The organism is Rhizobium sp. F40D2 (genome assembly GCF_051810745.2).
In the GTDB taxonomy this organism is placed as follows: Bacteria; Pseudomonadota; Alphaproteobacteria; order Rhizobiales; family Rhizobiaceae; genus Rhizobium.
Window position 1 is genome coordinate 166,575 of record NZ_JBPWQX020000004.1, and the last position, 112,111, is coordinate 278,685.

Annotated in this window: 107 protein-coding genes and 5 pseudogenes (1 of these 112 running past the window's edge); 46 read left to right on the forward strand and 66 right to left on the reverse strand. The window is 60.9% G+C overall.

The window, feature by feature from the left end; genetic code table 11:
* Window positions 1-178: 178 nt before the first annotated feature.
* The 7 genes and pseudogenes from ACS4RS_RS29415 to ACS4RS_RS29445 form a co-directional block, all read right to left on the reverse strand.
* Entirely contained in the window at window positions 179-1,498 is a 1,320-nt protein-coding gene (locus tag ACS4RS_RS29415) for an ATP-binding protein (protein WP_439012499.1), read from the reverse strand.
* Window positions 1,495-2,172, reverse strand: coding sequence for a response regulator (locus ACS4RS_RS29420; protein ID WP_439012500.1), 678 nt, complete (start codon window positions 2,170-2,172; stop codon window positions 1,495-1,497). Before ACS4RS_RS29420 ends, ACS4RS_RS29415 begins: the two co-directional genes overlap by 4 nt.
* Entirely contained in the window at window positions 2,169-2,738 is a 570-nt protein-coding gene (locus ACS4RS_RS29425; RefSeq protein ID WP_439012501.1) for a cytochrome b/b6 domain-containing protein, read from the reverse strand. The genes ACS4RS_RS29420 and ACS4RS_RS29425 overlap by 4 nt, the downstream gene beginning before the upstream one ends.
* Window positions 2,739-2,740: 2 nt before the next feature.
* Entirely contained in the window at window positions 2,741-3,007 is a 267-nt protein-coding gene (locus ACS4RS_RS29430) for a PepSY domain-containing protein (protein WP_439012502.1), read from the reverse strand.
* Window positions 3,008-3,122: 115 nt separating this feature from the next.
* Window positions 3,123-5,043 (reverse strand): annotated as a pseudogene (locus ACS4RS_RS29435) (PAS domain S-box protein).
* Between the two features lie 407 nt (window positions 5,044-5,450).
* Complete coding sequence (locus tag ACS4RS_RS29440) at window positions 5,451-6,098, reverse strand: BON domain-containing protein (protein WP_439012503.1); 648 nt, start codon at window positions 6,096-6,098, stop codon at window positions 5,451-5,453.
* A 113-nt stretch (window positions 6,099-6,211) separates the two neighbouring features.
* Complete coding sequence (locus ACS4RS_RS29445) at window positions 6,212-7,195, reverse strand: zinc-dependent alcohol dehydrogenase family protein (protein WP_439012504.1); 984 nt, start codon at window positions 7,193-7,195, stop codon at window positions 6,212-6,214.
* A gap of 601 nt (window positions 7,196-7,796) precedes the next feature.
* Here ACS4RS_RS29445 and ACS4RS_RS29450 point away from each other — a divergent pair.
* Together ACS4RS_RS29450 and ACS4RS_RS29455 are read left to right on the forward strand one after the other, a co-directional pair.
* Window positions 7,797-8,519, forward strand: coding sequence for a CBS domain-containing protein (locus tag ACS4RS_RS29450; protein WP_439012505.1), 723 nt, complete (start codon window positions 7,797-7,799; stop codon window positions 8,517-8,519).
* Window positions 8,520-9,019: 500 nt separating this feature from the next.
* Window positions 9,020-9,997: an ABC transporter transmembrane domain-containing protein gene (locus ACS4RS_RS29455; protein ID WP_439012506.1), complete on the forward strand. Its 978-nt coding sequence runs from the start codon at window positions 9,020-9,022 to the stop codon at window positions 9,995-9,997.
* A gap of 217 nt (window positions 9,998-10,214) precedes the next feature.
* On the opposite strand, the gene ACS4RS_RS29460 is transcribed toward ACS4RS_RS29455, so the two are convergent.
* Window positions 10,215-11,702 (reverse strand): succinate CoA transferase, encoded by a 1,488-nt coding sequence (locus ACS4RS_RS29460; RefSeq protein ID WP_439012507.1) that lies wholly within the window; start codon window positions 11,700-11,702, stop codon window positions 10,215-10,217.
* Between the two features lie 12 nt (window positions 11,703-11,714).
* A complete protein-coding gene (locus tag ACS4RS_RS29465) occupies window positions 11,715-12,539 on the reverse strand; it encodes a universal stress protein (RefSeq protein WP_439012508.1) in 825 nt (274 codons plus the stop codon).
* Window positions 12,540-12,888: 349 nt separating this feature from the next.
* Here ACS4RS_RS29465 and tnpB point away from each other — a divergent pair, with 349 nt between their 5' ends.
* Both tnpB and ACS4RS_RS29475 read left to right on the forward strand, forming a co-directional pair.
* Entirely contained in the window at window positions 12,889-13,260 is a 372-nt protein-coding gene (gene tnpB, locus ACS4RS_RS29470; protein ID WP_439012509.1) for an IS66 family insertion sequence element accessory protein TnpB, read from the forward strand.
* 35 nt (window positions 13,261-13,295) lie between these two features.
* A complete protein-coding gene (locus ACS4RS_RS29475) occupies window positions 13,296-13,709 on the forward strand; it encodes an ester cyclase (protein ID WP_439012510.1) in 414 nt (137 codons plus the stop codon).
* 9 nt (window positions 13,710-13,718) lie between these two features.
* Here the strand turns inward: ACS4RS_RS29475 and ACS4RS_RS29480 are convergent, their stop codons facing one another.
* The 11 genes and pseudogenes from ACS4RS_RS29480 to ACS4RS_RS29530 form a co-directional block, all read right to left on the reverse strand.
* Window positions 13,719-14,162, reverse strand: coding sequence for a MarR family transcriptional regulator (locus tag ACS4RS_RS29480; RefSeq protein ID WP_439012511.1), 444 nt, complete (start codon window positions 14,160-14,162; stop codon window positions 13,719-13,721).
* A 201-nt stretch (window positions 14,163-14,363) separates the two neighbouring features.
* Window positions 14,364-14,555, reverse strand: coding sequence for a DUF6494 family protein (locus ACS4RS_RS29485; protein ID WP_064830019.1), 192 nt, complete (start codon window positions 14,553-14,555; stop codon window positions 14,364-14,366).
* A 404-nt stretch (window positions 14,556-14,959) separates the two neighbouring features.
* Window positions 14,960-15,640 (reverse strand): peroxiredoxin-like family protein, encoded by a 681-nt coding sequence (locus tag ACS4RS_RS29490; protein ID WP_439012512.1) that lies wholly within the window; start codon window positions 15,638-15,640, stop codon window positions 14,960-14,962.
* Window positions 15,641-15,718: 78 nt separating this feature from the next.
* Window positions 15,719-15,928 (reverse strand): annotated as a pseudogene (locus ACS4RS_RS29495) (hypothetical protein); the annotation flags it as partial.
* Between the two features lie 477 nt (window positions 15,929-16,405).
* A complete protein-coding gene (locus tag ACS4RS_RS29500; RefSeq protein WP_439012513.1) occupies window positions 16,406-16,666 on the reverse strand; it encodes a hypothetical protein in 261 nt (86 codons plus the stop codon).
* Between the two features lie 261 nt (window positions 16,667-16,927).
* The gene (locus tag ACS4RS_RS29505; protein WP_037080160.1) at window positions 16,928-17,185 is read right to left on the reverse strand and encodes a hypothetical protein; all 258 of its coding nucleotides are present in this window, start codon (window positions 17,183-17,185) and stop codon (window positions 16,928-16,930) included.
* Between the two features lie 298 nt (window positions 17,186-17,483).
* Window positions 17,484-18,353, reverse strand: coding sequence for an RNA polymerase sigma factor SigJ (sigJ, locus tag ACS4RS_RS29510; protein WP_439012514.1), 870 nt, complete (start codon window positions 18,351-18,353; stop codon window positions 17,484-17,486).
* On the reverse strand, window positions 18,350-18,871 hold the full coding sequence (locus ACS4RS_RS29515; RefSeq protein ID WP_439012515.1) for a hypothetical protein: 522 nt from the start codon (window positions 18,869-18,871) through the stop codon (window positions 18,350-18,352). The genes sigJ and ACS4RS_RS29515 overlap by 4 nt, the downstream gene beginning before the upstream one ends.
* Window positions 18,864-19,241 (reverse strand): hypothetical protein, encoded by a 378-nt coding sequence (locus tag ACS4RS_RS29520; RefSeq protein WP_439012516.1) that lies wholly within the window; start codon window positions 19,239-19,241, stop codon window positions 18,864-18,866. Before ACS4RS_RS29520 ends, ACS4RS_RS29515 begins: the two co-directional genes overlap by 8 nt.
* A gap of 350 nt (window positions 19,242-19,591) precedes the next feature.
* Window positions 19,592-19,831: a fumarylacetoacetate hydrolase family protein gene (locus ACS4RS_RS29525; RefSeq protein WP_439012517.1), complete on the reverse strand. Its 240-nt coding sequence runs from the start codon at window positions 19,829-19,831 to the stop codon at window positions 19,592-19,594.
* 62 nt (window positions 19,832-19,893) lie between these two features.
* Window positions 19,894-21,036: a helix-turn-helix domain-containing protein gene (locus ACS4RS_RS29530; RefSeq protein WP_439012518.1), complete on the reverse strand. Its 1,143-nt coding sequence runs from the start codon at window positions 21,034-21,036 to the stop codon at window positions 19,894-19,896.
* 619 nt (window positions 21,037-21,655) lie between these two features.
* On the opposite strand from ACS4RS_RS29530, the gene ACS4RS_RS29535 reads away from it, so the two are divergent.
* Complete coding sequence (locus ACS4RS_RS29535) at window positions 21,656-21,856, forward strand: hypothetical protein (RefSeq protein WP_012555661.1); 201 nt, start codon at window positions 21,656-21,658, stop codon at window positions 21,854-21,856.
* A gap of 27 nt (window positions 21,857-21,883) precedes the next feature.
* On the opposite strand, the gene ACS4RS_RS29540 is transcribed toward ACS4RS_RS29535, so the two are convergent.
* From ACS4RS_RS29540 to ACS4RS_RS29555, 4 genes are all read right to left on the reverse strand, one after another.
* Entirely contained in the window at window positions 21,884-22,675 is a 792-nt protein-coding gene (locus tag ACS4RS_RS29540) for an ATP-binding cassette domain-containing protein (protein WP_439012519.1), read from the reverse strand.
* Window positions 22,672-23,340, reverse strand: a complete 669-nt coding sequence (locus ACS4RS_RS29545) for an ABC transporter permease subunit (RefSeq protein ID WP_439012520.1) — start codon at window positions 23,338-23,340, stop codon at window positions 22,672-22,674. The genes ACS4RS_RS29540 and ACS4RS_RS29545 overlap by 4 nt, the downstream gene beginning before the upstream one ends.
* The gene (locus ACS4RS_RS29550; protein WP_179610962.1) at window positions 23,337-23,978 is read right to left on the reverse strand and encodes an amino acid ABC transporter permease; all 642 of its coding nucleotides are present in this window, start codon (window positions 23,976-23,978) and stop codon (window positions 23,337-23,339) included. Before ACS4RS_RS29550 ends, ACS4RS_RS29545 begins: the two co-directional genes overlap by 4 nt.
* Before the next feature lie 98 nt (window positions 23,979-24,076).
* Entirely contained in the window at window positions 24,077-24,904 is an 828-nt protein-coding gene (locus tag ACS4RS_RS29555; protein ID WP_439012521.1) for a transporter substrate-binding domain-containing protein, read from the reverse strand.
* Window positions 24,905-25,121: 217 nt separating this feature from the next.
* On the opposite strand from ACS4RS_RS29555, the gene hutC reads away from it, so the two are divergent.
* The 4 genes from hutC to ACS4RS_RS29575 all read left to right on the forward strand — a co-directional run bounded on the left by hutC (window position 25,122) and on the right by ACS4RS_RS29575 (window position 28,805).
* Complete coding sequence (hutC, locus tag ACS4RS_RS29560) at window positions 25,122-25,865, forward strand: histidine utilization repressor (protein ID WP_439012522.1); 744 nt, start codon at window positions 25,122-25,124, stop codon at window positions 25,863-25,865.
* Window positions 25,862-26,803 (forward strand): LysR substrate-binding domain-containing protein, encoded by a 942-nt coding sequence (locus ACS4RS_RS29565; protein ID WP_439012523.1) that lies wholly within the window; start codon window positions 25,862-25,864, stop codon window positions 26,801-26,803. Before hutC ends, ACS4RS_RS29565 begins: the two co-directional genes overlap by 4 nt.
* A gap of 110 nt (window positions 26,804-26,913) precedes the next feature.
* On the forward strand, window positions 26,914-28,269 hold the full coding sequence (locus ACS4RS_RS29570; RefSeq protein WP_439012524.1) for an NtaA/DmoA family FMN-dependent monooxygenase: 1,356 nt from the start codon (window positions 26,914-26,916) through the stop codon (window positions 28,267-28,269).
* Window positions 28,266-28,805: a flavin reductase gene (locus ACS4RS_RS29575; RefSeq protein WP_439012525.1), complete on the forward strand. Its 540-nt coding sequence runs from the start codon at window positions 28,266-28,268 to the stop codon at window positions 28,803-28,805. Before ACS4RS_RS29570 ends, ACS4RS_RS29575 begins: the two co-directional genes overlap by 4 nt.
* Here the strand turns inward: ACS4RS_RS29575 and ACS4RS_RS29580 are convergent.
* On the reverse strand, window positions 28,782-29,945 hold the full coding sequence (locus ACS4RS_RS29580) for an aminotransferase (protein WP_439012526.1): 1,164 nt from the start codon (window positions 29,943-29,945) through the stop codon (window positions 28,782-28,784). The genes ACS4RS_RS29575 and ACS4RS_RS29580 overlap by 24 nt on opposite strands.
* 96 nt (window positions 29,946-30,041) lie before the next feature.
* Between ACS4RS_RS29580 and speB the strand changes: the two genes are divergently transcribed.
* Window positions 30,042-31,097, forward strand: a complete 1,056-nt coding sequence (speB, locus tag ACS4RS_RS29585; protein WP_439012527.1) for an agmatinase — start codon at window positions 30,042-30,044, stop codon at window positions 31,095-31,097.
* Between the two features lie 180 nt (window positions 31,098-31,277).
* Here speB and ACS4RS_RS29590 read toward each other — a convergent pair whose 3' ends face one another.
* Entirely contained in the window at window positions 31,278-31,874 is a 597-nt protein-coding gene (locus ACS4RS_RS29590) for a TetR family transcriptional regulator (RefSeq protein WP_439012528.1), read from the reverse strand.
* A gap of 102 nt (window positions 31,875-31,976) precedes the next feature.
* Between ACS4RS_RS29590 and ACS4RS_RS29595 the strand changes: the two genes are divergently transcribed.
* A complete protein-coding gene (locus tag ACS4RS_RS29595) occupies window positions 31,977-33,050 on the forward strand; it encodes a saccharopine dehydrogenase NADP-binding domain-containing protein (protein ID WP_439012529.1) in 1,074 nt (357 codons plus the stop codon).
* Between the two features lie 99 nt (window positions 33,051-33,149).
* On the opposite strand, the gene ACS4RS_RS29600 is transcribed toward ACS4RS_RS29595, so the two are convergent.
* Genes ACS4RS_RS29600 through ACS4RS_RS29615 form a run of 4 tightly spaced genes read right to left on the reverse strand, consistent with a single transcriptional unit; the run spans window position 33,150 to window position 37,761 of the window.
* Window positions 33,150-34,193 (reverse strand): sn-glycerol-3-phosphate ABC transporter ATP-binding protein UgpC, encoded by a 1,044-nt coding sequence (locus ACS4RS_RS29600; RefSeq protein ID WP_439012530.1) that lies wholly within the window; start codon window positions 34,191-34,193, stop codon window positions 33,150-33,152.
* 20 nt (window positions 34,194-34,213) lie between these two features.
* Window positions 34,214-35,932 carry a GH32 C-terminal domain-containing protein gene (locus ACS4RS_RS29605; RefSeq protein ID WP_439012531.1) on the reverse strand — a complete coding sequence of 573 codons (1,719 nt, stop codon included), beginning with the start codon at window positions 35,930-35,932 and terminating at the stop codon, window positions 34,214-34,216.
* 4 nt (window positions 35,933-35,936) lie between these two features.
* Complete coding sequence (locus ACS4RS_RS29610; RefSeq protein WP_439012532.1) at window positions 35,937-36,830, reverse strand: ABC transporter permease subunit; 894 nt, start codon at window positions 36,828-36,830, stop codon at window positions 35,937-35,939.
* The gene (locus ACS4RS_RS29615; protein WP_439012533.1) at window positions 36,823-37,761 is read right to left on the reverse strand and encodes an ABC transporter permease subunit; all 939 of its coding nucleotides are present in this window, start codon (window positions 37,759-37,761) and stop codon (window positions 36,823-36,825) included. Before ACS4RS_RS29615 ends, ACS4RS_RS29610 begins: the two co-directional genes overlap by 8 nt.
* Here ACS4RS_RS29615 and ACS4RS_RS29620 point away from each other — a divergent pair.
* Entirely contained in the window at window positions 37,754-37,900 is a 147-nt protein-coding gene (locus ACS4RS_RS29620; RefSeq protein WP_439012534.1) for a hypothetical protein, read from the forward strand. The two genes, ACS4RS_RS29615 and ACS4RS_RS29620, sit on opposite strands and share 8 nt — an antisense overlap.
* 85 nt (window positions 37,901-37,985) lie before the next feature.
* On the opposite strand, the gene ACS4RS_RS29625 is transcribed toward ACS4RS_RS29620, so the two are convergent.
* From ACS4RS_RS29625 to ACS4RS_RS29640, 4 genes are all read right to left on the reverse strand, one after another.
* On the reverse strand, window positions 37,986-39,278 hold the full coding sequence (locus tag ACS4RS_RS29625; RefSeq protein ID WP_439012535.1) for an extracellular solute-binding protein: 1,293 nt from the start codon (window positions 39,276-39,278) through the stop codon (window positions 37,986-37,988).
* A 36-nt stretch (window positions 39,279-39,314) separates the two neighbouring features.
* Complete coding sequence (locus tag ACS4RS_RS29630) at window positions 39,315-40,319, reverse strand: LacI family DNA-binding transcriptional regulator (RefSeq protein ID WP_439012536.1); 1,005 nt, start codon at window positions 40,317-40,319, stop codon at window positions 39,315-39,317.
* A 139-nt stretch (window positions 40,320-40,458) separates the two neighbouring features.
* Window positions 40,459-40,779: a hypothetical protein gene (locus ACS4RS_RS29635; RefSeq protein WP_439012537.1), complete on the reverse strand. Its 321-nt coding sequence runs from the start codon at window positions 40,777-40,779 to the stop codon at window positions 40,459-40,461.
* A gap of 93 nt (window positions 40,780-40,872) precedes the next feature.
* Window positions 40,873-41,577, reverse strand: coding sequence for a transcriptional regulator NanR (locus ACS4RS_RS29640; RefSeq protein WP_439012538.1), 705 nt, complete (start codon window positions 41,575-41,577; stop codon window positions 40,873-40,875).
* A gap of 180 nt (window positions 41,578-41,757) precedes the next feature.
* Between ACS4RS_RS29640 and oiaX the strand changes: the two genes are divergently transcribed.
* From oiaX to ACS4RS_RS29710, 14 genes and pseudogenes are all read left to right on the forward strand, one after another.
* On the forward strand, window positions 41,758-43,014 hold the full coding sequence (gene oiaX, locus ACS4RS_RS29645; protein WP_439012539.1) for a 3-oxo-isoapionate-4-phosphate decarboxylase OiaX: 1,257 nt from the start codon (window positions 41,758-41,760) through the stop codon (window positions 43,012-43,014).
* A 5-nt stretch (window positions 43,015-43,019) separates the two neighbouring features.
* On the forward strand, window positions 43,020-44,354 hold the full coding sequence (locus ACS4RS_RS29650; RefSeq protein WP_439012615.1) for a four-carbon acid sugar kinase family protein: 1,335 nt from the start codon (window positions 43,020-43,022) through the stop codon (window positions 44,352-44,354).
* A pseudogene (locus ACS4RS_RS29655) lies at window positions 44,354-44,689 on the forward strand (triose-phosphate isomerase); the annotation flags it as partial. The gene ACS4RS_RS29650 and the pseudogene ACS4RS_RS29655, both read left to right, overlap by 1 nt.
* A 125-nt stretch (window positions 44,690-44,814) precedes the next feature.
* The gene (locus ACS4RS_RS29660; RefSeq protein WP_439012540.1) at window positions 44,815-45,642 is read left to right on the forward strand and encodes a phosphogluconate dehydrogenase C-terminal domain-containing protein; all 828 of its coding nucleotides are present in this window, start codon (window positions 44,815-44,817) and stop codon (window positions 45,640-45,642) included.
* A gap of 95 nt (window positions 45,643-45,737) precedes the next feature.
* Window positions 45,738-46,679 (forward strand): D-ribose ABC transporter substrate-binding protein, encoded by a 942-nt coding sequence (locus ACS4RS_RS29665; RefSeq protein WP_012555680.1) that lies wholly within the window; start codon window positions 45,738-45,740, stop codon window positions 46,677-46,679.
* Window positions 46,680-46,752: 73 nt separating this feature from the next.
* Window positions 46,753-47,397: a DUF2291 family protein gene (locus ACS4RS_RS29670; RefSeq protein WP_439012541.1), complete on the forward strand. Its 645-nt coding sequence runs from the start codon at window positions 46,753-46,755 to the stop codon at window positions 47,395-47,397.
* A complete protein-coding gene (locus ACS4RS_RS29675) occupies window positions 47,394-48,944 on the forward strand; it encodes an ATP-binding cassette domain-containing protein (protein WP_439012542.1) in 1,551 nt (516 codons plus the stop codon). The genes ACS4RS_RS29670 and ACS4RS_RS29675 overlap by 4 nt, the downstream gene beginning before the upstream one ends.
* Window positions 48,941-50,005 (forward strand): ABC transporter permease, encoded by a 1,065-nt coding sequence (locus ACS4RS_RS29680; RefSeq protein ID WP_028757638.1) that lies wholly within the window; start codon window positions 48,941-48,943, stop codon window positions 50,003-50,005. The genes ACS4RS_RS29675 and ACS4RS_RS29680 overlap by 4 nt, the downstream gene beginning before the upstream one ends.
* A gap of 1 nt (window position 50,006) precedes the next feature.
* Window positions 50,007-51,041, forward strand: a complete 1,035-nt coding sequence (locus ACS4RS_RS29685) for a Gfo/Idh/MocA family oxidoreductase (RefSeq protein WP_439012543.1) — start codon at window positions 50,007-50,009, stop codon at window positions 51,039-51,041.
* Window positions 51,038-52,882: a D-apionate lactonase gene (gene apnL, locus ACS4RS_RS29690; RefSeq protein ID WP_439012544.1), complete on the forward strand. Its 1,845-nt coding sequence runs from the start codon at window positions 51,038-51,040 to the stop codon at window positions 52,880-52,882. Before ACS4RS_RS29685 ends, apnL begins: the two co-directional genes overlap by 4 nt.
* A gap of 55 nt (window positions 52,883-52,937) precedes the next feature.
* Window positions 52,938-53,942 carry a dihydroxyacetone kinase subunit DhaK gene (locus ACS4RS_RS29695; RefSeq protein WP_439012545.1) on the forward strand — a complete coding sequence of 335 codons (1,005 nt, stop codon included), beginning with the start codon at window positions 52,938-52,940 and terminating at the stop codon, window positions 53,940-53,942.
* Between the two features lie 2 nt (window positions 53,943-53,944).
* Window positions 53,945-54,592 (forward strand): dihydroxyacetone kinase subunit DhaL, encoded by a 648-nt coding sequence (gene dhaL / locus ACS4RS_RS29700; protein WP_439012546.1) that lies wholly within the window; start codon window positions 53,945-53,947, stop codon window positions 54,590-54,592.
* A gap of 63 nt (window positions 54,593-54,655) precedes the next feature.
* Window positions 54,656-55,195, forward strand: coding sequence for a GNAT family N-acetyltransferase (locus ACS4RS_RS29705; protein WP_439012547.1), 540 nt, complete (start codon window positions 54,656-54,658; stop codon window positions 55,193-55,195).
* Between the two features lie 273 nt (window positions 55,196-55,468).
* A pseudogene (locus ACS4RS_RS29710) lies at window positions 55,469-56,378 on the forward strand (protein-L-isoaspartate O-methyltransferase family protein).
* Window positions 56,379-57,855: 1,477 nt separating this feature from the next.
* Here the strand turns inward: ACS4RS_RS29710 and ACS4RS_RS29715 are convergent.
* A pseudogene (locus tag ACS4RS_RS29715) lies at window positions 57,856-58,776 on the reverse strand (IS110 family transposase); the annotation flags it as partial.
* A 636-nt stretch (window positions 58,777-59,412) separates the two neighbouring features.
* On the opposite strand from ACS4RS_RS29715, the gene ACS4RS_RS29720 reads away from it, so the two are divergent.
* A complete protein-coding gene (locus ACS4RS_RS29720; RefSeq protein ID WP_439012548.1) occupies window positions 59,413-60,492 on the forward strand; it encodes a YhjD/YihY/BrkB family envelope integrity protein in 1,080 nt (359 codons plus the stop codon).
* A gap of 86 nt (window positions 60,493-60,578) precedes the next feature.
* Window positions 60,579-61,862, forward strand: a complete 1,284-nt coding sequence (locus ACS4RS_RS29725) for a cystathionine gamma-synthase family protein (protein ID WP_439012549.1) — start codon at window positions 60,579-60,581, stop codon at window positions 61,860-61,862.
* Between the two features lie 52 nt (window positions 61,863-61,914).
* Here ACS4RS_RS29725 and ACS4RS_RS29730 read toward each other — a convergent pair whose 3' ends face one another.
* The 5 genes from ACS4RS_RS29730 to ACS4RS_RS29750 form a co-directional block, all read right to left on the reverse strand.
* On the reverse strand, window positions 61,915-62,331 hold the full coding sequence (locus ACS4RS_RS29730; protein WP_439012550.1) for a cupin domain-containing protein: 417 nt from the start codon (window positions 62,329-62,331) through the stop codon (window positions 61,915-61,917).
* Between the two features lie 11 nt (window positions 62,332-62,342).
* Complete coding sequence (locus tag ACS4RS_RS29735) at window positions 62,343-63,107, reverse strand: NAD(P)H-binding protein (protein WP_439012551.1); 765 nt, start codon at window positions 63,105-63,107, stop codon at window positions 62,343-62,345.
* Window positions 63,108-63,763: 656 nt separating this feature from the next.
* Window positions 63,764-64,957: an acetyl-CoA C-acyltransferase gene (locus ACS4RS_RS29740; protein ID WP_439012552.1), complete on the reverse strand. Its 1,194-nt coding sequence runs from the start codon at window positions 64,955-64,957 to the stop codon at window positions 63,764-63,766.
* Window positions 64,935-66,458 carry an AMP-binding protein gene (locus ACS4RS_RS29745; RefSeq protein ID WP_439012553.1) on the reverse strand — a complete coding sequence of 508 codons (1,524 nt, stop codon included), beginning with the start codon at window positions 66,456-66,458 and terminating at the stop codon, window positions 64,935-64,937. Before ACS4RS_RS29745 ends, ACS4RS_RS29740 begins: the two co-directional genes overlap by 23 nt.
* A gap of 28 nt (window positions 66,459-66,486) precedes the next feature.
* The gene (locus tag ACS4RS_RS29750; RefSeq protein ID WP_097624256.1) at window positions 66,487-66,897 is read right to left on the reverse strand and encodes an acyl-CoA thioesterase; all 411 of its coding nucleotides are present in this window, start codon (window positions 66,895-66,897) and stop codon (window positions 66,487-66,489) included.
* A gap of 53 nt (window positions 66,898-66,950) precedes the next feature.
* On the opposite strand from ACS4RS_RS29750, the gene ACS4RS_RS29755 reads away from it, so the two are divergent.
* Entirely contained in the window at window positions 66,951-67,919 is a 969-nt protein-coding gene (locus tag ACS4RS_RS29755) for a zinc-dependent alcohol dehydrogenase family protein (RefSeq protein WP_439012554.1), read from the forward strand.
* A 124-nt stretch (window positions 67,920-68,043) separates the two neighbouring features.
* On the opposite strand, the gene katG is transcribed toward ACS4RS_RS29755, so the two are convergent.
* Window positions 68,044-70,230 carry a catalase/peroxidase HPI gene (gene katG / locus ACS4RS_RS29760; RefSeq protein WP_439012555.1) on the reverse strand — a complete coding sequence of 729 codons (2,187 nt, stop codon included), beginning with the start codon at window positions 70,228-70,230 and terminating at the stop codon, window positions 68,044-68,046.
* 141 nt (window positions 70,231-70,371) lie between these two features.
* On the opposite strand from katG, the gene ACS4RS_RS29765 reads away from it, so the two are divergent.
* Window positions 70,372-71,286, forward strand: coding sequence for a LysR substrate-binding domain-containing protein (locus ACS4RS_RS29765; protein ID WP_439012556.1), 915 nt, complete (start codon window positions 70,372-70,374; stop codon window positions 71,284-71,286).
* 21 nt (window positions 71,287-71,307) lie between these two features.
* Here the strand turns inward: ACS4RS_RS29765 and panB are convergent, their stop codons facing one another.
* Both panB and panC read right to left on the reverse strand, forming a co-directional pair.
* Window positions 71,308-72,129, reverse strand: a complete 822-nt coding sequence (gene panB, locus ACS4RS_RS29770) for a 3-methyl-2-oxobutanoate hydroxymethyltransferase (protein WP_449314129.1) — start codon at window positions 72,127-72,129, stop codon at window positions 71,308-71,310.
* Window positions 72,126-73,028, reverse strand: coding sequence for a pantoate--beta-alanine ligase (gene panC / locus ACS4RS_RS29775; protein ID WP_449314130.1), 903 nt, complete (start codon window positions 73,026-73,028; stop codon window positions 72,126-72,128). Before panC ends, panB begins: the two co-directional genes overlap by 4 nt.
* A gap of 233 nt (window positions 73,029-73,261) precedes the next feature.
* Here panC and ACS4RS_RS29780 point away from each other — a divergent pair, with 233 nt between their 5' ends.
* From ACS4RS_RS29780 to ACS4RS_RS29790, 3 genes are all read left to right on the forward strand, one after another.
* Window positions 73,262-73,741, forward strand: coding sequence for a ProQ/FINO family protein (locus tag ACS4RS_RS29780; protein WP_439012558.1), 480 nt, complete (start codon window positions 73,262-73,264; stop codon window positions 73,739-73,741).
* Between the two features lie 199 nt (window positions 73,742-73,940).
* Complete coding sequence (locus tag ACS4RS_RS29785) at window positions 73,941-74,927, forward strand: cytochrome c peroxidase (RefSeq protein WP_439012559.1); 987 nt, start codon at window positions 73,941-73,943, stop codon at window positions 74,925-74,927.
* Between the two features lie 10 nt (window positions 74,928-74,937).
* On the forward strand, window positions 74,938-76,743 hold the full coding sequence (locus tag ACS4RS_RS29790) for a methyl-accepting chemotaxis protein (protein ID WP_439012560.1): 1,806 nt from the start codon (window positions 74,938-74,940) through the stop codon (window positions 76,741-76,743).
* On the opposite strand, the gene repC is transcribed toward ACS4RS_RS29790, so the two are convergent.
* The 9 genes from repC to ACS4RS_RS29835 all read right to left on the reverse strand — a co-directional run bounded on the left by repC (window position 76,725) and on the right by ACS4RS_RS29835 (window position 87,289).
* On the reverse strand, window positions 76,725-78,053 hold the full coding sequence (gene repC, locus ACS4RS_RS29795; RefSeq protein ID WP_439012561.1) for a plasmid replication protein RepC: 1,329 nt from the start codon (window positions 78,051-78,053) through the stop codon (window positions 76,725-76,727). The two genes, ACS4RS_RS29790 and repC, sit on opposite strands and share 19 nt — an antisense overlap.
* 221 nt (window positions 78,054-78,274) lie before the next feature.
* Window positions 78,275-79,243, reverse strand: coding sequence for a plasmid partitioning protein RepB (gene repB, locus ACS4RS_RS29800; RefSeq protein ID WP_439012562.1), 969 nt, complete (start codon window positions 79,241-79,243; stop codon window positions 78,275-78,277).
* A 69-nt stretch (window positions 79,244-79,312) separates the two neighbouring features.
* Window positions 79,313-80,521 carry a plasmid partitioning protein RepA gene (repA, locus tag ACS4RS_RS29805; RefSeq protein ID WP_439012563.1) on the reverse strand — a complete coding sequence of 403 codons (1,209 nt, stop codon included), beginning with the start codon at window positions 80,519-80,521 and terminating at the stop codon, window positions 79,313-79,315.
* A gap of 234 nt (window positions 80,522-80,755) precedes the next feature.
* A complete protein-coding gene (locus ACS4RS_RS29810; RefSeq protein WP_439012564.1) occupies window positions 80,756-81,817 on the reverse strand; it encodes a sn-glycerol-3-phosphate ABC transporter ATP-binding protein UgpC in 1,062 nt (353 codons plus the stop codon).
* A 22-nt stretch (window positions 81,818-81,839) separates the two neighbouring features.
* Window positions 81,840-82,694: a TIM barrel protein gene (locus tag ACS4RS_RS29815; protein WP_439012565.1), complete on the reverse strand. Its 855-nt coding sequence runs from the start codon at window positions 82,692-82,694 to the stop codon at window positions 81,840-81,842.
* Window positions 82,695-82,741: 47 nt separating this feature from the next.
* Window positions 82,742-83,980, reverse strand: a complete 1,239-nt coding sequence (locus tag ACS4RS_RS29820; protein WP_439012566.1) for an ROK family protein — start codon at window positions 83,978-83,980, stop codon at window positions 82,742-82,744.
* Between the two features lie 41 nt (window positions 83,981-84,021).
* Window positions 84,022-84,864 (reverse strand): ABC transporter permease subunit, encoded by an 843-nt coding sequence (locus ACS4RS_RS29825; protein ID WP_439012567.1) that lies wholly within the window; start codon window positions 84,862-84,864, stop codon window positions 84,022-84,024.
* Window positions 84,861-85,790, reverse strand: a complete 930-nt coding sequence (locus ACS4RS_RS29830; protein ID WP_439012568.1) for an ABC transporter permease subunit — start codon at window positions 85,788-85,790, stop codon at window positions 84,861-84,863. Before ACS4RS_RS29830 ends, ACS4RS_RS29825 begins: the two co-directional genes overlap by 4 nt.
* Window positions 85,791-85,990: 200 nt before the next feature.
* On the reverse strand, window positions 85,991-87,289 hold the full coding sequence (locus ACS4RS_RS29835) for an ABC transporter substrate-binding protein (protein ID WP_439012569.1): 1,299 nt from the start codon (window positions 87,287-87,289) through the stop codon (window positions 85,991-85,993).
* A gap of 365 nt (window positions 87,290-87,654) precedes the next feature.
* On the opposite strand from ACS4RS_RS29835, the gene ACS4RS_RS29840 reads away from it, so the two are divergent.
* Window positions 87,655-88,701: a Gfo/Idh/MocA family protein gene (locus ACS4RS_RS29840; protein WP_439012570.1), complete on the forward strand. Its 1,047-nt coding sequence runs from the start codon at window positions 87,655-87,657 to the stop codon at window positions 88,699-88,701.
* A gap of 3 nt (window positions 88,702-88,704) precedes the next feature.
* Here the strand turns inward: ACS4RS_RS29840 and ACS4RS_RS29845 are convergent, their stop codons facing one another.
* The 4 genes from ACS4RS_RS29845 to ACS4RS_RS29860 all read right to left on the reverse strand — a co-directional run bounded on the left by ACS4RS_RS29845 (window position 88,705) and on the right by ACS4RS_RS29860 (window position 92,102).
* Complete coding sequence (locus tag ACS4RS_RS29845) at window positions 88,705-89,844, reverse strand: MarR family transcriptional regulator (RefSeq protein ID WP_439012571.1); 1,140 nt, start codon at window positions 89,842-89,844, stop codon at window positions 88,705-88,707.
* Window positions 89,845-90,195: 351 nt separating this feature from the next.
* Window positions 90,196-90,381, reverse strand: a complete 186-nt coding sequence (locus ACS4RS_RS29850; RefSeq protein ID WP_003592069.1) for a hypothetical protein — start codon at window positions 90,379-90,381, stop codon at window positions 90,196-90,198.
* A gap of 341 nt (window positions 90,382-90,722) precedes the next feature.
* The gene (locus tag ACS4RS_RS29855) at window positions 90,723-91,022 is read right to left on the reverse strand and encodes a putative quinol monooxygenase (protein WP_003592070.1); all 300 of its coding nucleotides are present in this window, start codon (window positions 91,020-91,022) and stop codon (window positions 90,723-90,725) included.
* Window positions 91,023-91,082: 60 nt separating this feature from the next.
* Window positions 91,083-92,102, reverse strand: a complete 1,020-nt coding sequence (locus ACS4RS_RS29860) for an NADP-dependent oxidoreductase (protein WP_003592071.1) — start codon at window positions 92,100-92,102, stop codon at window positions 91,083-91,085.
* A 91-nt stretch (window positions 92,103-92,193) separates the two neighbouring features.
* Here ACS4RS_RS29860 and ACS4RS_RS29865 point away from each other — a divergent pair, with 91 nt between their 5' ends.
* Window positions 92,194-93,096, forward strand: a complete 903-nt coding sequence (locus ACS4RS_RS29865) for a LysR family transcriptional regulator (protein ID WP_088930297.1) — start codon at window positions 92,194-92,196, stop codon at window positions 93,094-93,096.
* Window positions 93,097-93,115: 19 nt separating this feature from the next.
* Here ACS4RS_RS29865 and ACS4RS_RS29870 read toward each other — a convergent pair whose 3' ends face one another.
* Both ACS4RS_RS29870 and ACS4RS_RS29875 read right to left on the reverse strand, forming a co-directional pair.
* A complete protein-coding gene (locus ACS4RS_RS29870) occupies window positions 93,116-93,889 on the reverse strand; it encodes an AAA family ATPase (RefSeq protein ID WP_003592073.1) in 774 nt (257 codons plus the stop codon).
* A gap of 140 nt (window positions 93,890-94,029) precedes the next feature.
* Window positions 94,030-94,767, reverse strand: coding sequence for an SDR family NAD(P)-dependent oxidoreductase (locus ACS4RS_RS29875; protein ID WP_012555715.1), 738 nt, complete (start codon window positions 94,765-94,767; stop codon window positions 94,030-94,032).
* A 100-nt stretch (window positions 94,768-94,867) separates the two neighbouring features.
* Between ACS4RS_RS29875 and ACS4RS_RS29880 the strand changes: the two genes are divergently transcribed.
* A complete protein-coding gene (locus tag ACS4RS_RS29880) occupies window positions 94,868-95,299 on the forward strand; it encodes a winged helix-turn-helix transcriptional regulator (protein WP_003592090.1) in 432 nt (143 codons plus the stop codon).
* A gap of 376 nt (window positions 95,300-95,675) precedes the next feature.
* Here ACS4RS_RS29880 and ACS4RS_RS29885 read toward each other — a convergent pair whose 3' ends face one another.
* Window positions 95,676-96,557, reverse strand: a complete 882-nt coding sequence (locus ACS4RS_RS29885) for an alpha/beta fold hydrolase (protein ID WP_439012572.1) — start codon at window positions 96,555-96,557, stop codon at window positions 95,676-95,678.
* 1,142 nt (window positions 96,558-97,699) lie between these two features.
* Between ACS4RS_RS29885 and ACS4RS_RS29890 the strand changes: the two genes are divergently transcribed.
* The 10 genes from ACS4RS_RS29890 (at window position 97,700) to ACS4RS_RS29935 (ending at window position 103,834) form a co-directional block, all read left to right on the forward strand.
* The gene (locus ACS4RS_RS29890) at window positions 97,700-98,674 is read left to right on the forward strand and encodes a GTP-binding protein (RefSeq protein ID WP_439012573.1); all 975 of its coding nucleotides are present in this window, start codon (window positions 97,700-97,702) and stop codon (window positions 98,672-98,674) included.
* 31 nt (window positions 98,675-98,705) lie between these two features.
* Window positions 98,706-99,206 (forward strand): DUF1097 domain-containing protein, encoded by a 501-nt coding sequence (locus ACS4RS_RS29895; protein ID WP_003592079.1) that lies wholly within the window; start codon window positions 98,706-98,708, stop codon window positions 99,204-99,206.
* 37 nt (window positions 99,207-99,243) lie between these two features.
* Entirely contained in the window at window positions 99,244-99,987 is a 744-nt protein-coding gene (gene nthB / locus ACS4RS_RS29900) for a nitrile hydratase subunit beta (protein WP_003592080.1), read from the forward strand.
* 44 nt (window positions 99,988-100,031) lie between these two features.
* Window positions 100,032-100,649: a nitrile hydratase subunit alpha gene (nthA, locus tag ACS4RS_RS29905; protein ID WP_003592081.1), complete on the forward strand. Its 618-nt coding sequence runs from the start codon at window positions 100,032-100,034 to the stop codon at window positions 100,647-100,649.
* 9 nt (window positions 100,650-100,658) lie between these two features.
* A complete protein-coding gene (locus tag ACS4RS_RS29910; RefSeq protein WP_003592082.1) occupies window positions 100,659-100,985 on the forward strand; it encodes a nitrile hydratase accessory protein in 327 nt (108 codons plus the stop codon).
* Window positions 100,986-101,086: 101 nt separating this feature from the next.
* On the forward strand, window positions 101,087-101,275 hold the full coding sequence (locus ACS4RS_RS29915; protein ID WP_003592083.1) for a CbtB domain-containing protein: 189 nt from the start codon (window positions 101,087-101,089) through the stop codon (window positions 101,273-101,275).
* A gap of 13 nt (window positions 101,276-101,288) precedes the next feature.
* Window positions 101,289-102,014, forward strand: coding sequence for a CbtA family protein (locus tag ACS4RS_RS29920; RefSeq protein WP_012555719.1), 726 nt, complete (start codon window positions 101,289-101,291; stop codon window positions 102,012-102,014).
* 1 nt (window position 102,015) lies between these two features.
* The gene (locus tag ACS4RS_RS29925) at window positions 102,016-102,279 is read left to right on the forward strand and encodes a hypothetical protein (protein ID WP_003592085.1); all 264 of its coding nucleotides are present in this window, start codon (window positions 102,016-102,018) and stop codon (window positions 102,277-102,279) included.
* A 71-nt stretch (window positions 102,280-102,350) separates the two neighbouring features.
* Window positions 102,351-103,376, forward strand: a complete 1,026-nt coding sequence (locus ACS4RS_RS29930; protein ID WP_012555720.1) for a GlxA family transcriptional regulator — start codon at window positions 102,351-102,353, stop codon at window positions 103,374-103,376.
* Between the two features lie 152 nt (window positions 103,377-103,528).
* Window positions 103,529-103,834: a putative quinol monooxygenase gene (locus ACS4RS_RS29935; protein ID WP_003592087.1), complete on the forward strand. Its 306-nt coding sequence runs from the start codon at window positions 103,529-103,531 to the stop codon at window positions 103,832-103,834.
* A gap of 350 nt (window positions 103,835-104,184) precedes the next feature.
* On the opposite strand, the gene ACS4RS_RS29940 is transcribed toward ACS4RS_RS29935, so the two are convergent.
* From ACS4RS_RS29940 to ACS4RS_RS29970, 7 genes are all read right to left on the reverse strand, one after another.
* Complete coding sequence (locus tag ACS4RS_RS29940; protein WP_179612530.1) at window positions 104,185-104,805, reverse strand: LysE family translocator; 621 nt, start codon at window positions 104,803-104,805, stop codon at window positions 104,185-104,187.
* An 88-nt stretch (window positions 104,806-104,893) separates the two neighbouring features.
* Entirely contained in the window at window positions 104,894-105,832 is a 939-nt protein-coding gene (locus tag ACS4RS_RS29945) for an adenylate/guanylate cyclase domain-containing protein (RefSeq protein ID WP_439012574.1), read from the reverse strand.
* Between the two features lie 336 nt (window positions 105,833-106,168).
* The gene (locus tag ACS4RS_RS29950; protein WP_012555723.1) at window positions 106,169-106,507 is read right to left on the reverse strand and encodes a hypothetical protein; all 339 of its coding nucleotides are present in this window, start codon (window positions 106,505-106,507) and stop codon (window positions 106,169-106,171) included.
* A 697-nt stretch (window positions 106,508-107,204) separates the two neighbouring features.
* The gene (locus ACS4RS_RS29955; protein ID WP_439012616.1) at window positions 107,205-109,790 is read right to left on the reverse strand and encodes an AAA family ATPase; all 2,586 of its coding nucleotides are present in this window, start codon (window positions 109,788-109,790) and stop codon (window positions 107,205-107,207) included.
* Window positions 109,791-109,879: 89 nt separating this feature from the next.
* Window positions 109,880-110,965, reverse strand: coding sequence for a hypothetical protein (locus tag ACS4RS_RS29960; protein ID WP_439012575.1), 1,086 nt, complete (start codon window positions 110,963-110,965; stop codon window positions 109,880-109,882).
* Between the two features lie 75 nt (window positions 110,966-111,040).
* The gene (locus tag ACS4RS_RS29965; protein WP_439011908.1) at window positions 111,041-111,625 is read right to left on the reverse strand and encodes a hypothetical protein; all 585 of its coding nucleotides are present in this window, start codon (window positions 111,623-111,625) and stop codon (window positions 111,041-111,043) included.
* A gap of 13 nt (window positions 111,626-111,638) precedes the next feature.
* Window positions 111,639-112,111, reverse strand: partial view of an alcohol dehydrogenase catalytic domain-containing protein gene (locus ACS4RS_RS29970; RefSeq protein ID WP_439011909.1) — the 3' portion only. 703 nt of this gene lie beyond the right edge of the window; 473 of the gene's 1,176 nt are visible here — the last part of the coding sequence; its start codon lies beyond the right edge, outside the window — the gene reads right to left on this strand; its stop codon occupies window positions 111,639-111,641.

Genomic DNA, 112,111 nt, shown 5'->3' on the forward strand with positions numbered 1-112,111 from the left:
CAACTTCATTCGAGCGGCGGGCTTGGCCCCGTACTGCCAGGGCTATGGCTCATTCACCGCCAGGCGAGAAAGGATTGATCGCTGTAGACTGGCACGACGATGATCGAAATGGAGCACGAGAAGCGCGCATATCACACAACCGCCGTTCAACGAACATCGCGTGCGATGCTGTAACCCCTTATCTTATCGTCACGATCGGCAAATAAAGATCGAAAATGTGACCCTGCAGAGAAACTGAACGGCGCAATGATCCATCATGAAGTTCCGCAATGCGTTCAACAATCTTCAATCCGATTCCAAATCCCTCAGTATTCTGAAGTGGGCAGCTTGAATCGTTCCGCCTGTCCTCGACCTGGATACCGGATTCCCCCACCCTGATGATGATGTTCGTCGAGGCGGGCGTGTGGCGAACCGCATTCTCAACGAGGTTGCGAAGGGCATCTTTCAACAGGGCCGGCATGGCCCTGACAATCGCGGTCTCGACATGAGAAAACACTTCGAGCGAATGCCGGTTCTCGTAAACCCAAGGCGCGAGCTGTTCGGCTACGCTTGTGCAAAGGACAACGAGATCAACCTCTTCGAACATGCTGTGATCGAAAGTGTCCAACCGCGCCAGCCCAGTCAGCTGGCTGACGAAATGCACGAGATCGTCGAGATCGGCTTCGGCCTTCCGCGCCCTTGGATGGTCGATGCGGCCAAGTTCGAGCTTGATCGCCGCAAGCGGCGTGCGAACCTCATGCGCAATGCCGGATGTCAGTATCCTTTGCGACCTCATGAGTTCCCCGATGCGCTGAACGGCACGGTTTACAGCCACGGCAAGATGAGCGATTTCACGCGGCATTCCCTCGAACGGCAGATGAGATCTGGAATCCAGCGGATCGATGAGTTCGGCGGCATCGGCCGCCACCTTGACAGGCTTGAGCGCGCGGCGCACCGATAACAGGGTCGCGCCGAGCACAAGTCCGAGCAGAATACTCATCGGCACGATCATGTGTTCCAGGATTTCGTTCCAGAAGACATCGGATGCAAGGTTCTCCGGATCGCCCAAGGTAGCGACATCGACCACGATCCGCTGCTCGCCGATATTGAAAGCGCGCCCGCCGACCAGCGTAAGCGGCTTCCCCGGCTTGATGGTCCGAAGCCAGAAGTCCGGCGGATTGACCTCCGCAGGCAGGAAACGGCTTTCGCAGGCATCATCGCAAGATTCAAAGATCAGATCTCCGCGGCCGTCCCTTATGCGGGCGACATAACCGGTCTGCGGATGAGCATAACGTCGGCCTACGGCTTCCGGCAGCCTGTAGCTGACGGCGCCGTCGCGACTACCCACGCCCGAGACAAGCCGTTCGGTCTCCTGTTCGACATAAAGGCGGGAAAGCTCGCCCACATTCCAATAGTAATCGGAAAAGATGACAGCGAGCTGGACAAGCATCGCGAGCATGGCGAAGAACACGATCCTCCGCGTCAGAATGGCTGTCAGCGTGGGATTGGACCTGATCAAACGTACCCCTCGCGCAACATGTAACCGACGCCTCGCACGGTTTCGATGACGGCATCGACGGGGTGTCCCTCCAGCTTACGCCGAAGCCTCGAAACCGCCAGCTCGACGGCATTGCTGCTGCGTTCGTCGCCGAATTCGGAAAACGCATGCTCGATCTTGCGCTTGGAGACCACCTTCCCGCCATTGCGCATCAGCAGTTCGAGCAGCGACTTTTCCGATGGAGCGAGCGCGATCTCGATACCGTTGCAAGTGACCTGGCGGGACGCCATGTCGAAGCGAAGCGCAGCAGATTCCAGTGTCGGCATGGTCGTTACCGGCGAACGACGCATCAGAGCGCGAACCCGGGCGATCAACTCGCCGTTGTTGAACGGCTTGACGAGATAGTCGTCCGCACCGGCGTCCAGCCCGGCGATCCGCTCGTCGATGGCTCCGCGCGCCGTCAGCACGAGCACGGGGATCTGTTGCTTCGCCAGACGCAGGGATTTAAGAATGTCGAGCCCGTCCTCATCAGGCAGCCCGAGATCGAGAAGCAGGAGATCGTAGCTCGCCGCCTCAAGCGAAAGCCGGCCTTCGCTTGCCGTCGCAAAGGCATCGATTCGCCACCCGGCTTCGCGGATGGCTTCGCATAGAAGCTCGCGAAGCCGGGCGCTGTCTTCGATGAGAAGAATTCTCATGCTTTCTTTCGACCTGTCACCATCGACCAGACGAGATTTTCCTTATGCCTCCAGCTCTCGATCACTGCCGCTCCGGCATGGATGAAGGCAAGCATCATGATGCCGTTGGCAATGGCACCGTGCACTTCCTCCAGCCATTTGTCTCCCCAGAAGGCGTCGAGTGTGGTCATCCAGCCGGTCAGTGCAGTGGCGGCGAGAAGCGCCATCAGACCCAGCATCATAATGGATGCCACGGGATTGTGGCCGATATAGCGTCGTTCCCTGCCCTCTATCATGCCGAGAATCTGGGCTCTAACTTTGCCTGGCGTCGGAAAAAAGTCCCCGAAGCGCGCATGCCTGGTTCCGATGAAACCCCAGATGACGCGCAGCACGATGGCCACGGCAACCACATAGCCGGTTTGACGGTGCCAGTATTTCCCTTCTTCCAGGATAAACAGGTTGAGGATGCAGGCACTAACGATGGTCCAGTGAAACAGCCTGACGATCGGGTCCCAGACCTTGACGGTGCCGCTTGCGGCCTCGGAGGGCCTTGAGCCCTCCTTCTTCTGCAACTGAACGGCCGTCATGATCAATCGCCGTTCTGGACGATTTCGCCCGACACCGGATTGAAATAGACCTCGGCGCGGTTGCCATCCTTGTCCTTGCCGTAGATCTCGTAGCAGCTTCCGGTGATTTCGAAGGTTTTCACCTTGTAGCCCATCGTGTCGATCTTTGCCTTCATGGCATTCTCGGGCATCCATTTGGACTTCGGCTCCTTGGTGCAGCTTGGGCTGGCGAGCGCCAGAGCCGGAGTTGCGGCCAGGATTGCGAGGGCGGCAATTAATTTCATCTTCATGGTTCGATCCTTTGCTTCTGCCTTCTGTGAGGCGACGAGCCATTGGATATTGGCCGGAAGCTGTCTGTTCGCTGTCTACGAAACCATTCAGTTTCGTGGACACGACCATTGCAGCTCAGTCCAATAGCTCCCGAAGCCGGATCATTAGCGCGCGGGCCGTGTAAGGCTTTTTAAGCCAGCTCGCGGATGAGGCCAGCTCGCGGCCGGCGATCGTCGGTTCGGCATAGCCGGACGTGAACAAGATCTTGATACCGGGATTGCGCGTCCTCACAACACCGGCAAGTTCGTCGCCGGTCATGCCCCCGGGCATGACGATATCGGTGAACAGCAAGGCGATATCGGGATGCTCGTCCAGGCGCTCGAGCGCTTCGAGACCCGTTGCCGCCTCGACAATCTCGTAGCCGGCGCCAATGAGCCGCGAGACTGCGACCCGGCGCACGCGCGGATCATCCTCCACAACGAGGATTTTTTTCGCTACCGCCAGGGATGTTCGGCTGAGGCCACTGCTCCGCCGCTGGTTTGCCAGCGTTCTCAGGTGCCTTGTGCGCCGCCGGCAGGAAGACGCGCACGCACGTGCCCCGGTCGACCTCGCTGTATAGCTGGGCATACCCGCCTGACTGCTTGGCAAAGCCATAGACCATGGAAAGCCCGAGGCCTGTGCCGGCGCCGACGCCTTTGGTTGTAAAGAAGGGCTCGAACGCCCGCTGCTTGACCTCGGCCGTCATGCCGCCCCCGGTGTCGGTCACCGAAACCAGCACATACTCGCCGGTTCGCACTTCAGGATACATCTTGGCGTGATCGGCATTGCGCTTTACACGCGAGATCCCGATCGAGACCTGCCCGCCGCGGGGCATGGCGTCCCTGGCGTTAATCACCAGGTTCAACAATGCATTTTGCAGCTGCGAGCTATCGACCAGCGCCTTGTTCGCGGAGCCGGTGATGATGGTGCGGAATTCGATTGACTCGCCGAGTGTGCGTCGCAGCAGTTCCGAAAAGCCTGAAACGAGGTGGGAGACGTCGACTAGCTTGGGATTGAGCGGCTGGCGGCGGCCGAATGCGAGCAGTTGGCCCGTCAGTTTTGCACCGTCGTCAGTGGCATCCTGCGCCTCACGCAACAGCGGCCGCAGTTTTTCGTCCGACAGCTTGTCCTCTATCATTTCGAGGTTGCCGCTGATGACGGTCAGAAGATTGTTGAAGTCGTGCGCCAGCCCGCCCGTCAGCTGGCCGATCGCCTCCATTTTCTGCGACTGGCGCAGTTCTTCATCGATCCTCTGGCGGCTCGTCAGGTCGCGAATGAAGCCGGTAAAGATCTGCTTGCCGTTGGCGATAGCCTCCCCCACCGAAAGCTCCATGGGGAATACCGAGCCGTTCTTGCGTTGCCCTGTCACCACCCGGCCGTAGCCGATGATTCGCCGCTCCCCGGTCGTTAGGTAACGCGAGAGGTAACCGTCATGCGCATCCCGGTCCGGCTGTGGCATAAGCATCTTCACGTTCCTGCCGAAGACCTCCTCGACGGAATAGCCGAAAAGGCGTTCGGCCGCAGCACTGAAAGAAGAAATGGTGCCGGCTTTGTCTATGACGATCATCGCCTCCGGGACGGTATCCAGGATGGAGCGCAAATGCGCTTCTCGCCCTGCGAGGTCGTCCTGGACTCTTCTGATTTCGGTTACGTCGTTGTTGGTCTGGACGATCATCACGTCGGAAGAGGAGAGATTGATCCCGACCCAGCGTGTGGCGATGAAGAGCCTGCGCCCGTCCTTGTGGCGATGCTTCACCTCCCCTTCCCACGCTCCTTCCCTCCGAACGGCCTCGCGGATTTCTTCTACTGAACAGGGGAACTGCGTTGCCAGGAGCTCATGAACGACCCGCCCAAGCGCCTCTTCCCGCGACCAGCCGTAAAGATTTTCGCAGCCGCCGGTCCATCGGCTGACCACTCCGTCGAAGCCGTGAATGATCAGATTGGCTCCATCGAGCAGACGCGCGACCTCGATGAGTTCACTTTCGGTTGTCGGGCCGATCATCTCCTCACCGTTCATGGCACTTCTTCGTTGCAGCATCAGTGGCGCGGACTTCACGGTAAGCGTTCATGCCTCGTTTGTCGCCATCATGTTGGCCGTTATCGCCACAGATTATAGCAGTGTTCTACATTTTTCACGATGTGGAGGGAGTGGCACCCGGTCAGGCGAGGCTGACTGACCGGCCGGCTTCGTCACTATCTCCGAAACCGCGCCGATGGTCAGGTCGAGATAGTCCGCAACCTTGGGGCCTATTGAGGGCAGGCTCTGTGGAGAGTGTGGCTTCCTGGTTGTATTCTGACGATGTCACCGACACGCTGAAACGCTCACGGCCGGAGCGGCGCATGACGTCGCACGCGGCGTCCGCTCTCCCGCGAGCGGGATCGATTGTTTCGGGAGTTGGCGAAGAGTGCCCTCGCCGCTCCGCGTCAGTTTACTGAGATGCGATTGTCGACCCTGGTGACGCCCGGAACAGACCAGGCAGCCCGTTCAGCAGCTCGGCGCTCGTTCCAGGAGTGAACGCCGCCTTCCAATGTCACGTTGCCGTCGATCACGCCAGCATGGATGCCGGAAGCTTCGATCTCCGCATTGCGACGCAGCGCGTTCTCGATCCGCTCCCCGATGTCCGCGGCGCTGGCGGTGGGACGAATGGTCACGAGATTGACGATGGCAACGACGCCGCCGAGTTTCCTGACTGCATTCTCCGCTGCAATGCGCTGGAAGTGCCAAGGCACTTCACCGGTCAGGGTCACGCAGCCCCGCTGGACGGTTACGCCGATTGCAGCATCCGGAAGCGCCGTATCCCAACTTATGATCTTCAGCGCTCTTGCTGCGATTTCATCGTCGGCATGTTTCTTTCGCTCTGGATACCGGATCTGAATTTCTTCGGCGATCGCCCGCACGCCCCTGACTCGTCGTACGGCAGCTTCGGCAGCTGCTTTTTCCGCATAGCTTCCGACATGGCCGGACAAGGTGACAATGCCGTTTTCGACAGCAACGCCGATATTGGCGGCGTCAATGCTCGGTTCGAACTCCAGCTCATCCAAGACGTCCTGGTGAATGGTTGTGTCGTTCATCTGCTCTCTCCGCTGTTGAGTTGATAGGGGTGGCACCTCAAACGAAGTCTGTACCTATCCAGGCAGCTCTGCATTGCGATCGATCAAAGATCGGCGCTATCGCTGAACGCCGCTCAAGGCGTCAGCACGGCTGCTCCGATCAACCGGCCGGCCCTGAGATCGTCGAGCGCCCTATTGGCCTCCAGAAGTGGATAGACGGTCGTATGGGTCCTGACGCCTGCCTCGCTGGCGACGGGAAAGAATTCCTCCGCGTCCCTGCGGGTGAGATTTGCGACGGAAACCACGCTGCGCTCGCCCCAGATCAGCGCATAGGGCATTGCCGGAAGATCGCTCATATGGATGCCGCCGCAGACGATCCTGCCTCCTTTGCGCACGGCCTTCAATGCAGCTGGTACGAGTTCGCCGACCGGTGCGAAGATGATCGCCGCGTCCAGCATCACAGGTGGAGGTTCATCCGAGCTTCCCGCCCAGACCGCGCCGAGGCTGAGTGCGAAGCGTTGCGCCGCATCATCGCCGGCGCGAGAAAAGGCATAGACCTCGCGTCCCTGCCAGCAACAGATCTGCGCGACGATGTGGGCGGCCGCGCCGAACCCGTAAAGCCCGATCCTGTGGCCGTTGCCCGCCTTCTTCAGCGACCGCCACCCGATAAGACCGGCGCAAAGCAGCGGCGCCAACGCGATGGGATCGGCTTGGCTGTCGAGCGCGAAGGCGTAATCGGCGTCCGCAACGACATGTGTGGCAAAACCGCCATCTCGGGTGTAGCCGGTAAATTGCGGCTGGTCGCAAAGATTCTCCTCGCCGTTGCGGCAAAAGGAGCAGCTGCCGCATGTATGCCCAAGCCAGGGCACGCCGACCCGTTGGCCGACCCGCGATGAAGGCACCCCGGCACCGACGGCCTCGACGATGCCGACGATCTCATGCCCGGGAACGAGCGGAAGCTTCGGATCGGCAAGGTCGCCATCACAGACGTGGAGGTCGGTCCTGCAGACGGCGCAGGCCTCCGTTCTCAACATCAATTGGCCCGCTCCGGGCACGGGATCTGGCCGCTCGATCGCGCATAGGGGCGATCCGACCGCTTCGAGTATCATTGCTCGCATAACCTCTTCCTCATCTCGTCGATTGCGAACCTCCGGCAGAGACTATCCTCTTGCCGCTCTCGGATGAAGCAAGATCAGGTCGGCAAAACGCGTGGGCTTTGATCGGCGTCAAGGATCAAGGGCGAACCGGTTGAGAAATGCGCCGCTCTTCGCGTTGGTCGATGTCGGGAATGCGGGCCGCCTGTATAATCCGCCGACGACCGTGGGCGGCTCGATCGTCGGCACGCGCCGCGACCTCGACGACGTCAAAAGTATATTTTTTGGCCGGCCGCGAGGCGGGGACGATCGAGGGGCCGAATGGCGTTCGATTTCGCAGGAGAGGCAAGCGTATTCGAATGCAAGTCCGCAACATAGCTGGCGGCGCCGCCCGATGTCTCCGCCGTCCGGGGAAGCGGCAGAGACATCCGCGTTTCCGGCCAGAGCAGCCGTCCCGGAGGCTGCACCGATCGCCGAGCCCAAAGTTTGATGCCGATCAAAGTGTTCCACCTGCATCGTATTACATTGGTTCCACCGTTTCAGAGCAACTGCCGCCTCATTCACGATGCTGGTGCGCTGAGTTGGCCGGCGGGGTGCCAAACATGCGCTCACATGGAGTCGAAAAATGCTCGTTCAAGCCATCATGACATCACCGGCCATCACCGTGACTGCATCCTGTTCCGTCGCAGAAGCAGCCAAGCTGATGCTCGATAACAGAATCAGCGGGTTGCCGGTCGTCGACGCCAACGGCGCGCTCGTCGGCATTGTCAGCGAAGGGGATTTCCTGCGCCGTAGCGAGTTGAACACGGAACGCAAACGGTCGTGGCTGCTCGAATGGTTGACGAGTCCGGGAAAGATCGCCGCCGAATATGTCCGCACCCATGGGCGGCGGGTCGAAGAGGTGATGACCTCGCCGGTCAGTGCGATTGCGCCAACCGCCCCCATTTCCGACGCAGTGAAATTGATGGAACGTCAGGATATCAAGCGCCTGCCCGTCGTCGCCGATGGCAGGCTTGTCGGCATCGTCGCCCGCTCCGATCTGCTGCGCGGCCTCTCGCAGGCCCTGCCAGCCAGCCCGGTTTGCGCCGGGGATGCGCAGATTCAAGCGGCCGTCGAAGCTGAACTTGCAAGGCAAAGCTGGAGCCGCAACGGCTTCATCCATTGCCACGTCGCCGATGGCGTTGCCGAACTGACAGGAACCATCTTTGACGAGCGCGAGCGCCTGGCCGCAAGAGTCGCGGCTGAGAATGTTGCAGGCGTCGCGTCGGTCAGAGACCTGCTCGTCTGGATCGACCCCTATTATGGAATAGCGTTGCCGCCGCCGGACGCCGAGGCCAGTCAGGCCTGAAATTTGAGGAGACGAAACATGGAACATCCAGCCTTCAACGATCGTACGGCACGATTGCTTGCCGCGTCGATGCTAGCAATGTCGGCCCCCTCCCTGCTTCTCCTTCCCAATTTGGGAAAACTTGCTCTCTCATCAGCAAATTTTGCCCTCTGTGGGCTGCTCCTGTACACAGGCCGGACACGTCCGGATGCTGGAGCGCGGCAATGGGAACGGGGGGCGATTGCCACATGGCTTGCCGTCTCACCGTGTCTGCTCGGCTTCGAACACGTCACGATGAGCCTCTGGGTAACTGTCGCCTGCGCCGTCCTCCTCTTTCATCCCGCCGCCTGGATGGCCGGTCGGCGGGAAGCGCCACAAAGCGTGGAGACCCGGGTCCGCCACTCGCAGTGGCGCCGGCCGTTCTGATCAAAGAGAGGCTGGCCGTTGCGGCAGAGGACAGGCCGCAAATCGGCGGCTGTTGTTGGAAACTATTAGAAGCACCAATGGAGGCCACGATAAAAATGCCGAAAAGCCTGTTCGGTTTCGTGCTCCTCATTGGCCGCTATCACCAGATCGGGATCGCTGCCCTTTCCATTATCTTGTTTCTCGCCGGCACCGCGCCGTTGGAAATCCAGAGGCGCATCATCAATGCCGCCACAGACGGCGCTCCCTATCAGTCCATCCTGATCCTCGTCCTTGCCTATCTCGGCCTCGTCCTGCTTGAGGGCCTGACCAAGTTGATGCTGAACATCTATCGCGCCTGGATCGGCGAAGTCGCGGTGCGCTGGCTGCGCAAATCGGCGCTCGCCGCCTCCGAGCGCCAGGACGAGGCTCCCCTCGATGCGCTTGTCGAAGGCGTGCAGCTATCGATCGTCATCGCCGAAGCCGAACCAGTCGGCGGATTCGTCGGCACCAGCGTCTCCGAGCCGCTGCTGCAGGCCGGTATTCTTGTCGCTGTCGGCGGCTATATGATATTTCTGCAGCCCCTGATGGCGCTTGCCGTCGCCATCGTCTTCCTGCCGCAGATCGGCTTCGTGCCGCTGATGCAATCGGCGATCAATCACCAGGTAGAAACCAAGATCACCGTAATGCGCCATGTCAGCCAAAGCATGGTGCAGCATGTTGCCACCAACGATGCGCTCGATGCCCAAGGCGCGCGGGTGGAAAGGCTCTTCTCGCTGAACATGAGTATCTACAAGATCAAGTTTACGATGAATTTCATGATGAACCTGATGACGCAACTTGGCTATGCCGGCATCTTTGCGCTCGGTGGCTATTACGTCGCTACGGGCAACACCGAGATCGGGACGGTAGTCGCCTTCATCTCCGGCCTTTCCAAGATTCGAGATCCGTGGGGCGAATTGATCGATTGGTATCGCGACCTGAGGGTTACGCAGGTCAAATATGCCATGATCCGCGATGCAAGCGCTGCCAGCGGATCACAGGACGAGGCATTCGCTCCCGATACGGCATCCACCATCGATGCCTTGAAGGCCTAAAGCGCGTCGCGATCTTTCGGGCTCGCTCTTCGCTCTTTAGATCTTTGTTTTTACGCATGTCGTTATCGGAAAACCGCGGCACACGTTTGCGCGACATGCTCTATAGCAATTCCAGCAAAATCGTGCCGCGGTTTGCGTCCTGGTTTGCATAAAACACAGAGACGGAGCATCTTCGCGATTTGAAGAAGGACGAACGCGCTTCAAAGCCGCGCGGCGGCTACGGCAACATCTTTCCCGTCCGGCGCAGGCTGTCGTGCCACGCAAGAGCTTCCTCGATGAGATGCGGAGTGTGACCGCCGCGCAGCAAGGCCCGCCGGTAATAACCTCTCAGGGCTTCGCGATAGATTGGATGCACGCAGTTGGCGATGATGATTTCCGCCCGCTCGCGCGGCGCCAGCCCACGGAGATCGGCAAGTCCGATTTCTGTCACCAGAATATCGACATCATGCTCGGTGTGGTCGACATGGCTGACCATTGGCACGACCCGCGAAATCGTTCCGTCCTTGGCCAACGATTTCGTCACGAAGATGGACATGGAGGCATTGCGGGCGAAATCGCCGGAGCCGCCGATGCCGTTCATCATCTGCGTGCCGCCGATATGGGTCGAGTTGACGTTGCCGTAAATATCGAATTCCAGCGCTGTATTGATGGCGATAATGCCGAGCCGGCGGATGACTTCAGGGTGATTGCTGATTTCCTGCGGGCGCAGGATGAGCCGACGCTTGTAATGCTCGAGCTCGGCAAGCACGCGCCGGTGCTTTTCGGTCGACAGCGTTATCGAGGATCCTGAGGCGAAACTGAGCTTGCCGGCGTCCATGAGATCGAAGGTCGAATCCTGCAGCACCTCGGAATACATGGTGAGATCGTGGAAGGGCGCCTCGGTGAAGCTGTGGAGCACCGCATTGGCGATTGTACCGATGCCCGCCTGTAGCGGCAGCAGCCTTTCTGTCAGGCGGCCACGTCGGACCTCACGCAACAGGAATTCGGTGAGGTGGCTGGCGATTAGATCAGTTTCAGCATCCGGCGCCTCCACCGGAGAATCGCTGTCGCTGCTCTGGGTGACGACGATCGCAGCGATCTTTTCTGCAGGGATTGGAATGAAGGGCACGCCGATGCGGCTGTCAGGCGCCATGACAGGGATCGCCTCGCGGCTCGGTCGCCTTGTCGGGATGTAGATGTCATGAAGTCCCTCCAACCCTTCCGGTTGCGACAGGTTGATCTCGACGATCACCTTTGGCGCAAGGATGGCGAAACTCGCCGAATTGCCGACGGAGGTCGTCGGCACTATACCACCATCTTCGGTGATTGCGGTCGCCTCGACGACGGCGATGTCGACCGCAAGCGCGCCGTTGCGCAGGAATTCAACCGTCTCCGACAGGTGCTGATCGATAAACATCACCTCGCCGGAGTTAATGGCGTTGCGCAGGATGGGATCAGATTGGAACGGCAAGCGGCGCGCGATGACATGGGCTTGAGCCAACGTGCTGTCCAAATCGTGGCCGAGCGATGCACCGGTCATCAGTGTGATCTTCAGCGGATCTCGCATTGCTCGCTCCGCTAGCGCCAGCGGCACGGCCTTGGCCTCGCCGGCCCGGGTGAAGCCGCTCATGCCAACGGTCATGCCGTCGGTGATCAGGCGCGCGGCCTCCTCGGCATCGACGATGCGATCCCAGAGCCGTTTGCTCCGAAGCCGGTTCCTGAACATTGCATGCGCCCCTCAATGCGACAGCAGAACCGGCAGGGTGATGTTGGTCAGCACCGCCTGGGTCGCCCCGCCGAGCACGAACTCGCGCAGACGCGAATGACCGAAGCCACCCATCACGAGGAGATCTGCTCGCAATTCGAAAGCCTTGCTCTGCAGGGCCTCTCCGACCGGCTCACCGCGGGCGCGCACCCGCGTCGCCTCCGCCATCACGCCGCTCTTCAGCAGATTCTCAACGAGATAATCGCCCGTCTCGTAGGTTATTGGCTTTTCGTCGATGACCGAAAGCAGATAGACCTTCGACGCCTGCTCCAGGAAAGCCGAAGCATCGTGGGCCGCCCGCGCAGCCGCGCGACTGCCGTCCCAGGCGATTGCGACATGATCGATCCGGCCGCCAAAAGGTGCGGGCGGATAAAGGATGAGCGGTCGCCCGGATCCGAATAGCACTGCCTCGACGATCGGGCGGGAGAGCCCTGCTAGTTCCAGCAGCACGAGATCGTAGGCGCGCGAGGCTTCCGCCAGCGCATCGACGACGAAAGGCTCCTCGACCGTGATTTCGCGCGTACGCACATCGACGGAAGCCGATTGCGCCTCATCGACCGCCCGCTGGGTCAGCACCGAGGCGCGCTTGCGGCTCAGCGCCTCGGCATCCCGCGCCATCTGCGCCGCATCGATGATCAGCGACGACAGCGCATTGGAGACATCGGGAACGGAAATCCCGACCGCACACACGGTCAGCGTCGCCCGCATGTGGTGCGCAAGTGCGACTGCATTGGAGATCATGAATTCCGAAGTCGCATCCGGATAGGTGAGGAGCGGAAGAAAGATGTGCCGTTTCAATGATGGTACTCCGAATGGATAAGCCGAGAGCGGATATTCGTCATTCTGATACTTGCTCCAACTTGAGCATTGACATGGCTCAATGGAACAGCCTGCCGGCTTCACGCGAAGAGAGGCTTCGTTCGAGCTAAATTTGATCTGTCGCAATGATCCAGGCGGCACGGCCGCGGTTGGATTTCATGGATAAGGCGATCCACCTGTTTCGGAGCCGCCGATCAATAAAGCCAGCCGTCCGAGATTGGCTCTGTCAATATCGTCTGGAAGAAGGCGCGTCTGCTGCCCGGATCGCCGCTGTCGCGCGTGCGTTAGCGGTCCCGGCATGATCTTTCCAGCGAATCGGGTTCGGATCATGGTCGCGACCAAGCCGATCGACTTCCGCGAAGACCACGATGGATTGGCAGCGCTGGTCAAGAACGAGCTGCGCAAAGACCCGTTTACTGGGACAGTCTTCGAATTCCGGTTGCGGAGGGCAGAACGGCCGAAGCTGATCTACTGGGATGGAAGCGGTCTGGTGATGGCCTACAAGCGGCTGGAGGACCACACCTTCATTTGGCCAAGTGTCCGGGACGGCTTGATGACCTTGGGCCATGCTCAATTCGAGGCACTTTTGCGCTACTTGACTGGCGTCGGGTTCGTGCTGTTGAGGCAAGAATGCGAACACTGCAGGTGGTATGACTTGCTACAGGATCGCAGAACGCTTATGGATAACATATACAGGTAAACTGTATATGTTATCGGCATTTGTTTGAGGGATCGATGATGTCAACCGATTGCAAAGAGGTGGTTCGCCGCTTCAACATTGAGGTCATTCAAAATGGGAGCGAAACCGAATTTCATGCCTTGATGGCTCCTCACTTTGTGAATCACGCTGCGCCGCAAGGAATGCCGAACGGCCCGGAAAGCATGTGGCACACCTTCCAGAATGTCCTTCGCCCAGCGCTATCAAACCTAGCCGTAACGATCCATGACCAGATCGCCGAGGGAGATAAGGTCACAACGCGCAAGACAATAAGCGGAGTTCATACCGGTACCCTGCTGGGCGTTCCGGCGACGGGACGGGACGTTTCCATTAGCGTTATAGATATTGTGCGAATTCAGGACGGCAAATATACAGAGCATTGGGGAGTGAACACCTTATCCAACGTGCTCGCTGACTTGTCGAAGGATTGATGCGACGAACTAGCACAGCCGTTCGATAACACCGATTGCGGCTTCGAGCGTTCGTCTGTCCGTGGCCGACAGGCGTTCCTCGATCAAACTGGCAATCTGCAATGTTCGGGCTTCGCGGGCGCGGGACAATTTCTCCTTTCCCTTCTCGGTAATGGAAAGAAGCTGGCTCCGCCCGTCTGCTGGATTTGGCATTTTGCTGATCAGGCCTTCAGATTCCAACTGACCGGCAACCAGCCGCATGCTCTGATGCCTGACGTTGCGGCGGTCTGCCAGTTCGGCGACGCTGAGCGGACCCGCCCGATCCAGAAGCGACAGCGTTTCTGACTGCGAGGTCGTCGGTGTATTTGCCTGCGTCTTTACGCCGCGAACGAATCTGCCGAGCGTGACACGAAGATTTTCCGCAAGCGCTAGCGCATCGCTATCTTTTTCGGAGCTGGCTTCTTCGCTGGCCATTTTCTTCTTCCGCCTAAACTGCACCCTCTAAACCTTTGCATAGACCGTGAAGAGCTAGAAGAGAAATAGCTTCGGCATGACCGCTTATGGCGCGAAGGGGAAGACCGCAGTTGGCCCAGAGCGGCCATGCTTCGATTACGCGCGGGCGTGGACCATGAACTTGGGAAAGCCGGACCGTTCGCACGATCGCTTCGCCCCAGCCTACGGAAGTTCGATCTCGCCGTCCACCACGTGGTTGAGGCCGGTGCCTTCCGCCGTTAGCGTCATGCGGACCTTCAACGTCTTGCCGCCGACCTGCCCCTTGCGCACCGTCTCCTCGATCTTGCGCTGGGACGTGACGCCGACTTCCTTCAGGAACTTGCGGATCGACATGTTGAAGGCGTCTTCGCTCATGGCGGAACTCCTCTATGTGCGGAAGGGATTGTAATGGAAGGTAAATCGTCAAGGAAGCCGCAATGACGCCCCATGCCCCAGAATCTGACGTGAAAAATTTCGGCGACAGATGACCGCTCCCGGCCCGAAGCGGTCACTAAAAGGCTGATCCAAACATGACTGAAAAAGGGTGGAAACTTGCCGTATGAGGCGCCTGTCGGAACGACGTGCAAGGAGCGGGCGTGGCCTCGCATATGCGCTGAGGCGTGCTCACTCCAGCGCCGGGTCACTGCGCGGGGCATTGAATGGAAATCGCTATGAAGCTTACGGCAGACCTTAGCCGCCGCGCCTAAGTATCTCGATGATGGTTCAAACCCACAGAATCATACAGGACGGTGTCGTCGAACGAGTTTTTCAGCAGCTTATTAATGTGCGACTTGGGAAGCTGCTGACATTAATTCTTCGGTACTCGGCGCCCGGCATACATTTTGGCCTCCCTCTTCGGCTTCTGTGAAACTCCAGCGAACAGTGCCTTCCCGATCGAGCAGGAACTCGCCGATAAGCGGCATGTGACCGGCGATCATAATCTGCTGGTCGGCCTCCGTCATTTCATACCGGTCCTTTTTCTCAAGAAAGTCGCCCGCCGCAGCCGGGTTCATCGGCAAGGGCAACTCCCCCGGCAGATCGATCCGCATTGTCATGACCGCGTCCATTCCCAGCTTGTGCGGCCATTCGGTTTCATTCTCCGTGAGCTCGAGGATGGGCAAACCGAAGGCGCGATGCGAAGCCCCCTCCGGGTCGGATGCGCTAAGAAGGTTGGGTAGCGGATGGTAACGGAAGTAGAGCCGCGCCCGTTCGACCGGCGTCTTGACCACGGCGAGACATTCGATCCCTTTCTCCTTCAGGGCCGGATTGAGTTGCGCCATCGCCGAGACATGACGCCGGCAGAACGGACAGTGTAGGCCTCGAAACAAACCGATCAATAACGGGCTACGGCCTCGAAAATCATCGAGCGCGATCTTGCCTTCGCGCGAGATCGCGTCGAGTACAACATTCGGTGCCCGGTCGCCCGGCTGCAGCGGGCGGTTGACACTACTCGTGGACATGAACAACCTCCTCGCCCCGGATCAGTCAAAAAAAGGCGGCATACGGGGGTCGAGCCCGTGCTGGGCGCAAACTCCCTACGCCGGGGCAAAGTAGCGTTCGGCCTCTGCCATATTGCCGACCTCGAGATTGAGCCTTGCAAGCCTATCATAGCACGGAAAAGGCATCTGCGGGTCGCCCGTTTCGCGAGCCATCTCGAGCGCCTCGTTCCCCAGGACGATCAACGGCCAGCGCGAGGTGTTCACGTTGGTCGAGCGCGCACGGTCGATCTCGATTGCCTTCTCGGCGGCGGTACACCTCACACGAGAGACTCCCGAATGCTATTGCGTTGAAGGTCAGGTTCCCGACCTTGTTTTGGACGCTCAAGTCTGCGACCACCAACGTCGTCAACGGGTCGTGAGCTGCCACACATGAAAGCTTATTCTGATGGCGGCGCAATCCTGCCATCTTTATCACCGCAGCAGTGCTCGAAACGGGCCGACGTTATTGAACGATGTGGGAGCATAACAGCGCTTGCGCATTCCAAAGGCTCAGTCTGGCGCTTGCGATCGGTGTCCTCGTGGGGATCGAGCGGTAATGGCGCGAACGGAGGCTGCGCCGGGCATCGGTTATGCGGTTCGGCTGGCAATCACGACCGGCATGGCAACACTTGCGGACGTAGCCGGCTTATTCCTGGCGTGAAGGTCTCACCGGCCAGACGCTTTTGGGCTACCCTCGTCAGGAAGTGGGAATAGCAGCAGACCCATCCTGCATGCTCTCGCCCCTTCTCAGGCGACGAGGTCATTCGCACTGATACGGATACGTCCATCCCGTTCGACATCGCCGCGATCGTACTTCGCAGAAGCAATCCGGCTGAAAAGATCGATATTTTCCTGCAGCCGACTCTCGTCGCAACGCGGCGGGTCATCGACGTCGAGAAGAGCTTCCCTGTCGATGACAACCATCTGATTCATACCGTCCGCATCCATTATCAGTAACGCTTCGTCGCCGGAGGATTTCATCATTCCGCTGACCAATTTCAATGACATTGCTCCATCTCCCGACTGGATGATCTCCCAAGAAAATCCTTCCACAGAAAAGCTTTTGGCCGTTCGGGCAGGCTACCGGTAGACTTATCCCGCCGCCGCGATACCTACCTTGATACATATCAATGGAAATGGCGTGGGGGTGGCCGGACAGCCTGACCAAGCGCGCATCTGGCGAAAACAGCATTTTCCGAATGCTATGGCATCACCTCAGAAATCCGGACTGTTGATGGCCGCAAATACAGACCAGATTGATCAGGCACTCTAAAGTGCATTCCTGATCGGAAACATGTCTTCGCCGTAATGGTGAAGCCTCGTGTGGTGCCGTCGGCATAACCACCGCACTCTTAAGGGTTCGTCGTATTGATCATGATGGGCATCGACTGCTTCGACCCCACAGACTTCACAGGTTTGTTTTTCCAGCTCGCCTGCCTTGACTGCTCGCTGCACGGCGAGGTGAGCATCATATTTGCCTGGATTGGCACGACGCCAATTCGCTTGGCGGGTATCGGTTTTCAGCATCGCTGCCTCATATAAGTCCACGCTCTTGTCGGAGAGATATCTGTATCACGATTTCGCGTGCCGGGCTTCCGGGGCGAAAATCCCGACAATTGCGAATCTACCTTGGCCGGCACGAGACTATCACATCCCCCTATGTCGCCGTGTCATCAATGGCTCCGCGCCGCACTCAGTAACACCCGTCAATCGCATCCGAATGAGGATCTGTTCGGGCTGCGGCCGGTTGGACGAATTTAAGGAGGGTCCGCGACCAGCGCAATTTCGCCAAAGACATAAGCGCAGCCTCCGTGGCAACGCCGGCTCAGCTTCCCACCACATGGGCGAGCTTTTCGGGATTGCGCACGAGATAGACCGCAGCGACCCGCCCCTCGGCATCGAGGTCGATGGCCATCACCGTATCAAGGCCAACCTCGGAACTGATCAGCATGCCGGCGCCGCCATTCACTTGGGTCGGTCCGAAACGCCATCCGCCGTCCGGCTGCTTGCGGGCGATATGCATCAGGAAATTTGCGACTTCCATCGGGCCATGAAGAACCCTGAGTGCCGCTATCACCTTGCCGCCGCCGTCCGAGATCAACTCGATATCCTCGGCCAATGTGGCGGCAAGAGCGTCGACGGAATCGCTCTGCACAGCAGCGCCGATCGCCATCAGCAGCCGCTCAACGTCGGCCGGTCTCGCCGCAAAGCGTGGCCGCCCCTCCTTCACCGCCTGCCGGGCACGCGAGGCGAGCTTGCGGACGGCGGTGGGCGAGCGGGCGAGCGTCTCGCCCACAGTGTCGAAATCCATGCCGAACAGGTCATGCAGAAAGAAGGCTGCGCGTTCGAGCGGCGACAGTGTCTCGAGCGTGCGCATGACGGCGAAGGAAATGTCGAGCTCGCGATCGCTCGGGCTCTCCGCCTCGATCACCGGCTCCGGCAGCCAGGGTCCGATATAGGTCTCCCGTCGTGCCTTGAGCTGCCTCAGCCGATCGAGCGCGGCATTGGTGACGACGCGGGCAAGCCACGCCTCGCGGTCGCGGACACTTTCGCTGGCGAGGAGCTTGATGGACGCTTCCTGTACGATGTCCTCAGCGTCGGTCACCGAACCGAGATAGCGATAGGCGAGCCGCACCAGCCGGCGGCGCAGCGCCTCCGGCATCGGCCCGACATCCCTCTCCTTAAGCGCTCTCATGCGACCTCCCGAAACTCAGCCGGCAGCAGGTCGCAGCTCAGTGCCGCGCCGATGCCCCGCTTTAAAGTGGGGTAGAATTGGCCAGCAGCGACGGCAGAAGCAAGGCCCCAGAGGCCCTTTTCCCCGAAGCGACACCGCGCCGCCTCGATCATTTCAGCAAGGTCGAACGAGTTCGCGAGAACGGCTGCCGCATAGTCGGCGGCAAGCCGCATGTCTGCATCCGCCGAACCCGGCCGGGCGATCGAGGCGAGCTGCTGTGCGCTGATGCCGGCTTCCTCCGCCATGCGAACCACCAGCATGGCGCAGGGCCCACATCCGGCCGTGCGCGCTGCGATGAATTTCGCAGAATAATATGGTGCAGCCGGCAGGCCGAAACGCTCCTGGGTGAAGGGTGTGAGCAAGGCGAGCTTGGCAAATCCGCCCGGGCTCAACTCGGCCAGATCTTCCATATAACCGACATCATAATCATAGCGCGCGCCGAATTTGCGCGCGGCATTCCGAAAGAGCCGCCTAAACATCGGTGGTCCTCCGCATAAACACGGCAAGCGGCATCAAGGCCGGCACGACGATCAGAGCGATATCCCGCACCGCATAGGCCGGACCGGTTCCATGCAGCCCCAATTCGGCGAGATGCAGCAGCCCATGGCCGAGCAGGAAGACGCTGGCAACAGCCACCAGAGGCCGTGCAATCGCCGCATACCGGCTCGCCATGCCGAGCGCGCAGCCGGCGCTCAGATAGCCAAGGCCGATGTCTAGAATGAAATGGGAATTGAACGGGCCAGTCTCCGTGACACCGGGTATGACGTTATACCAGAGCCGTGGTGCAGCCAGCATCAGTACCCCGTTGAAAAGCTGGAGGACGGAAAGGGCAAGAAGTAGCGGTCGCATGGAAAATCTCCTTTCGCTCACAAGGACGAAGGGAGCGGGAAAATGTGACATGCCCTTGCCAGAAATTTGGCCTGCGCTCCTGCAGCACGACAGTGCGCGCGGGCTATCAACCGAAATCCACCGCTGTCAGTTTGCAAGTCAGAAAGCGCCGCGTTCGCCTGACGTTCCGTATCTGCAGAAACCCAAGCGGTGTTGTTAGAACGCCATCATGTGTGACCAAGTCTGTTGACCCAATTCACGACTCTGGGAAATGTGCCTCCAGTGAATCAACTGCGGCTGGCGGCGATCAGGGCGTGCGCCGCATCGCGAAGCAAACCGGTGGCCTCTGACGCTGCATAATTTGTAGGATTCTAACGAAAATATGCAGTATCAATAATATGCTGAATAACTCTCAATTGGGCTGTTTCATCGGCGCTCGGATTGCAGAGCTCTCCCATACGGTGGATTTCGACCCCCACAACATCTCCCGGCTTCATCCAAGCGGTGGCTGACGCTTGGCGCCAATGCGTGCCGTTGAGAATGACATCGCCCGCGTCCAGGCGCGTGAAACTGGAGCAAATTTCGATCTGCCGTGCGATGTCGAAAATCATCTGACGGAAGTGTATCCTTGGGTGGATATCGGATTGAGTTGAGGAAAGCTTAGCTCACCGCATCAACGTGCGAGCGTTAGCCAATCGCCGATCGTTGTCCCAAAACGCCGCATGGAACGTGTTGCGGGGATGGCGGGGCGCTCGGTTGCCATGGTCTTTCTGACTTCACGCGGGCTCAGCCCGAATTCATGGCTGAACGCGCGCGTAAAATTGGCTGCAACGTCGAAGCCGGCGGCCTCGGCAATCTCCGAGATCGGCCTGTTGTCGGTCGGGTTGGTCAGATCCGCATATGCCTGCAGCAATCGACGTTTGCGAATGTAGTTGAAGACGCCCCCGCTCGTTTCGAACAATTGGTAGAGCCGCGTCCGCGAAATACCAAGCGCACGGCACATGACGTCAGGCGTCAAGCTATCGGAATGAAGATTGAGGTGAATATAGCGATGCGCCCGCTCCATCAGCCCCATATTGGTCTGTTCCTGACCGCGATCCAAACTTGCGGACGATGCAGCGCATGCAACGACCATATCGCCGATCGTCCGAATGATCCGCGGCGCCTCCTCCACCGTCAAATTGCCGAGGTTCGCTTCCAGGCCGTCGATATAGCTGACGAGCAATTCGGCGAGGCTACCGGAGAGGGCGATGTTGTGGGCGTTCTGCAGAAGGGGCGCATCACGGGTCAACAGTTCATAGGGCAGGAAGACGAGCACCGCGGCTGAATCGGTCATCCGCCCACGGTAGGGATAACCGAGAGACCTGAAAAATATCTCACCCGGGCCGGTCTCCGTGACATGGCGATTGGCCTCGGTCCAGGCCCGGCCGCTGCGAAGTATGCCGACGTTCCAGTGATCGATTGGGCTCGATCGCAGCATGGCCTGATCGCGAATATAGCTGCATGCCTGCACGCGCTGCTGGATGATGAGGATATCGCCGAGATGCCAGCCGGTCTGTTCCGCGAGAAAACCGTCGTCCTCAGCTTGTCCGTTCGGCAGGTGAACATCCACAAGCGGCGCCATATGTGATCGCCAGGACTGGAATTGTTCTTTCGGCGGCAGGTCTCGCGTCGAAAACCGCAACGGCACCAATGCAGGCGGAGCGTCCACCCGACGTTCTTTCTGCGGGGACGGTTCGCGCGGCCAGCGCCGCCGCTCCAGGTGGGCCGGCCATTGTTTCCCAGCAGCGGGGTCATCCCCAGACTCCGTAACCATCGAATTTCTCCAGCGCATAAGCCGGCTGAAACGTCCGCGCAGCCCATCCGACAAACCGAATCGACTGAAGTCCTACGTGCATAAGCTACTTATCATATTCCTTTACGAGCAGAAATGGACGGACCGATAATTTTCGGGATGCGGCGATAACGACAATTGCGTCCTGTTCCGGTATTTAAATGAGCAAGGGCTAGTTCCGAAGGACGTTTGGAAAGCCCGAATACTCACTTGCCAGTGCACTGCAGTTTCAAAGCACTCTCAACGTGAACGACACTAAATCACAACAAAATATGCAAGCAGAGGAGGATAGGTCGTGAACTATCGGGGCAATATTCGTGCGCGCTTTGCGCGAGCATCGGCTTACGACATGAATTCCTATCCGCATAACCCTCAGGCGCCAGGAAAAATTCCTATCGCCAATCGTGCGGGTTTCCTCTGCTCACCTTCGTGCGAGACGCTCCTGAGGCCGGACATCGGCAAATAAGGACGCGAAGGAGTTGCGCGCAGGCCGAGGTCGTCTGTGTCGATGCGTAATGAGGCCGAGGCTTGCACGCAACCCTTAACATATCCACCCATTGGCGAATTTGTGACGCTGCCCATTGGCAGAACGGAGGCTAAGATGACGACCGCATGTGATGAGAAACAAATCGAATTGAAGCCGATTTCGAACTGCAGACGAGAGGTCGAAGTCGCAATGGTGGAAATGCTCGTCAGCTTGCAGAAGCATGGGTGGTCGGCTGCGGAATTGGCATTGGAGCTCGCAGATGCCTCCGAAGATCTCGTCATGCTGATCGCGACCAAAAAGCTTCGACCGCATTAGAAAAGCGCGTGGAACTTTGCATTCACGTTACAGTAACATCGAGGCACCGCGGTCGAGATAGGTATCGAGGAATTGTTCGAGGCGGGGATTTCTCGGCTTCTTAAAGACCTCCTGGGGGGATCCGCTGAAGAGTACCTTGCCGTGGTCAAGAAAGATGATCTGCTGGCCGACGGTCGCAGCAAAACCTATCTCGTGCGAGACAACAACCATGGTCATGCCCTCGGCGGCCAGATCGCGCATGACGTTCAAGACTTCGCCAGTCAGCTCCGGATCAAGCGACGAGGTCGGCTCGTCGAACAGCATGATCTTGGGCTTCAGCGCCAGGGCTCGGGCAATCGCCACACGCTGCTGCTGTCCACCCGACAGCTGCGAGGGATAGTGCCCGGCCCGGCCCTCGAGGCCAACCTTGACGAGTTGGGCCATTGCCCGCTCCTCTGCATCCTTGCGGCTCAGCTTGTGAACCGTCTTCAATGCTTCGCTGACATTGCCGAGGGCCGTCATGTGCGGCCAGAGATTGAACTGCTGGAACACCATGCCGATTTGGGCGCGGATCGCCCGGTTGGTCGCGGCCGAGACGCGCTCGCGCCGTCCTTGCGAATCTTCGGTAAAGCCAAGCATCTCGCCGTTGATGGAGATCGTCCCGCGCGTTGCCTCCTCAAGAAAGGCCATGCAGCGCAAAAGGGTGCTCTTGCCGGAACCCGAAGGGCCGATGAGGCAGGAAACCCGTCCGGGCTCGATGGCGAGATCGATACCATGAAGGACCGTCGTCTCCCCGAAAGTCTTGATGAGATTCCGAACTGATATCGCGGGGACGCTCATGCGTTGAAAAACCTGAATCTGGAAAGTTTCGTTTCAGCAAGGTTGCCAAGCCAGCCGGTGACTTCGACGAGCACCCAATAGAACAGCGCCAATGCGGAGAGCGCTTCGACGAAGGCGTATTGCTGCGACCCGATTGCACTGAGCGTCGCCGTCAGCTCAGGCACGGTGATAATGGACAAGACTGCCGTCTCCTTCATCAGGATGACGACCATATTCACGGATGGCGGCAGCACCAGCATGGTCATTTCGGGCAATAGAATGCGCGTGACGATCTGTCCCTTTGTCAGGCCGACACATTCGCCGGCCTCGATATGGCCCTTCGGCACGGCTTGGAAGCCGGAGCGGAAGATCTCGCTGAAATAAGCCGCGCCATAGACCGAAATTCCGATCAATCCGGCGGGCATGGGGTCGAGTTCAAGGCCGACAAATGGGCCGCCGTAATAGACCAGGAATATCTGGATGAGAAACGGCGTGCCGCGCAGTACGGCTACGACGGCACCCAGCGCCCTGTCGATCAGCACACCGCTATATCGCCTGGCCACTGCCATCAGGAAGCCGATGACGGCTGCAGCGATGGTGCCGAGGATCCATATCATGATCGTCACGCCAGCACCACTGACGATGGCGGGCCACTGCCCGATGAGGACATTGATGTCAAATGTCACCGCGGCGCCCCCGGCAGTCTATTTTCGATCAGGCCGCCGGCATGCGCCACCAACCAGTTGATCACCAGATAGATGAGACCGGCGGATGCGAAGAGTTGCAGCGGCAGGAAGGTGCTGCCGGCAAGGTCCTGCGCCATGCGCGTCAGTTCGACGATGCCAACGACCGAGACCAATGACGACGCCTTGAGAATGAGAATCGCCTCGTTGACGAGAGCTGGAAACGTGAGGCGCAGGGCGATCGGAACCTTGATGCGTCGGAAGATCTGTCGCGGCGTCAGACCCACCATTTCCGCCGACTCCACCAGGCCTAGAGGCACGCTGGCAAAGCCGCCGCGCAGGTTCTCGGCCTGGTAGGCTGCCGTGCAAAGCGACAGGCCGATGATCGCGGCCACGATGCTCGGCACATTGATGCCGATGACCGGAAGCAGATTGTAGATCAGCAGCAGTTCTACCAACAGCGGCACGCCGCGAAAGAAGCTGATGAAAATCTGGGCAGGTCGCACGAAAAGCCCTCGCCCCGACAGCAGCATTCCCGAAAGGAGGATCGCAATCGCAAAGCCGATGAGGATCGACACAACACTGATGGTCACTGTGTAGATCGATGCCTGCAGAAGCAACTCGAAAAGTTTAACGGACATTGTTCAGATTTCGCTCGCTTGGCGGTGAGGAAGATCCGGTCGCATTGCTCGGCCACGCCCCTGCATCCCTGCGGGCATGGCCGATTTCCGATGACTGATCAGAATGCCGGGTCCTTAACGGAATCCGGTGTGTCGAAGCTGGCGCCGAACCACTTCTTCTGCAGCGTCGCCATCCGGCCGTCAGCTTTGATCTTCAGCATGGCGGCGTCGATTGCGTCCATCAGCGGCGCATGATCTGCATCCTTCAGGCCGATAAAGCCGAAGTAGGATTTTTTGCCAAACGGCGGCAGCACGACTTCGAATATGCCTTCACGTTGCTTCGCGACAAAAGCGATATTCGGCAGTGAGTTGGCAACACCGGCGATGCGGCCGGCCGCGAGATCCGCATAGGACTCGGTAAAGGCCGGGTATTCGCGGATATCGACCTTTGTCGGCAGGGTTTCGGAAAACTCCTTGAGCTGATCGAGTTGGGCGGTCGCCTTGCCGACGCCAATCTTCTTGCCAGCGATATCCTCCGGCTTGTTGATCGTCTGGTCGCCGGCCTTTTTCAGAATGGCGATGGTCGCCTCGGCAAGCGGCGGTGTGAAACGATAGCGCTCCATGCGCTTCTTGGTGATCGTCGCTGGGCCTGCGACGACGTCGAACTTGCCGGCTTCCAGCGCCGGGAAGACGCCATCCCAGGGAAGCGTTACCCATTCGATTTTCACGCCGAGTTCCTTGCCGATCTCGTTAAAAAGATCGACGTTCAAGCCGACATGTTCGCCAGCGTCGATAAAATCGAACGGTGCGAAGGCCGTCTCAGTGCCGACTTTCATGGTGCCAGCTGCCTTCACGGCGGCAAGCGTGTCGGCCCCATGGGCGGAAATCGTCGCGCCGAACAGAAATGCAGCGCCGACAAGCCCCTTCAGAAGCGAATTCTTCCTCATGTTTTCTCTCCAGTTTTTGCCCTTCCGGTGGAAGGTCCAAGTTCCCCAATCGTTGACCCGCCGAGCGGATTTCTCTGATCCGCTTTTGTCTATACAAATAGATACAGGCCGGCCTACACTGTCAAACGCTAAACTCGGCGGACGCAAGATTTGTGCCGCATAGCGCCGATAGCGGCTTTGGTGGAAATTGAATGTCATCGCTGGATCGAGGTGAGTTTTGGTCTCAATTCATCAGAGAATTTTCGAAGACATTGAAACCAGGATCATGGCCGGCGTCTGGCAACCTGGCCACCGCATCCCCTTCGAACACCAGCTGGTACAAGAGTATCAATGTTCCCGAATGACCGTGAACAAGGCTCTTTCAGCCCTGGCGGAACGCGGCATGATCACACGCCGCCGCAAGGTCGGCTCCTTCGTCGCCTCCCGGCAGATCGACCGCACCGTGATGGATATCCAAGATATTTCCACGGAAGCCGAATTGGCAGGGCATGACCACAGCTACAGGATCTTGCGGCGGAAGATCGAGACACTGGATGGTGCCACCGCGGCACAACTCGGCGAGACGACGGGAGCGGACATCCTGCGGCTTCACTGCCTGCACACCGTGGACGGCAAGCCAAATGCGCTGGAGCGGCGCATCATCATGCTCTCCATGGTACCGTCTGCCAGAGCCGAAAGCTTTGCTTCGGTTCCGCCCGGCAAATGGCTGCTGGACATGGTGCCTTGGTCAAAGGCAAGGCATGTCATTCGCGCGGTTTCGGCCGATGCCGCCACGGCACGCCTGCTTGAGACCGAACGTGGCAAGGCCTGCCTGACCCTGATCCGCCAGACATGGCAGAACAGCCGCACGGTCACTCACGTGGAGATCATCCATCCCGGCGACCGTTTCCAGTTCGCCGGCGACTTTCATTCGGCGGAGAGAGGCATACCGGATCAAGCGCCGCGGAGAAGCTCCTATTGACGATAAAACAGGTTATCAGGACAGTGCCTCTCAAGGGCCTGCAGGCGTTCGAAGCTGTCGGCCGCTGTGGCGGCGTAAGCGCCGCTGCCCTCGAGCTGAAGGTTTCCCCCGGCGCAATCAGTCAGCAGATCCGCAAGATCGAGAGCTTTCTCGGCGTCACCTTGCTGGAGCGCAACGGCCGCACTGTGGAGCTCACTCAATGGGGGCGGCTCTATCACCAGGAAATATCGAAGGGTTTCGAGCAATTCGCGCTTGCGGAACAGGTTTTGGAACGGGCGCGCAATGAGGATGCTCTGGTTCTGAGCGCCCTGTCTTCCGTCGTCAACAAATGGATAGGGCGCCGGATCTTCGACTGGCAGGCCCTTCATCCGAAGGCTCATGTCAGGATTGTCGGCCGCGACAAGGAACCGCGCATGGGCTTTGACGACGTCGATTTTCGCATCAGCTATGGATCGGATGTACTGCAGCATGAACACTATACCGAACTGTTCCGCGATTGGGTCGTGCCGGCCTGCTCGCCGGCGCTGATCAAGGGAAAGGCGCCCTCCGTCGCCCGCCTTCTCGAACATCCACTCCTGCATGTCGAATGGGAGCGGCATTTCACACCCTATCCAAGCTGGCGCGAGTTCGCTGCTAAGACGGGCACCAGGTTCGAGGAGAGCACGGCCGGTCTTTCCTTCACGCTGTCGAGCAGTGCGATTGACGCAGCCGTCAACAAGCGTGGCGTCGTCCTCGCGCAGATGTCTATGATTGCCGATGAGATCGAGGCGCAGACGCTCGTCATTCCCGTCGACACACGCATAGCACTGCGCGAAAGCTATTATCTCGCCTGGGATCGCGCAGCGTTGCAGAAGCCTCATGGGCGCGAATTTCGCGATTGGCTCGTGGCTGTTTCCCGTCAGCAGGCCCTGGCGTCCGCGCCCAGGCCAACACTTTAGAAAAACTAAAACAGAACTCAGCTGCGCAATATTGATGAGAAATCGCGCCTGACGATAATTTGCGCAGGCGGTTTCCCGCGGTGGTGTGACCGACATGGCAGGAGAGTTCGATGGCGCGACCCGATAAGATGAAACTCGGAACTTTCGTCTATACGTTCGGCTTTCATCCTGCCTCCTGGCTGCATCCGGCAAGCGACGTCAATGGCGCCAACGACTTCGCTCATCTGCTCGATGTCGCCAAACGATCCGAGGCTGCCAAATTCGATTTCATGTTCATGGCGGACTCTCCCGCCGCCGCCATCGGTGATGCGAATGCACTTGCCCGCATTCCGACCAAGATGAACCGTTTCGAACCCCTCTCGCTGCTCTCGGCTCTGGCGGTCACGACTGATAATCTCGGTCTCGTGGCGACAGTCTCGACGAGTTATTACGAGCCGTACAATGTCGCGCGTCTGTTCGCCTCGATCGACCATCTGAGCAGGGGACGCGCCTGCTGGAACGTCGTCACCTCCGACCACGACGAAACCGGTTATAACTTCAACCGCGAGGGGCTCGACCCGCATGCGTTGCGCTATGAGCGCGGCAACGAATTCGTCGATGTCGTGTTCGGTCTTTGGGACAGCTTCGAGGAAGGCGCGTTGCTTCTCGACCGTGAAAACGGTGTCTACTATGACAAGAGCAAACACCATACGCTCAATCACAAAGGCAAGCACTTCCAGGTTCGCGGCCCCCTCAACATCGCGCGAACGCCGCAGGGCCGCCCCGTCATTGCCCAGGCGGGCGGTTCGGAACCCGGAATGGACATGGCGGCGCGCACGGCAGAGATCGTCTTCAGCCTCGCCTCGAATATCGAGCGTAACCGGGCTTTCTACGAAAACGTCAAGCGCCGGATGCCGGCCCATGGACGTGATGCGGACGACCTGAAGATCATGCCGGGGATCGTTATCAACGTCGGTGAGACCGAAGCCGAGGCGAAGGCGAAGGTGGATTATCTGATCGATAAGATGCATCCGGATGTTGGCCGGCTGATGCTCTCCGAATTCCTCGAGGCGGACCTGCGCGACGTGGCCCTCGACAAGCCTTTCCCCATGGAGCGGCTGCCCGCCGCGCCAAAGGGGTCACGCGCTCTGTTCGACGAACTGGTCGATTTCGTAAGAAGCGGCCACACCGTCGGCGAACTCATCCGGCACTATGCCGAGAAGCATACCGGAAATGGCGTGACAGGCACGCCATCCCAGATTGCCGACTTCATGGAGGAATGGTTCGAGACGCGCGCCGCCGACGGCTTCATCCTGATGTTTCCGACCTTGCCGTCCAGTCTCGACGACTTCGTGCGGCTCGTCCTGCCCGAGCTTCGCCGCCGCGGACTGTTTCGCGAGGAATACGAGGGCAGAACTTTGCGCGAGAACCTGGGCCTGTCAATGCCGGCGAACCGCTTTGCCAAGACGCAATCATCAGGCCGATGAGCGCCCGGACCTTGATCAGCGAAGCGGACTTCAAGCTTTCGATGCGTCATCTGGCAGGTGCCGTCAGCGTCATCACCGTCGGCGACGGGGAAGACCGCACCGGCTTCACGGCGACGTCGGTCTCTTCATTTTCGGCGGAGCGGCCGTCCGTCATTGTCAGCGTCAATCGTGCGTCGTCCTCGTGGCCAGTGCTGCAACGGTACGGCTGCTTCTGTGTCAACGTGCTCGCCGCCGATCAGCAGACCGTGGCGCAATCCTTTGCTGGCGTTGATGGGCGCAAAGGCGCCGAACGTTATGGCGACGCGGGATGGTATCACCTGAAGACCGGCGCGGCCGTCCTTGAAAAGGCTCTTGCAGTGCTGGATTGCACGCTTGAAACCGCATTCCATCATCATTCCCATGCGATTTTGATCGGGCATATCTGCGCGATCCAAATCCGAAAGAGCATCGGGCCGCTTCTCTATTGGCGCGGCAATTATCATCAACTTTCGGCAGAGGCCGAGCGTCGCGGTCTAGAAAAGCCGCTCGGACAATAGGCCAATCGACGCGACATCCGCATTGGCAAAGGCAAGCCTGAGGTAACGCTCGTGTCCCTCGCCGAAATAGGCGCCGGGTAAACAAACGATTCCGGATTCCCGGGCGAGTTTTTCGGCCACCTCGGCAGACGATCGATCGGCGAAAGGGTGGCGAACAAAGGCGAAATAAGCGCCGATCGCTCCAATCTCCCAGCCTGGCAGCTTGGACACGACCAGCCTCAGCGCATCCGCCCGCCGAGCGATCTCTGCACGGTTGCCGGCCCGCCAGTCGGCGAGCAACGGGATGGCCGATGCAATGGCGGTCTGAGCCGAGCGCGGTGCGCAGATCTGCATGTTGTCCATCACCTTCGCGATTTCGGCGACGAGTTTGGGTCCTGCCGTGATCGCACCCAGCCTGTGGCCAGGAATGCAGAAGGATTTCGAGAAGCTGTAGAGAAGAACGAGCGTATCCTCCCAACCCGGCTCGGACAGCAGAGGGTGCGGCGGTCCGTAATCGGCGCCGAGGAAATCGCGATAGGTCTCATCGAGGATCAGCCAGGCGCCATATTTCCGGCAGAGAACAAAAAGCTCATGAAGCAGCTCCGGCGGATACACTGCCCCGGTCGGATTGTTGGGTGTAACGACCGCCAGCATCTTCGCGCCGGCCGCAAGTGCCGCCTCGGCCGAACGCGGATCGGGAAAGAACCCGTTGGAGGGATCGCAGTCGACCAATCGCCGCCCGATCCCCAGCATCGACAGCGTCGTGTCATGATTGAAATAGAAGGGATTGGTGAGTGCTACGGTATCGCCCGCACCGGCAAGCGCGATCGTGGCACACATGAACGCCTGATTGCAGCCAGCCGTAATGTGGATATTGCCGGCGGAAATGGCAGCGCCGTAAAGCTCGGCAACATGGGCAGCGTAGGTCTTGCGCAATAAAGGCTCGCCCTCGATCGGCCCGTATCCCGTCATCGCCTGTTGTCCGGCCGTCTCGCCGAGAAGCCGCAGCATCTCCGGATGCGCGGGATAGCCGGGCACGGCTTGTGACAGATCGATGAGTGGACCCTTTAGCCCTTTGTATTCACGGCCCCAGGCAACGACGGACGGAATGGGCGGGGCAGAAAGGCGGGAAACGAGCGAATTGGATTTTGCGGCGGTCATAACGATTTCTCTTTGATCCCGATTGCTACAACGATACCAATGGCTTTCTCAACCTCTTTGTTGGGTGAGACGAAACTGAGGCGGAGACGCATGCCGATGGTGTGGGACAAAATGCGGCTTGAACAGCTGCGCGCGGAATTTGCGGACACCAATGGCGGCGAGATATTCGATGAGAAGTTTCGGAAAGTGGCGGAGAAGATCATCTCCAAAAACGGCACGCGACTGGCGCCATATTCAGGAGTGCCAACTTTCCTCAGCGCACCCTATATGCAGGTCGCGGCCGAAGAGCCGGACTTCGGCAATCTCCAGGTCGCAATCACCGGAATCCCGATGGATCTTGGTGTCACCAATCGCCCGGGTTCCCGTTTCGGACCGCGCGCACTTCGCGCCATCGAAAGGATTGGCCCGTACAATCACGTTCTCGCCACGGCGCCGGTTTTTGATCTTCGGGTCGCCGATATCGGCGACGTTTCGTTCCAGAGCCGTTACCGGCTGGAGCTCAGCCACGACGACATCGAAAGGCGCGTTGGCCAAATCGTTGATGCCGGCGTTGCCCCGCTTTCCGTCGGAGGCGATCATTCGATCAGCCATCCGATTTTGAAGGCCATCGGCCGGCAACAACCAGTCGGTCTTATCCATATTGATGCCCATTGCGACACAAGCGGCGCATTTGATCGGACGAAGTTTCATCATGGCGGACCTTTCCGGAACGCTGTACTGGATGGCGCACTCGACCCGACAAGAACAATCCAGATCGGCATCCGTGGTTCGGCCGAATATTTGTGGGAATTCTCCTATGCGTCGGGAATGACCGTGATCCATGCCGAGGAGATCAGCGGAATGGGGATCGCGGCGGTCGTCGCCAAGGCAAAATCCATCGTCGGCGACGGCCCAACCTATATTTCCTTCGACGTTGACAGCCTGGATCCAAGCTTTGCACCCGGCACCGGCACGCCCGAGGTTGGTGGATTGACCACGCGTGAGGTTCTTGAATTGATCCGCGGGTTGAAAGGCATAAACCTGGTGGGCGGCGACGTCGTCGAAGTTGCGCCGCAATATGACGCAACGAGCAACACTGCCCACGCCGCAGCGCAGGTGCTCTTCGAGATCTTGAGCCTGATGGTGTTCAGCCCATCGATCGGCAGACGCTGAGCGTTCTGTCCAAGGAATGCGGGCAGTCTCCGGGCCAACCTGTAGAAAGCCAGCGATCGGCGCTGCTGTCCAAAATCAGGCTGAGCCCCAAACCGACGAATGTCGGGAACTGCCGATCCCCATGTGTGCTAGTTGCTGTTGACCGCATTTCACAACTCTTGGAAATTTGCCTCAAGTGAATCAACTGCGGCTGGCGGCGATCAGGGCGTGCGCGGCATCGCGAAGCAAACCGGTGGCCTCGCCGGGTTCGAAGACCTGCATGCTGACAAAGGCGCCGTTGATCAGCACCGCGAGTTGCCCGGCAAGCCGGTCGGGTGCCGCGACCGCCAGTCTCCCGGCGATGGTCTTCAGGCGACGCCGCATTTCCCGCATGTGGGCTTCTGCGACTTTGCGGGCGGGGTGGCCGGCTTCCGGAAACTCGGCCGCCGTGTTGATCTGCGGGCAGCCCCGGTAATTATCCCGCCCGACCCGTTCGCCGATCCACTCGAAATGGGCGTCGAGTTCAGTCAAAGCGTCATCCGCATGCTGTTCTGTTACCTGGTCCCAGGTGCTCCAGAAGTCCAGGTCCTCGCGCTTCAGGAAGGCCGCGATCAAATCGTCCTTCGTGCCGAAATGGCGGTAAAGGCTGGTTTTGGCGACGCCGGATTTTTCAACCACCAGATCGACGCCGACGGCACGGACGCCGCGGCGGTAAAAGAGTTCTGATGCCGTCTCGAGAATTCTGTCCCGCACGTCGTTCACGGCTGGGGCGGGTGCGTTCACTGTGCTTTTCGTCATTCATGTATCTCCAATTCAGTCACCCTAGCAGAAAGTGGATTGACACGCTACAGACCTGTATGTTTTTTAAGTACAGACAGGTCTGTAGCGATGGAGAGAGCAATGACCACCACCCAACAAGCCGACATCATCAGAACACCATCCGAGGCCGTGGCGGTCCTTGGCGCGAACGGCCATACCGGCCGTTTTGTCGTCGCCGAACTGTTACGGCGCGGGCTGAAACCGATCGCGATCGGACGGAGTGCCGAACGATTGGTGGAGGCGGGCTTCGCGGAGCGCGGCGTCGAGTGCCGCGAAGCAGCGATAGAGGATGATGCAGCGCTGGACCGGGCGCTCGCGGGAGCGGCGGCGGTCATCAACTGCGCCGGCCCGTTCATGGACACAGCCGACGCCGTTGTGCGTGCTGCGTTGCGGACCGGCATCCATTACCTCGATGTCACGGCCGAACAGCCGAGCGTACAGGCGACGTTCGACCGGCACGAGGCTGCGGCCCGGAAAGCCGGCGTAGCTGTCATCCCGGCCATGGGATTTTACGGCGGACTGGCCGACCTGCTGGTGGCAGCCCTGATGGACGAATGGCAGCATGCCGACACTGTCGAAATCCGGGTTGCGCTCGATAGCTGGCTGCCCACGAAAGGCACGCGCGTGACCGGGGAAAAGAACACCGCAAAGCGCCTGGCGGTGAGCGGCGGCCAGCTTGGGCCCGTGCACCAGCCGCCGGCCGAGAAGGTATCCGTTTTGCCGGCCCCATTCGGCCGGCAGACATTCATCGAGCTTCCATTTTCGGAAATCCCGCTGATCGCCCGCCACGTTCGGACCAACGAGCTGCATACCTTTCTCAGCACGATTGCCCTGCGCGATGTTCGGGATCCATCGACGCCCCCGCCCCAGGCCATCGACGATACCGGACGTTCGGCGCAGCGCTTCGCCGTTGAGGTGATCATCACCCAAGGCGAGCTGCGCCGCCGGAGTCTCGCCCAGGGACAGGACATCTATGCCGTCACGGCGCCGATCATCTGCGAAGCGGTCCAGCGTATCCTGTCCGGGGACATCCGCGAGACCGGCGCCAAGCCGCCGGCGGCCATTTTCCATGCCGCGAGTTTCCTGAGCGCGCTCGGCCCCAATCTGTCGGTTGAGACATCGGAAACCTCGGATTTTCAGAAGGTCCATCCATGAATGGCGTGCGGGACCGAAGCAGTCCCTCGCAAAAACTGGGCATTTTGCGAGGGACCTCTGCGACACTCACAATCGGCATGCCGCCTAAAGCGACCCATCTTAATTCAGGCGATTGCCGCCTGTTCCAAACAAATGCACCTTCGACAGGTCAGGGGCGATCGAGATTTGCTGTCCCGGCTCAAAGTCGACCCGCTCGCGCAGAAGCAGCGTGATATCGGCATTCCCGAGCCTGGCGTTGATGTGGGTTTCCGATCCGGTCGGCTCGACGACGACGATGGTGACCGGCACGCCGCCCTCGCGGATCGATAAATGCTCGGGGCGGATGCCATAGGTGACGGCGTCCGCCTCTTGCCGGCCGGGCGGCAGAGGCAGGCTGGTTCCGTCCAAAACGAAGCGGCCGTTTCTGACTTCACCTTCAAACAGGTTCATGGCGGGTGAGCCGATGAAGGAGGCGACGAAGGTGTTTGCCGGTCGGTCGAAGAGCTCAAGCGGCTTGCCGATCTGCTCCACGCGGCCGCTGCGCATGACGACGATTTTGTCGGCCATGGTCATGGCTTCGACCTGATCATGGGTGACATAGACGGTGGTGGTCTTCAGCCGCTGGTGAAGCTCCTTGATTTCCGCCCGCATCGTCACACGCAGCTTGGCGTCGAGGTTCGAGAGCGGCTCGTCGAAGAGAAAGACCTGCGGGTGACGGACGATCGCCCGGCCCATGGCGACGCGCTGGCGCTGGCCGCCCGACAGCTGTTTGGGCAATCTGTCGAGGAGAGGCCCAAGCGCCAGAATGTCGGCCGCCTCCTTCACCTGCTTTTCGATCGTCGATTTGTTCCGGCCCTGAAGCTTCAGAGCGAAGCCCATATTCTCCGCGACGGTCATGTGCGGATAGAGCGCGTAACTCTGGAACACCATGGCGATATCCCGCTCTTTCGGCGCCACGTCGTTCACGACCCGGCCGCCGATGCGGATTTCGCCGTCGCTGATCTCCTCCAGCCCTGCGAGCATTCTGAGCAGGGTAGACTTGCCGCAGCCCGAGGGGCCGACGAGTGTGACGAATTCGCCGTCCTCGATATCGACGGACACGCCGTGGATCACCGGAACGGCACCATAATGCTTGCGGGCTTCGTCTATTGTAACCGATGCCATGTCGTTTCATCCTCCAGCGATTAAAGACCGAGCTGCCAGATTTCGGCAGCGAGCACATTGCCCTCGGGCGCAGTCAGACGCACCGAGCTTACGCACTTGAAGCCGGGCAACCGCTTGGTTCCCGTCCAGCGGCCATCGTCGGCAAAGACCTCGAGCGAGCCTGCATCGAGGAATATCCGGATGGTCGACGGGCGTGCGCCGGCGGCGATATAGCGCGGTGATGCCTTGGCATTCGTCACCAAAAAAGGAATGCTCAGCCCATCATCGTTCAACTGAACCGCAACAGTTGCTTCGGAATGTTCGAATTCCAAACGGAAGGCGTTGCCGGCTTCCTTCAGCGTCAGCAGGATTTCGACGGAGCCATTGGCGAGAGCGACGGCTTGGCCTTTCTGAAGGCCTCCGGCATCCAGTCGGTGCCGCCGCAGGCTTTCCGCAGCGGCGACCGGCGGCGTGATCAGCGCCCCGCTCTGCAATGCCAGCCGGCGCGGCAGGGTCATCGCCGTCGGCATGTCGATCTCTCTGGAAATATCCGTCCAGTTCGCAAGCCATGCGATCCCGATCGGGCCGGCATCGTCGACGAATGCCTGGAACGCGTAGGCATCAGTGCCGAAATCCAGTTCCTGTTCAAATTCTACGGAGAACTTTTGGCCATCGAAATGGCCGACGCTCGCAAGCGTCATATTGCGCCGGCCCGTTGCCGGGTCGCGGCTGGTCAGCAAACCGAAGATCAGGGCCCAGCGCGTCATGGGGTCGTTGGCCGGACCGTCGAGGGGTACCATGCAGGGGCACTCCGCCGCTGTCATGCCGAAGCGGTTCTCACGGTGAAGCATGCCGAGGAAGGTCCATCCGGTCGCCGCAGCCGGATCATCGGTTTCGTAGAGCAGAATGACGCCGCCCTCACGGTCCCGTGTACCCAGCAACATCTTCCATTTGCCGTCGGGGCCTGAAAAGACGTAAGGATCGCGGAAGTCGGTCGTCAGGCCGAGCCCGGCGGGACGCGCCGGCAAGATCAGGTTCGCCGGCTCGACATTGACAAGATCGCGGCTCGTGGCGGTGAACTGAACCTGTTCCTCCGGTTCCCGATCCTTCATGTGCTCGGTGAAGAAAATGCGAAGGCCGGCCTCATCGCCGGGAAGAGCGATCGCGGAGCCGGAAAACGCCCCGCCCCGCCCGTCTGCCCGCTGAGTGAGTTCATCGGAAGGGAAAAGAAAGATCGGGAGATGCTTCCAATGAAGATAGTCCTCCGAAACCGCATGACCCCAATGCATGTTGTTCCACCGAGGGCTATGGGGATAATGCTGGTAGAACAGGTGCAGCTTGCCGCCGAACCTTCCGAATCCGTTGGGATCGTTCATCCAACCAAACAGCGGACGGAAGTGATAGCTCCCCGGGACCTCAGGTGTGGCGGTGCATTGTCGGACATGCAGCAGCCGGATGCCTTCTTCCAGAACGACGGGTGGGAGAAAAGCATAGAGGACCGATATTTCGGTTGTAACGGGATCGTAGGAAAAAGCCGCCTCTCCGCCTCGTTCCAGCGTCAGCCGCCGAAACTCGAATTCATGCGGATTTGATGTTTCGACAGCACCGGCCGGGTCGCCATCGACATGTGCCGTCAGCCTTCCCGGGGCGCCGGCATGCGATGCCCTGATCCAGGCATGGATCGTGGCCCCCTCGGGCAGGACGGCGCGGATCGTCTCCAGCCCCACTTGATCGGATGGAGAAATCGCTTGGCTTGTCATCAATTCAACCTTTCACGGCGGAGCCAATAAAGGAGCTCACGAACCAGCGCTGGAATGCGAGGTAGAGCCCAAGGATCGGGATCATCATCAAAACGGAGGCGGCCATCGCACGATCCCAGTAGATGCTGTCCTGTCCGAAGAAGGTGGCGATGGCCACGGCGATCGGCCTGGCATAGTCGGTCTGCGTCACCAGGATCGGCCAGAGATACTGGTTCCAGGTCTCGATCCCCATGAGGATCGACACGGTGGCGAGTGCGGGCAGGCTGAGCGGCAGGAAGATGGAACGATACGCCCGGAAAAAGGACGCGCCGTCGATCTCGGCGGCCTCCAGCAATTCCTTCGGCAGCTGGGCGAAGAACTGGTGGAGCAGGAAAATATAAAGGGGGCTGGCGACCCAGGGCACGATCTGCACCGCGAAGGTGTCGGTCATTCCCGCCCTGGAAACCATGATCACGAGCGGCATGATGATGCTTTCCTGCGGGATCACATAGAGCGCGATCACGATCGACAGGATGACGGCGCGGCCCTTGAACGATCCCCAGGCCAGCACAAACGCGGCCATCGAATTCACAATCAGGCCGGAACAGACCGTCGTGACCAGGATGATCAGCGAGTTGATGAGGTAGCGCCCGAAGGCGAGTTCGCCTGAGAGGTGACCGACCTCGGCATAGTTGGAAAGCGTGGGGTTCGAAACCCAGAAGGCGCGGAAGCTGCCCATATCGGCCAGAATCTGGAACCGGTCATCCTTGAGGCTTGCCACGACCAGCAGCAGCAATGGAGACACGATCACCAATGCGATGATGAAAATGCATATCGTCTGGATGATGCGAAGAACCGTTGCGGGGGAACGGAGCCGCGCCGTGCGGGCCTGCGGGATCGAGAGTGCGAGATCAGACATCGAAGCGCCTCAGGAGCTGGCGCTGGATCAGCGCGATGATGAGAACGATCACAAACAAGATGACCGAAACGGCGGAGGCATAGCCCATCTTCTGCTCTTCGAAGCCGGAACGAACCATGTAGTGCACCACCGTTTCGGTGCTGCTCTTCGGCCCGCCCTGTGTGAGGATGGCCACCTGGGTATAGAGTTTGAACGCCTGGATGGTGGTGATCACCAGGACGAAGACATGGGTCGGCCGCAGGCCGGGCATGGTCACATGCCAGAAGCGGCGGAAAGCGTTCGCACCGTCGATCTTGGCGGCATCGTAGAGTTCGTCCGGAATGCCCTGAAGGCCGGCGAGGTAGACGATCATCTGGAAGCCGTAAGCCTGCCAGGCTGAAAGCAGGACGAGCGAAAACATTGCCCATTGCGGATCGCCGAGCCAATCGATCGGCTGGATCGCCCCGCCGGAGAGAAAGCCGAGGATCTGGTTGAGCGGTCCCGTGGGATACTGGAACAGGGTGCCCCAGATGACGCAGACCACGACCATCGAGGTGATCGCCGGCAGGAAGAACATGCCGCGCAGCAGATTGCGGAACGGCAGCTTCTGATGCAAGAGCAGCGCCGTCGCGAAGGCAAGGCCGCACTGCGCCGGAATGATCCAGAAGGTGAAGCGCGAGACGTTCCAAAGGGCAGTCCAGAAAAGATCGTCCTGGAAGATACGGATGAAATTGTTGAACCAGACGAAGCGGACGGGCGTCGGCCGCGGTACCAGAGGCTGGTTGGTCATCGCCGTCCAGAAGGACAAGAGGAACGGCAGGATGAGAAAGAGGGTCAACAGGATCACGGCCGGCGCGAGCATGGCCGCTTCCTGCATCAGCCGCCCCCTGTCATGCCGGCGCGCCGGAGCCTTTCGGACGGATGCCGAAGATATCGATTGTTGCATGACCATGCAGTTCCTCCTTTCAAGCCTAAAGCATGTCGCGCAAAAGTGGGCAGCGGTTTTGCCAGGCAAAGCGCTGAGCGCCTTTGCCGCAAACGACATGCGTAAAAACAAAGAGCTAAAGCGCGCGCGGAGCGAATCTGAATGATCGCGACGCGCTTTAGATGCCGGTCCCGCCCTGCGACGTCTGCTGGAGACAGCGCAGGGCTTCGACCTTTCGGCGGCGATGCTGCTTATTGCCCGTCGCCAAACGGCGGATACCCGTCATTGTCCTCGATATCCTCATCGATCTTCTTGGCGGCTGACGTCAGCGCCTCCTTGGGATCGCCGCCATTGAACGCCTCATCGACAGCCTGCATGAAGGCCGAGGTGATTGTCGGATAGGCAGGATGCGGCGGGCGCGAGACGGCCGTCTTCGACGCCTGTTCGAAGGCGATCGCCATCGGGCCGCCGTTTGCATAGAGCGGAGATTCGGCCGCAAAACTCTTCAGGCCGGGATAACCCGACTGGCTTGCGACGTAGGCCCGATATTCCTTGTCCTTCAGCAGGAAGCTGATGAACTTGGCGGCGATATCGGGATGTTTCGACGTCTTGGTGATCGCCCAGATCCAGGTGCCATTGGGGCTCGCACCCTTGGCGCCGAACTTCGGAAGCGGCAGGACGACGATGTTGTCCTTCATGGTCGCTACGGCCTCGGCATAGACCCAGTGTCCGCCGAGCGCCAGCGCTGCCGGATTGCCTTTGGCGAAGAACTGGTTGGTTCCGGCCGATTGCGGCACGACCCAACCGTTCTTGACCCACTTCTGCATCATGGCGAGAGCATCGACGCAGGCATCGCTGTCCAGCGTTCCCTCGGATTTCCAGGCCTTGCGGTCGATGAGATCGCAGCCGGCCGATTGCAGGATCGGACCATAGGCATAGGTGATCCATTCGGTCTTGATGCCGTAGCCGCGGAAAGTGTCGATCGGCCACTTCACCCCGTCGAGCTTGGACAACTTCTCGAGATAGGTTTCGAACTCCTCCCGGGTCCAGGCATCGTCGACGGATTTCGGAATACGGGCGCCGATTGCTTCGAGATATTTCTTGTTGCCGTAAAGAACCACCGACGAGTCGGTCAGGCCGATTGCATAGAGATCCTTGTCGATCGGGTATGTGCCCTGGGCGATGTTGGACTCCGTCATGTCGTCAAGGAGGTCCTTGTCGATCAGCGGCTTGATCGGCTGAAGATAACCCGACCAGACGTAATTTGCGAGGAACGGCGCATCGAGTTCCATGACGTCGGGCAGTTGCTTGGCCATGACGGCGGCGCTGAACTTCTCGTTATAGGCATCGTGCGGTGCATAGATGAACTGTATGTCGACATCGGGATTGGCGGCCTCGAACCGTTCGGCGACCTTGCCGTAGGCGGCGACAAAACCGGGATCGCCCTGATGCATGACCTGGATTGCGGTTTTCTCGGCTGCCTGCGCCCACGAGGCCGATAGTGCCGAGGACAGGACCAGAGACCAAAGTAAACGTTTACCCATTAGAATTCCTCCTCAATTGAATGGGACTTTCTCAATTTATACGGATGCCCGCTCCACCAGCTGGAACGGCAGTTTCTGCACCCCGACCGGAGCCCGGTCTTCGGCAAGCAGGATTTGCGCGGCCTGACGGCCCATGGCGCGATGGGGCAGCGCCATGGTGGTCAGCGGCGGGTCGAGACGCGAGGCGATCTCGACCTGGTTGTCGAAACTCGCAACGGCGACATCATCGGGAATGCCTGCGCCTGTCCGGCGCAGCGCCGCATAGACCTCCATCGCCACGCGGTCATTTCCGCACAGGATGGCATCGGGGCGCCGCGGGCCGTTCATCAGCGCATGGACATGCGGGCTCACGAGGCTGTGCGCCCGGTCGTTGTATATCGCCTTGCTGACGGCAGGCAGGACGATGGCGCCGGCTCCGTCGATACCCGCATGATCGAGCGCCTGCCGGAAACCGAGTTCACGCAGGTCCCCGGCGAGCAGCCCCGGCAGGTTGATGAAGGCAATATTCCGCCGGCCGGCATCGATGAGGTAGTTGGTGATCTCGATCGCCGCCCCTGTTTCATCGGGCACCAGCGAGGCCACGCGGCCGTTGGCATCGCGGCAGTTGATCATGACCCCGACCGCATCGGCAAATTCGGGCGGCAGGTCGACGCTCTTGTGATACATGGCGGCATAGGCAATCGCCCGCGGGCGAAACCGCCGCATCTCGTCGAGGATCGACGCCACGCTCCGATGGCCGCCCAACGTCATCGCGAAGACGGCCATGTCGGCGGTGCGCACGGCGCCGTCGAGCCCCCTGATGATCTCCGTCGCAAAAGGCGAGGTGATCAGATCGTCCGCAACGAGGCCGACGAGCGGCATCCACCCCTGCCGCATGCTGCGGGCGGCGAAGTTGGTGACGTATCCCAACTCCTCCGCGATCTCCTTGATCCGCTGCCGGGTGTCTTCCGACATGCGCGCCGAGCCGCCATGCAAGGCGCCTGACACGGTCTTGACGGAAACGCCTGCACGGGCGGCTATATCGTTGAGTGAAATCGTCACGGCTTCGCTTTGGGTTATCGATTACCCAAGTTGATACCAATCGCCTTTCTATGAGTCAAGGCTGTCTCGGGAATACCGCCGATAGGGCCGTGAAATGAGGCAAAACCCCGCCGCAGCGGGGTTTTGCCTGGGAAGCCGATCAGTTGTTATGGGCTGCGCAGGCTTCGTCCATCGGCGTGGCGTTGCTTGTGCCGCCCTGGGTCTGGAGTTTGGCGGAGTTGTTGACCGGGTTCGGGCACTTGGTCTTGTCCATTTTCATCGTGCCGTTGGTCGTGGAATTCGTCATAGTGGAATCGGTTGCCATCGGCTTCTTGGTATTCGGGTCGCTGGTTGCACCACCACCCTGATCGGCCTGGTTCTTATCCATCGTCGCGCCGGCCGGCGCCGGGTTGGACTGGGCGAAGGCCGATGTGGCCATGCCGATTGCGAAAAGCGAAGCTGCTACGAGTTTCATACGCATTCTCATATCCTCCTTGGGATTTTTGCCTGACGGGCCTATCCACAACCTCGCCGGCACATCATTGTTCCCAAGCAGTCGTTAAACAAAAGCGCCCTACTTCGCGTAAAGTGCGCGCGAGCGTTCGAGGTGTTTAAGCAGCGCGGCTTCCGAGCCGTCGACATCGTTGGCCTCGAGGCGGTCGACGATTTCGTCATGTTCGGCGAGCGTGAACTTTTCCTTGCCGGTCCAGATCAGCATCTCGGTATGATATTCCTTGAGCCAGGCGAGCATGGCTTCGCTGACGGCGACGTAGATCGGGTTACCGGAGATCTGGGCGATGCGGGTGTGAAACTCCATATCCGCGTCGATGAACGCTTCGGCCCGGCCGAGCGACATGCGCTGGCGCTCGATGATATCCCTGAGATCGGCGATGTCGTTTGCCGAGGCCCGCTGCGCGGCCTCGCGGGCCATGCCGCGCTCGAAGAAGATGCGGGCGCTCTTCAGATGTTCGAGCGAATCCGCCGATTGCGACAGCATGATCTTGGCGGTGAGATCGACCTGGCGGAAGATCGACTTTGCCGTCAGCCGCAGAACCTTGGCCCGTTCGCCGTGCGAAATGCTGACGAGACCCTTGTTGGCGAGCGACTGCATCGCCTCGCGGATCGCCGGGCGGCCGACGCCGAAGCGCTCCATCAGCACCCGTTCGGACGGCATTTCGTCGCCGGGCTGAAGCTCGCCTGAGGTGATCAATCGCTCAAGTCGATCAAACACTTCGTCGGAGAGTTTCCGGCGGACGATCTGTTCGAGGGGCTGGGTCATGAGATCTCGCTGGCTCAAAATGTCTCCTCCTAACAGTTTTCCGGACCAAGGACAAAGCTTGCGGTCGATAATTTGCGCGCCCGAAGATTCCGCTTTTCAACAGTTGGAATACTCATTATACCAGATCACAAGTTGACGCCATGACTATATGCGTTTGCCGAGAGGAGCAACCGTCCATTCATGATGATTACCCTGACCTACCGCATCGAAACGCCCGGCAGCGTCGAGGCGATGGCGGAGAAGATCGCCAGCGACCAGTCGACCGGGACCTTCGTGCCGGTTCCGGGCGAGACCGAGGAGCTGAAGGCGCGTGTCGCCGCCAGGGTGCTGGCGATCCGCCCGCTCGAGGACGGGCGTCATCCGACCTGGCCGGAGGTTGCTCCGGGCACGCTTCTGCACCGCGCCGATGTCGACATCGGCTTTCCGCTTGAGGCGATCGGCACCGATCTCTCCGCTTTGATGACGATTGCGATCGGCGGAGTCTATTCGATCAAGGGCATGACCGGCATCCGCATCGTCGACATGAAGCTGCCCGACGCTTTCAAGAGCGCCCATCCCGGGCCGCAGTTCGGCATTCCGGGCAGCCGCCGCCTCACCGGCGTCGATGGCCGGCCGATCATCGGCACGATCGTCAAGCCGGCGCTGGGGCTGCGGCCGCATGAGACGGCCGAGCTCGTCGGCGAGTTGATCGCATCGGGCGTCGACTTCATCAAGGACGACGAGAAGCTGATGAGCCCGGCCTATTCGCCGCTCAAGGACCGCGTCGCGGCGATCATGCCGCGTATTCTCGATCACGAGCAGAAGACCGGCAAGAAGGTCATGTATGCCTTCGGCATCTCGCATGCCGACCCGGACGAGATGATGCGCAACCACGACATCGTCGCTGCGGCCGGCGGCAACTGCGCCGTCGTCAACATCAACTCGATCGGCTTCGGCGGCATGAGCTTTCTGCGCAAGCGCTCCAGCCTGGTGCTGCACGCGCATCGAAACGGCTGGGACGTGTTGACGCGCGATCCGGGTGCCGGCCTGGACTTCAAGGTCTATCAACAGTTCTGGCGGCTCTTGGGCGTCGACCAATTCCAGATCAACGGCATCAGGGTCAAATATTGGGAGCCGGACGACAGCTTCGTCTCTTCCTTCAAGGCCATCAGAGCGCCGCTGTTCGACGCCGCCGACCGGCCGCTTCCGGTCGCCGGCTCCGGCCAGTGGGGCGGGCAGGCGCCGGAGACCTACCAGCGCACCGGCCGCACAGTCGACCTCCTCTATCTCTGCGGCGGCGGCATCGTCAGCCACCCCGGCGGCCCGGCGGCCGGGGTTCGCGCCGTGCAGCAGGCCTGGCAGGCGGCGGTCGCCGACATTCCGCTGGAGGTCTACGCCAAGGATCATCCGGAGCTTGCCGCTTCGATTGCTAAATTCAGCGACGGCAAGGGTGCATGACCGATATGGACGGACGTCTCGTCAGCTATTACGGCGATGATTTTACCGGCTCGACCGACGTTATGGAGGCGCTTGCCTCGAACGGTGTCGAGACCGTGCTCTTCCTCGACCTTCCCTCGCCGGAACTGCTCGCCCGCTTCAAACACTGCCGCGCGATCGGCCTTGCGGGAACGAGCCGCAGCGAGACGCCGGCGTGGATGGAGGAACATCTTGCGCCGGCCTTCGACTGGCTGAGTTCGCTCGGTGCATCGATCTGCCATTACAAGGTCTGCTCGACCTTCGATTCCAGCCCGGGGATCGGCAATATCGGCAAGGCGATCGAAATCGGCCGCAGGCGTTTCGGGCAATCCATCGTGCCGGTTATCGTCGGCGCGCCGCAATTGAAGCGCTATACGGCCTTCGGCAATCTCTTCGCCGCCTATCAGGGCCGCGTCTTCCGCATCGACCGCCATCCCGTCATGAGCCGCCATCCTGTCACGCCGATGGACGAGGCGGATCTTGCGCTCCACCTGTCGAAGCAGACCTCCCTCCCCGTCCTGCTCGCCGATCTCGTCGCGATCACCGCTGCGGACGCCGATCAGCGGATCGACCAATTAACGTCGAATGGCGAAGGTATCTTGCTCCTTGATGTCGACGCCGAGTCGACGCAGGCGGCGGCCGGTCGGCAGATGTTGCGGGAAGCCGGCCGCTCGGGAGGTTTCGTCGCCGGCTCCTCAGGGGTCGAATATGCGCTGATCAGCGTCTGGCGGCAGGCCGGCCTGATCGGCGAGGACAGCGCCGAATTTCCCGATATCGGCCCGGTCGATCGCCTCGCCGTCGTCTCCGGCAGCGTCTCGCCGACGACCGAGCGGCAGATCCGCACGGCTGCCGAGAACGGTTTCGAGAGCATTGCGCTCGACCCGCTCGCGCTGGTTTCCAATGGCGAAGCCACCGTGGAGGCGGCCGTGCAGGCGGGTGTCGACAAGCTGAAAGAAGGCAAGAGCGTCATCCTCCACACGGCGCTCGGCCCATCCGCGGACCGCGGCGCCGATATCGACCGGCTGCCGGACGCCCGCCACCGGCTCGGCAGCGCGCTCGGCACGATCCTGCGCCGTCTTGTCGAGGCGGAAGGGCTGTCGCGCGCCGTCGTTGCCGGGGGCGACACGTCCAGCCACGCACTCCGGCAGTTGAGGATCGACGCACTGACGACGCTTCTGCCGCTGCCCCAGACGCCGGGGTCGCCGCTATGCCTCGCCCATGGCGATTACCCGCCGACCAACGGCCTGCAAATCGCGCTGAAAGGCGGCCAGGTCGGAACGGACGGCTATTTCGCGCAGATCCGCGACGGAAGGAAAAACTGATGGTCGTCTGGGTCGGCACCAGTTTCAAGATGAGCAAGACGGTGGAGGAAGCGCTCGCTTTTGCGCACCGCCTCGCAGCGACGGATGCGGAACGCGATAGCCGCGTGCAGCGCTTCGTCATTCCCGCCTTTACCGCGATACGCGAGGTCAAGCGCTTGCTGGCCGAGATCTCGGGGAAGGTCGGCGCCCAGAACATGCACTGGGAGGACGCCGGCGCCTGGACGGGCGAGATCTCACCTATGATGCTGAAGGACTGCCGGCTCGACATCGTTGAACTCGGCCATTGCGAGCGGCGCGAGCATTTCGGCGAGACCGACGAAACCATCGGCCTCAAGGGTTCCGGCGATCGACGGGCTGAACGCGGAAAAACATGGGTTTTAAATGGCCAAAGTAATGATATGGTGATTGACTCATCATACCAGTATATGATCCTATCCAGAACTGAAAAGGTGAGGAAAACATGACCAACATTGCTCTCTTCGGCGCCGGCGGCAAAATGGGATACCGGCTTGCCAAAAATCTCAAAGGCTCGCGCTTTGAAGTGCGGCATGTCGAGGTGAGCGACGCTGGCAAGGCGCGTTTGAAGAACGACCTCGGCCTCGATTGCGTGCCGGTCGATGCTGCCCTCGACGGCGCTGACGTGGTCATCCTCGCCGTGCCGGATACGGCGATCGGCAAGGTCGCGGCCGGCATCGTCGACAAGCTCACACCCGGCACGATGATGGTTGCGCTCGATGCCGCCGCCCCATTCGCCGGCCATCTGCCGAAGCGCGACGACCTCACCTATTTCGTCACCCATCCCTGCCATCCGCCGATCTTCAACGACGAGACGGATATGCAGGCCAAGAAGGATCATTTCGGTGGCCTGTTCGCCAAGCAGCACATCGTCTCGGCGCTGATGCAGGGGCCCGACAGTGCCTATGCGCTCGGCGAGGAAATCGCCAAGATCATCTGGGCGCCGGTCATGCGCTCGCACCGGGTGACGGTCGACCAGCTCGCCATGCTCGAACCCGGCCTTTCCGAAACCGTCTGCGCCTCGCTGCTCGTCGTCATGCGCCAGGCCATGGACGAATGCGTGGCGCGGGGCGTGCCGGCAGAGGCCGCCCGCGACTTTCTGCTCGGCCATATGAACGTGCTCGGCGCGGTCATCTTCAAGGAGGTCGACGGCGTGTTCTCGGATGCCTGCAACAAGGCGATCGAGTTCGGCATTCCGGCGCTGATGCGCGACGACTGGAAGAAAGTCTTCGAACCGCAGGAGATCGCCGAAAGCATCCGGCGCATCACCTGAACCGGCCCGGGGAGGCAAGTCCTCCCCCTTAACCGCTCCGGGGAGACGGAGTAGCCGCTCCGGAAACGGGGCTTCATTCACAACGGGAGGAAAAAATGAAACTGACGCGCAGACTAACACTTGCAGCCTTTGCCAGCGCGCTAGCGCTCGGAACGGCCATGCCGGCCTTTGCGGCCGATCTCATCGCCATCATCACGCCGGCGCATGACAATCCCTTCTTCAAGGCCGAAGCCGTCGGCGCCGAAGCCAAGGCGAAGGAACTCGGCTACGAGACCCTCGTCATGACCCATGACGACGACGCCAACAAGCAGTCGGAAATGATCGATACGGCGATCGGGCGCGGCGCCAAGGCGATCATCCTCGACAATGCGGGTGCGGACGCTTCCGTCGCCGCCGTCAAGAAGGCGAAGGATGCCGGCATCCCCTCCTTCCTGATTGACCGCGAAATCAACGCGACCGGCGTTGCCGTCGCCCAGATCGTTTCGAACAACTATCAGGGCGCCCAGCTCGGGGCGCAGGAATTCGTCAAGCTGATGGGCGAGAAGGGCAATTACGTCGAGCTGGTGGGCAAGGAGTCCGACACCAATGCCGGCATCCGCTCGCAGGGCTATCACGACGTCATCGACGATTATCCGGAGCTGAAGTCCGTCGCCAAGCAGTCGGCCAACTGGAGCCAGACGGAAGCCTATTCGAAGATGGAAACCATCCTCCAGGCCAATCCCGATATCAAGGGCGTCATCTCAGGCAACGACACCATGGCCATGGGTGCGATCGCAGCCCTTCAGGCCGCCGGCCGCAAGGACGTGATCGTCGTCGGCTTCGACGGCTCCAATGACGTGCGCGACTCGATCAAGTCGGGCGGCATCAAAGCGACGGTGCTGCAGCCGGCCTATGCGCAGGCCCAGTTGGCGGTGGAACAGGCCGACGCCTACATCAAGAACAAGACGACGCCGAAGGAAGAGAAGCAGTTGATGGATTGCGTTCTCATCAACGCCGACAATTCCGGCAAGCTCGAGACCTTCGCCCTGACGAATTGATCAGCACCAATTGCGGAGGGTGCAGCGTTGCGCCCTCCGCAATGCATTTTGCAAGACGTCGAGGTTTACCCGCATGTTGAGAATGAAGGGCGCCCTGCTTGCCGCCGTCGTGGCGGCGGCCTTGCCCGGTTGCAAGATCATCAAGACGCCGACCGCGGAGGAGAAGGCGGCGGCAGCGGCCAAGACCGCTTTCGACCCGAATGCCAAGGTCGATGCGATCTGGCAGCCTGAGGTCGTGCCCTATTTCGAAAAGCGCGCCGGCGAGCTCAAGGACGTCATGCAGCTCGTTGCCACGAGCCCCGACGCCGCGGGCGAAAAATACGGCAATCCACGCAAGCAGAGCAGTTCGCCCTGGACCTATGCGGTGAAGATCACCGGCAAGGTTGTTGCGGCCGACACGGCCTCGCGCGCGGCAACGCTCGATGTCGACGCCGATGGCGACGGCAAGGCCGATGCGAAGGTGCAGATCGGACCGGCGCTGCGCGGCACCGCACTGCGCGACACGCTGGAGTTCGTCAATTTCAACGAATTCAAGAACCAGATCGAATGGGCGCAGTTCGGCAAAGCATTCAACGAGAAGGCCAATACCGCCTTTCTCTCCGCCGTTCCGCGCGACGGCCTCACCGGCAAGACGGTGACGGTGACCGGCGCCTTTCCGCTGCCGAAAAGCGGCGAGCTTCCGCTCGTGACCCCTTCGGAACTGAAGGTGGGCTCATGACGGCGGCAGAGACACAAGCGGACGACATCATCCTGCGCCTCGACGATGTGTCGAAGGTCTATTCGGGCATCGTCGCCGTCAAGCGCGCCAATCTGGAGCTGCGCCGCGGCGCGGTGAACGTACTGGTCGGCGAAAACGGCGCCGGCAAATCGACGCTGATGAAGATCATCGCCGGCGTCGAGCGCCCGACGCTCGGCCGCATCATCCTCGACGGCAAACCTGTCTCCTTCGACAGTCCGGCCGACGCGCAGGCCAATGGCATCGGCATGATCTTCCAGGAACTCAATCTCTTCTCCAACATGTCGGTCGCCGAAAACATCTTCGCAAGGCGCGAGATCACCCGCGGCCTGCTCGGCATCGATCACAAGGCGCAGGTCGAAAAGGCCAACGAATTTCTGAGGCGTCTCGATGCCGGCATCGAGGCTGACACGATGGTCGAGGATCTGCCGATCGGCCAGCAGCAGCTCGTCGAGATCGCCAAGGCGATGTCGCTCAATGCTCGCATCCTGATCATGGACGAGCCGACCTCCGCGCTGTCGGCGGCGGAAGTCGAGATCCTGTTCAAGGTGATCGCCGAGCTGAAGGCGCAGGGTGTGGCGATCGTCTATATCTCGCACCGGCTGGAAGAGCTGATGCGCATCGGCGACTACATCACGGTGCTGCGCGACGGCCAGATCACCGGTCATGCCATGGTGCGCGACATCGATACGCGCTGGATCGTGCGCTCGATGATCGGCTCGGATGCCAAGGATTTTGCGAAATCCGTCACCCATTCCGTCGGCAGCGAGATGTTCCGCGCCGAAAATATCAGCCTGCCCAGGCCGACCGGCGGGCTTGCCGTCAACGATGTCTCCCTGTCGGTCAAGGCAGGCGAGATCCTCGGCATTTACGGCCTGATGGGTGCCGGGCGCAGCGAATTCTTCGAATGCGTGATCGGGCGTCATATGCATTCGAGCGGCAAGATCTTCATCGACGGCAAAGAAGTGCGCGCCCGCGACACCACGCGGCGCATCCGCCGCGGCCTTGCGCTCATCCCGGAAGATCGGCAGCGCGAAGGGCTTGTGCAGGTGCTTTCCATCGCCTCCAACCTGACGCTTGCAAGCCTTTCGCGTTTCACTCGGCTTTTCCACATCGACAGCGGCGCGGAGAAGAGCGCCATTCAGGAGGCGATCCGCGATCTCTCGATCAAGGCGCCTAATCCGGATTTCGAGGTTACCTCTATGTCCGGCGGCAACCAGCAGAAGGTCGTCATCGGTAAGGCTCTGATGACCAATCCGAAGGTGCTGCTGATGGACGAGCCGAGCCGCGGCATCGATGTCGGCGCCAAGGCCGATGTCTTCCGCACCATGCGGCGGCTGGCGGCAAACGGGCTCGCCATTCTGTTTTCGACCTCCGACCTCGAAGAGGTCATGGCGCTATCCGATCGCATCGCGGTCTTGAGCAACGGCCAGCTGGTCGCTGTCTTCGACCGGGACGAGGCGACGGAAGAAGCCATCATCGCGGCTTCGGCCAAGGGACACGGACATCAAGGGAAACTCGCGTCATGATGGCGGCTACGTCTACCACTCTTGCGCCGAAAGGCGCCAACGGCTCCGCGCTTCTGACGCTGATGAAGCTCCGGACCTTCATCGCGCTTTTCGCCGTCATCATCTTCTTTGCGATCTTCGCGCCGAACTTCACCTCGACGGCGAACATGATCCTGATGTCGAAACATGTGGCGCTGAACGCCTTCCTGGCGATGGGCATGACCTTCGTCATCATTACCGGCGGTATCGACCTCTCCGTCGGTTCGATCGTCGGGCTGTGCGGCATGGTTGCCGGCGGCCTGATCCTCTACGGTATCGAACTGCCGATCGGCTACACCATCTATTTCAACCTCTTCGAGATCGTGCTGATCACGCTGTCGATCGGCCTTGTCATCGGCCTGATCAACGGCCTGTTGATCACCAAGCTCAACGTCGCGCCGTTCATCGCCACCCTCGGCACGCTCTATGTCGCCCGCGGCCTGGCGCTGCTGTCGTCGGATGGCCAGACCTTTCCGAACCTCGTCGGCCGGCCGGAATATGCCACCACCGGCTTCGATTTCTTCGGCGCGGGACGCATTCTCGGCCTGCCGGTCTCGATCTGGATCCTGATCGTGCTGGCGCTTGCGGCCGCCTATGTCGCCCGCTCGACGCCGATCGGCCGCCACATCTTTGCCGTCGGCGGCAATGAACGGGCAGCGCGCATGTCCGGTATCCGCGTCGATGTCGTGAAGATCTTCGTCTACATGTTCTCCGGCCTTTGCGCAGCGATCGTCGGCGTCGTCATCTCTTCGGAACTGATGGCCGCCCATCCGGCCACCGGCGAAAGCTTCGAGCTCAATGCGATCGCGGCAGCCGTTCTCGGCGGCACCTCGATGTCGGGCGGCCGCGGCACGATCGGCGGCACGATCATCGGCGCCTTCGTCATCGGCATCCTCTCCGACGGCCTTGTCATGATGGGCGTCTCCTCCTTCTGGCAGATGGTCATCAAGGGCCTCGTCATCATCATCGCCGTGGTCGTCGACCAGGCGCAGCGCCGCCTGCAGCAGCGCGTCACCCTCATGCAGATGGCAAAGGCAGGTTGACATGACCGAATTGAAAGGCGCGTTGATCGGCTGCGGCTTCTTTGCGATCAACCAGATGCATGCCTGGAACGATGTCGAAGGTGCTGAGATCGTCGCGATCTGCGACCGCGATCCGGAGCGACTGAAGATCGTCGGCGATCAGTTCGGCATCGAGCGTCGCTACAGCGATGCCGAGGCCTTGTTTGCCGATAGCGGCTTCGATTTCGTCGATATCGCCACCACCGTCCAGAGCCACCGCGCGCTGGTGGAAATGGCGGCTCGACATAAGGTGCCGGCCATCTGCCAGAAGCCCTTCGCCAAGACGCTGTTGGATGCGAAGGCGATGGTCGCGGCCTGCCGGGCGGCCGGGGTGGCGCTGATGGTGCACGAGAATTTTCGCTGGCAGACGCCGATCCAGGCGGTGCGCACGGCGGTCGATGCCGGCGCGATCGGCACGCCCTTCTGGGGGCGCTTCTCCTTCCGCTCGGGCTACGACGTCTTCTCCGGCCAGCCCTATCTCGCCGAAGGCGAGCGCTTCATCATCGAAGATCTCGGCATCCATACGCTGGATATCGCCCGCTATATCCTCGGCGACGTCAGCTCGCTCACCGCCCGCACCAGACGGGTCAATCCAAAAATCAAAGGCGAGGATGTCGCGACCATTCTGCTCGATCACGAGAACGGCGCCACCTCGGTCGTCGACGTGAGCTACGCCACCAAGCTTTCCAAAGAGCCGTTCCCGGAGACCCTGATCGAACTCGACGGCGCCGAAGGCACGATCCGCCTGAGCCAGGGTTATCGCCTCGAAATCACCAACGCCAAGGGCACCACCATTGCGGACGTCTCGCCGAAGCTACTGCCCTGGGCCTCGCGGCCCTGGCACAATATCCAGGAGAGCGTCTATGCGATCCAGCAGCATTGGGTCGAACAGCTCAAGCGCGCTGCCGAGCACTCGACGTCAGGGGCCGACAATCTGAAGACCTTCGCCCTCGTGGAAGCCGCCTATGACAGTGCTTCCAGGGGGCAGACGATCGATGTCGGGGCCATGCTGCCATGACGGCCGATGCCTTCCAGCTCTACGGCACCCATGTTGTGGAAACGCCGCCGATTCGCCTGACGGCCGGAAAACTGGCCGCCGATTTCGCCGATGGCAACCTCCGTACGATCCGCTACCGGGGGATCGAGGTGCTGCGGGCGATTTCCTACCTCGTTCGCGACCGGGACTGGGGCACCTACAGCCCCGTCATCGCCGATCTCAGGATCGAGCAGGGTGACGACCGTTTCGACATCGCTTATCGGGCGCGTTGCGAGGGACCGGACGGAACGAAACTCGTCATCGACGTCCGCATCAGGGGATATCCGAACCGGCTCGATTTCGAGGCCGAAGGCGTCTCCGAGACCGGTTTCGAGACCAATCGCTGCGGCTTCTGCATCCTGCATCCGATCGTCGACGTGGCCGGCTCATCGGCAAGGGTCGAACATGTCGACGGCCGGATCGTCGAGACACGTTTTCCCGATGTCATCGAGCCCTGGCAGCCGTTCAAGGAGATGCGTGCCATTTCCCATGTGGTCATGCCCGATGTGACTGCGGAATGCCGGATGGAAGGCGACACCTTCGAAATGGAGGATCAGAGGAACTGGTCCGATGCCTCCTATAAGACCTATGTCAGGCCGCTTGCCCTGCCCTGGCCCTACAAAATTCCCGTCAATCAACCGGTTCGGCAGAAGACGTCGCTCACGATCAGGGACATCAGCCGTTCCGCAGCGTTTTCAGCCGCGACGTCGAGCGGTGTCATAAGGCTCGAACTCGGAACACGGGCCGGCACCATGCCCGATATCGGCGTGGTCGTTACGCCAGAGGAGGCCGATGCAACGCTCTCGGCCTGTTCTCTCCTGTCGGAGATCGCGCCTCGCGAACTGCTCTTCCATTTCGATCCGAACGCCGGACATGGCGCCGAAGCGCTGCAGAAATTTGCCGCGATCACTGCCGCTCATCGCGGCCGCACGACGCTGGAGATCGCGCTTGCCTGCAAGTCCTCACCATCGAGCGAGGCGGCCGAGATTGCCCGCCAGATGCAGCGCGCGGACTTCCGACCGGATGCGATCCTGATCTCGCCTTCCGTCGATCGGCAATCGACGCCGCCCGGCAGCAAATGGCCTGACTGCCCTCCCCTAGAAGAGATCTATGCCGCGGCCCGCGCCGCCTTCCCGGGCATTCGCATCGGCGGCGGTATGCTGAGCTATTTCACCGAACTAAACCGCAAGCGCGTGCCGGCTGGCGAGATCGACTTCGTCAGCCATTGCACCAATCCGATCGTGCATGCGGCCGACGATCTCAGCGTGATGCAGACATTGGAAGCGCTGCCCTTCATCACGCGATCCGTCCGCGCGATCTACGGCGACAAACCCTATCGCATCGGCCCGTCGACGATCCCGATGCGGCAGAACCCTTATGGCAGCCGCACCATGGACAATCCGTCCGGTGGGCGCATTCCGATGGCCAATCGTGACCCGCGCCACAACGGGTGTTTCGCCGAGGCCTTTGCGCTCGGCTACGCGATCCGGGTGCTGGATGCCGGTCTCGAATGCCTGACGCTTTCGGCACTGACCGGTCCTTTCGGCCTGATTGCCGGCCCTGATGAACCGACCGAACGAGGCGGGCGGCGGCCGCTCTTCAACACGGTGCGGACTTTGTCGGCACTCGCCGGCGCGTCCTGGCAGGAATGCGTTTCGTCTTCGCCCTCCCAAGTGCTGTCTTTCGTGGCGCGGGATGCCGGCGGCGCCAGGATCTATGTAGTCAATCTGACCGGCGAAGAGCGAAGCGTCAACGGCGACGCATTCGCCAAAGAGGTGCGGCTCGCACCATTCGCCACCGCGATCTTGCCGCTCGCGGATTGACGTCCCGCGCGCCAGCCGCATTTATGCAGTCGGAGCTCGTTCTGGGAGGATCGGCGTGAAGACAAAGAAGCTTATCAATGCAGGCGCGGATGCCGTCGATGAAATGCTGCAGGGCGTCCTCGCGGCGCATCCCCGGCATCTTTATGCCGTGGATGACATGCCACGCGCGATCATTGCCAGAAACGGGCCACGCAAGGGCAAGGTCGGGCTGGTCATCGGCGGCGGATCCGGGCACGAACCGACATTCCTCGGCTATGTCGGCAAGGGGCTGGCAGATGCCGCCGCGATCGGCAATGTCTTCGCCTCGCCGCCGCCCGATCCGATCATCGCCTGCGCCAAGGCGGTCGACGGCGGCGCCGGCGTGCTCTTCATGTACGGCAATTATGCCGGCGACGTGATGAATTTCGACATGGCGGCGGAAATGCTGGCGCTCGACGAGATCGAGGTGCGCACCGTCCTGACCAACGACGATGTCGCCTCCGCCCCTGCCGATCAGAGGGAAAAGCGGCGCGGCGTTGCCGGCAATGTCTTCATCTTCAAGGCGGCCGGTGCTGCCTGCGATCTTCTTTATTCCTTCGATGAGGTCGAGCGCGCTGCGCGCCATGCCAATGCGCGCACCTTTACGATGGGCGTGGCGCTCGCGCCCTGCTCGCTGCCGCAGACTTTGAAGCCGAACTTCCTGATCGGCGAGGAGGAGATGGAGATCGGCATGGGCATTCATGGCGAACCCGGTGTTGCCCGCGAGCCGTTGAAGACGGCCGACGCGGTGACTGACGAACTGATGGACAGCATCCTTCGCGAGATGAAGGCGCAGCGGGGCGATCGCGTCGCCGTGCTCGTCAACTCGCTGGGCTCCACGCCGATGATGGAGCTCTACATTATGATGCGGCGCGTCAAGGTGCGGCTCGATGAAGCCGGGCTTGTCATTCATACTTCGCTGGTCGGCAACTACTGCACTTCGCTGGAAATGGCGGGCGCGTCGATCACCGTCATGCATCTCGACGACGAGCTGCAGCGACTGATCGATCATCCCTGCGATTGCGCCATGTTTGCGAGGTAACCATGGCAATTACGACGAAAGACCTGCAGCACCTCTTTGCCCTGATCGCCGACGACATTGCGGCGCAGCGTGATCATCTCTGCGAACTGGATGGCGCCATCGGCGATGGAGATCATGGGCTTGCCATGGACGCCGGCTGCGAAGCTGCCGCCAAGGCCGTCGGTGCACTCGATGCCGCGCAGACTGCGCCGACGGCCGTCTTCAACGCGGCGGCAAAAGCATTTTTGAATGCGGTCGGTGCGTCATCGGGCCCGCTTTATGCGACGGCTTTCATGCGCGCCGGAGCCGCCGTCAAGGAAAGACCGGAGCTGAGCGACGAGGAGTTCGTGCGCGTTTTCGCGGCGATGGCGCAGGGCATTCAGGAACGCGGCAAGGCGGAGCCCGGCGAAAAGACCATGGTCGATGCCTGGAAGCCCGCGGCCAACGCGGTGCTCGATGCCTGGGCCTCGGGAACCTCCCTGCCCGAATGTTTCGAACTTGCGGAGCGGGCAGCGCGCCAAGGCTGCGAAGCGACCCGGGATTTGCTGGCGGCGAAGGGACGGGCATCTCGGCTTGGAGATCGGGTGATCGGCCATATCGACCCCGGCGCGGCATCGGCCGCCATCATCATCGCCTCCATCGCAAAATTCGCTCGAGGACTGATTGGTTAACTCAGGCTTGTCATCTCAAAATCTCGCCGATAGGTTGTTGGCTAACGATGAGGTAGCCAAGACATGCATATTCGAAAAGCCGTCTCATCCGACGCCGAGGAACTGAGCACTCTCCTGAACGAGATCATCCGGGCAGGCGGAACGACAGCGCTCGAGACTCCGCTTTCGGCTGCCGAATTCGCCGACTGGTTCATCGATGGCGAATTTTCCCTGGCCTGCCATGTGGTCGAGCACAATCAGGCGCTGGTCGGCTTTCAATCGTTGAGCTTATACGGCGATCCGCCGAAAGGCGTCGCCGACATTGCGACCTTTGCCCGCATGAACCCGAAGACCGTTGGCGTCGGCAGCGCGCTTTTTCCGGCGACCCGCGCGGCGGCGGAAGAATTCGGGCTCGACTTCATCAATGCGACCATCCGCGCCGACAATGTCAGCGGACTTGGCTATTATGCGAAGATGGGCTTTGAGACCTATGACAGGCTTATCCAGGTCCCGCTTCAGGACGGGACGCCCGTCGACAGGATCAAGAAGCGTTTCAGCGTAAACGCCATGGTCGCGCCGCGCCGCGCGCCTGACTGCATCGTTGGCGCTCTTGGGGGACGTTGATGCCCGAGGCCAGACCAGCTCCGGCGATGCTGCCTGCTTGCAGGTCAGATTCGCCCAGCGGTGGCGGCCTCGGTTGTCGTCCGGACTGTATTAAGCATATGACGTAACAATGAAGTTTTCCACAAGGGAAGCAAATTAGCATTTAACTTCCGTCACGGTTGCCGCCTGCTGAAGATGTCATCCTTTATCGAGATCGATCATGTATCGACAGATATGGCTCCGCGGACGCAAGGGGTTTAGCAAACGGAACGGATCGAAGTCCGGAGATGAGCCATACCGACTGCGACGTTCACGGCCGACGAAATTGCAGTGGTCCGCCGGGCCTACGCCCATCAGGTGGCGGCAACCGCCGGAACGACGAACCCGCCGATCGAGGCCGCCTTTGCCGTCGTGCCGCGCGAAAAATTCCTCGGTGCGCCGCCATGGCAGATCGCCAATCTGGGTGGCGGATATCGCCCGCTGCTTTCCTCCGATTTGGTTCTGGCCTATCAGGATGCGTTGTTCGCCTTGCAACCCGACAAGGGCGTCAACAATGGCAGCCCGTCGCTGCATGCGCGGCTGCTGGATGAACTGGACGTCCAAATCGGCGATCGCATCGCCCATATCGGGGCCGGCACCGGCTATTATAACACCATTCTCGCGGAGTTGGTGGGTGCTGCGGGTCATGTCTATGCCGTCGAGATGGATCCCGATCTAGCGGGTCACGCTCAAACAGCGCTTGCCGATCGGGCCAATATCAGCGTCATCGCCGCCGACGGCAATCAATGGCCGCAGCAAGAGGTGGATGCGATCTACGTGAACTTCACCGTCGGGCGTCCGGCGGCGCCCTGGATCGAGAGGCTGCGACCCGGAGGACGCCTGGTGTTGCCGCTTGGTGTACCGCGCCAGGGCCGGCCGTCGCGTGGCGGCCGTCATGCATCCCATGGCGCAGCACTTCGGATCGAGCGCGGCGCGAGTGGATTTGCGGCGCAGTACAGCCTATTTCGTCTGTGCCGATGGTGGATTGACGATCGACGACAGCGAGATCGAGGCGCTGATGGCCGCGTTCAAACGCGGCGGCACCGAGTTCATCAAGAGCCTGCTCCGGAAGACCGATCCGCGGATAGGGCGCTGCTGGTATATCGGTGATCAATGGGCGCTCTGCTACGACGATCCCTTAAGCATTCCGGCAGTGGGCAAATGAGGTGACGTTATCCGTCGGCGACGACAGCAGCCCGCCCAGATAACGAAAGCCCGGCGCGGGAGAGGGCGCCGGGCTTCGATAGTGACCGACAGCCTGGGAGGGGGAATGCTGTCCGTCGAACCGAGGCGGCTCGGAGGGTGAGCGCTTCGGTCCACCACGAAGTAATGCCGCAATGCGGCGAATTCAAGCTTGACAGCTGGGCGGCGTGGTGACGCCGGACGGGGGTCGAAATGGGCGCAGCTTTCGGTGAATGTTTGGGGATTCTGCGTGGCGTTGTCCGCGGACAACTTGCGCTGCCGCCCTGGAAGGGCCCCTGTTGTCCGCGGACAACGGCAAGCAATTTCGGGTTATCTCCGGCCGTTTTCATGTCTGGACCTCGCTTGCCATTAGCGCGCGGTATCCTGCAAGCTCCCTCGTGTGGAGGCTGGGGCGCAAGCATGCTCCAGCGCTGCCGCAGCATTTGCTTCGGCGTCGCCGCACTCACCTTGTCTTCCGAGCTCAATGCGGGGGCGGGGGACTTCTCGGGAGGGGTGGTGGGCCGGCATCCTCCAAGGGTCCCGCATCCTGAGGTGTGCAGGCCGGAGGCCGGAGCCTCGAAGGACGCGCTCCAGCGCTGCTCCCTGCATTGCTCCATTTCCGGCACGCCCGCCTTGTCCTTCGGGGCTCCTGCGGGGCACCTCGGGATGATGCTCTCTTGGATATTGGCGCTTGCCGCTCGGAAGATCATCGAGCGCACAGTTGACTGCAACCGAGGCAATAGCCGAGCCGCGGCACACTCCGACGGGGCTCATTCTCAGGTGCGGAAGCCGAAGGGTGCGCAGCCTCGAAGGGCACGCCGCAACGCCGCTTCTTGCAATTCACCAGACGGCGGAACGCCCGCCTCGTCCTTCGAGCCCCCTATGGGGCGCCTCATGATGCGGCTCTCTGGAATCTCGGCGCTTGCTTGCAGGATCATCGAGCGCACCGACGACGACAACCGAGGCGAAAGCCGAGCCGAGGCACCCTCCGACGAGCCCTATCCTAAGGTGCGGAAGCCGACGCCTTATCGCCGAAGAACGCGCTCCCACGTTGCTCCTTGCCTTGATCTGAGCGCCGCGGACAACGGATGTTGCGGGCAAGCGTTCAGGTATGCGATTTCGCGTGTCGCGTTGCGCCAACTATCCCGTTGGCCCCAAAATGAGCCTATGCCTTGATGGTGAAGTGTTTCTTTGTGGAGATCAGGAGAAGCCCTCGCGTGGAATGGGCGGGGCGTACCCGTCTCGACCTTCGAGGCCCCTGCGGGGCACCTGACGGTGAGGCTTAGGGCATTGGCGCGGCATCCTCCAAGGGTCCTCATCCTGAGGCGCGCAGACTGAAGGCCGGAGCCTCGAAGGACGCGCTCTTCGCTGCTTCTTGCATTCACCCGGCGTTGGCGCACCCGCCCCGTCCTTCGTGGGCCCTGCGGGGCACTCAAGCAACCGTGTTGTTGCGGCTCGTTCCAGGGTGTGTGTCTTTTGAGGATAGTGTTGATCATGATGATGAGTTTTCGCATGGCGGCGACGAGGGCGACCTTGGGCGGTTTGCCGGCGTCGCGCAGCCTTGTGTAGAAGGCCTTGATGGCTGGACTGCAGCGAATGGCCGAGAGCGTTGCCATGTAGAGGGCGCATCGGACGGTGGCGCGGCCGCCGGCGATGTGGCGCTGGCCACGCCAGGCGCCGCTGTCGTGGGCCATCGGTGCGACGCAGACGAGGGCGGCGAGTTTCTTGTCGTCGATGCCGCCGAGTTCGGGCAGTTCGGCGATGAGCACGGCGGCGCCGACCTCGCCGATGCCGGGCACGGTCAGCAGCAGGTCGCGGCGTGCGGCCATGTCGGGCTCGGCCTCGATGGCGAGCGCGATGGCGGCATCGACGCGGGCGAGCTGGGCCTTGAGGGCGGCGAGGGTCTCGCCGATCAGCACGGCGACGGCTTGCGGGGCATGTTCGAGGCGGTTCTTCTCGGCGACTGCCATGTCGATGAGCTGGCGGCGACGGGTGACGAGGGCAGCAAGCGCCATGCGGCCGTCGTCGATATGGGGGATCTGTGCCGGCCGCATCGCTCTGGCGAAGTGGAGAATGACGCGGGCATCGACCTGATCGGTCTTGGCCAGCCGGCCGCTGGCCCTGGCGAAATCGCGGATCTGGCGGGGATTGACGACGGCGACAGGAATATCGGCGGCCATCAGCGTCCTGACGGTCGCCATCTCGTAACCGCCAGTGGCCTCGACGACAACAAGCTCTGCGCCGGCGACCGCCGCCGCGAGCGCGGCGCGGCCTGCTGCATCGTTGTCGAAGCGGACAACGGTGCGTTTGCCTTCGACGGCAACGTCGAGATGGGCCTTCGAAACATCGATGCCGACCATGAAAGTTTTGGGGACATGCATGGGGTGCTCCTCCTTGCAACGCGGGCTCAAGGCCCAACCAACCGTTCGAGCGAAGACATGGCGACGGAGATGCTCGCCGAGGTGCGAGTTCAAAAACCAGGGATGACACGCATCCCCGCCGCACAGCCGCATTATACAGCAACGGCAACGTACAAGGATGAGGCTCTCTGGAATGTCGGCGCGGCGGCGTCGATACGCCAAGGGCGATGTTTGCCATGGACAACGCGAGCGACTATTGCCGGCTATGTCTGACGGGGCTATTGATGAGGGGAGGCATCGTTTATCGCGCTTAATGTCCGGCGTGCGCCTATGGCGGACGAAATTCGGGTCCAAATCGGGCTTTCCGAGATGCGTGGTGCCGAATTTGCTCTCCTAGTGGCCTAAAAATCGCCGCGTCGGCGGTCGCGCCCGGATATAGCCTAGCCCGCAGTGATGAAACTAAAGTCCGGTTTCCCTTCCGTATCGAATAACTTATCCAGTAAAATCAGTATATTATGATCCGGCGTTTCTGTCCGGCGCAGCCCTTGTTGCCGCGGCCTCCCCTCCCCTGCGCTTCGAATCTCCACAAGAAAGCAACGGCTTGCATCCTTTTGCAGCACCCGGCGTTATCCACGCAGCAAATCAGAGGATAGGGTAATGGCAGATGCGCTCCCGCTCAAGAGATTGTCCATCGCCGCTGCGATGATGGCAGCGGCGATCGGGGCATTTGTGTTGTTGCAGGCGAAGCAGGGTGGTGCGCCGGCCCCGTCGGCGGAGCCCCGCCGCCCGGTTGACGATCATGGTCGCAGCGCCGCCACGCCCGAGGCTATTCCGCTCAGCGGTCTTCGCGATGTGTTCTGGCGAGTTTACCATGAAGTCCTGAACGACCGGGTGACACTCGTTGCCGCGGGTGTGACTTTCTATCTGCTGCTGGCGCTGTTTCCCGCCATGGCGGCGTTGGTGTCTCTCTACGGGCTGGTCGCCGATCCGGTCACCATATCGGAGCATCTTCGCGAACTGGCCGGTCTGTTGCCGCCGGGGGCCTTCGACCTTCTGGCCGATCAGATCAAGGAACTCGTCAGCAAGCGCGACAGTGCGCTCGGCATCACCTTTTTCGTCGGTCTCGGCATTGCGCTGTGGAGCACGCATAGCGGCACGCTGGCGATCTTCGATGCGATGAATGTGGCCTATGAGGAAAATGAGAAGCGCGGTCTTATCCGGCTGAACCTCGTCGGCCTCTGCTTCACCTTGAGCGCGATGCTTCTGACGGTGGTCATGGTGGCGCTTGTCGGCGTCATGCCGGTCGTGCTCTCCTATCTCTGGCTCGATCAGTTCAAGGAGCACATGGCGCTACTCCTGCGGTGGCCGCTGCTTCTGCTTGTTGTGGCGGTGGCGGTGACCTCGGTCTACCGCTTCGGCCCCAGCCGGGAGCCTGCCAAGCTCCGGTGGATGACGTGGGGGGCGGCTCTGACGACGGTCGCCTGGGCGGCGATGTCGCTCGGCTTCTCCTTCTATCTCGATCATTTCGCCAATTATAACGCGACCTATGGCACGCTCGGTGCGCTGATCGGCTTCCTCATCTGGATCTGGCTTTCGGTCGTCATTCTCGTCATCGGCGCAGAGCTCAACGCCGAACTGGAGCATCAGACCGCGAGGGATACGACGACGGGCCCACCGCTGCCGATGGGCGCGCGCGGCGCCTATGTTGCAGACACTTTGGGCGAGGCCATCAACTGATCATTGAGGAGCATCATCGATGACTACGCCTCAGACGCGGATTTGATGTAATTTGTTTTTGGGCAATCCCGACAGAGGAGACGATCATGACGGCCCCGCATCCTTCCAAAACCCATATCGGCAATCATGCACTGCATCCCGAAACGCAGATGCTGAATTACGGCTACGATCCCGAACTCTCGGAAGGGGCGGTCAAGCCGCCGGTATTCCTCACCTCCACCTTCGTCTTCAATTCGGCCGAGGATGGCCGCGACTTTTTCGATTACGTCTCGGGCCGCCGCGAGCCACCGGCGGGAAAAGGCGCCGGTCTCGTCTATTCGCGCTTCAACCATCCCAATAGCGAGATCGTCGAGGACAGGCTTGCCGTCTACGAGCGGACGGAAAGCGGCGCGCTGTTTTCCTCAGGCATGTCGGCGATCGCCACGACTTTGTTCGCCTTCGTCCGGCCGGGCGATGCGATCCTGCATTCGCAGCCGCTTTATGGCGGCACGGAAACCCTGTTGGCCAAGACCTTCCTGAACTTCGGCGTCGCCGCGGTCGGCTTTGCCGACGGCGTCAGCGAGGGATCGGTGCAGAAGGCGGCTGAGGAGGCGATGGCCAAGGGCCGCGTTTCCGTCATCCTGATCGAAACGCCGGCCAATCCGACCAACAGCCTGGTCGATGTCGCGATGATCCGGCGCGTGGCCGACGCGATCGGCGCAAAGCAGGGGCATACGCCGATCATTGTCTGCGACAACACCCTGCTCGGCCCGGTTTTCCAGCGACCGATCGAACACGGCGCCGATATTTCGCTCTATTCGCTGACCAAATATGTCGGCGGCCATTCCGACCTGATCGCCGGCGCCGTCCTCGGCCGCAAGCCTGTCATCAAGCAGGTCAAGGCGCTGCGCGGCGCGATCGGCACGCAGCTCGATCCGCATTCCTGCTGGATGCTCGGCCGCTCGCTGGAAACGCTGCAGCTGCGCATGGAGCGGGCCAACAGCAATGCGCGGGCCGTCGCCGATTTTCTGCGCGACCATCCGAAGGTCGAGAAGGTTCACTACCTGCCCTATCATGATCCGGACTCGCCGGCCGGCCGGACCTTCGCCGCGCAATGCACCGGCGCCGGCTCCACCTTCTCCTTCGATATTCGCGGCGGCCAGCCGGCCTCCTTCAAGTTTCTGAACGCACTGCAGGTCTTCAAGCTTGCGGTCAGCCTCGGCGGCACGGAATCGCTTGCGAGCCATCCGGCGGCCATGACGCATTCCGGCGTGCCCGCCGATGTTCGCCAGCGCATCGGCGTGCTGGAATCGACGATCCGCCTGTCGATCGGCATCGAGCATCCGGACGATCTGATCGCCGATCTGGAGATGGCGCTGCAGGCGGCCTGAAGAAGAGCTAAGAAATATCGATGCCCGGCGGCGCCGGGCATCGTGGGTGACGTCACTTGTCGTCGGTCGTCAGCTCCGTCTCGTCCGAGTTCACCACGAAGACCGCAAGCAGTTTCGCCGGCGCGGTCTTGCTGCCGTTGGCGCTGACACTGTGGTGATCGCCGGGGAATTCGGGAAAGCTTTCGCCGGCCTTGTAAATCTTCACCGGGCCGTCATTGACCTGGCTTTTGATCGAGCCCTCCAGAACGGTGGCATAGATGAAGGCGGATTTCGGGTGGGTGTGGCCCGGCGATGTGCCGCCGGGCTTATATTCGACGAGCACGGCCTTGATGCTCTTGCCGGGAACATTGGGAAGCTCGTGGTCGTAGACGAGGGTTACCTTGGCTTTGCCGCCTGATGCAGCGAAAGCCTGCGCTCCGGCTGCGAGGGCAACGGCGAAGGCGGTGGCCGAAATAATCTTTCTGAACATATCTGGTCTCCTCAAGCGCTCTTTTTCTGCGGCGGCTGCCGGCTCAGCCAATCGTCGAAGCGGATCCGGCCGAGCCGCGCGCCGGTGCCGGTTACCAGCGAGTTATCCTCGAGCTCGACTCCGAAATAGCGGGCGTGAGGATCCGCCATTACCTGGCGCGGATCGTTCGTCGCTTTCAGGAGGCGTGCGATGATGTCGGTGAGACGGATTTTCTCCGGCCCGCCGATCTCGATCGTGCCGTTCACGGGTGCTGCGAGCGCCACCTCGGCCATGACGTCGGCGACATCGTCCGATGCGATCGGCTGAACATAGGCCGGCGACAGATGCACCATCTGGCCTGATGTGCCCGACTGGGCGATGCCGGCCATGAATTCGTGAAACTGTGTGGAATGGACGATGGTGTAGGGAATGCCGGAAGCCTTGATCAGCTGCTCCTGGGCCATCTTGGCGCGCATATAGCCGCTGCCCTGCAGCCGCTCCATGCCGACGATCGACAGGGCGATATGATGTTTTACGCCGGCGGCGGCCGCTGCCTTCAGCAGATTGCGGCCCGATGTCTGGAAAAATTCCAGGACGGCCTTGTCCTCGAAGGAGGGCGAATTGGCGAGATCGAGCACCACCTCGGCGCCGGCCAGCGCTTCGGCAAGCCCCTTGCCGGTGATCGTGTCGACGCCCGAATTCGGCGACGCCGCCAGCACCTCGTGCCCCTTGCTGCGCAATCTTTCCACGGTTTTCGAGCCGATAAGCCCGGTGCCGCCGATAATGACGATCTTCATGGGTAGTCTCCTTGTCCTAGCGAGGATTTCCTCTGTTGATCTCGGGTGGCTGCCGAAATCGCCGCCTCGGCGAGGCAGGCGACTTCATCGGTATGGGGACGCCACGCGAAATCTCCGGCGTGGCCGGCCGCAGCCGATGGGCAGGAGAATGCGCCGGATCGTCGGCCCGAACCATTCTCCCTCGGTCGCTGTCGTCCTATGCGAAGGCAGTAGCGCGGCTCGCCCTACGTTGGGGCGTTCGGCCGGGATGGAGGGACTGCGTCGTCAGGCGTTGCAAGGGACGGAGGCGGGGCGGCTAGATAAGTCCAGCGGAGTTTAGCGAGAAGCCAAACACACTCTCCGTCGTCCTCGGCCTTGAGCCGAGGACCCATGCCCCGGCTGCCGGTGGATGCGGCGTGGATGCTCGGCTCAAGGCCGAGCATGACGGAGGGTGGGGCTAAAGTCGCCGGAGAAAACTCACCTAGAGCGCGAACGAAGGCCAATGATGGTGTGCCATGCGCGCCCCTTGCATGCCGCCACCTTCTCCTCGCTCGCGGGAGGAAGCTGCCCTCTCCGGCCGCAGGGCACGCCGCCTCTCCCCGGTTTTTGGGGCGAGAGGGTTAGGGGCAAGCTTTGGCGCGAACCTGGCAAGCGGTAGCAGATGCAGGCGGTCCTTCTCAGGAAAGCGCGACTGCCTCGAATAGAGCCGTCAGGCCGAGGCCGCCGGCGATGCCGATCATGGCTAGACCAGTCGCACCGATCGCCTCCTTGTGGATCAGCTGGGTATATAGCCGGGTAACGAGGATCGCGCCTGATGCGCCGAAGGGATGGCCAAGCGCAATGGCACCGCCATTGCTGTTGACCGTGTCGGCAGGGATATCGAGCTGATCGAGCGATGCCAGAACCTGGGCGGCGAAGGCCTCGTTGAATTCGATGGCATGGATGCCGGAGAGCGAGAGCCCGGGCTGGCGCTGCAGCAGCTTTTTGGTCGAGGCGACGGGGCCGATGCCGAGCAGGTTGGGATCGACGCCGGCCGCGGCGCTGTCGATGAAGGCGAGGCCCTTGCCGATGCCGAGGCTTTTGGCCATCCGGCGGCTCATGACCAGCACCAGGCAGGCGCCGTCATTCAGCGGGCAGGCATTGCCTGCGGTCACCGAACCGTCTCGGAGAAAGACCGGCCGAAGATTTGCGAGCGCCTCGAGCGATGTGGAGGGGCGCGGGCATTCGTCGCGGTCGACCAGTCCGTGAGTGGTGGAGATGTCGACGATCTCTGGCTGAAAAAGGCCCTCCTCGGCGGCCGCGACGGCGAGGCGGTGGCTGCGGAGCGCGAATTCGTCCTGCCTCTGGCGCGTGATGGCGAATTGACGGGCGACGTTTTCGGCGGCAATGCCCATCTCGGGATCGCCGACCGCTTCAGGGGAAAACCGGGCGCGGCCGTAAAAGCGCGGCAGCGCCCCATTGGCTATCGGCCTTTCGACGCGCCAGGGCGCGGTGCTGACACTTTCGACGCCGCCGGCGAGATAGCAGGCGCCGGCTTTCGCCTGGATCAGGCGGGCGGCCATGATGATGGCTTCCAGGCCTGAACCGCATTGCCGGTCGATGGCCACACCGGGAACCGACACGGGCAGGCCGGCGGTGAGTGCCGCCAGCCGGCTGATATTGCCGCCGCCGCCAGCGGCATTGCCGACCAGCACATCGTCTATGGCCTCGGGCGCAACGCCCGTTTCGGCAACGATCCGGCGGATGATCGGCGCAAGCAAGCCTTCGGCTGCAACCGTCCCAAGCGAGCCGAAGGCCCGGCCGATCGGTGTGCGGTAAGCGGCAACCACGACCGGCTGCCAATCTTCGTCAGGCTGATAGGCGTAGGACAAGACCGTCTCCCGAAATGACCGCTGTTTCCACCTGGCCCCTGGAAATCTTGCCGCTGCTCGTCATCGGCCAGGAAGCAATATGGTAGAATTGCCTGGGGATTTTGAACCTGGCGAGCTGTCTTGCGCAATGGTCAGCCAGCATTTCCGCCTCGGGCGCATCTCCCGAGACGACCGCGACGATCCGCTGGCCATAATAGGCATCCGGCAGGCCGAAGACGACGGCATCTTCGATGCCTGGGCAGGCTTTCAGCGCGCTCTCGACTTCGGCGGGATAGACGTTGTTACCGCCCGATATCATCATGCCACCTGCCCGGCCGATCACCCGCAGCATGCCGTTTTCATCGAGTTCGCCGAGATCGCCGACCGTCGCTCCCGCCGGAGTGACCCGGAATGCCTGGCCGTCGTCGCCCCAGAGATAGCCGTCGGCGATCAGGTCGCTCCTGACGAAGATGGTTCCCGGCACATCGGTGCCGACGTCGCTTTCATCAGGGTCGCGAATGGAAATCTCTACGCCGGGATAGGCTTGGCCCACCCGGTCGATCGGAAAATCGACCGGGCCGCCGACGAGGGTCGAGACGGTCATGAAGCCGATCTCGGATGCGCCGTAATATTCGCGGATGCGCGCTTTCGGAAAAAGGCGGCGCATGGCTTCGACGCCGTTCATGTCCAATTTCGCGCCGGCGGTCAGGACGTCGCGCAGGGAGGTCAGAGCCGGTTCGGATGCCCAGGCTCTGGCAATGCCTGCTATATGGGTGGGCACGGCGACCAGCCGTTCGATCGCTTCGGCGGAGAGAATGCGCGCGACGGCAGCGGCATCCCATTTCCTCACCGATTGGAAAGTGCTGCCGGCATCGAAGGCTTCGACCATGGCGTAAAGTGCAAGGCCATGCGCCAAGGCGCCGGGGCACAGGGTGGACGGCGCGTCTCCGAGTTCGAAAACCATGCGCCCCCGGTCGAGGCTCCGGCGCCATTGCTCGCGCGAGCGATAATAGGCTTTCGGCTCGGCGGTGGTGCCCGAGGTAAAGCCGATCAGGAAGATGCCCTCGGCATCACCAGGCAGCTCGCCTTCCGTGTGGTCGAGATCGAAGGGTTCGGCTCCAGCGGTGATGACTAGTATGCCGAGCCTGCGTCCGATCTCGGCGCTTGGACCTCTATCGTCATCGACAACAAGCACGTCGGGCGCCAGCCGCTCGATGATGCGCTCGATTCTCTCAGGCGGCATCATCGGGTCGATCACCGCGCAGGCATTCGGCGCGGCGGTGGCGGCGATGAAATATTCGGCGAAGCCGATGTGGTTGCCGAGGCTCAGCGCCGCAAGCCTCTCGACGCCGGGCAGATCGAGCGTGCGGCGAGTCGAGCGCGGCAATTCCTGGAGGAAACGGTAAATCGCCTTGGCGCGCAAATGGAGTTCGCCGTAGCTCAGCGAGCAGCCGCCGATCGCCAGCGCCGGCTTATCCGGCCTTTCCGTTGCATGTCGAAGAAGCTCTGCATGGATCGGCATGGAAACCCGCTGGTTTGAAGATCGGCCGTCAGCCCAAGGCGGCCCTGGTGGCGTCGGGGATCGGCGTCGGGCGGCTGTCGGAGAGGCCGACGCAGACCCAGACGAACCCTGCCGAGGCGCAATGGGCGCCATCGCGCTGGCGAAAAAGCTCGATCGCAAAGGAGAGGCTCGTGCGCCCGATTTTCTCGACGGTCACCTTGGCTTCGACGACGTCGTCGACGTCGATGGGGTTGTGAAAAGTGATCTCCGCCTTCTTCACGTGATAGGCAACGCCCGAGGAGGTGTGGCGGAAGTGGCTGAGAATTTCCCGGTGCCGCAGGAACTCGACGACCGCATCCTCGCAATAGTCGAGGTAAACCGAGTTATGGACATGACCATAGATGTCGATGTCTCGCATCGAGACCCGGAAGGATGCTAAAGGCCTGTCGTCAACACTCATGCGGTCACCGAAAATTGGTGGGCTGTTCTAACCGCTGTTGTCTGGGGGATGCAATGCAATATCAGGCGGTGGTGCGAAAATTCGGCCCGGCTCAGGATGTCGTCGGGATCGAGCGGGCCGCATTGCCGGTGCTGCGCCGCGATCAGGTCCGGGTGCGGCACTTGGCGCGGTCGATCAATCCATCCGATATCATCACCATTTCAGGCGCCTATGCCGGACGCACGGCCCTGCCCTTCATCCCCGGCTTCGAAGCCTTCGGGGTGGTCGAGGCCTGCGGTGAAGACGTTTACGGGCTTACGCCCGGCACCCGTGTGCTGCCGGTGCGCAGCGCCGGCGGATGGCAGGAGTTCAAGGATACCGATCCCAGCTGGTGCCTTCGTGTTCCGGACACGCTCTCCGATTTCGAGGCGGCGACAAGCTACGTCAATCCGATGACGGCCTGGCTGATGCTGCACAAGAAGATCGGGTTGAGGCCGGGCATGCGTATCGCCGTCAATGCCGCCGCCTCTTCGATCGGATCGATCCTGATCGGCCTTGCCAATGCCGCAGGCGTGGAGCCGGTCGCGATCGTCCGCAGCGAGGAATCGCGCGCGCGCCTCAGCGGCCGCCTCGAGACCGTCATCGTCGACAGGGCGGACGGCGATCTGGCCGCCGGGCTTGCCGGCCGGCATGGGCTGGACGCAGCGCTCGATTGCGTCGGCGGCGCGCGCGCCTCAATCCTCGCTGCTGCGCTCAAACCAGGCGGGCATTTCGTCCATTACGGCCTGCTCTCGGGCCAAAGCATCCCGAATTCCTTCTGGGCCGCCCATCCCGGTATCACCTTCTCCTTTTTCCATCTCCGGGAATGGGTTCATTCCGAAGACATGGGCGAGGTCCAGCGCGCCTATTCCGAAGTGGCGGCGCAAATCGCTGCGAAGGTGATCGCGACCGAGGTGCGGGAGGTTTTTTCTCTTGAAAAGATCGGTGAGGCGCTGCGCGCCGCGCTTCCCTTCCGGGTTGGTGGCAAGGTGCTGCTCGCCTGACGGGCGCGCCCGCCTCGCCCTTCGAGGCCCCTGCGGGGCACCTCAGGATGAGACTCCCTTGAGCGTTGGCGGTGAGAAAAAGCCCGGGCGCAGCGGAAACCGCGCCCGGGCGAATGCTTACCAATCAGACGAGGTCGAAGCGGTCGGCGTTCATGACCTTGTTCCAGGCGGCGACGAAGTCCTTGACGAACTTCTCCTTGGCGTCGGCCTGACCGTAGACTTCGGCAAAGGCGCGAAGCTGCGAGTGCGAGCCGAAGATCAGGTCGACGCGGGTGCCGGTCCACTTGGCGGCGCCGGTCTTGCGGTCGCGGCCTTCATAGACGCCTTCCTGGCCGGCAGCGGGAACCCATTGGGTACCCATGTCGAGCAGGTTGACGAAGAAGTCGTTCGTCAGCGTCTCGGGACGGGCGGTGAAGACGCCGTGTTCCGGCTGGCCGGCCTTGAGCACGCGCAGGCCGCCGACGAGGACGGTCATCTCGGGTCCGGTTAGCGTAAGCAGCTGGGCGCGGTCGACGAGCGCTTCTTCCGGCTTCATGAACTGCAGGCGCTTGCCGTTCACATAGTTGCGGAAGCCGTCGATCCGCGGCTCGAGTGCTGCGAAGGAATGCGCGTCGGTCTGCGCCTCGGAGGCGTCCGCGCGACCCGGCGTAAACGGTACGCTGACGGACTGACCGCCGGCCGCAGCCGCCTTTTCGACGCCGGCTGCACCAGCAAGAACGATCAGGTCGGCGAGCGAGATCTTCTTGCCGCCGGTCTGGGCGGCGTTGAAGTCCTTCTGGAGGCTTTCGAGGACACCGAGCACCTTGGCGAGCTGGGCCGGCTGGTTGGCTTCCCAGTCCTTCTGCGGAGCAAGGCGGATGCGTGCGCCATTGGCGCCACCGCGCTTGTCGGAGCCGCGGAAGGTCGAGGCGGAGGCCCAGGCTGTGGAGACCAGTTCCTGCACGGAAAGGCCGGTCGCCAGAACCTTTTCCTTCAGCGCGGCGATGTCCTTGTCGTCGACGAGCGGATGATCGACGGCCGGGATCACATCCTGCCAGATCAGGTCTTCTGTCGGCACTTCGGGGCCGAGGTAACGCACCTTCGGTCCCATGTCGCGGTGGGTCAGCTTGAACCAGGCGCGGGCGAAGGCGTCGGCGAACTGATCGGGATTTTCGAGGAAGCGGCGCGAGATCTTCTCGTAGATCGGATCGAAACGCAGCGCCAGGTCGCTGGTCAGCATGGTCGGCAGGTGCTTCTTGCCGGCATCATAGGCATCCGGAATGGTAGCGTCAGCGTTCTTCGCCTGCCACTGGTGGGCGCCGGCCGGGCTCTTCGTCAGTTCCCATTCGAAAGCGAAAAGGTTTTCGAAGAAGTAATTGCTCCACTTGGTCGGCGTCTGCGACCAGGTGACTTCGAGGCCGGCCGTGATCGCGTCCTTGCCGACGCCGGTGCCGAACGAGCTCTTCCAGCCGAGGCCCTGATCCTCGATCGCGCCGCCTTCCGGCTCTGCGCCGATGAGGGACGGATCGCCGGCGCCATGCGTCTTGCCGAAGGTGTGGCCGCCTGCGATCAACGCCACGGTCTCTTCGTCGTTCATCGCCATGCGGGCAAAGGTTTCGCGGATGTCGCGCGCCGAAGCGATCGGATCGGGATTGCCGCCCGGGCCCTCCGGATTGACGTAGATGAGGCCCATCTGCACGGCGCCGAGCGGTTCTGCCAGCTGGCGTTCGCCGCTATAGCGCTCGTCCCCGAGCCAGGTTCCTTCAGGACCCCAGTAGAGCTCTTCCGGCTCCCAGACATCGGCGCGGCCGCCGGCAAAGCCGAAGGTCTTGAATCCCATGGATTCCAGGGCGACGTTGCCGGTGAGGATCAGAAGGTCGGCCCAGGAGATGCGGTTGCCGTATTTCTGCTTGATCGGCCACAGCAGGCGGCGGGCCTTGTCGAGATTGGCATTGTCAGGCCAGCTGTTCAGCGGCGCAAAACGCTGCTGGCCTTGACCGGCGCCGCCGCGGCCGTCGGTGATGCGGTAGGTGCCGGCGCTGTGCCAGGCCATGCGGATGAACAGGCCGCCGTAGTGACCGAAGTCGGCCGGCCACCAATCCTGCGAATCGGTCATCAGCGCGTGAAGATCCTGCTTCAGCGAGGCGAGATCGAGCTTCTTGAACTCCTCGGCATAGTCGAAGGCTTGGCCGAGCGGGTCGGCGCGGCCGGAGTTGTGGTGAAGAATCTGCACGTTCAGCTGGTTCGGCCACCAGTCGCGGTTCGACCGGCCGGCTGGAGCCTTGTGATGTGCAACAGGACATTTGCCTGTGCTGTCAGTGGGGTTGTCCATGATTGTCTCCTTCATTGCTTGATCTGTCTGCCGTTCAAACGTTGAGCCGAGTGGGCGCCCCGCTCTTCATTGCTGTCTTCATATCGGAACCATATGATAATTTTAAGTTGGATTTACTGATTGCTGCGATAAGCTGAGCTTATGAAAAACATGACTCTGAAACAGCTGCGTTATTTTGAAGCCCTGGCAAGGGATGGCCGCTTCCGGCGCGCTGCTGAAGCCTGCGCCATTTCCCAGCCGGCACTCTCAATGCAGATCAAAGAACTTGAGCAGGAGTTGGGCGGCGAGCTTTTCGAACGTAACGCGCGTGAAGTAAAGCTGACGGCCTTCGGCCAGACTTTCGCTCTCAAGGTCCGCGAGATCCTGCGGGGCGTGGACGAACTGGGGGAGTTGGCACGCGCCTCTCGCCACTCCTTCCTGGCGCGGCTGCGCATCGGCATCATACCGACCATCGCACCTTATTTGCTGCCGGTCATCATAAACGATCTGAACAAAACTTTCGCCGGAATTCAGATCGAGGTGCGCGAGACGCAGACGGCAAAGCTTGTTCAGGAGCTTACCCAAGGCCAGCTGGACACCGCAATCGTTGCCTTGCCGGTGTCGGAACCGTCACTGACCGAACTCGAGCTCTTCAAGGAAGAATTCGTGCTGGTGCGGCGGCCCGAAGACGAGGGCAAGCCGGTACCCGAACGCGAGGCGCTGCGCGAGATGCGGTTGCTGCTGCTCGAGGAGGGCCACTGCTTCCGCGATCAAGCCTTGTCGTTCTGCAAGATCGGCTCGGCCCGCCCACGCGAAGTCATGGAAGGCAGCTCGCTCTCCACCTTGGTCCAGATGGTCAGCGCCGGCATCGGCATCACTCTGATCCCGGAAATGGCCGTTCCCGTCGAAACGCGCTCAGCCCATGTGTCGATCTCACGTTTCCAGTCTCCGAGGCCCTCACGGACGATCGGCATGGTCTGGCGCAATTCGACCCCCATGGCCAAACAGCTGCTGCAGGTTTCCGAAGCGGTTCGCCGCTCGGCCGACATCATGCGCGAACGACAGCTCGCGCGGTGAGGGACATGATGATGTCCTGCTTCAGGACCGCCGCTTGAACGTATGCTCCGCGGCTGGAAATTTTCGCGATCGGACTTCGTCGGCATAGGCCGCGGCAGCCGCTGCAACCCTCTTGCCGAGTTCGTCGTAGCGTTTGACGAAACGCGGCGTGAAATCGTTGAAAAGCCCCAGAATATCGTCGGATACCAGAACCTGGCCGTCGCAGGCGGAAGACGCTCCGATGCCGATGGTCGGTATGTGGATGGCTGACGTCACCTCCCGGGCGAGCGGTTCCACCGTGCCTTCGACGACGACGGCAAAGGCACCCGAGCCGCCGATGGCATGCGCGTCGCGCCGGATCTTCGAAGTCTCGTGTTCGGAATGGCCGACGGAACGATAGCCTCCCGCGGTTTGGACCTGCTGCGGCATCAGGCCGATATGCCCCATGACCGGGATGCCCCGCTTCGTCAGAAAGGCGATGGTCTCGGCCATTTCCTCGCCGCCTTCCAGCTTGACGGCATCGCAGCCGGTTTCCTGCAGGATGCGCACCGCATTGCGGAAGGCCACCTCCTTCGATTCCTGATAACTGCCGAACGGCATGTCGACGACGACGCAGGCTTTGGCGACGCCGCGCATCACCGCCTTGCCGTGGGCAATCATCATGTCGAGCGTGACGCCTAGGGTGGTCTCCATGCCGTAGAGCACCATGCCGAGCAGATCCCCGACCAGCAACAAATCGCAATGCTCATCGAGCAGGCGCGCCATCGGCGTCGTATAGGCGGTGAGGCAGACGATCGGCTTGCCGCCCTTCATGGCTGAGATGCGGGTCGGCGTCAGGCGCTTTTGAGATCCGATGGCGCTCATTTCGTCACTCCCTTTCCCGGCTGGCCCTTCCCGCCGATCACCCCGGCAACCCGGTTGTTGCGGACGACTCGATTGTCGAGGAGCCGCGTCGAACCGAACCGAACGAAAAGCGCCACGACGACAGGCTCTTCGATCGAGCCGACCGGCTCAAGCGTCGAGGCGTCTCTGACGGCGACGACTTCGGGCTTTGCCAGAGGCTCGCGACCGAGAAAGGTCGTGAGCTTCGCTTCCAATTCCTTGGCGTTCGTCAAGCCGTCGGCAACCAGGCGCTCGGCCTCGTCGAGGGTCTGCGGGACGATTACCGCAGCACGCCGCTCCTCGGGGCTGAGATAGACATTGCGCGACGACAAGGCGAGGCCATCGCCGTCCCGGACGGTCGGCACCGATATCACCTGCACCGGCACCGCCAGATCATCCACCATGCGTTTGATGATGACGACCTGCTGGTAATCCTTCTCCCCGAAATAGGCGGTTTGCGGCTGCACGATATTGAAGAGCTTGGAGACGACGGTGGCGACGCCGGCGAAATGCCCTGGCCTGACCGCGCCTTCGAGTTCGCGGCCGAGATCGGGGACGTCGACCACGGTTTTCATCGGGCGCGCATACATGTCCGCGACGCCGGGAGCGAACAGGAAATTGACGCCGGCCTGCTTGAGCATGGCCGAATCGCGCTCCAGATCGCGCGGATATTTGCTGAGATCTTCGGCCGCGCCGAACTGCAGCGGATTGACGAAGATCGAGACGACGACGAGATCGTTCTCGGCCCGGGCGCGTGATACGAGCTCCATATGACCGGCATGGAGATAGCCCATCGTCGGCACCAGGCCGACGGTGCGACCCTGCCGCTTCAGCGCATCAAGCGTGTGGCGCAGCTCGTCAATGCTCGAGAAAACCCGCATATATCCTCCCCGCGGCCGGTCACTCATCTTGGGCGCGGATATGAAGTGTAATCCATGCTGGAGGTCAATGCATATTCCGCGATAAAAACGATTAGATGCAATGGCCGGCCGATAGGGCCGGCCTATATCCGCCCGGAAATGGCAGCTTGCAGCGGGGCTGGCAATATGCGAGCGGCAACGCTATTGCCCCTGTCCGTCAAGATACCATCACAGTCGGTCGCTATGGAGAATGCATGGAACCCTGGAAGATCAGCCGCGGGCCGATTGCGGCAACCGAGCTCGACATCGAGAAGGCAAACGCGATCAACACGCTGTTGATCCGGCCGGTGGGCGTGCTTCCGGCGAAGGCCGGAGATCCGATCCTCCCCTTTGCCGTCGGCCTCTTCAATGAATTGCGCCCGCTCCTGAAGCCCGACGCGGGCGTGACGACGTTGAGACGCGCGACGGCCGCCTATGTCCATTGCCGGCGCTACTATTTCGCCAGCGCCCAGCCCGATTCCATGCGCCATGGCGTGGACGGCGAGCCCGTCGAGCCGCTGTCGTCGGAAGACCGGCTGGTCGCGCAGAAACGTTTCCTCAGCCTCAAGCAGAATATCGGCAAGGCCGAGGCGCCCGAGCAGCCTGCACCGGTTCCCCCTCCCCTGTTGAGCAAGAACGAACAGATCCGCGCGGCCCTTCTCAATAGGAAGAGTTCGTCAGCCAGAGCGGGATGAGGCTAAATCGCGTCGTCGTCCATCTGCAATGAAGGAATAGTAACCTGCTGTTGTATTTCGCAGGGATAAATATCTGCGATACAACTCCAGCCGGCAAATCCTTCGTGCCTGCCTCAAGTATATTTTGCTTTACATACCATTAATGCAATTGCGCTAAATTTAGCATCAGCCAGAAACTTCCTCCGGACTTGCTAGAACGATGCGTCTCCAGATTGCAGCTTCCCTCTTCGCATTGGCCGCAGTCCAGCCCGGCGCGGCCGCCGATCTTTCCGCCTATAAACGGCCGTTGACCGTGCCCTTCGAGGGCGTAACGGCCTATTCCCCTCAACTGGCGACGCTCGGTAAGATGCTGTTCTTCGATCCCAGGCTTTCCGGCAATAAGAATATGACCTGCGCCAGCTGTCATAACCCGTCCTTCGGCTTCGAGACGCCTGTGAAGACGCCGATCGGCGCGGCCAATACCGCGCTCGGGCGCCAGGCACCGACGGTTCTGAACGTTGCCTGGGTCTCGCCCTTCTTCTGGGACGGCCGCGCGCCGAACCTGGAGCAGCAGGCGGCAGGCCCGATCACCGCTGCCGCCGAAATGAACGGCAAGCTCGACGACGCCGTCACAGAAATGCAGGATATACCCGACTACAAAAACTGGTTCGGCGAGGTCTTCCCGGACAAGGGCATCAGCAAGGAAACGCTGCTGACGGCGATCGCCACCTATGAGCGGACGGTGGTTTCCAACTGGTCGCCCTTCGACCGCTGGGTTGATGGTGACGAGAAGGCGGTTTCTGACAGCGCCAAACGCGGCTTCGAGCTGTTCACCGGCACGGCCGGCTGTTCCGCCTGCCATTCGGGCTGGAATTTCACCGACAACAAGTTCCATGACATCGGTCTGCCGAGCGACGATATCGGCCGCTACAAGATCGATCCGAGCAGCCCTGGCAATAAATATGCCTTCAAGACGCCCGGCCTGCGCAACACGCTCTATCGTGGTCCCTATATGCATGACGGCAGCCTGAAGAGTATGGACGAGGTGATCTCCCATTATGAAAGCGGCGGCGTCAGCCGCCCGTCGCTCGATCCCGACATGTCGGCCTTTCTGCTGACGGATCAGGAGCGCAGCGATCTGATCGCCTTTCTCGGAACCTTGACCGCCGAGAAGCAGGACATCCCCCTTCCGACGCTGCCGAACTGAGGTGCAGACGATGACACTCTCCATACGCATGCAGATTCTCGTGCCCATGGTGGCGACCATCGTCGTCGGTTTCGGCAGCGCATTCCTGATCGGCTACCAGTCGGTCACCGGCCAGACCCGGGTCGCCGCGGTGGTGCAGGAGGCGGTGAACGCCAAGCTGGCCTCCGCCCATATCGAACAGCAGTTCAGGCAGGCGACATCGGTCGTCGACCGGGTGCTGTCGATGACCAATTTTGTCTCTGCGGCCGAGGTCAAGACCGAATTCGACGAGAGCAACGGCGCGCTGACGCAATCGCTCGACGAGCTCGGCGGCATCGATCTTGCAGCGTCCTTGACCGAGGGCGTGCGCTCGCTGCGCCAGGCGCATGATGTCTGGGAAAAAGACGTCAAGGTCAGCCTCGGCCTGCAGCCGGCCGACGACGTGCCGACCACCGAGAAGCTGGCGCGCTCGCAGCAGGCGATCCTGACCGGCATTGCCGCCGTCAACACCATCGTCGATAAGATCGCCACCGAGAGCGTCGCCGAAGCCGGTAGCGCGCTCGAGACGAAAATCGAAATCGAATTGGCCCTGGCGGGCCTCGCCGCCATTATCGGCCTCGGCATTCTGATCGCCATAGCCCGGCATGTGTCGCGCCCGATCCAGCGCATTACCCACTCCATGCAGGCGCTCGCGGGCGGCGAGACCGACAAGGCAATCCCCTATGCCGGGCGCCGCGACGAGATCGGCCTGATGGCCGGATCGGTGGAAGTCTTCCGTCAGAATGCCATCGCCCGCACGCGGCTCGAAAGCGAGGCCGAGGAGAACCGGCGGCTGGCGGAAGCAAACCGGCTGGTCGATCAGGAGCAGGCCGAACGCAGCGCGGCCGAGCGGCTGACGATTGCCACATCAGGGCTGGCGGCCGGGCTGAAGCGGCTCGCGGCGGGCGATCTCGCCTTCAAGCTCTCGGAGCGGTTCGCACCGGAATTCGAACCGCTGAGGCATGATTTCAACGCTTCCGTCGAGCAGCTCGGCGGCACGCTGCTTTCCGTCTCCGAAAGCGTGTCGATCATCAATTCCGGCACCCGCGAGATCAGCAACGGCTCCAACGAACTCTCCGGCCGCACCGAACGGCAGGCGGCGACGCTGGAACAGACCGCTGCGGCGCTGAATGCCGTCACCGCCAAAGTCACGGAAGCCTTCGAGATTGCCGAAGAGGCTCGCAACGTCGCCGACGACGCCAATCGCAGCGCCCTGGCATCGGGCAAGGTGGTGGCTCAGACGGTCGACGCCATGGGCCAGATCGAGGAATCCTCCAGACAGATCAACAACATCATCGCCGTCATCGACCAGATCGCCTTCCAGACCAACCTGCTGGCGCTGAATGCCGGCGTCGAGGCTGCCCGCGCCGGCGAGGCCGGCAAGGGTTTTGCCGTGGTCGCCCAGGAAGTGCGCGAACTGGCGCAGCGCTCGGCCCAGGCCGCCAAGGAGATCAAGGAGCTGATCGGGCGGGCATCCGCCAAGGTCGCCGGCGGCGTCGAGCTGGTCAACCAGACCGGCGCAGCGCTTGGCGACATCGGCCGCTTCATCGTCGATATCAACCAGCGCATGGAAACGCTGGCAGCCTCGGCGCGCGAACAGGCCACCAGCCTGTCGGAAGTCAATTCGGCCATGCACCAGCTCGACCAGGTGACCCAGCAGAACGCCGCGATGGTGGAGGAAACCACCGCCGCCAGCGTCACGCTCGCCGGCGAGGCCGAGCGCCTGCGCGAACTGGTCACCCAGTTCGAACTGGGCAGAGCCGAGCCCGGCTCGCGGCCCTATCGCGACGCTGCCTGAACGAGATCTGTGCCGACCTCCGGCCTATGCGCCGGCCCGTCTGAAAACCGGTCCTTTGTCCGCAATAGCGCGATCAGCATCGGGCCAAGCGCGAATTCGCTGCGATGGGCGCGCTGGGTGAGGTCCCTGAGGTAACCGCCGGCGGAGTTGATGTGCCCTGCCCTCTGCAGGATGCAGGCCATGACGGTGGCGGCGGTCTCCGGTCCCATCACCGAGGCTGCTTCCTCATAGGCCGAAGGGCTGACGCCCAGCATCGAGCGCACGACGACCGCCGCCATCATCAGATCCCGCCAGCTGGCGATCATGCCGCCCGGCCCATAGTCGACGATATCAGGGCAGGCCTGGAGGACCATGCCAAGCGGGAAGGATTTCAATTTCCGGGCATTCGTCCGGACACTGGCCCGCGATCCCTCCCCGTCCTTGCCGGCCATTCCCGGTTCGCGCCTTTCCAGCTCAGGCCTCGGCTCGGGATCCCGGTTCCCCTCCAGCCCGGTTTCCAAGCCCGGTTCAGATTCAGATGTGGATTCGGGATTCGAATTCTGTATGTGGTGCTCAATCTGGGATTCATTGGTGCCCGCTGGCTGAACTTTCTCCTGTAAATCCAATGCGTTGATGATGCCGAGGCGGATCGTCTCGAGTTCTTCGAGGATCGGCGGGAGATTTTCGAGCGTTGCCGCCTTCGGGATGCGCTGCAGCAGTGCATGAAGCATCGAAGTGACATGCTCCCAGTCGCCGGGGATCGCTTCCTCGATGGCTGCGGAAACGAGCTTGACGATGTCGCGCCGGCAGATGGTCAGCCGCTCCTTCATCCCCCGCAGCATCTGCCGGTCGGCGGCAATGCGTGCGGCGATCGCTTCGATCTCGGCGGCGCGGGCAAGCAGCGGCGCCAGGCTGAAGCCGTAGGCCTCGCCGATGCCGCCTTCCCTGTTCCGCCTGATATAGCGCTTGCCGTTCGGACTGTCCTTGCGGGAAATGAGGCCGGCCTCGACGAGGACCGCTAGGTGCCGGCGCAACGTGGCGGCGGCCATGCCGCGGGCTCTCAGCGAAAGCTGCGCGTTCGAGGGAAAGACCACCAGCCCGCGTTCGCTGGAGAGTTCGTCCTCCGGATAAAAGCTCAGCAGTGCATCGAGCACCGTCAGCGCCCGGTCGGTCACGTCGAGCCCTGCCCGGGCTTCGCAGACCGATCGGAACAGCTTCCATTTGTTGCGTGTGGTGCCGGCCGCGATTGCTTCACCGCGCCGCTGTTTCAGCAGCATGGCAAGCGACATCGGCCGCCGCCCGAAGGGCGTCGTTACAGCTTCACTCTCCATTTCCTTCACCTCTCATCAGGCAAAAGAAATCCGCTCACCGAAACGATGCGAGGATAAGAGTGCTGGAGCGCCTTTTACGCGTCTGAAAAGACACGAGCAGCGCTGCAGGACTCTTGACTGGGATTCGTGAAAATGCGATTCTCTGTCTTGCTTAAGGATAGGAGAAGGGCTTCCACGACTCAGGTCGTTTGGGGGCCTTTTTCTTTTGCGGTTTCAGCTCCTTATTTGCTCTCCTCGGCGAGGAATTGCTCATAGAGCGCATCCAGCCTGCTGGAGAGAAATTCCCCGAAGCGGCCGGCATTCTTCGCTTTCATCGAAAGCGAGAACGCCTTGCCGTCATTCTTCATTTCCGCCTGGACGGCTTTGTCCCGCGGCTGCCATTTGACTTTCCCTGCCGCGGCCTGCGTCTTCCGCACCGGCCGGGCGCTCTTGTTCAGCGCCGCATAGAGCGCTTCGAAACGTTTGTCGGACGGCAGCCGAGGAAACTCGTCCTCGTCCATGACCTTGGCGATATCTGCCGCATTGGAGGCCTTGCCGGCGAGCAGCGAAAGCTCCACCCAGCGTTCACGGCCGATGCCGGGTGCGGGGCCGATCGCCCGGACGACCTCCGGCGAGATGCGGTCCATCACCGAAATCATCTTCGAGATCGACGCGGCATTGGCGGCAAGGGCGGTCGCGATGACCTCCCTGTCGTAACCAAGTTCTTCCAGCCGCCCGGCGAAGAGCGCCCGCTCGATGAAGGTGAGATCGGCCCGGGCCGAATTCTCCTGGCCCTGGGCAATGACATGGGTGCGGTCGTCGATCGACTTGACGACGGCCCTCACATTGCGGCCGAGCTCGCGGGCGGCGCGCAGCCGCCGGTGACCGAAGACCACCTGATAGCGGCCGTCGATCTTGGCGTGGGGTCGCACCAGAATGGGTGTGTCCTGTCCGCGTGCACGGATCGCTTCGACCAGCGCGCGGAATTCCTCGTCATCCTCCGTCAGGCGGTCCTTGACGAAGGAGGCCTCGACGACATCGGGATTGAGGTCGACCACCGCTTCGCCTTCCAGGAATTTCTCGGCCTGTTTGGCAAGCTCATCCAGCGAGCGGACGAGCGAGCGGCCTGCCCCGCGCATCGGATAGTTCGGCGCGCCTGCATTCTCGTCGGGCATGTCGGCCAGCCCTTCCAGGAGATTCTTTCGTGCCATCGCTTCCTCCGATGTCGGTCAATCAATTGATTCAGCTTGATGAAACCGTGAATTTGTCAGCCGACAAATTCACCGTCCCCATGCCTGATGAATAAGCTCTGCGATCTCCGCGTTGACGGCGTCCATCGCCTCCAGCGCCCGGTCATAGGTTCCCCGGTTCATCGACGAACGCTCGACCTCGTAGAGTGTCTGCTTGGTGATTCCGGCATCGGAGATCGCCGTCGATTTGACCATCTGGTTTCTCAGCATGAACTCATGGAACATGGTCGACATGAAGCCGACCATCTGCGCCTGCGGCACGTCTGTTGGTTCGTAGCGGGTAATGAGATAGCGATACCAGGAGAGGTTCACTTCGGCCCCGGCCGCGCGGATCGGCTTCAGGATGCCGCCGAGCATCAGCAGGAACTGACCCATCGACATGACGTCGAGCATCTGTGGATGGATGGTGATCAGCACGCTGGTCGCCGCCGTCAGCGCCGTCAGCGTCAGGTAGCCGAGTTGCGGCGGGCAATCGATGACGACGACATCGTAGCGGTCGTCGACCTCGGCGAGCGCCCGCGATATACGGGTGAAGAAGGTCTTGCCGTCATTGGTCGATTTGTCGGCCATGGCAAGCGGCGTATCGTATTCATATTCCTGCAGGTCGAGATTGGCCGGCACGATATCGAGGCCGGGAAAATTCGTCTTATGGATGATTTCCGAGAGCGGCTTCTTATCGCCGTCGTAGCGGATCGCTTCATAAAGGGACGAGGCCTGGTCGAATTCCGGTTGGAAGCCGTGCAGCGATGACAGCGATGCCTGCGGATCGAGATCGACGGCAAGCACGCGGTGGCCGGTCAGCGCCAGATGCTGGGCAAGATGGGCCGCCGTCGTCGTCTTGCCGGAGCCGCCCTTGAAATTGACGACCGCAATGACCTGCAGCTTCTCGTGGCCGCGGCGATGCGGGACATACATGCGGCTCTCGGACCGGCCGTGGGCATCGAGATAGCGCCTCAGCTCCAGCATCTGCTCGGCGGTATAGGAGCGGCGCCCGGAGGGCGATGTCTGCGGGCAGGGGCCCTTGCCTTCGAGATGCAGTTTCTTCAGCGTGCTTTGCGAGGCGCCGACGTAATTGGCGACCTCCGCCAGCGAGAAGTTACGCAACGTCTTCTTCGCATTCGGCGGAAAGCGCTGCACGCTGAGCAGATGGAGCTTCTTTGAAATCACGTCGCCTTGTTCGAGGATCATATCCTCGAAATGCAACGGCGCCTTGTTCAAGGCGGTCAAATTAGCGTTCATCGGCAGCAATCTTTCGGATAACGATTTTCGGGATCAGAAGCCCTTCTAACCGTTATTATCCGCGATTCTCCGATGCCGGCCAAGAATTTTAAGGTTAACGCGTATTAACCTTTTCAGCGCTGGTTCAGGCACTTGGCCGGTGTCTTAAAGCGCTAGGAGCTTTCGGGGCCGGGGGCGCGGAAGACGCGCCCCCCGGCCGCCGCCCGGCCGAAGGGGAGGGGGCATTCGGCGGGCTTACTCAAGCGGGGCTTCGCCTGACGTGATCCGCTGCTCGTCGGCGGCAAACAGGTGAACGGAATCATGGATCGGCGCGATCTTCAGAACGTCGCCGGGGGCGGCCCTGATCCGCTCCCGAAAGACGCAGGTTAGTGTCTGTGTGCCCAGCCGGACGATGACGAGCGTTTCCGAACCTGTGGGCTCTACCACCACTGTCGTCACCTCGATGCCGCCGGGGTCGAGCCTGATATGCTCGGGGCGAATGCCATAGGTCACGGCATCGCGCGGACGGCGCTCGCTCGGCAGCAGCAGGCCGTCGGCGGTTTTGAACCCGTCGTCTCCCATGCTGCCATGGATGAAATTCATTGCCGGCGAGCCGATGAAACCGGCGACGAACAGGTTGTTCGGCCGGTCGTAGAGTTCCAGCGGCGAGCCCGACTGCTCGATCAGACCATCCTTCATGACGACGATCTTGTCGGCCATGGTCATGGCTTCGATCTGGTCGTGGGTGACGTAGATGGTCGTCGTCTGCAGCCGTTGGTGCAGTTCCTTGATCTCCGAGCGCATCTGCACCCGGAGCTTGGCGTCGAGGTTTGACAGAGGCTCGTCGAACAGGAAGACGGCCGGATCGCGCACGATCGCCCGGCCCATGGCGACGCGCTGCCGCTGGCCGCCCGACAATTGCTTCGGGTACCTCTCGAGAAGGGTCTCGAGACCGAGGATCTTGGCGGCATTGCCGACCCGCTGGTCGATCTCCATCCTCGGCATGCGTTTCAACCGCAGGGAAAAGCCCATATTCTTAGCGACGGTCATGTGCGGGTAGAGCGCATAGTTCTGGAAGACCATGGCGATGTCGCGATCCTTCGGCGCAAGCTCGTTGACGATATGCTTGCCGATCTGGATCTTTCCCGAGGTGATGCCCTCCAGGCCGGCGATCATCCTGAGAAGGGTGGATTTCCCGCAGCCCGATGGGCCGACGAGGACGACGAACTCGCCGTCGCCGATATCGACCGACACGCCTTTGATGGCTTTGAATGCGCCGTAATCCTTGCGCGCATTGTTGACCGAAACATGAGCCATAACAGTCCTCCCGAAATCGCCGTCAAAGTCCGCTCAGGACCGTTTTGAGATAATCGAGGCCGAGACGCTCGCCCTCCTTGCGTGCAGCGAGATCCTTGCCGGGCCAGCCATAGGCGGCGTCCTCGTGCTCGATCGACAGCGTGCCGTCAAAGCCCGATGCGCGCGCCTGGCGCAGCAGCCGCGGCCAATCGATGAGGCCTTGCCCCGGCAGTTTGTATTGCCACCAGCCTTTGCCGTGGTAGCCGATGGCTTGCAGGGCCTCCGGATCTATTGCCGTGTCCTTGGCGTGCAGGATGGCGATGCGATCCTTAACCGCCTCCATCGCCCGATAGGGATCGATGCCGATGCGGATGAGGTGCGAGGGATCGAATTCCAGGCCGAAACGGCGATCCTCGATGCGGCGGAAAAGCTCCTGCCATCCCCGCGGCGTCGTTCCGATAAAATTGTCTCTGGGCCCCGGCCAGTTTTCGATCGCGAAGGTGAGGCCGCTTGATCGAGTCTCTGCGATCAGCCCGTTCGCGAAGTCGGCGAAGTCGTCATAATTGGCGCCTTCGCCGGCGCTGTCGTCGCGGCCCGGGAAGATCACGAAGATCGGAACGCCGGCCCCGCCGATCGCCTTGGCAAACTCGGCGGTTCTTGCCCGAAGCTGCCGGCGTTTGTCGCGGTCGGCATCCAGCTGATTGCCGAAACAGGTGACCGACGAGACGAAGAGGCCGCGGCTGCGGGCGAGCGCGACGGCGGCCTCCACCTGGTCGGGCGTTTTGATATGGCCGCCGATATCGATTTCGATGGCGTCGAAACCCGCCGAGGCGGCGAAGTCCACCACTTCCTCAAGCGGGCGGTCATTGAATGTCGAGGTGTAAAAGCCGATCTGCACCAAATCCTCCCATCTTCACCAAAATCCCTGGGGCCATGACGGCCGTTTCAGCTATTGAGGCGATCCATGTTTTTGAGCGGCGAACGTGTGCGTTGGACAGCGTCAGCCGATGCGAGCATCAGGGCTGCCGCCATCGGCATGGCTGCCGCCCCCATTGCGGAGGCATCCTCGCCGAGCGAGGCGCGATGGAGCGAGGGCAGGCTCGTGTCCTCGGCGTCAAGATGTTCGTGCACATAGCGCAGCAACTCGTCGACGATGCGGATCGGCAGCCGGCCGCCGACGAGGACGGCGTCGGGATCGACGATCAAGCCGATATGCTTCACCGCGACGGCCAGATGCGCGCTCATTGCCTTCAGCCACTGCGAAACCAGGCGCCTGCCATGCGCATCCAGCGAGAGCAGATCGTGCGGAACGCTCACCTCGACCTCGTGGCGGGCAAGAAAGTCATAAAGTGAAAACAGCGAGAATATTTCGCCGAGAAGCTGGACCTTATGGGCCTTCTCGTCTCGACCGTCGGCAATGGGAAGCCAGCCGATCTCGCCGCTGAGGCCCATGGCGCCGCGGTGACCGTTGCCGTCGAGCACGAGGCCGCCGCCCGGGCAGGCATTGATGGCGATGTAGAAGAAGCTACTGCTCTCGGCGCCGAGGCCGTAATCGAGCTCGGCAAGGGCTGCGGCATTGGCCTCGTTTTCGATGAAGACAGGATGCTGCGTCAGATTTTCGAGTGCCGCGCGCACGTCGAATGCCGTCCATTCCTGATAGGCCTTGGGCTTGCCGAGCAGCGAAATCTCCCCGAGCCAATCCGGCATCGCCAAGCCGATGCCGGCGAGCCGCGCATCGTCGATCAGCCGGCTGCGCTGGAAATGCGAAATCGCATCCGATGTCAGCTGCAGGAATTCCGCCGGCAGGATGAAGCGCTTTTCGTGGTGCACGCGGGCGCGGACATTGCCGACGGCATCGACCGCCAGGATCGTCAGATGGTCGCGGTCGATGTTGATGCCGATTGCAAAACAGGCATCCGGATTGATTTCGAGTTCGATCGCCGGTTGGCCCCGCAGCCCATGCCGCCGGCGGGCTTCCATGATCAGGCCCTCGTCCAGCAGCCGGTCGACGATGCGGGCGATCGCCGGTTTGGTAAAACCCGTCCGCCTCGCGATTTCGGCCCGCGAAGTCGGCGCCTGGCGGTGAATGCAGCGCAGGACGACCGCTCTGTTGTGCTCACCGGCATCCTCGACATTGGCGCCGGTCAGATCGGGGGAAGGCCTGGCGCCGAGTGTCTGGTTCATAGGGTCGAATCCTTCATCAATCATCGAGACTGAACCGACCCTCATCCCTTCACCGCGCCGCTGGTCATCGCGCCGAGGATCAGCCTCTGGAGCGACAGGAAGGCCACGATTGCCGGAACGACCGAGATCAGGCAGGCGGCGGCAAGCAACTGGATGGACGAGTCGGTCTGCATGCCGCGGAAGTTAAAGATTCCGACGCCGATCGGCATCAGGTCATTTTTGGTGAGCAACAGGAAAGGCACCAGGAATTGCGACCAGCCGGCAATCACCGTGATGATGAAGACCGAGGCGATGCCCGGCGCCGACAGGGGAAGGACGATGCGCCAGAAGACCGAGAAGCGGTTGCATCCGTCGATCATCGCGGCCTCGTCGAGACTGCGCGGGATGCCGTCGACGGTGCTCTTCAAGAGCCAGGTCGCCAGCGGAACGCCGAGCGCGATATAGACCATGACGACGGCAAAATGGGTGTCCAGCATGCCGAGCCGGTTCATGTAGCGGTAGAGCGGCACCATGATGACAAGCGGCGAGATCATCTGGAAGAGCAGCAGTCCCATCATCGACAGGCCCTTGCCGCGGAACTGAAAGCGGGAAAAGGCGTAAGCCGCGGGCAGTGCAACGATCAGCACGCCGATCCCGCTCAAGGCCGCAAGCTTGAGGCCGTTCCAAAGATAGATTGGAAAATAGCTGTTGTTCAGCACGGTGATGAAATTCTCGATTGTGGGGTTCTGAGGAATATAGCGCGCTGCGCCGCGATAGATCTCGCGCTTGTCACGCATCGCCATCGACAGGAGATAGGTGAGGGGGCCGGCGAAGAAAACGAACATCACCAGCATGAAAAGATAGCTCAAGGCATCGCCGAGCCGCGTTCCAGTCCGTCCACTCATTGCTCTTCCTCCTTCGGCAGGAACGAGGCATAGACGAAGGCAAGGCCGAGGCTGATGATCAGCATCAGCACGGAGAGCACGCTGCCGCCGGAAAGATCGTAGTTTCTGAAAACGATGTTGAAGACGTAGAGCGAGATCACTTCGGTCGCGCGCCCCGGCCCGCCGCCGGTCAACGTGATGATCGCGTCGAAGGTATTCACTGTCTGGATGGTGATCAGGATCATGTTGACGAGGATGGCGGCGCGCAGCTGCGGCAGGGTGACGAAGAAGAACTGCTGCGATGCCGTTGCGCCATCGACTTCGGCGGCCTCATAGAGCGAGGGATCGATCGCCTTCAGCGCCGCATACATTACTACCATCGAAAAGGCCGTGCCGCGCCATATGTTGGAGATCAGCGTCGACCATGGGGCCATGGCGGGATCGGAAAGCCAGGCGACGGTTGGCAAGTGCATCAGCCTGAGGATGCTGTTCAGCGCGCCGTAAGGCGCTTCGGAAAACAGCATCTGCCAGATGATGCCGCCGGCAATGCCCGGCACGACCCAGGCGATGAGCGCCGTTGTCCTGAGGATGGTGGTACCGAACAGGCCGCGCTTTTCGCCGCGGATGACGGTGACGGCGACCGCAAGGCCGAGGATCTGCTGACCGATGACGCTGCCGCCGACGAAGATCAGGGTCGCCCATAAAATGTCGGGCAGTTGCGGCGAACTCAGCGCATTGACGATCGAGCCCAGCGTGTAGTCCTGAGTGTCGCCGATCAGCGTCGCATTGGTGAAGGAAAGCCGGAAAACGTCGATCACGGGGTAGAGGTAGAATATGCCGATAACGACGATCACCGGCATGATCCAGGGCAGGGGCGCCCCAGCGAAACGGCGCATGAACGTTCTGCTTTGAGGCGGGCTGTCAACCTCGATGGCAATAGGGCTCATTGGCTTCCCTGTCCGGGTTTGGCAATGTCGACGGTGCCTGCGGGCAGGCGCCGTCGTTGTCGTGCGGATGGCGGCCCCTCACCCTAACCGACCAGGGTCGAGCCTCGGGCCTCGACCCGTCCTTCAGACCCCCGCTCGCGGGGAGAAGGTGGCGGCAGCCAGGGGCTGCTCTCGCCAATCTCCTGAGCTTAACCGCAGCATCACAGACGCTTGTAAGCCTCCATCGCCGCATTGAATGCAGCATCCAACGCATCCTCTGGCTTTTTGGTCCCAGAGAGCACGTCGCCCATCATGATCTGGATCTGGTTTGATATTTCCGGATAGATCGGCACGCCGGGGCGCGCCTGTCCGTCGACCAGAGCCTTGGCGAAGGTCTTGTTGGCTTCGGTCGAGAAGACTTCATACTTGTCGAACAGAGATTTGCGGGTCGGCAGCTGCTGCTGCAGTGCGTTTGCCGGCCCCATATAGACCTCGCGTGCGAGGTTGGCGCACATCTCGACCTTGTCCTTGTCCTTGCTGAACGAGGCGATCGTCCAGCCGCCGGTGCCTGTCGAGCGCTGATCGGCCGTCGGACCGGGGATCGGCGAGAAGGTCCAGTTCTTGAACTCGTCTTCGTCGAGCGTGGACTTCAGCTGGGCATATTGCCAATTGCCGCCGATGAAGAGGGCTGTGGTCGCGGCAGCTGCCGCGGCATTCATGTCGTCGTAATTGGCGATCGTGCTGACACGCTTGGGGGCCGCGCCGGAATCGACGAGATCCTTGAAATAGTTCAGCGCCTTCAGGAATTTCTCCTTGTTCTCGCCTTCGCCGAAGACCGGTTTGCCCGAGTCGTCGACGAGCTTGCCGCCGAGCGCCCAATAGTTCGCCAGCCAGTCGAAGGTCGTGCCTTCCCAGCGCCCGCCGTTGAAGAGCACGCCTTCCATTCCTTCCTTGGTGGAGGCAAGGGCGGCTCTCTTTAGATCGTCCCAGGTCTGCGGCGCATCTGATACAATCGACTTGTTGCGGTAGAGCACGCGAAGGTCCGTATCCCACCACCAGGCGCGCACCGTCTTGTCCTTGTCGGTGATGCCGTCGCGGATGAAGGGGAAGAGATCGTCCACTTCTTCCTTGGAGAAATAGGGCGTGAAGTCCGCCAGCACGTGGTTGACCATGAACTGCGAGAGCACGAAGGAGTCGACGGCGGCGCAATCCGGCGCATTGCCGGCCTTGGCCTGCTCCAGCATCTTGGCCTGTTCGGTGCCGATATCAGACGACATGAATTGCATCTGCAATTTCCAGTCGGGATGCTTCTTGATGAAATCGACGAAGAGCTTCTGATAGCCCTCGGCGATCGCCGGATCCGCATTGTTCGGGCTGTCGTTGGTCAGTCGGACGACGAGAGATTTCGGCGCATCGGCAAGGCCGATCCTGTCTTTGGTTGCAAGTTCCTGGGCAAATGAAACGGATGCTGAAAATAACATGGTGCTCAGCGCAAATGCGCTGACGGTGGCGCTCTTCATGATGGGTCTCCTCCCCATTTTGAACGGATACAGCCTGGCGGTCAGTTGACCTCTCCTCATTTCCGTGCTGCATTAATTAGATTAAGTTACTTTGATTTGATGTCAAGCCACAGCTTGAGAGGCCAGAGCCGGGAGGTTGAGATGCTGGCGACAATCAACAGCAGCTAGCGCAGAACTCCGGAAAATCGAGATCGATTTTTCGAAAAGGATTTGCGCCATCGACGTGACGGAGCGCGCTTTCGGACGCGTGGCGCATCCACCGCAATTTTCCTGAAGAAGCATGAGGCGATCGCGGACGGCCGCGATGGCGAGTGCGGTTTTTGCCCGGCTGCGCGGCAGCCGGAAGCGAACTCATGGAGGACAAGATGCGTTTACTCATTCTCGGTACCGGCGGCATGGCCAACCAGCATGCCTCGAGATTTAAGGCGATCGAAGGCGTCAGCGTCGTGGGCGGCGTCGATGTCGTTCCGGAAAGGCTTGCCGCCTTCTGCAACGACCATGGCATCGCCAACCATTTCACCTCGCTGGAAGAGGCTCTCGCCTGGGGCGAATTCGACGCGGTTGCCAATGTCACGCCCGACAGCATCCACCATCCGACGACACTTCAGGCAATCGCTGCCGGCAAACACGTCTTCTGTGAAAAGCCGCTCGCCACCGATGCGGTCAAGGCGATGGAGATGACCGAGGCGATCGAACGCTCGGGCAAGGTCGGCATGGTCAATTTCACCTATCGCAATTCGCCCGCCCTGCAGAAAGGCCGGCAGATGGTGCTCGCCGGCGAAATCGGCGCGGTGCGCCATGTCGAGGCATCCCATCTGCAAAGCTGGCTGGTCGGCCGTCACTGGGGCGACTGGAAGAGCGAAAGCAAGTGGCTGTGGCGGCTGAGCAAGAAGCACGGCTCGAACGGCGCGCTCGGCGATATCGGCATCCACATCGTCGATTTCGCCACGTATGGTTCCGGCCTCGACGTCGCCCATGTCTTTGCGCGGCTAAAGACCTTCGACAAGGCGCCGGGCCATACGATCGGCGAATACGATCTCGACGCCAATGACAGCTTCACAATGAATGTCGATTTCACCAATGGCGCGATCGGCACGATCCAGGCGACGCGCACCGCCGCCGGTCAGATGGATCAGTTGCGCCTCAGGGTCTATGGCGAAACCGGCTCGATCGAGATGATTTACGACACAGGACAATCGACGCTGCGCGCCTGTCTTGGCGACGACGTGCACACCGCGACCTGGCGCGACGTGCCATTCGATCCCGTCGAGACCAACTACCAGCGTTTCGTCCAGGCCGTGCGGGCCGGCAAGACGCAGGAGCCGTCCTTCCGCCGCGCCGCCAATATTCAGAAGGTTCTGGACAAGGCGCTGGCTTCCGACCTCAGCCACGCCGATGAAGCGCTGACCTGAGCATCAGGCCGAAGCCGGCGGCAGCAGCAAGGTGTTGAGGAAGGGGAGGAGAGCGGCTCCGAGTGCCACGCCGCCGCCGCTGAAGCTCGCCGGTTTCATCGGCGAGATCCAGGGTGTTAGCAGCGGTCTTGTCGAGGTGTCGCGCCGCTCGATGGAAAGTTGATGGATCAGCGCTTCGATCACGCCTTGCGGCAGATCGCCGCCTATCATGACGACGCTCGGGGCAAGGAAGCCGGCCATGGCGATGATCGGATCGAGCAGGTGGCCGGCGGCCTCGCGTATCCATTGCGACAGCAGGGGGCAGGAGAATTCCTCGCCGTTGAGCAGGCGGGCGAAATCCTCGTCGCCGATGCGTGAGCGTAGGGAATGGAATCCGACGACGGTGTTGAGCTGGACATTGTCAGGCCCGGTCAGCATTTCGCCGATGCTGCCCGCCCGACCATGCACGCCGGAATAGGGAACGCCGCGAACGAGAAAACCGGCCTGGACGTCGTCGTCGATGATGATCATCGCCAGGCAGCCCTCCGGCATGGCGCTGCCGATGGTGCGCTCGGCAAGCAGGCTTGCCGTGCATTCGTTCTCGACATAGGGACGCGCGACCGTCGACATCGCGGCGATCGCGTCGCTCTCGTCCTCCGTCCAATCTTTGGCGGCGATGCCGAGCCCGATGATCGGCAAGGCAGCGTGACGATCGACCATGTCCCTGGCGACGGCATGCACCGCGCCGACCCTGTCCGCTGGATCCACGTCGAAATAGACCCGGTCATGCACCTGGCCACTCAAGTCGATGAGCACAATCTCACCGCGCCGCTGGCGAAGCTTGACCCCGACCGAGAAGGCGCCTTCCGGCCGCAGAGCGAATTCCGTGGCGGTTGCGCCGCCGCCAAGGCCATTGCGGCGGTTTGACGTGACGAGTTTTTCTTCCGCCAGCCGACGCAGAATATTGGTAATGCCGGGCCCGGTCAGCCCGCTATGCCGACCAAGCTCGGTGCGCGTCAGCGGCCCATGCCTGCGGATCGCTTCCAGAATGACGCGAATATTCCGGTCGGCGATTTCGCCCGACCTCAGACCCACCGTTTTGGCGCGCGGAACGCCCGTCTCCTGGGTGTGAAGCCGACGCGGCCCTGACCGAAGATACCGCATGACCGTCTTTCCTAGAGCAACATCTCGGTGTGTATCACGCTTGATACGGTTCGTAACGATTTTCAAGTAGACGTGTATTCCATCACCTGCTTCAGGAGGTCGGAACGGCAGGCGGAATTCATCTATCTGACTGTCCGCAAAGACGCTGATCCGGAGAAAATTGGACAGTTACGCACGTGGCGGTCTGTTGAAGAGACCGTCGCGATACCGCACAGATGGATGCCGAGGTTCAGTTCAAGGGAAGTCAAGAACATCGTAAAGCGCTATTTTGAACGATCACGACAAAACTGAACCCGAATTGATAGTCTGCTTCCCGCGGCTACTGATGGCGCTCGTCAAGCGGCGGGGCGATCAATAGCTGCAAGGCCGGTCGTTGCCGAAGCCGTCCCGGCAGGCGGGTCTGAGGCCATAGTCGACGCTGCTGTATCCGACCGAACCGGTTTGCACCGAGTCGGCGGAACTCGTCGTGCAGGAGGACGAGACGGCGACCGCGACAATGGCTGTCATTGCAGCCAGCCATTTCCGAATTTGAAACATCCCCAACCCTCCCATCGCTGGCCGAGGGCCAGCATCTTTATCTTTGATGTGATTGCCAGGCAGATAGGCCGATACCCTTCTCGGTAAACTGCTGGCGTCGATCAAGATTGCGTTATTCCTTGGAAGTCTTGTAGCCGGTCCGAAGTCGAAAGAGTGTCTGTCGACGCCCCTAACAATCGTTCAACTATGGGACCGGTATCAGTAATCAACGGTGATAGCCAACCGTCGCGGCGCATCTCGTGGCGACCCAGGGAGCGCCTTGTACCGGCTCTGGGGGAACGGGCTCTGTCAAGTGCTCCCCAACTTCACGTGAAGCCAAACGCTCCATCGCGACATTTCTATCAATCCAGCACGCGCCTTTCATTCAAAGCGTCAAACTTCCTGACATCGCCTTTCATACGGCCCTGCCACCGGGCAACGAAAGCGACAGTATCGGCGGCGTCAAGATGAGCGCTGAGCGCGTCCTCATCGGACCAACGTTCCGAAATTAGTACCCTCCCGGCTTGCGGATCGGCCGGTGCGGCGTCGTACGAGATGTTTCCGGGCCGCTTTCGCGCAGCAATCGCAAGCTCCATCAACTCGGCAAGAAATTGCGTCACGTCAGCCGGATCGATGTGCATATATCCTGTGATTATCAGCATGACGCGTTCCTTGCGCTGTCGAGCTCTGAGGGGCGGCCTTTTTCGATCGGTGAGCTGAGGTCACCAAGCCACCTTGAGTACGACCTTGCCCTGGATACTCCCTTGCGAAGCGCGCTGATGGGCAGCCGCCGCTTCCGCCAATGGAAATAGGCTGTCGATGACGACCCGAATTGTGTCGTTGTCGAGCAGTCGACCGATCTCGGCCAGTTGCGCACCATTGGAGCGAACCTGGGTGGATGAGACTGTAATATCGCGTCTGCCAGCTTCCGCCTGACCGGAGAAACCTAGAGGATTAACGAGAAACAGAGCTCCGCCCGACTTGATGACGCTTAAGAAGCGCTCCATGTTCGAGCCGCCGACGGCATCCATCACCAGATCGAAATCCTGTGCGACGGACTCGACGGAAGTCCTAGTGTAGTCGATGAACTCGTTCGCGCCAAGGTCGCGGAGAAGCGCCTCGTGCTTCCCGGAGGCGACCGCGGTAACGCTTGCACCTTTCCACTTCGCAACTTGGACAGCCAGGTGACCAACACCACCTCCCGCGCCGTTGATCAGAACACGTTTGCCCTCGAGCGGAGATGGCGCATGAGGGAATGACTGGAATGGATTGGGTGCGTCATGGCCGAGAGCGACCAGAAACTGCCAGGCAGTAAGCACCGACATCGGCGCGCCGGACGCATGGACGTGATCAATTCCGGTAGGCTTTCTCGCCAGCTCCGATACGGGCACGCTGACATATTCGGCGTAAGCGCCGCTACCTTTCATCAGGTCGTCCGGGAAGCGGACCATAGCGTAGACCTCATCGCCGACACTGAATTGCGCGACATCCTCACCCATTGCTGCGACCACTCCCGAAACGTCAGTTCCCAGGATCAGAGGAAAGCTTGGAGTGGGCTGCCATTCCGGAGGCAAAGCCCGATAGCCGTCACGCAGATAGAGGTCCGGTGGATTGAGGCTCGTAGCATGGATGCGAACCAGCACTTCGTCACGTGCTGGCATAGGTCGAGGCGCGTCCTCGTACATCAACACATCGGGGCCGCCAAATTCATGTAGTCGAACTGCCTTCATCATTTCAGTCATGATCGCCTCTCTTCAAAGCTGGGTTGTTCTTCAGAAGATAGGCGATCGGCTGGATATTGATAATAGGGACAATGTTCGCTTTAATAATGCCATGAAGGAACAAATGGGCATCGACAGACTGACGGGACTTATTGCCTTTGCGAAAGCCGGATCGCTAGGCAGTTACACGGCTGCGGCCCGATCACTGTCCATTTCCCCATCAGCGATCAGCAAAAGCGTGCAGCGGCTTGAACAGAATCTTGGGGTCGCGCTCTTTACCCGCACGACACGCTCGCTGACCTTAACTAACGAGGGGCGCGAGCTGCATGAGCGTACGCTTCGGCTACTACGCGATGCGGAAGAAATCGAGCAGGTGGCAAAAGCGGCGCGCGCGGCGCCGTCTGGGAACTTACGGATTGCAACGTCTCTGCCGATCGGCCTGCATGTCATCGCGCCCGCGCTTGCGGAATTTAGAAGGCTGTATCCGACCGTTACGATTGACCTGCGGCTCAGCGACCAAATGGTCGATCTTATCGAAGAGGGAATAGATCTAGCTGTCCGTATTGGCGAACTTAGCGACTCGCGCCTTCTGTCGCGACGGCTGTCGCCGCATCGGCTCTGCTGCTACGCATCGCCCGAATATCTGGCGAAGCGTAGTATCCCGAAGCATCCGAACGAGCTCGAGGAACACGAGACGGTCAATATGCGCTATCAAAGCACGGGCCAAGTGTTTCGCTGGCCGTTCCAAATCGGGGCACGTGAGGTCGAAATCGTTCCATCCTCAGGCATCGTTGTCGATGCAAGTGAAGGCGTTATGGCCGCGATCGCTGCGGGCGCCGGCATCGGAATGGGCACGAGCTTTGCCGCCGCCGCCTGGGTCAAGCGCGGGGAGTTGAAACCGATCCTGTTGGAATTTGCTGTAGACCGCCACAACATCACCGCAGTCTGGCCCGAGAGCCGCCGCACCAACCCGGCTGTTCGCGCCTTTCTGATGATGTTGGCCGATTTGGCCTGACTCCAGGTGTTGCTGGCGGTTAGTCCTCGTCGCTCAAGGCACGGTCCACAAAGTCGTAAGGATCGACGGTGAAATCCCTGTAAAGCTTGAAATGACCCGTCTTACGTAGTTCCGTTTCCACAAGTCCAGCACGGGTAATCTCCAGCAGCCGAGCACCAGGAACGGCCATCAAGATCGGCGAATGCGTGGCCATGATGATTTGGGCATTCGCTGATCCCTGGATGGCATGAAGAATGCGAAGCAGTTCCAATTGGCGCTTAGGAGAAAGAGCGCTCTCCGGCTCGTCCAGCAGGTAGATTCCCTGTCTGGACATGCGTTCCTCGAAGAAGCGCACGAAGCCTTCGCCATGGCTCCACGACAAAAAGTCCGGCGGGGCTGCATTGGCGTCTCGAGCTGCTTCATCGAGGAAGCGCGCGACCGAGAAGAAGGATTCTGCGCGAAAGAACCAGCCCGCGGTGACCTTAGGCAGCCAGGCCGCTCGCAAAGCAGTGGCAAGCAGGGCGCCGCTGCGATCGACAGCACGCGAATGATCGACCGGCATGTAGCCCTTGCCGCCCCCGGCTTCGTCAAAGCCGCACAAGGCTGCCACAGCCTCAATCAGGGTCGATTTCCCTGTGCCGTTCTCACCAACTATGATCGTCACCGGTGTCGCGAAATCGAGAAGGAAATCCGTATCAAGCCACGGCAGGTTGAACGGATACTGCTCGCCCAGGCTCGCATCCTCCTTCACCCAAAGGCGCTTGAGGAAGGGGGCTGGCAGGTTTGTCGATTTGTTCCTTCGCATGGCAGACATTGAAACCGCGCAATCTCTTCTCGTTCAGAACTGGGCCGGCGCGGCGCGGCCAGCTCATATCATAAGGTTCTTTCGTTCGCGCCAATCGTTCGGCGGACAGCAGGCTGGCGTGCCGAATGACGGGGCATGCCAGCCTCCTGTCAAACTTGGGTGGCGCCGCCATCGACACAGAGTTCCGCTCCGGTCGTGAAGCTGCTTTCGTCACTTGCAAGGAAGAGAGCCGCCGAGGCAACTTCGTCAGGCCTTCCCAATCGTCCCAGAGGTATAAGATGGGTCAGCGCCTGACGAACCTCCTCCGTCGTTGCAGCCATCATGGCCGTATCCGTCGGGCCCGGGCTGACGACGTTCACGCGGATACCCCTCGGCGCGAGTTCGCTGGCCCATGTCCGGGCGAAGGACCGAACGGCCGCCTTGCTAGCGCTATAGACGCCGTAACCCTTGGTTCCGACGGCGTCGGCGATCGAGCCGACAAGAACGATGGAGCCGCCTGATCCCATCAAATCAAGTCCGCCCTGGGCGGCAAACAGCAACGAGCGGACGTTCAGCGCGAATATCCGATCGAAATGGTCGGTAGTGATGCTGCCGAGCACAGAGTATTCCGAGATGCCGGCATTCAGCACCAGGATGTCAATCCGTCCGCGCTCGGCGCGAACGTGCTCAAAGACGGCAGCAAGATCGTCCAGATTGCCGGCATCGGCCCGAACCGGCTGGATGCTTCCCGGGTCAAGCGGTTGCCGGCCGCGGGCCTCTTCATCGCTCACCTTTCGGCTCGTGGCGTAGACGCTCGCGCCTTCCTTCGCAAAGCGCTCCGAAATCGCCGCGCCAATGCCGCTTCCGCCGCCGATCACGACGGCGACCTTACTTTCCAGTCTGCTCATGAAAACTCCTTCGCAAAAACGATGCCAGGAGAAGATATACGCGCTATATCTACGGTAAAATACGCACCGCAGGTAAAGTAGATATCGTGGAGTATATCGAATGTCCGAAGAAAGCAGCATACTCGCGCGCTCCAGGCCTATATCCAATCGCCCTGTGAAGCGCGTTATCGACGAAGCGCTCGTCGACGTGAGAGCAACACGGCCAATCCTGGAGCAGATTGGTAACAAATGGTCGGTTCTCATCCTGACCGTCCTTTGCACGCGGCCATCGCGGTTCAACGAGATCATGCGGCGCCTGGACGGCATCACGCACAAGGCGCTGGCCGAAGCGTTAAAAAGGCTGGAGAGAAATGGCCTGATAGAGCGTCACGTTCTGCCGACAGCGCCTGTCGGTGTCGAGTATACGATTACACCCCTTGGCCATTCCCTACGCGAACCATTTGCCGCGCTCTATGATTGGGCCCTATGCCACGGCCCGACCATGGAGCGAGCTCAAGAAGCCTATGATCGTGCGCGGGATGGACAGAACTGATCAGGCTTGCACGGCCAATTGTCGCTGCGCAGCCTTCACCTTTACGAAAAAGCCGAAGCGGCAAGGAAAGCATGAAAAGCCTTTGGTCGCGCGTGCCGCCGGCGCTGCAATGACTGCAAGTGTTCCGCGCTGCTGACGTGAACTATGCCGGCGGATAGAGAAGGGAGGAAATGATTCGATCTTTTGGAACTGCCTATCGCCGGTGTTCCTATAGCAGGCAGCCCGGGAGAGCCTCACAACCCATCACGAGAAGCTGAAACTTCCGATCCCGTTCGCAACAACGAATGAAACGACTGGGCTGAGCGTCCCACCGGCCGGAACGTTATCCCGCCGGGACAAGGGACTGCGCGCATTTCCCGTTAAAGGTTGTTGCATTTCAAAGCCCTGCTTCCAGGAACACCGAGAGCTCACGCGCAACTGCTTCGGGATCCTCCCGTTGTGGAAAATGTCCGACGTTCTGCAGAAGGATGCGTTCGAACGGGCCTGTGAACTTCTTGTAGAGGTCCTCGGACGTCGCAACCGGAGTGACCCCGTCTTCCATGCCGTGCACGAATATTGCGGGCAGAGAAAGTGACTTCGTTGCCTTTACCTGCTTCTCAAGCCAGACGCTTCGTGGATCCGGCTCTACTTCCTCCCACCGAACCCGGTAACTATGCAGGGTGACGTCCAGCCAGTCCGGATTGTCGAAGGACTTCGACACTTTGCCGAAAGTTGCCTCGTCGAACCATCCTTCGGGCGCCCAGTTCTCCCACTGAAGGCGGGCGTAGCCCGCGCGGTCCTTGTCGATGGCCTCGGCGCCGCGTTTCGTCGCCATGAACCATTGATACCAGTACAACTGGGCCTGTTTGAAGGGTGGCGTTCGCAGCCCGCCCATGCGCGGCGTCGAGGAAAGGAGCGCAATGCGCTCGACCCGGTCGGGCCACCCGATCGCCAGGCATTCGGCGACGTGAGATCCCCAGTCGTGGCCCACCACCGAAAACCGCTCGATGCCAAGTCCGTTCATCAGAGCGATGGCGTCCATGGCTAGGATGCCGCCATTTGCTGTTCTGGGTGCGTGGTCATTACGGAACCTGCTGGGCCCGAATCCTCGCAGATAGGGTATGACGAACCGAAATTTTCGATCCTTCAATCGTTCGATGACCGCCTCCCAAGTTGATGCGTCGTCCGGCCACCCGTGGAGCAGGAGTACGGCCTTGCCGTGCTGCGTTCCGGTTTCCATGAAGGTGATCTCGAGGTCTTCTGTCCGGAGTTGTGGCATGGATAGGTTCTCTGATCAGTTGGGCGGCTCGTTGACCGGTGTTCGGAAACGCTATACTTACCTAGGGGCTCGAAGTTCATGAAAGTACAGTGGTCGCAGAGGCTGCTCTTGGCAAATCCTGTTCCGTGAACGCGCGGAACGCGCACCAGTTCGTGTGGCCCCTCATCATGAACTACGTGTTTGATCCCAGGTTCCAAGCTTTTCCTCTCCTTCGCCGGGATCGTCATAGAGGCTATCATCCATTTCGAACATTTGAACCAATTCCCCCTTTTCGTGCGCATGCAACAGCAGGGTGGCCGCTATGGCCTGCGTTCCTAGCTAATCTTCCGATTCCTAATGTTTAGGATAAGGCGCGGAGAGTGGCTGGTCGCTGCTGTTGTGCGACCGGGCTTCTGAGGTTGTTGCGGTAGCGGAGGAGCTGTCTTCCTGGTTTGTACGGACCTGCATCGGCGTGCAAATGGATCTCGAGCGTGAGGCGGAAATCTCTCCTCGATGTCCTCGCCGACGGGGTGTTTCGGGAAACCTGCGCGTGGAGCAACCGAAAACAGTTGTTCCTCTGCGTACTTAGGGGACCACGCGAAACCCTTCAATTGCTGGAGCAATGGTCGGAAACCGTCATAGAGATCAGCATCGTCGGACGGCAGCATTCGCCTCCTCGGCGCCCGAGCGGCCAGTCAGCAACCGGCCCAGATCGGATTTTCTCCCACCGGAGGGATGTCAACTGCAGCCTTCGAGAAAAGGGCTTCATTAAAAGCAGGTCGTTGGTCCGGATCCCCTCAAGGCGGACAGTGAGCCGAAAACCCAGTAAGAAAGTAACCCGTTCCCGTTTTGTCACGGTGCTGCCTGTTTTCATGTCGAGCCCGCGGATGATCCAAAAAATGCAATAAGATCAATTATTAGGCTCATTGCCTAAAATTTATTCATAGATGAAAACGCCCATCATTTTGGCAGATTTTGCAATTTCTTTGGCCGAATATGAAACGTCAGGCCTATTGCCTCCCGGCCGCATTGCCGTTGTAATTCTTCTCGTCTGATCGACGCCTCCGGCATCATCGGACCAGCAAATAGCAACAGAGCCGCCCTTCAGCCCGGTCGTTCGCCCGGGATGGCGGAGGCGTGCGCGGACGGCGAGGGATGAGGCCATGGCAAAGCTTGCGACGACAATTCTGACCGGGTTTCTCGGGGCCGGAAAAACCACGCTTCTCAACTACCTGCTCACCTCGATCGAAGGTGAGCGCGTCGCGGTTGTTGTCAACGAGTACGGCGAAGTCGGCATCGATGGAAAGCTGGTCGTACCGACGACCGACGAGATCATCGAGCTGAACAATGGCTGCATCTGCTGCACCGTGAGAGGTGATCTCATCGCCGCGATTGGCGAACTGCTGCGCTCCGGCCGGCCGATCGACCGCATCATCATCGAGACCTCGGGTCTTGCCGATCCGGCGCCCGTCATCCAGTCCTTCCTGCTCGACGAAACGCTTGCCAAGCGGCTGCGGCTCGATGCCATCGTGACCGTCGTCGATGCCCGCCACATGAAGCAGCAGCTCTCGCAGGACGAGGCGATGGAGCAGATCAGCTTCGCCGACGTGCTGCTGCTCAACAAGATCGACCTGGAGAGCGTGGAGGATCTGGCCGCCACCGAGCAGCATCTGCGCGGGATCAATCCACTTGCCCGGATCATCCGGACGAGGGACTGCAAGGTCGAACTCCCCGCGGTGCTTGATGTCGGCGCCTTCGATCTCAGGAACATCCTGGCGATCGATCCCGATATTCTCAAGGACCATGAACACGAGCACGACCAGAGCATTGGCTGCGTGGCGATCCAGGAATTCGGTCAGCTCGATCCGGCGGCGCTGAACATCTGGGTCAATCGCCTGGTTCAGGAGATAGGCACGGACCTGTTCCGCGTGAAGGGCGTGCTGAACTTTCTCGACGAGCAGCGCCGCTATGTCTTTCACGGCGTGCACATGACGCTTGAAGGACGCCCGGGAAAAGCCTGGGGACCATCGGAAAAGCGGCTCAACGAAATCGTCTTCATCGGCAGGAACCTCAACGAGGCGATGCTTCGCGACGGCTTCATGCGCTGCCTCAGCCAGCCGCGCGCGCTGGCATCCTGATCCGCATCAACCCTCAACAAGGAGACAGACCATGCCCCCGCTCGTTGCCGCAATGATCAGCCTCGGTGTGCTCGGCGCCATCGACACCTATATCACCGCGACGATATTTCCCGTTCCCGTATGGGTCACTTTCATCGCCTGGGCATCGTTCTTCGCTTGCGGCGGCGGAAACCAGGGGCTGGTCAAATCGATCGTTTCCAACTGGACCGGCATCGGCATCGCCTCGATCACACTGCTGATCATCCAGTATGGCCCGGCCCATCCGATCTTCGCCGCGATCCTGGTTGGCGCCGGTACGGCGGCAATGATCCTCGTCTCGGCCATCCCGATCCTGAGCTTCCCTCCGGCGATCGTCTTTGGCTTCGCTTCACTCGTCGGCACCAGCGCGGCAACGGACACCACGATCATCACCGCAGGTCTCAATCATCCAACCCTCGTCGCCATGGCGGCGATGCTGCTCGGCGGTGTCTTCGGCCTGATCTCGGAAATCGGAACCCAGCTTCTGGCCGGCAAGAAATCCGCGACCGCCTGAGCATCCTCGTCGCCATCCACCACAAAGGAACGATCCCATGAAACTGCAGCACTATCTCGGCGGCCTTGAAGGGCTCGGTCCGGTCAGCACCGAAACGCGTGTTTTCGTCGATGTCTGGGAAACCAGAATCTTCGGCATCCATACGGCGATGATGGCTCTTTCGCCGCAGCTTCCGCTTCCCGAGACGCCATCGACGTTCAACACGATCTGGACCTGGGCGGACCTCAGGAAAGGGGCAGAGTCGCTCAATCCCTTCGATTATTTCAGGTTTCGCTACTACGAGAAGTGGCTCGGCGGGATATCGGGATACTTCATCGACAACGGCTATATCACCGCCGAAGAGCTCGATGCGCTGACCGAGGAATATTACAGCGAGCCGTCGAAGCCGCTGCCCGGCGCCGGCGATGAGGCAATCGACCAGCGCGTCGTGCAATATCTCGTCGAAGGCGACAGCCCCAAGCGCGACGTCACCGTGACCTTCGAATTCAAGGTCGGCGATACGGTAGCGATCCGCAATGTGCCGACCGTCGAACATACGAGGCTGCCCGGCTTTCTCCGCAACAAGTTCGGAACGATCGAGACCGTCTATGACGGGGCTTACACCTATCTCTGCGACACCGGCCCCGACGGCGTCGGCGCGGCGATGCCGGTCTACTGCGTTCGCTTCGAACCGAGTGACCTCTGGCCCGACAATGCCGAGAAGAATTTCAGTCTCTATGCCGATCTCTACGCCCACTATGTCGAGGCACCGGAAGCCGCCGAAGCCTCCAAAGCCGCATGAGCCACAGACCCGTCGCCGCTATTCCAGTCAAGGAGCGAATAACAATGATAGACCGTTTTCACTATCGCCAGGACCGGGAAGCCTACAGCGCCGCCCGCGTCAAGGCCCTGGAAGCCCTGCTGATCAAGAAGGGCGTGATCACCGACAGAACCGTCGATACCGTCCTCGACTTCTTCGAGACCAGGATGGGGCCGTTCAATGGCGCCAAGATCGTCGCGCGCGCCTGGGTTGACCCGGCGTTCAAGGACAGGCTGGTCGCCGATACGCCGAAGGCCATCGCCGAACTCCAGTTGCCCGAGGGCATGGCGGGCGCCGAGGGCGAACACATGCGCGCGGTGGCCAACGCCCCCGATGTCCACAACCTCATCATCTGCACGCTCTGCTCCTGCTATCCGTGGCCGGTGCTCGGCCTGCCGCCCTACTGGTACAAGGATCCGACCTTCCGAAGCCGTGCCGCCCGCGAGCCGCGCGCCGTGCTGACGGAGTTCGGGCTGGCGGTTCCCGATGCGGTCGAGATCAAGGTCTGGGATTCCAGCGCCCAGATCCGCTGGTTCGTCGTGCCGGAACGCCCGGCCGGCACGGATGGGCTTTCCGAGGCCGAACTCGAGGCCCTTGTCACCCCGGAAGCGATGATGGGTGTCGCCGTTGCCAGGGCAGCGTGAGGGGGCGCCGTGCTAACGCAATTCGAGCATTTCGCCGTCACCGAGATGATGGGCAGCACCGACAACCCGCCGCGGGCGAATGGCTCGCTCTGCTTCGGCAGCGAGTGGGAGCGAAAGGCCTTCGGCATGGCCCTCGCGCTCGCCAAGGACGGCTTCTTCGAATGGGACGAATTTCGGGACGAGCTGATCGGCGCGATCGGCGCCTGGGAGGCGGCCCATCCGGTCGATCGATCTTCCTGGAACTATTACGACCAGTTCCTGGCTGCCCTCGAAAAGGCCGTGGTGAAATCCGGCGTCATCGACGCAGACGAGATCAAGGCCGCCTTCGCGGACTGATCAGTATAGGGACGCACTATCACTTCGATTTTCAGAGTTATGCGCTGGCCCTCCAGTCAACATGTATCGGCGCCGAAGGCGCCATTTCGAAAGGTTTTCCGATGTCCACGCCCTCTATCGTCTCATTTCCGGCGCGTCGTGCCACCGCTTCCGCCACCAGGCTGCTTCACTCGGCGATTGCCGCTTGCCTCGGCCTGGTGATCGTCGGCTTTGTTGGCTTCTCGCATATCGAAGTGGTCCACAATGCTGCCCATGACACCCGCCACGCCAACGCATTTCCGTGCCACTAGGAGGGGAATGACAATGTCGCTGTTTCGCTCGATCGTCTTCACCGCGGTGCTTGCCGGCAGCATCGTCGGAACCGCTGTCACAGCCGTCCAGTTCTTCGGCACGAGCCAGCTCATCGCCAGGGCCGAAGTCTATGAGAAGGCCGGCGAGACGTCGCAGGCGGCCGATGCCGAAGCCGTCGTTGCCGCCGGGCACGATCATGCGGCGATGGCCGATCATGACCATGAAGAGGGAGGTTGGGAGCCGGCCGACGGCGTCGAGCGAACGGCCTTCACGCTGGCCGCCAATATTCTCACCGCCATCGGCTATGCGCTGGCGCTGACCGGGCTGATCTCGATGCGCGGCAAGGCGATCGGGTGGCGTGAGGGGCTAATGTGGGGACTGGCGGGCTTTGCCTGCGTGATGATCGCGCCGATGCTAGGGCTGCCGCCCGAACTGCCGGGCACGCCATCAGCGCCGCTTGCCGACCGGCAGGTCTGGTGGATAGCGACGGCAACCGCGACGGCCTGCGGCCTGGCGCTGATCGCCTTTCACAGGAAGCCATGGACCGCGGTCGCGGCCATCGTGCTGATCGCTGCTCCGCATGTGATCGGCGCGCCGGCTGCGCCAGAGGGCCAGCATGCGCTCGCTCCCGAAGCGCTGGAGCATCAGTTCATCGCTGCCGCCGCCATGACCAGCCTCGTCTTCTGGGCGCTGCTCGGATCGCTCACCGGTACGTTTTTCCGGCGTTTCGAGGCTTAGCGTGGAAAAGTTGCGCCTCACATGGCGCGGGGATATCGAAGCGCTGCAGTTTGCCGCCGACAACGGCGGCCAATGCTTCATCCACCGGCTTGCGCTGCGGAAATTGCTCGGCCATAGCCCTTCGCCGGACGAATGCCTCGCCTTCGCCAGGCAGAACGCTGCTGCTTTGCTCAGCGCCGCCCGTCAGAAGGTCGGGGCCAGCAAAACGCCGGTGCCGCGGAATTTCCATCTCGACAGCCGGCAGATCCGCGCCAGCCTTTCGTGAGCTGGCAGGCTAATTGCATGGATTGAAGATGCGGGCGTTTCCGGATCCGCATCGCATTAGGGGTCAAGGCAATGCGCATCGTTATTCTTTCCCCTCCCGGCGTCCAGTCTCTGGATATCGTCGGTCCGGCCGAAGTCTTTTGGGAAGCCGCTCGAAGGCTGGGCGACATGGACGCATACGACATACAGATCATGTCGACGGGAGCGCCGTCTGTCAGCGGAACCGGACAGCTTCGGTTCCTGGCCGACCGGACGATCTTCGACCCGGACGAGCCGATCGACACGCTGCTTGTCGCCGGCGATCCGTCGTTCCAGACGATCGATCCGGACGTGATCGCATGGCTGCAGCGGCGGGTGCCGATGGTCCGGCGCTTCGGGTCGATCTGCACCGGAGTGTTCCTGCTGGCGGCCGCGGGGCTGCTCGAGGGAAAGAAGGTGACGACGCACTGGGAATGTGCCGACAAGTTCGCCAGAGATTTTCCGGCAATCGATCTCGATCACGACGCGATCTATATTCGCGACGGCGCGCTCATCACCGCGGCGGGCGTCACGTCCGGCATCGATCTGGCGCTCTCGCTGGTCGAAGAGGATCACGGGCGCGACATCGCGATGATCGTCGCCCGCTACATGGTGATGTTCATGAAGCGCCCGGGCGGACAATCGCAGTTCAGCGCCCATCTCGTCGGCCAGATGTCGGAAACGACACTGATCCAGAAAGCGCAGGAATATGTGCTGGCAAATCTTGGCGCTCCGCTCGCCGTCGATGATCTTGCGCAGAAGATCGGGATGAGCAAACGCAATTTTGCCCGCGTATTCCGCCGCGAGCTCGGCATAACGCCGGCGGATTTCGTCACGGCGGCGCGAACCGATGCCGCCCGTCGCTTGCTGGAGGATACTGCCCAGCCGCTGCAGAAAATCGCCACCATGTGCGGCTTTACCGATGTCAATAAGATGCGCCGTGCCTTTACGCGAACGATCGGGGTCAGCCCGAACGACTATCGCTGCCGTTTTCAACGGCCAACGCCCACCAGCTTCGAGCGTTCGAAACACAGTGCCTACGAGACACGTCCGGCATCGCGGTCGGAACTGCAATTATGATGACGTCTGCCGGACATGAGGGGCTGCAAGCCCACCCGTACATTGGGCGGGCTTTTTAGGTCAACGCCCCTTTTTGTTGTCCATCGCCAAATATTTGTCGTGCTTAACGCGTTTCTTAAGTTGCGGCACAATCGGGTGCCATGGAGATGGTCATGACCAAGTTCGCGCTCTACGTTCCGCTCGAGGCAAAACCCGGCAAGGAACAGGAGGTAGCCGAGTTTCTGCGATCAGCCATACCGCTGGTCAATGCCGAGCCCGGCACGATTTCCTGGTATGCGATACAGGAAGGCCCAAGTTCCTTTGCAATCTTCGATACGTTTGAGGATGAGGACGGAAGGGATGCCCACTTAAATGGGCAAGTTGCTGCGGCCCTGATGGCGAAGGCACAGGCAGGAGACCTGTTCGCCAAAATGCCACAGATACACAAGCTGTCTATCCTCGCCGACAAGATGTCATAAGCTCCGCGCTTGCGGTCTGATGGAAATAAATTAACCGCACGGTCTCAACCGACGAAATGAGGTTGGCGTCAGCGCCATACGGTGGGAGTGGCGGAAGAGCAGAGCCGTGGACTTGGAGCCGTTCCTCCTCAACGCTCGCTACCGCCGCCTTGAGCCAGGGCGCCTTCATCGCTGAAGACGCCTTCTCCCCGGCAGGTTCGACGAATCTGCTTTAGTCATACTCGCCAACGTCTTCCGAACTAGGGCGTCAAAGATGCGGGACCAACACAAGCATTTGCCTTCGGATTGCGTGCCAGATTCTGACCGACGAGATTGGTCAAAGTGAGCTCGTTCCAACTTCCGTCTTGATCCTACTGCCGCGATAGAAGAAGCTTTGTGCCAAACCCGATGAACACCGTCGCAACTCCGACATCAATCTTGCGTTTTGCCCTGAGATAGCCGGCGGCCACAGCAGGATGGGTGATCAGGCTGATCAGGCAGCTGTAGTAGATGGTTGAGATCATCATCATCTCGGCAATTGCCGCCGCGCCGTAAAGAAACGGTGTGCCCACGGGCATCGTCGCGGCGAAAAGCGACGCGACGAAAAGCGCTGTTTTCGGATTGGCAAGGTTGGTTGCGAGACCCAAGCGATAAGCTGTGGCTAAAGGTACTTCGACGCGCGCCGGCGAAACGTCCGCATTGCCGCCGCGTGTTTTCCGTAGGTCGAGGAAGAGTTTCAGCCCTAGCCACACAAGGTAGAGCCCACCAGCAATTTTCAGGGCCAGATAGGCGAACGGAGCGGCCTGAAACAGCACGTTGATGCCCAACCATCCGGCCAGGCCCCAAATGAACGTCCCGGTGACGGTACCGCAAGCCGCGGCAAGCGCAACCTTGCGCGTCGATGTCAGGCAATAGCGGATGGACAGCAGCGTGTTTGGCCCGGGCGTCATGGAAGCAATGGCCCAGATTGCAGCAACTGAAAGGAAAAACATGCGGTCCTCGAGTTTACTTGTGGGCTGTGCGCCTTGGTTGAGCCGCAGGTAAAGACCAAGTAATGCGGCAGCTTCGTGTTTGATAATTCTACCTGCCCGGTCCCGCGAGCATCAGACGCGCCAAGTCACAAAATTGTCCTCGGGGATATTTGGCAAGGTAGGCCTCAATCATTGCAGCATTCCCATCACTGCGTACCGTGTCCCAGAAGGCAACTTCGACCGCCAGCTCTTCCGTAGAAGGCTTGCCGTTTTCAAGGCGAGCCTGCGCCAGATCGACAAACTTTCCGTTCGGATATCGCGTCAAATATTGTCGGTATTCATTGGGGTCATTGCTTTCCCGTACAGAGTCCCAGTAAGCGATCTCGACCTGCTGCATATCGTCCGGGGTTCCATAATCGGTCGATATCGGTTCGGCATGATGTCCCCAAGTGCCTTTGTCGCTCCTATCATCGAGATGCGGGAAGCGGGACTCGGGTCCATCGATGAGCGGGTCTGCCTTCTGGTCGAACTGCACCCGGAACACCCTCAGCGGTCTTGCGATGTTTTTGAATGTCTGCTCACCAAGATCTTCGAAGGTCGCGTCGACGCGGTCCCGCAGATGATCTCTGACACCGCGGGTGACGCAGATGCCGCCGACATCCGCCATGCCTTCCAAACGAGCCGCGATATTTACACCATCGCCGAAGATATCCCCGTTCTTGACTAAAACGTCACCGACGTTAATGCCAATGCGAAAACTCATCCGCTCCTCGTCAGGCAGAGCCTGGTTGGCGCGCCAGATGGATTGCTGCATCGCAACGGCGGCATTGAACGCGAGCACGATCGACGGGAATTCAGCAAGGACGCTGTCACCAGCCGTCCCGAAGATTTCCCCCTTTGCCCGTTCGATGATGCCGTCGACGATCGTGCGATGCGATGTCAGAGTTGCCAGAGTCCTCACCTCGTTTACATGCATGAGCCGGGAATAACCCTCCACGTCGGCAGCGAGGATGGCGGCAAGCTTTCGATCAAGAGGAGGAGCTTCCATGCACATGTCCAAAGTGGCCTCTCCGCAAAGAAAGGCCGGCGAGAGCTTTTGTTCCCTTCGCCTCAGCTATACTGATACCATACCTTAGATGGCTGGCCGAAAACACCATTGGCCTGGTGGGCTTCCGAAAAATCTCCAGCATAAAGCAATATCGCCTAAGCCGCGCTATAGAGGTATTGGCGAGGGTGGCTCTAACGATTCCACATTTGCGTCAGAGGCTTTCACCGAGCGGCCATGTACCCGATTACCTCTTCACCCCGAGCTTAATTGACGCCCGAACGCTCCGACATTGATCGTGACGTCGCGAATGTCACGTTGCTGCCGCCAACCGCAGTGTTACGTGGCCTTTGGCAGAATGCTGTGTGAAGGGTGAACCCGAGCCAGACGATCTCCCGAGTGGGCATCATAAATGGCGAGATCAACAACGAAGTCGCCGGACTTGCTAAGCAAATCCAGCATGGTCGCTGCCAGACGCGAGGCGCAAACCGGATTGATAGCGATATCCATGGTTTCGTCGCTGTTCAAAGCCAATCGAGCTAGAAGATCACCATTCTCCAGTTGCGCGAAGAGGCGGAAGCTATCGGCAATCAAATAGGCATCGGCCACGCCGTCGACCGGGGGAAGACGATCGTCAAATAGCTTCGATAGTTTTTGTTTCTTGTCAGTGGAAAGCATTCGTTTCTCCGTTTCGGAAAGGACCTTTTTTCGGACGACCGCCCGAGGCACATTGGCAGTCTAGTCGCTGAGGGCAGGCTGACTGCATATGATCAGCCATTAGGTAATTGCAAAGTAACTGCGCGGCGCCCCCGCTAACACACTGTAGCGAATGTGAAGAACGACCAACAGGTCAGGCGCTGCTTTGGTCTATCGATACCTCCACACGCCGACATTCATCTTGATTTACTGAGAGACCATCTTACAAGCTGTCGATTGCCTCATAGTGCCGCCAGAGCCTGCCAGGTCCGGCATCGGCCCGAAATTGGCGTCCGCTTAGTCTGTTCAGATGTCCAGATGGAAGGTGATCGCGCGAGGACCGGCCCAGTCTCTAACCCCCGGCTTGCTTGACGTTGATACGACCGCTTCAAAGGTCGAGGAGATGCCGAGGCTAGGCCAGCGAAGCGGATAATTTGTGCCAAAAGGGCCGGAGCTCCTGCGGTCGTTTCACAGGTCTCTCAGACCGTACCATCTGCTTCGAACGACATGGTGACCCTCGAAGAGGAGATCGCTGAGCTCCGGACACAGATGGCGAGCAAGCTCCGACTTCAGAAGCACAGCTTAAGAAGATGCGCGCACGGTTCGAGCGCTGATCCACGCGCGGTGCGCCTTTTTGAAGCGAGCCCAACTGCTGCAGGCTGTGTGGAGCGCAGCGGCGCTAGCGGCGAACGCTCGACTGTTTTGTTTGTCTGTCGTGCGGGAAAAGTCGCTTGAGATAGGGTGCCGTCCGGCTGTTCCGTGCAAATGCAATGTGCTCGGGTGTCCCGCTTGCGACTATCCGGCCACCTGCATCTCCCGCCCCCGGCCCGATGTCGATAACCCAGTCACTCGCCGCAGCGAGGGTCATGTCGTGGTCAACGACAATCACTGTGTTGCCATTTTCGACCAGCGCATTGAGCTGTGCGACCAGCCGCTCGACATCCGACGGATGCAAGCCCGTCGTCGGTTCGTCCAGCACATAAAGCGCGCCACCCTTCTGGGCGCGCTGCAGTTCTGTCGCAAGCTTGATGCGCTGAGCTTCACCTCCGGAAAACTCGGTCGCTGGCTGACCGAGCCGCAGGTAGCTTAGTCCGACTTCCGTGAGGACCTCCAGGGATTTCTGAACGCTCGGGGCATTATCGAAGAAGTCCCATGCCTCCGCAACGGTCAGGCTTAGAACCTGCGAGATGGTCTTGCCTCGGTACCTGATCTTCAAGGTTTCGGGGTTGTAGCGGGTGCCATGGCAAGTCGGGCAGGGGGCATAGACGCTAGGAAGGAAGAGCAGCTCGACCATGACAAAGCCTTCACCCTCGCAGCGGGGGCAGCGGCCCTTGGCGACATTGAAGGAGAACCGGCCGGCGTCGTAGCGGCGCTTCTTTGCTTCTGCAGTTGCGGCGAAGAGCGAGCGAACATGATCGAAGAGTCCGGTGTATGTCGCGAGGTTGGACCGGGGCGTCCGGCCGATCGGCTTCTGGTCGACTTCGATGAGGCGTCGGATCCTGTCCAGGCCAACTTCGATCCTGCCTTGCATTGGAAGGCTCGGCCCCGCCTCCAGGGCCTCGCCCTCCGCATCGTTTTCGACACGAACCGAAGCGCCGAGCGCCTCGCCGACGAGCTCGACGAGCACCTGACTGACCAGGCTCGACTTGCCTGACCCAGAGATGCCAGTCACCGTCGTCATCACCCCGAGTGGGAACGCGCAATCGACGTCTTGGAGGTTGTTTCGGGTAATGCCTGAAAGACGAAGCCATCCATCTGGTGCCCTGCGAGTTGCGGAGAACTTCTGAGCTCCCGCGAACAGATGCCTGGCAGTCTCAGATCGTTCGACCTTCCGCAGGCCTTCCGGTGGCCCGCTATAGAGCACCTCACCACCAAGCTCGCCAGCTGCGGGTCCGACGTCGACGACCCAATCCGCATGACGGACGACGTCAAGTTCGTGCTCCACGACGAACAGCGAGTTTCCGACGGACTTCAGACCGTCGAGCGCCCGCAACAGCGCTTCGGTATCCGCCGGGTGCAGCCCCGCCGACGGCTCGTCCATGACATAGACGACGCCGAAGAGGTTCGAGACCACTTGGGTGGCCAGCCGTAGCCGCTGGAGTTCCCCCGGAGACAGCGTCGGCGTGCTTCGCTCGAGGGTGAGGTAACCGAGGCCGAGATCGACAAGCACAGAGAGCCGTCGGCAAAGGTCCGCGGCGATGCGCTGGACCACCATCGCCTTTTCCGGATGCTCTTTCCTCATGGTCTTCAGCTTCCCGGCATCGACATTCGCGTAAGGCGAGAAGATGTCTTTGAACGCGGCCATTGGCAGCCTGTTTATCTCGGCATAGTCCAGGCCCTCGAAGGTGACTGAGAGTGACTCCTTCCGCAGCCGCTTGCCCTCGCACAGCGGACAGGCGCTGCTGATCATATACCGCGCAGCTCGCTTCTTCATCATGGCACTCTGCGTCGTCGCGAAGCTGTGGGTGACATGCCGTCGGGCGCTCGAGAAGGTGCCCATGTACGATGGCTCGTCCTTCCTTTTGATGGCCCGCTGAACCTGATCATACGAGAGACCCGGATAGACCGGAACGACGGGCTGCTCGTCGGTGAACAGGATCCATTGGCGGGTCTTCTCTGGAAGCTCCCGCCATGGCTTGTCGACGTCGATGCCGAGGGTGATGAGGATATCCCTCAGGTTCTGTCCACCCCATGCCAACGGCCACGCCGCCACAGCCCGTTCGCGGATGGTCAGAGAGGGATCCGGTACCATAGAGGTCTCGGTTACCTCGTGGACGCGGCCGAGACCGTGACATTGCGGACAGGCACCCTCTGGCGTGTTTGGAGAAAAAGCCTCTGCTTCAAGGTGCGGTTGACCCGCCGGGTAGGTACCGGTCCGCGAATAGAGCATCCGAAGGAGGTTCGAGATCGTCGTCACGCTGCCGACCGAGGAGCGTGTTGTTGGCGATCCCCGTTGCTGTTGCAGGGCAACAGCAGGTGGCAGGCCTTCGATTTGGTCGACGTCAGGTACGCTCATTTGGGTGAAGAGCCGGCGAGCATAGGGAGACACGGATTCCAGGTAGCGGCGCTGCGCCTCGGCATAGAGAGTGCTGAATGCGAGCGAGGATTTCCCGGATCCGGAGACGCCCGTGAAGACGACGAGCGCGTCGCGCGGGATGTCGACGTCGACGTTCTTGAGGTTATGTTCCCGCGCACCTCGGACGCGAACGACGCCTTCAGGCTTCTGGGCCGCAGCGACTGCACCATCAACATGTCGTCTCGTCATCGGATTTCTCGCAGTTGCTCGTCGCGCGGGGGGTAGTTCACCGGATCTCGCAATCAACGGCCCGGCGACGAGGTGATTAGAGCGCCTCCTCATTTTAAGGTGGCTCCTTCCTCTCGAGTTCGGCGGCAGTCGATCTCGTTCATGTCGTAGCCCAGTTTCGGCCCGACGCGGCGGACCAGCGGTTCCCACTGGCCGCGTTGATCGGCATAGCGCTGGGCGTATGGATTCGTCTTGATGCCGGCCCGTCGCAATGTCTCCAAGACCGCGGCACAACTGCTCGCGAAATCGCCGGTTCGCGACTGCATTTGTTTCTCACCGACTGTCGGGAAATTTCGATGAAGCGTCGCGAGCAGTAAGCGGGCACAGCTTTGCAGGGACACAACGGGAGCTGAGCGCACCAATGCGCTATGCTGCTGCCGATCGAGTGTCGTTTCGATCAGTGTCGTTAGGTCCAGCAAGATGAAGCTGAACCGCGACACCGAGTAGAATGGCTCACGGAAGCGGAAGTAGAACAGCAACGGATAGAAATGGTGCGCCTCCTTGGTCATCGCAAGCAAACGAGCAAGGTTACTCAGTTCGCTGGTGGCGTTGCTGAAATCGCCATCAGGGCCGAGCCTTGCCAGCATTTGAGCCGCGTCGCCCGTGCAGCCGGTCATCAGATCGACAGTGAGCGCCAGTGCGTTACGCTCGCGCAGCGCAGAGTAGACCTGCACAAGATAGCTGAGCATCAGCGACAGCACCGATGCTCCGATCAGCGAATTGGCGAGGAAGAGAATACGTGTGGTGGATGTATGCGGCGAGTAATCGCCGCCTCCCACAATTGAGAGGCTGTTGCCAGCCACCAGAAGAGCCGTCATGAAGTCCGTTGGCGTGCCGCCGCTGCTTGGCCGGATGGCGGCGCCGAGTTCAGGGCGGATGATGAGAGCGGCGCCAATCGTCAGCCCCAGGGCCCAGAAAGCGATCAGCATGATGACAATCACCGGGCCCCCAAACGACAGGGCTGAAGAATGACCGCGGCCGAAGAGACCGGCCACGCCACGGACTGATGCCCAGACCAGCTGGTTCCAGCGCGGCGCGAGCAACCCCGTACCAGCGCGCGCGTAAAGGACGGTGAGGAAAATGTCTGCCAGGAAGAGCACCATCAATCCGGCACCGGCGATCTGTTCGACAGTCATGGCTGCTGTCTCTCATGGTTTTTCGGAGCAGGGATAACCGGACGCGCCTGCCGATCCCTGCAAAGGCGATTTGCTTCAATCACCCGCACTAGCGGGTTTTTTGAGCGTGGCGCTCGCATCGGTTGGCGTCGGTCGTAGATCCGCCAACTGCTTGCGCGCGGCACCGCGAGCCGTCTCGACGCCTTTCGGAAATCCGCTGCGGTCATCGTAGCTGCGCCGCTGACCTTGGCGGCTTGTATGGCGGACACTGTTCGCGCCAGTGGCAATGATGTCGAGAAGAGTGATGCCGGCGACCATCGCCAATGCTAGGGCCGCATTTTCTCGCTTGTGATTGTCAGGACGCATAATGCTGGCCAAAGTGAAAATATCCAGCGCATCTCCTGCGACCCGGCCAGTAAGCCCAGCTTGCCTGTCAATCGACAATGTCATGAAGCCGGATGTGATCTCCCGCATCCCAAAGGTACGCACGAGATTTTCCTTGCCGCGCATACCAAGAGCATGGGTGATTTTTTTGGCCGCAAATATTTCGGCCAGCCCGAGCCCGATGCTAAACCAGCCAAGATTGCGGGCCAGTCGGTCCGAGGAACTGAGCGAGCTCGGGCCCGACTGCAGAACCTTCGGGTCACCGTTCGAACGGGCCAGATTTGTGAGAAAAGACATATCGAACCTCCCTTTAAGGTTTCAGCACAACTTTGATGCAGCTGTCCTGCTTGTCGCGGAACACCTTGTACATTTCCGGCCCCTGTTCGAGCCCGACGGTATGGGTAATGACAAATGACGGGTCGATCTGGCCATCTTCGATTCGGCGCAATAAATCGGCTGTCCAGCGCTTCACATGGGTTTGACCCATTCGGAAGGAGAGGCCCTTGTTCATTGCCATGCCCATTGGAATTTTGTCGACGAGGCCGCTGTAGACGCCGGGGATTGAAATGATGCCGCCCGGGCGGCAGACATAAATCATCTCGCGCAGCACATGCGGGCGATCGTTCTCCAGCATCACCACCTGCTTGGCGCGGTCCAGTAGCGTGTCCGGCTGACCCATCGAAACATGGCTTTCCAGCCCGACGGCATCGATGCACTTTTCCGGTCCCTTGCCGCCTGTCAACTCGTTCAGACGCTCGACGACGCTTTCCTCTTCGAAGTTGA

What these genes read in the sequence shown, in the direction of transcription:
- ACS4RS_RS29420 (WP_439012500.1), bottom strand. Translation starts at nt 2,172, where the DNA reads ATGAGAATTCTTCTCATCGAAGACAGCGCCCGGCTTCGCGAGCTTCTA.
- ACS4RS_RS29425 (WP_439012501.1), bottom strand. Translation starts at nt 2,738, where the DNA reads ATGACGGCCGTTCAGTTGCAGAAGAAGGAGGGCTCAAGGCCCTCCGAG.
- ACS4RS_RS29430 (WP_439012502.1), bottom strand. Translation starts at nt 3,007, where the DNA reads ATGAAGATGAAATTAATTGCCGCCCTCGCAATCCTGGCCGCAACTCCG.
- ACS4RS_RS29440 (WP_439012503.1), bottom strand. Translation starts at nt 6,098, where the DNA reads ATGAACGACACAACCATTCACCAGGACGTCTTGGATGAGCTGGAGTTC.
- ACS4RS_RS29445 (WP_439012504.1), bottom strand. Translation starts at nt 7,195, where the DNA reads ATGCGAGCAATGATACTCGAAGCGGTCGGATCGCCCCTATGCGCGATC.
- ACS4RS_RS29450 (WP_439012505.1), top strand. Translation starts at nt 7,797, where the DNA reads ATGCTCGTTCAAGCCATCATGACATCACCGGCCATCACCGTGACTGCA.
- ACS4RS_RS29455 (WP_439012506.1), top strand. Translation starts at nt 9,020, where the DNA reads ATGCCGAAAAGCCTGTTCGGTTTCGTGCTCCTCATTGGCCGCTATCAC.
- ACS4RS_RS29460 (WP_439012507.1), bottom strand. Translation starts at nt 11,702, where the DNA reads ATGTTCAGGAACCGGCTTCGGAGCAAACGGCTCTGGGATCGCATCGTC.
- tnpB (WP_439012509.1), top strand. Translation starts at nt 12,889, where the DNA reads ATGGTCGCGACCAAGCCGATCGACTTCCGCGAAGACCACGATGGATTG.
- ACS4RS_RS29475 (WP_439012510.1), top strand. Translation starts at nt 13,296, where the DNA reads ATGATGTCAACCGATTGCAAAGAGGTGGTTCGCCGCTTCAACATTGAG.
- ACS4RS_RS29480 (WP_439012511.1), bottom strand. Translation starts at nt 14,162, where the DNA reads ATGGCCAGCGAAGAAGCCAGCTCCGAAAAAGATAGCGATGCGCTAGCG.
- ACS4RS_RS29485 (WP_064830019.1), bottom strand. Translation starts at nt 14,555, where the DNA reads ATGAGCGAAGACGCCTTCAACATGTCGATCCGCAAGTTCCTGAAGGAA.
- ACS4RS_RS29490 (WP_439012512.1), bottom strand. Translation starts at nt 15,640, where the DNA reads ATGTCCACGAGTAGTGTCAACCGCCCGCTGCAGCCGGGCGACCGGGCA.
- ACS4RS_RS29500 (WP_439012513.1), bottom strand. Translation starts at nt 16,666, where the DNA reads ATGTCATTGAAATTGGTCAGCGGAATGATGAAATCCTCCGGCGACGAA.
- ACS4RS_RS29505 (WP_037080160.1), bottom strand. Translation starts at nt 17,185, where the DNA reads ATGCTGAAAACCGATACCCGCCAAGCGAATTGGCGTCGTGCCAATCCA.
- sigJ (WP_439012514.1), bottom strand. Translation starts at nt 18,353, where the DNA reads ATGAGAGCGCTTAAGGAGAGGGATGTCGGGCCGATGCCGGAGGCGCTG.
- ACS4RS_RS29515 (WP_439012515.1), bottom strand. Translation starts at nt 18,871, where the DNA reads ATGTTTAGGCGGCTCTTTCGGAATGCCGCGCGCAAATTCGGCGCGCGC.
- ACS4RS_RS29520 (WP_439012516.1), bottom strand. Translation starts at nt 19,241, where the DNA reads ATGCGACCGCTACTTCTTGCCCTTTCCGTCCTCCAGCTTTTCAACGGG.
- ACS4RS_RS29525 (WP_439012517.1), bottom strand. Translation starts at nt 19,831, where the DNA reads ATGATTTTCGACATCGCACGGCAGATCGAAATTTGCTCCAGTTTCACG.
- ACS4RS_RS29530 (WP_439012518.1), bottom strand. Translation starts at nt 21,036, where the DNA reads ATGGTTACGGAGTCTGGGGATGACCCCGCTGCTGGGAAACAATGGCCG.
- ACS4RS_RS29535 (WP_012555661.1), top strand. Translation starts at nt 21,656, where the DNA reads ATGACGACCGCATGTGATGAGAAACAAATCGAATTGAAGCCGATTTCG.
- ACS4RS_RS29540 (WP_439012519.1), bottom strand. Translation starts at nt 22,675, where the DNA reads ATGAGCGTCCCCGCGATATCAGTTCGGAATCTCATCAAGACTTTCGGG.
- ACS4RS_RS29550 (WP_179610962.1), bottom strand. Translation starts at nt 23,978, where the DNA reads ATGTCCGTTAAACTTTTCGAGTTGCTTCTGCAGGCATCGATCTACACA.
- ACS4RS_RS29555 (WP_439012521.1), bottom strand. Translation starts at nt 24,904, where the DNA reads ATGAGGAAGAATTCGCTTCTGAAGGGGCTTGTCGGCGCTGCATTTCTG.
- ACS4RS_RS29570 (WP_439012524.1), top strand. Translation starts at nt 26,914, where the DNA reads ATGGCGCGACCCGATAAGATGAAACTCGGAACTTTCGTCTATACGTTC.
- ACS4RS_RS29575 (WP_439012525.1), top strand. Translation starts at nt 28,266, where the DNA reads ATGAGCGCCCGGACCTTGATCAGCGAAGCGGACTTCAAGCTTTCGATG.
- ACS4RS_RS29580 (WP_439012526.1), bottom strand. Translation starts at nt 29,945, where the DNA reads ATGACCGCCGCAAAATCCAATTCGCTCGTTTCCCGCCTTTCTGCCCCG.
- speB (WP_439012527.1), top strand. Translation starts at nt 30,042, where the DNA reads ATGGTGTGGGACAAAATGCGGCTTGAACAGCTGCGCGCGGAATTTGCG.
- ACS4RS_RS29590 (WP_439012528.1), bottom strand. Translation starts at nt 31,874, where the DNA reads ATGACGAAAAGCACAGTGAACGCACCCGCCCCAGCCGTGAACGACGTG.
- ACS4RS_RS29595 (WP_439012529.1), top strand. Translation starts at nt 31,977, where the DNA reads ATGACCACCACCCAACAAGCCGACATCATCAGAACACCATCCGAGGCC.
- ACS4RS_RS29600 (WP_439012530.1), bottom strand. Translation starts at nt 34,193, where the DNA reads ATGGCATCGGTTACAATAGACGAAGCCCGCAAGCATTATGGTGCCGTT.
- ACS4RS_RS29605 (WP_439012531.1), bottom strand. Translation starts at nt 35,932, where the DNA reads ATGACAAGCCAAGCGATTTCTCCATCCGATCAAGTGGGGCTGGAGACG.
- ACS4RS_RS29610 (WP_439012532.1), bottom strand. Translation starts at nt 36,830, where the DNA reads ATGTCTGATCTCGCACTCTCGATCCCGCAGGCCCGCACGGCGCGGCTC.
- ACS4RS_RS29620 (WP_439012534.1), top strand. Translation starts at nt 37,754, where the DNA reads ATGACCATGCAGTTCCTCCTTTCAAGCCTAAAGCATGTCGCGCAAAAG.
- ACS4RS_RS29615 (WP_439012533.1), bottom strand. Translation starts at nt 37,761, where the DNA reads ATGGTCATGCAACAATCGATATCTTCGGCATCCGTCCGAAAGGCTCCG.
- ACS4RS_RS29625 (WP_439012535.1), bottom strand. Translation starts at nt 39,278, where the DNA reads ATGGGTAAACGTTTACTTTGGTCTCTGGTCCTGTCCTCGGCACTATCG.
- ACS4RS_RS29635 (WP_439012537.1), bottom strand. Translation starts at nt 40,779, where the DNA reads ATGCGTATGAAACTCGTAGCAGCTTCGCTTTTCGCAATCGGCATGGCC.
- ACS4RS_RS29640 (WP_439012538.1), bottom strand. Translation starts at nt 41,577, where the DNA reads ATGACCCAGCCCCTCGAACAGATCGTCCGCCGGAAACTCTCCGACGAA.
- oiaX (WP_439012539.1), top strand. Translation starts at nt 41,758, where the DNA reads ATGATGATTACCCTGACCTACCGCATCGAAACGCCCGGCAGCGTCGAG.
- ACS4RS_RS29650 (WP_439012615.1), top strand. Translation starts at nt 43,020, where the DNA reads ATGGACGGACGTCTCGTCAGCTATTACGGCGATGATTTTACCGGCTCG.
- ACS4RS_RS29660 (WP_439012540.1), top strand. Translation starts at nt 44,815, where the DNA reads ATGACCAACATTGCTCTCTTCGGCGCCGGCGGCAAAATGGGATACCGG.
- ACS4RS_RS29665 (WP_012555680.1), top strand. Translation starts at nt 45,738, where the DNA reads ATGAAACTGACGCGCAGACTAACACTTGCAGCCTTTGCCAGCGCGCTA.
- ACS4RS_RS29670 (WP_439012541.1), top strand. Translation starts at nt 46,753, where the DNA reads ATGTTGAGAATGAAGGGCGCCCTGCTTGCCGCCGTCGTGGCGGCGGCC.
- ACS4RS_RS29675 (WP_439012542.1), top strand. Translation starts at nt 47,394, where the DNA reads ATGACGGCGGCAGAGACACAAGCGGACGACATCATCCTGCGCCTCGAC.
- ACS4RS_RS29680 (WP_028757638.1), top strand. Translation starts at nt 48,941, where the DNA reads ATGATGGCGGCTACGTCTACCACTCTTGCGCCGAAAGGCGCCAACGGC.
- ACS4RS_RS29685 (WP_439012543.1), top strand. Translation starts at nt 50,007, where the DNA reads ATGACCGAATTGAAAGGCGCGTTGATCGGCTGCGGCTTCTTTGCGATC.
- apnL (WP_439012544.1), top strand. Translation starts at nt 51,038, where the DNA reads ATGACGGCCGATGCCTTCCAGCTCTACGGCACCCATGTTGTGGAAACG.
- dhaL (WP_439012546.1), top strand. Translation starts at nt 53,945, where the DNA reads ATGGCAATTACGACGAAAGACCTGCAGCACCTCTTTGCCCTGATCGCC.
- ACS4RS_RS29705 (WP_439012547.1), top strand. Translation starts at nt 54,656, where the DNA reads ATGCATATTCGAAAAGCCGTCTCATCCGACGCCGAGGAACTGAGCACT.
- ACS4RS_RS29720 (WP_439012548.1), top strand. Translation starts at nt 59,413, where the DNA reads ATGGCAGATGCGCTCCCGCTCAAGAGATTGTCCATCGCCGCTGCGATG.
- ACS4RS_RS29725 (WP_439012549.1), top strand. Translation starts at nt 60,579, where the DNA reads ATGACGGCCCCGCATCCTTCCAAAACCCATATCGGCAATCATGCACTG.
- ACS4RS_RS29730 (WP_439012550.1), bottom strand. Translation starts at nt 62,331, where the DNA reads ATGTTCAGAAAGATTATTTCGGCCACCGCCTTCGCCGTTGCCCTCGCA.
- ACS4RS_RS29735 (WP_439012551.1), bottom strand. Translation starts at nt 63,107, where the DNA reads ATGAAGATCGTCATTATCGGCGGCACCGGGCTTATCGGCTCGAAAACC.
- ACS4RS_RS29745 (WP_439012553.1), bottom strand. Translation starts at nt 66,458, where the DNA reads ATGCCGATCCATGCAGAGCTTCTTCGACATGCAACGGAAAGGCCGGAT.
- ACS4RS_RS29750 (WP_097624256.1), bottom strand. Translation starts at nt 66,897, where the DNA reads ATGAGTGTTGACGACAGGCCTTTAGCATCCTTCCGGGTCTCGATGCGA.
- ACS4RS_RS29755 (WP_439012554.1), top strand. Translation starts at nt 66,951, where the DNA reads ATGCAATATCAGGCGGTGGTGCGAAAATTCGGCCCGGCTCAGGATGTC.
- katG (WP_439012555.1), bottom strand. Translation starts at nt 70,230, where the DNA reads ATGGACAACCCCACTGACAGCACAGGCAAATGTCCTGTTGCACATCAC.
- ACS4RS_RS29765 (WP_439012556.1), top strand. Translation starts at nt 70,372, where the DNA reads ATGAAAAACATGACTCTGAAACAGCTGCGTTATTTTGAAGCCCTGGCA.
- panB (WP_449314129.1), bottom strand. Translation starts at nt 72,129, where the DNA reads ATGAGCGCCATCGGATCTCAAAAGCGCCTGACGCCGACCCGCATCTCA.
- panC (WP_449314130.1), bottom strand. Translation starts at nt 73,028, where the DNA reads ATGCGGGTTTTCTCGAGCATTGACGAGCTGCGCCACACGCTTGATGCG.
- ACS4RS_RS29780 (WP_439012558.1), top strand. Translation starts at nt 73,262, where the DNA reads ATGGAACCCTGGAAGATCAGCCGCGGGCCGATTGCGGCAACCGAGCTC.
- ACS4RS_RS29785 (WP_439012559.1), top strand. Translation starts at nt 73,941, where the DNA reads ATGCGTCTCCAGATTGCAGCTTCCCTCTTCGCATTGGCCGCAGTCCAG.
- ACS4RS_RS29790 (WP_439012560.1), top strand. Translation starts at nt 74,938, where the DNA reads ATGACACTCTCCATACGCATGCAGATTCTCGTGCCCATGGTGGCGACC.
- repC (WP_439012561.1), bottom strand. Translation starts at nt 78,053, where the DNA reads ATGGAGAGTGAAGCTGTAACGACGCCCTTCGGGCGGCGGCCGATGTCG.
- repB (WP_439012562.1), bottom strand. Translation starts at nt 79,243, where the DNA reads ATGGCACGAAAGAATCTCCTGGAAGGGCTGGCCGACATGCCCGACGAG.
- repA (WP_439012563.1), bottom strand. Translation starts at nt 80,521, where the DNA reads ATGAACGCTAATTTGACCGCCTTGAACAAGGCGCCGTTGCATTTCGAG.
- ACS4RS_RS29810 (WP_439012564.1), bottom strand. Translation starts at nt 81,817, where the DNA reads ATGGCTCATGTTTCGGTCAACAATGCGCGCAAGGATTACGGCGCATTC.
- ACS4RS_RS29820 (WP_439012566.1), bottom strand. Translation starts at nt 83,980, where the DNA reads ATGAACCAGACACTCGGCGCCAGGCCTTCCCCCGATCTGACCGGCGCC.
- ACS4RS_RS29825 (WP_439012567.1), bottom strand. Translation starts at nt 84,864, where the DNA reads ATGAGTGGACGGACTGGAACGCGGCTCGGCGATGCCTTGAGCTATCTT.
- ACS4RS_RS29830 (WP_439012568.1), bottom strand. Translation starts at nt 85,790, where the DNA reads ATGAGCCCTATTGCCATCGAGGTTGACAGCCCGCCTCAAAGCAGAACG.
- ACS4RS_RS29835 (WP_439012569.1), bottom strand. Translation starts at nt 87,289, where the DNA reads ATGAAGAGCGCCACCGTCAGCGCATTTGCGCTGAGCACCATGTTATTT.
- ACS4RS_RS29840 (WP_439012570.1), top strand. Translation starts at nt 87,655, where the DNA reads ATGCGTTTACTCATTCTCGGTACCGGCGGCATGGCCAACCAGCATGCC.
- ACS4RS_RS29845 (WP_439012571.1), bottom strand. Translation starts at nt 89,844, where the DNA reads ATGCGGTATCTTCGGTCAGGGCCGCGTCGGCTTCACACCCAGGAGACG.
- ACS4RS_RS29850 (WP_003592069.1), bottom strand. Translation starts at nt 90,381, where the DNA reads ATGTTTCAAATTCGGAAATGGCTGGCTGCAATGACAGCCATTGTCGCG.
- ACS4RS_RS29855 (WP_003592070.1), bottom strand. Translation starts at nt 91,022, where the DNA reads ATGCTGATAATCACAGGATATATGCACATCGATCCGGCTGACGTGACG.
- ACS4RS_RS29860 (WP_003592071.1), bottom strand. Translation starts at nt 92,102, where the DNA reads ATGACTGAAATGATGAAGGCAGTTCGACTACATGAATTTGGCGGCCCC.
- ACS4RS_RS29865 (WP_088930297.1), top strand. Translation starts at nt 92,194, where the DNA reads ATGAAGGAACAAATGGGCATCGACAGACTGACGGGACTTATTGCCTTT.
- ACS4RS_RS29870 (WP_003592073.1), bottom strand. Translation starts at nt 93,889, where the DNA reads ATGTCTGCCATGCGAAGGAACAAATCGACAAACCTGCCAGCCCCCTTC.
- ACS4RS_RS29875 (WP_012555715.1), bottom strand. Translation starts at nt 94,767, where the DNA reads ATGAGCAGACTGGAAAGTAAGGTCGCCGTCGTGATCGGCGGCGGAAGC.
- ACS4RS_RS29880 (WP_003592090.1), top strand. Translation starts at nt 94,868, where the DNA reads ATGTCCGAAGAAAGCAGCATACTCGCGCGCTCCAGGCCTATATCCAAT.
- ACS4RS_RS29885 (WP_439012572.1), bottom strand. Translation starts at nt 96,557, where the DNA reads ATGCCACAACTCCGGACAGAAGACCTCGAGATCACCTTCATGGAAACC.
- ACS4RS_RS29890 (WP_439012573.1), top strand. Translation starts at nt 97,700, where the DNA reads ATGGCAAAGCTTGCGACGACAATTCTGACCGGGTTTCTCGGGGCCGGA.
- ACS4RS_RS29895 (WP_003592079.1), top strand. Translation starts at nt 98,706, where the DNA reads ATGCCCCCGCTCGTTGCCGCAATGATCAGCCTCGGTGTGCTCGGCGCC.
- nthB (WP_003592080.1), top strand. Translation starts at nt 99,244, where the DNA reads ATGAAACTGCAGCACTATCTCGGCGGCCTTGAAGGGCTCGGTCCGGTC.
- nthA (WP_003592081.1), top strand. Translation starts at nt 100,032, where the DNA reads ATGATAGACCGTTTTCACTATCGCCAGGACCGGGAAGCCTACAGCGCC.
- ACS4RS_RS29915 (WP_003592083.1), top strand. Translation starts at nt 101,087, where the DNA reads ATGTCCACGCCCTCTATCGTCTCATTTCCGGCGCGTCGTGCCACCGCT.
- ACS4RS_RS29920 (WP_012555719.1), top strand. Translation starts at nt 101,289, where the DNA reads ATGTCGCTGTTTCGCTCGATCGTCTTCACCGCGGTGCTTGCCGGCAGC.
- ACS4RS_RS29930 (WP_012555720.1), top strand. Translation starts at nt 102,351, where the DNA reads ATGCGCATCGTTATTCTTTCCCCTCCCGGCGTCCAGTCTCTGGATATC.
- ACS4RS_RS29935 (WP_003592087.1), top strand. Translation starts at nt 103,529, where the DNA reads ATGACCAAGTTCGCGCTCTACGTTCCGCTCGAGGCAAAACCCGGCAAG.
- ACS4RS_RS29940 (WP_179612530.1), bottom strand. Translation starts at nt 104,805, where the DNA reads ATGTTTTTCCTTTCAGTTGCTGCAATCTGGGCCATTGCTTCCATGACG.
- ACS4RS_RS29945 (WP_439012574.1), bottom strand. Translation starts at nt 105,832, where the DNA reads ATGGAAGCTCCTCCTCTTGATCGAAAGCTTGCCGCCATCCTCGCTGCC.
- ACS4RS_RS29950 (WP_012555723.1), bottom strand. Translation starts at nt 106,507, where the DNA reads ATGCTTTCCACTGACAAGAAACAAAAACTATCGAAGCTATTTGACGAT.
- ACS4RS_RS29955 (WP_439012616.1), bottom strand. Translation starts at nt 109,790, where the DNA reads ATGACGAGACGACATGTTGATGGTGCAGTCGCTGCGGCCCAGAAGCCT.
- ACS4RS_RS29960 (WP_439012575.1), bottom strand. Translation starts at nt 110,965, where the DNA reads ATGACTGTCGAACAGATCGCCGGTGCCGGATTGATGGTGCTCTTCCTG.
- ACS4RS_RS29965 (WP_439011908.1), bottom strand. Translation starts at nt 111,625, where the DNA reads ATGTCTTTTCTCACAAATCTGGCCCGTTCGAACGGTGACCCGAAGGTT.